We start from the raw sequence: 94,818 nt of genomic DNA on the forward strand, positions 1-94,818 counted from the left end.
CCGCAGGACGACGAACACCGACCCGGGTCCATCGCGTACCCGCGGAACGTTCGTCGTCTGAGGAGACGCCCCGGAGGGACCCCGGACCCCCACCCCCGGACAACGGCGCAGCCGGCGGGGCACCCGCACCACCAAGCCCGTCCGGCGATTGAGGACAAAACCCGCACCCCGGAAAGGAGAAAGGGGCAAGGCCACCCCCACCACCCCCCGCCGCCCGCCGCCCGCCGCCCGCCCCAGGGCTACGCGTCGGGCCCGATCACCGTGAAGTACGCCGCGAACGCCGCCACCACGTCCGCCTCCGCGATCCGCCCGTCGCGGTCCGCGTCCAGGCTCTGGGCGGCGAACGCCGCCGCGTCCGGGCTCGCGCCCAGGACCCGCAGGGCCCGCTCGACCGAGGGCACCGCGGCGGCACCGTCGTTCTCCTGGTCGGCCACCTCGATCGCCGCCCGCAGGAAGGGGCGGGCGATCTCCGCGAAGCGCTCGGGGTTGTCGCGGAGCCGTTTCACCGCACCGCCCACGAACTCCTCGCGGGTGACCCGCTGGTCCCCGTCCACGTCGGCGATGCCCGCCATGCCCTGCCAGAACGCCTCGGCCCCGCTGTAGAGCGCCTGGCCCTTGTCGCAGCGGGCCGTCGTACCGAACTCGGTGAGCAGACGGGCCGCGGCTGCGTTGAAATCCGCGCGATCGATGTATCCGTTGCCGTCCTGGTCGAAGGCGGCGAAGCGGAAGGCGATCTTGCGCTCATACTCTGCGCTGTCCATGCGGGGAGCGTACGACGCCCGCAGGCGTCACGTGTCACTTACGCGCGTCACCGGTGTGACAACCCGGTATTAATGTCCGCCGCGGCCGGGTACCCACGGCCGCTCAGGCCGAGAGCGGCCGGGCTTCGTCGTCCACGGCCGAGTCCCAGTCCGGGTAGACCTCGAACAGTCGGCGTACGCCCAGCGCGGCGAGCACGCGGTTGACGTGGGAGCCCTCTTCCGCGCCCCGGGCGGGCAGGATCAGCCGCAGCCGGCCCCCGCAGGAGCGCATCAGGCGGCGGGAGGCGATCAGGACGCTGACACCGCTGGAGTCGCAGAAGAAGACCCCGGAGAGGTCGAGCACGACGTTGTGGCAGCCGACGGCCACCGCGTCGTGGACGGACTGACGGACGACGGGTGAGGTCACCAGGTCCAGTTCGCCTTGCATGTGCAGCACGGTCCAGGCGCCCTGTTCGGTCCCGGTCACCTTCAGTGGCTTGGCGGAGCGTTCGTGAGGGAGCCAGGGGGCGTGAGTGGTTGCGGCCGGAGGTGGGTTTCCGGGAGGGCTTGGTGTGCTCACGCGACTGGGCCTCTCGTTCCGGGGATCCCGGGGGATTCCAGCGATCCGGAAGTTTGCGTTCCTCCTCGCGGCTGCCCCGGCTCGCTCCCCGCGAAACACCGCCCCCCGCACGAAGGGCCGGAACAGTTTCGGGCAGAAACGATCGCTTCGGATCTGATTCCGGTGCTGAGGGGGCCCGCATTCCCTACCATCCAGGACGATCGCAGGGACGTACTTGCCGTAAAGGGGCGTGCTCGGACAGCCTTGCGGACTACATTCGGTGTGACGAGGGGTACAGGGCGAGAGGCCCTGACGGCACAGGGCAGGGGGTCGCATGGCCAAAAACGCACCACCCCGCTGGGACCGCAGGATGCAGCAGCGGCTGGCACGCGGTGAGGCGGCCGCCCTCGGCGAGCTCTACGACCGGTTCGCCGCCCTCGTGCACAGCCAGGCCAACCGGATGCTCGACGACGAGAGCGCCGCGGACCTCGTGACCCGTGAGGTGTTCGGCTACGTGTGGGAGAACCCCGGCGCCTACGACCCCAAACAGGGCTCGATGCGCGCCTGGGTCGCCCGGCTCACGCACCGCGAATCCGTACAGCGGCTGCGCAGGACCGCCGCCGCCCAGGACGACGCGTACGACCCGTACGACGGACGCGGGGAGGCCGGGGGAGACGGCCCGGACGACCTGGAGGAGCGGGTGCGCCTGGCCACCGCGGCAGCACGGGCGGACTACATCGTCGCGTCCATGCCCGCACCGCTGCGGGCCGCCCTGGAGCTCGCGTACATCCAGCGCCGCGACTACCGGCAGACCGCGACCGACCTCGGGGTCACCGAGGACGAGGCCCGCCGCCGGCTGCGGCTCGGGCTGCAACTGCTGTCCACCGCGCACACCCGTCCGCTGGAGGGCTCCTCGCCGCCCGGATACGGGCGGCCCCTGTGACCGACGACGCGGAAGGCCGCGACGAGGAGGACGGACGGGAGGACGAGGTACGAGGCGCCCGCCGCATACCGGGCCCACGGGCGGCCCCGGACGACCTCGACCCGAGCCGGTTCGTCCTGCCGCCCCCGGTGCCCGCACCTCAGGAGCCCGAACCCGAGCCGGAGCAGGCGCAGCCCGACGACGAACCGCCGGGCCCGTTGCTGCCGCACCGCGTGCTGAAGGCTCTTCTCGGGGCCTGGGCGCTGACCGCGTGCTCGGCCGCGGAGACCGAGGCCGTGGAGGCGCACCTCACGGAGTGCGCGCCCTGTGCGGACGAGGCGCTGCGGCTGCGGGACGCCGTCGGTCTGCTGCACACCGACCGCAGCCTGGACCTGGATCCGATGCTCCGGAGCCGCGTGCTGGAGACCTGTCTGAGCCGTCGGCCGGCCAAGATCCCGGTTCCGGAGTGGGCCGCCCCGTACGACGCGGAGACGGCCCGGCTCGACGCACTGCTGCGGGACATCGGTGACTCCGAGTGGCACGCCCCGGTGCGGTTGAAGTGGTTCGAGGGTGAGCGCGGGGTGAACCGCAAGACGACGGTCGCCGGCGTCATCGGTCATCTGCTGACCGTCGACGGCCTGGTCAGCACCGCCCTCGGTCTCGACGACCCGCTCGCCGAGAGCGTCCCCGGCGCCCCGCGCCGGGGCCCCGGTCCGGCTCTCGCGCCCACGCCGCGCACCGAGACGTACTGGTCGGCCGCCCGGCGCCCGCCGACCCGCAGCGTCCGCGAACCGTGGCGCGACCAGAGCCACACCCTCATCCGTACCGTGTCCTTCGCGGGGCGCGGCGTCGCGGATCTCTCCGTCTCCTACGGCGACTTCGCCCTGCCCTTGCAGGACGCGATGCTGGACCGCGCCTTCGAGTGCTGGGTGCACGCCGGTGACATCGCGGAGGCGGTGGACTACCCGTACGAGCCGCCCTCCGCCGCCCACCTGCACCGGATGATCGACCTGGCGGCGCGGCTCCTGCCGGCCGCACTGGCCGAGCGGCGCCGGACGGGACTCGCCGGCCCGGCGCGCCGCCTGGTGACGGCGGGCTCCCCCGGCCGCACGCTCCACCTGGAGGTCGAGGGTTCGGGCGGCGGCAACTGGTACATCGCGCTGGACTCCCCCGCCGCTCTCGGTTCGCCCGACCACACCGTGGCGCAGGTCGCACTGGACGGTGTGGAGTTCTGCCAGCTGGTCGCGGGGCACGTGCCGCCCGTGGACGCGGCGGCCGGGCAGCGCGGGGACCGCGACGCGATCCGGGACGTGCTCTTCGCGGCGGCCTCGCTCAGCAGGCTGTGACCGGCGGGACTACGCGAAGATCACCGTACGGCGGCCGTTCAGCAGGATGCGGCGTTCCGCGTGCCACTTCACCGCGCGCGCCAGTGCCTGGCACTCCACATCGCGCCCGATGGCGACCAGCTGGTCCGGCGTCACACCGTGTCCCACCCGCTCGACCTCCTGCTCGATGATCGGCCCCTCGTCGAGGTCGGCCGTGACGTAGTGCGCCGTGGCGCCGATGAGCTTCACACCGCGGGCGTGTGCCTGGTGGTAGGGCTTGGCGCCCTTGAAACTCGGCAGGAACGAGTGATGGATGTTGATGATCCGGCCGCTGAGCTGCTTGCACAGATCGTCCGAGAGCACCTGCATGTAGCGGGCCAGGACGACCAGCTCCACGTTCTCCTCGCGGACCAGTTCCAGCAGCTGCGCCTCCGCCTCCGCCTTGTTCTCCCTGCTCACAGGGATGTGACGGAAGGGGACGTCGTACGAGGCGACCAGCTCGGCGAAGTCCGCGTGGTTGGAGACGACCGCCGCGATCTCGACCGGCAGGGCGCCGATCCGGGAGCGGAACAGCAGGTCGTTGAGGCAGTGGCCGAACTTGCTGACCATCAGCACGATCCGCATCCGCTCGGAGGAGCGGTGGATCTGCCAGTCCATCCGGAAGGAGTCGCCGATAGCCGCGAAGCTCGCCCGGAGCTTGTCCGGCGTCACCGGGCTGTCCGCCGAGAAGTGGACGCGCATGAAGAACAGACCCGTGTCGTGGTCCCCGAACTGCTGGCTGTCCTCGATGTTGCAGCCGGTCATGAAGAGGTAGCTCGACACGGCGTGCACAATGCCCTGTTTGTCCGGGCACGAAAGGGTGAGGACGTACTGCTCGGGCATGGTTTCGGCAGGCTGCGACGCGGTCATCCCCGTAGCGTGCCACACCGCCCGCGGTTCGGAGGGGGCCTCTCAGGACCTGGTCATGATGCGGAGCACGTCCAGCGAGCGCGGCGGGACGTCCGGGTCCTCGCCGTCGTTCGTGGCGAGCAGCACATGGGCCTCACGGGCGGCCCGGACGGCCTCCGGCCAGCCGTGATGCTCCAGATAGGCGGAGACGGGGGCGTCCGCGCCGACCTGGTGCATGATGCGCAGCACCCGCAGCACGGCGACGTCGACCAGGGCGGCCTCGCCGGAGTCCCGGAAGACCGTGCCGACGTACTTCTCGGCGGACCAGTTGTCCAGCCAGGTGTCCTCGACCAGGCGGTACACGGCGTCGGTGACGTCGCCGTATCCCTCCCGGCCGGCCAGCCAGCACTCGTGATGGAAGACGGGGTCGGAGAGCATGTGCAGCGCCGAGCGCACGTTGCTGCGCCAGCGCCACCACGGAATGTCATTCAGCGGCATGCCGCCCATGGTGGAGGAGCGACGGCCGCGACGGGAAGAGTTCTCGGAACCTTGCTGCACGGTTGTCGATCGTACGTTCCCTTTCCGGCTTCCCGTACGTGCCCCTGCAATTCACCGGGACGTCACCGAGCGTTGAACGGAGCACACTGCGGCGTTACCCGGGGACGGGAATCGTCTGTGCCCATGACCGGACGGCAACGCCCCACCTCCCCCCGCCCCTTCAGGTTGCTCACCGGTGCGGTGGCGGCAGGGGCGCTGCTGATGACCGGCTGCGGTGCGCTCCCTGGGGCCTCGGGGGACTCCAGGGAGCCCGTCACCGTCGTGACCTGGGCGCCCAGCGGCGCCGCGGGACCGGACGCCGCCAACATGGCGGGCATGACCGCGATGGCGCAGACGTACGCCCGCTGGATCAACGGCGAGGGCGGGATCGACGGGCACGAGCTGCGCGTGGTCACCTGCGACGAGCAGGACACCTCGATCGGCGCGGGCAACTGCGCCCGACGGGCCGTGAAGGAGAAGGCCGTCGCCGTCCTCGGCTCGTACAGTCGGCACGGGCGGGCGTTCATGGCGCCGCTCGAAGTCGCCGGGATCCCGTACATCGGCGGCTACGGCGCCTCCGAGGAGGAGTTCCGCAGCTACATGTCCTACCCGGTCACCGGCGGCCAGTCGGCGCTCATGGCGGGCAACGCGAAGCAGCTGGCCGCCACCTGCGACCAGGTCTCCCTGGTGCGGCCCGACACCCTGGGCGGCGACAGCCAGGCATGGCTCCTCAACACCGGCCTCACCGAGGCCCGCCGGCCCGCACCGGTCGATGTCCGGGCGGCCGAGGGGGCCACGTCGTACGACGAGGCGGCCGGGCGCGCGCTGACCGGGGCGGGCGCCGACGGCGGCTGTGTGACGGCCGTGCTCGGCGACCGCACGGAGACCTTCTTCGACTCCTTCAGACGGCTGGAGCCGACCGGCGGATCGGTACGGATCTCCTCGGTCCTCGGCAGCATCGGCCAGCCGCTCATCGACCGCACCGGCGGTCGCGAGAGCCCGTTCGAGGGTGCGTACGTCACCGGGTGGTACCCGGCCCCCGGCGACGCGCGCTGGGATCTGATGAGGAAGGTGATCGGCGAGCACGCCTTCGGCGACAACCGCATCGACCCTGACGACACGGGCGTGCAGACGACGTGGATCGCCTACACCGCCCTGAAGTCGATCGTCGAGTCGCTGAACGAGACGGACATCACGTCGCGGACGATCACCAAGGCCCTCAACCGCGGCACCCCGGTGGAGACCGGCGGTCTCACCCCCGCACTGCGCTGGCGCTTCGAGGACATGATCGGCTCGTCGTCCTACCCGCGCATCGTGAACAGCAAGGTGACGTTCCAGGTCGTGCGCGACGGCCGGCTGGTCGCCGACAGCAAGGGCTTCGTCGATGTGACGAAGACGCTGTCGGACGCCAGCGCGACCGGCTGAGCCCCCGGGGACTCAGAGCGCGGTGGACGCGCGCTTCGTCAGGCCGTACTTCGTCGCGATGGCGTTCCACAACGTGGATGCCTGCTTCTTGGCCGTCGTGGCCTCGCCGCTCTGCACGTTGGCCTGCTGGTAGTGCGAGGTCGGGCGGGCCTTGCCCTTCTTGCACACCTTCTTGCTCTTGGCCTGCGTGGCCCAGGCGGCGTAGTGGTCGTCCGCCGAGGCGGACGCCTGCCAGGCCTTGGTGAGCGAGGCGGTCAGCCGGGCGTTGTCCGGCAGCTTGTCGACGGACAGTCCCTTGAGCCGGGTCACCAGATCGCGGCGCTGCTGGGCGGCGCCCTTGAGATCGGCCACTGCCTTGTCCAGGTCGGTGCAGTTCTTGGCCTTCTCCACCGCGCCGATCACCGCGGACCGGCTGTTGTTGCTGTCCGCGAGCAGCTTGTCGAGTGCCTCGGCCTGCGGCTTCGCCGGGTCCGGGGCGGCCTCGGTGGGGGTCTGGCCGGCGGGTGAACTCGCCGCCGCGACCGGCTGCTTGCCCTCATCGCCCTTCTCGTCGCCACCGCTCATCAGCGCGCCGGCCCCGAGCCCGATCACGGCGCAGCCGACGACGACCGCGGCGATCAGCGGGACGTGCGCGGACTTCTTCCGCCGCCCGCCCTGCCCGTCCTGCGCCAGCCCGTCGTCGGGCCCCGTGTACGGGGGTGCCTGCTGGTACGCCTGAGGGGGCGGCCCGCCCTGGTACTGCTGCTGTCCGCCCTGGTGCTGCTGGTGCTGTGCGGGATCGAACCGGGGCATCTGCTGTGTGGCGCCCGCGGGTTCGTCGCTGCGGAAGAGGTTGTCGAACTCCGCGGGCGGCTGCCGCTCGCCGGGCGCCCCGGGCCGGATGCCGTAAGGGGCGCCACCGGGTACGGGCGGTATGTACTGGGTCGCGTCGGCGTCCTGACCACCGTGCGCGGGCGGCGGTTCGGCGTGACCGCCCGGCTGCTGGTACCCCTGCTGCCGGTCGCGGCCGAGGAACTGCGTGGACTCCGCGGGGGTCTCGGGCGGCAGGCCGCCAGGCCCGGGGGCGCCCGGTATCGCCGCGATGTACTGCGTGGCGTCCGCTTCACCGCTTCCGCCGGGCACCGCCTCGGGCGGCAGCGGCTGGGCGTAGGGCGAGGGCTGCGCGTGCTGCTGGGCGGGCGGCTGCTGGGCGTGGCCGTACCCGGGAGCCTGCGGCCCCTGCCCGTACTGCCCGTGCTGCGCCTGCTGCCCGTACTGCCCCTGCCCGTACGCGCCCTGCTGGTCCTGGCCGTACCCGCCCTGGCCCTGGTGCTGTGCCTGCTGGGCGGGGTCCTGGTGGGGCGCCTGCGGCCCCCACGGCTGCCCCCACGGCTGACCGCCCGCCGGGGCCGCCTGGTCCGCGGGTCCCCCCGGCGTCCAGGGTTCGCCGCCACCCGCGGGCAGCACGACGCCCTCGTGCGCGGGTCGTACAGCAGGGAGCTGCTGCTCGTCACCCTGTCCGCTCTGTGTCACCGGGACTCCTACGTGTGAACCTATGGAATCGTCGGCTCACGCTATCGGGTGGTCCCTGCCCTTCGCCAAGCGTGTGTTGTCGCTCACCACCCCTTCACAGGGGATGTAACACCGGGCGCCCTTAAGACGCAGTTAAGGGGGCGCCCGCGCACCACCGTCCTCTCCGGCGCACGGAAAGCGCCCCGGAACCGCCTCCCGTCAGGCCGCCTGCAGTTCCAGACGGGCGCCGAACTCCCGTACCGCGGGCTCGTCCCCGTACGGCACCAGACGCTGCTGCAGATCGTCCAGATACTCCGCGCCCCGGCTGGAGCGCACCGTGCCCAGCAGCTCCATCGCCCGCGTCCCCGTGTGGCAGGCCTGCTCCACCTCCCGCAGCTGCACCTGCGCCGCGGCCAGCAGGGCCAGGCCGATGCCCCGGCGGCGGGTCCGGGACTCCGGAAGACCGCCCAGGGCCTCCTTCGCCCGGCGCGCCGCCGCCTCCGCCTGGCCGAGGTCGCGGTGGCAGTGCGCCAACTCGTCGGCCAGGTACGCGTGGTCGAAGTGGACGATCCAGTCGGGGTCGTCGCCGCTGTCCGGGTCGGCCTGCTCCAGCGCCGTCAGCGCCCGGCCCGCAGCCACCTGGCTGGTGCGGGCGTCCCCGAGCAGCGCGTGGCCGCGCGCCTCGGCGGCGTGGAACATCGCCTCCGCCCGTGGCGTGACCCGCCCGCGCGCCCCCTCCTGCGCCGCCCTGGCCAGCTGGGCGATCTCCCGCGGATTGCCGAGCTGGGCCGCGAGATGACTCATCGAGGCGGCCAGCACATAGCCCCCGTAGGCGCGGTCGCCCGCCGCCTGGGCCAGCCGCAGCGCCTGGATGTAGTAGCGCTGGGCGAGACCCGGCTGCCCCGTGTCGATCGCCATGTATCCCGCGAGCTCGGTGAGCCGCGCGACCGCGGCGAACAGCTGCCGCCCCGTCGACTCGCGGTACGCCCCCGAGAGCAGCCCGGAGACCACGCTGTTCAGGTAGTGCACCAGGACCGGCCGCACATGACCGCTGCCGAAGCGGTGGTCCAGATCGACCAACGCCGCTGTCGTCGCCCGCACCGCCTCGACGTCCGGCATCCCGACCCGGGCCCCGGCCACGCGCGCCACCTGTGGGTCCGCGCCGCTGATCAGCCAGTCCCGGCTGGGCTCGACCAGCGCCGAGGACGCGACCGCGGAACCGGACAGGAAGTCGCGGCGGCCCACGTCGCTGCGCCACAGCTCGCAGACCTGCTCGATCGCCCCGATCACCGTCGGGGCGAACTGCAGGCCGACGCCGGAGGCCAGGTTCTTGCCGTTGGCCATGCCGATCTCGTCGATCGTGACCGTACGGCCGAGCTTGCGGCCGAGCGCCTCGGCGATGATCCCCGGCGCCCTGCCGCGTGGCTGCTGTCCGCGCAGCCAGCGGGCCACTGAGGTCTTGTCGTACCGGAGGTCGAGACCGCGCTCGGCCCCGACCATGTTGACGCGGCGGCTGAGGCCCGCGTTGGAGCATCCGGCTTCCTGGATGAGCGCCTGGAGCCGTTCGTTCGGCTGGCGTGCGACGAGAGGCCTGGCTGCCATGTTTCTCCCCCTGAGGCCGCAGTGATCAGTGAAGGGATCACTGCCCGACATATGCCTGAGAAATTCGCCGATTCATCGTGTTGGTCACTTTTGACGCGTCTCTGCACTTTTCTCCCGGCACGCACCCTAGGATGCCGATCGAACTGCGCCGGATCTCCGGTATGTGGCTACCCGCCCGTCGCCCACGTCGCTCCCGCGCGCCCCCACCCGTGCATCGATGCGCCCCGCATGCGGAAGCGATGGACCGTAACCGCGCTCGCCGCGCCCGTAACCCCAGGTGGCGGCGGGAGTTGTGCTGGGCGTGGAAGAGCCCATCGGAGTCATGGAAGCCGCACAGATCCCCCAGCAGCGAGCCGAGCAGCTGCTCGAGGCCGCGGTGCGGTACGCGGAGGAGCGGCACTGGGACGTGTGCCCGGGCGCCTGGCTGGAGCCGGCCGACGGTACGGAACGGTGCTCGTGCGGCGAGGCCCGCTGCGCGGCGCCCGGCGCCCACCCCACGCGGACCGACTGGGCCGGCCGGGCCACCGGCAGCGGCGCCGCGGCCCGCCGGATGTGGTCCCAGCACCCGCGCGCGTCGATCCTGCTGCCGACCGGCCGCGGCTTCGACGTGATCGACGTCCCGGAGTCGGCGGGCTTCCTCGCGCTGGCCCGGATGGAGCGGATGAGCCTGCCGCTCGGCCCGGTCACCCGCACTCCTGACCGCCGGATGCAGTTCTTCGTCCTGCCGGGTGCCGCGGCCAAGGCCGACGGCCTCGTCCGCCGGCTGGGCTGGGACGCCACGGCCATCGGGCTGCGCGGAACCGGCGAGGGCCACTACATCGCCGCCCCGCCCACCCGTGTCGGCGGCGCCGGTGCGGTGCAGTGGGCCCGCAGCCCCTCCACCGCCAACCGCTGGCTGCCCGAGGTGGAGGAGCTCATCAGTCCGCTCGCGTACGCCTGCGGGCGCGAAGCCGCCGACGCGCGGGGGCGCCTTTCGTAGGGTGTCCCCAAGGAGGAGCATCCGGCGAGGGAGGGGCGGGGGAAGGAACCCCACGACGCCGCCCCCGGTCGCCGGACGCTCCCAGGGGACTTCGAAGGGCGTGCAGCATGCCGGACCGGACACAAGCCGACCCAGCCGACCCGGCCGTGGAGGCCGGCGCACCGCGGACACGGACGCCCGCGGTACGTGTGGAAGGGCTGTGGAAACGGTTCGGCGACCACACCGCGGTCGCCGGAATCGATCTGGTGCTGCCCGCCGGCAAGTTCATCGGCCTGGTGGGCCCCAACGGCGCCGGCAAGACCACCACCCTGTCCATGGTCACCGGACTGCTCCGGCCCGACATGGGCCGGATCGAGATCGGCGGCCGGGACGTCTGGCGCGACCCGGTCGAGGTGAAGTCCCGCATCGGCGTCCTGCCCGAGGGCCTGCGACTCTTCGAACGTCTCTCCGGACGTGAACTCCTCGCCTACACGGGACGGTTGCGCGGCCTGCCCGGCAGCGAGGTGGACACGAGGGCCACCCAGTTGCTGGACGTCCTCGACCTGGCGGGCGCCCAGCACAAACTGGTCATCGACTACTCGACGGGCATGCGCAAGAAGATCGGGCTCGCCGCCGCGCTGCTGCACAACCCGGAAGTGCTCTTCCTCGACGAACCGTTCGAGGGCGTCGACCCGGTGTCGGCGCAGACCATCCGCGGCGTGCTGGAGCGCTACACCGGCTCGGGGGCCACCGTCGTCTTCTCCAGCCATGTGATGGAGCTCGTCGAGTCGCTCTGCGACTGGGTGGCCGTCATGGCGGCGGGCGCCATCCGCGCCCAGGGCACCCTCGACCAGGTCCGCGGCGACTCGTCCTCGCTGCAGAACGCCTTCCTGGAACTCGTCGGCGCGGGCGACCGCGACCACGGCGCCGCCCTGGACTGGCTGGGCGGTGCCCGATGAGCGTGCTCGACGCCCCGGCCGGCACCGGCCTCCCGGCGAGCCGACCGGCAGGCGGCGCGGACCTGGTCCCCGTCCTCGTCCGGCTCAAGCTCGCCCTGCTCCGCAACGGACTGCGTCAGTCGGCCGGACGCCGGGCCGTGTACATCACCTCCGTCGTCGTCACCCTGCTGATCGCCCTGGCCCAGCTGATCGGGCTGATCGCACTGCGCGGAAACGCCCACGCGGGCTCCCTCGTCGTGCTGCTCGCCGCGGTGCTTGCGGTCGGCTGGGCCGTGATGCCGCTCTTCTTCGCCGCCGGGGACGAGACCCTCGACCCGAGCCGCCTCGTGATGCTTCCGCTGCGACCCCGCCCCCTGGTCACCGCACTGCTGGTGTCCTCGCTGGTCGGCATCGGCCCCCTGTTCACGCTCTGTCTGGCGGCCGGTTCGGTGACCGCGCTGGCGCACGGAGCGGGCGCGGTGGCGTTCGCCGTTCCGGCGGCCCCGCTGACCCTGCTGGTCTGCGTGGCCCTGGCGCGGGCCGTCGCCACGGCCAACACCCGGCTGCTGACCTCACGCAAGGGCCGGGATCTCGCGCTGCTCAGCGGGCTCGTGATCGCCGTCGGGGTCCAGGGCGTCAACTTCGGCGTCCAGCGGCTCGGCAGGGCCGGCGGGCTCTCCGCTCTCGACCCGGCGGCGGACGTGGTGCGCTGGCTGCCGCCCGCCTCGGCGATCGGCTCGGTGGACTCCGCGTCCCAGGGAGCGTACGGGCGGGCCGCCGTGCAACTGCTCCTCTCCGTGGCCGCACTGTTCCTGCTGGTGGTGGCGTGGCGGCGCAGCCTGGAGAAGCTGATGACGGAGCCGGACGGCTCCACGCTCTCCGCGGCCGATCCGGCCCGCACCAAGTCCGGCAGGGACGGCGCCGGACTCTGGGCACTGCTCCCCGAGAGACGCACGGGCACGGTGATGCAGCGCAGTCTGCGGTACGTCGCACGGGACCCGAAGACCAAGGCCGCCTGGGTGACGGCGCTGGCCATCGGGCTGATCGTGCCGCTGTTCAACGCGCTGCAGGGCACGGGGTCGGTCTACTTCGCGTGCTTCGGCGCCGGGATGCTCGGCATCCAGATGTACAACCAGTTCGGGCAGGACACCTCCGCGTTCTGGATGGTGGCGCTGACGATCTCCTCGACCCGTGACGCGTACCTGGAACTGCGGGCGCGGGCACTGGCCCTGCTGCTGATCACCCTTCCCTACACGGTCCTGGTGACCGTCCTGACGGCGGCGGTGCTCGGGGAGTGGGAAGCGCTGCCTGGGGTCATGGGGCTGTCGTTCGCACTGCTGGGCGCGATGCTGGCGACGGGTGCGGTGGCCTCGGCGAACTTCCCGTACTCCATCCCGCAGGACGGTGCGTTCAAGAACGTGGCGCCCGGGCAGGCCGGGCTCGCCTGGATCTCGATCTTCGGCGGCATGGTCTCGGCGGCGCTGCTGTGCGCCCCGGTGATCGGTCTGACGATCTGGCTGCATCTCGCCGATGCGGAGGGTCTGCTGTGGCTCCTGGTGCCGGTGGGTGGGGCGTACGGAACGCTGATCGCCTGGGGCGGGCTGCGGGTCGCCGCGCCCCGCACGGCGGACCGGCTGCCGGAGATCCTGACAGCGGTCAGCAAGGGGTGAGGGGCGGGGCGCTAAGGAGCCACCGGTTCCCGGTCGTCCCGTGTGTCCTCGGCAAGCTGCTCCAGGAAGGGCTCGACCGCGGCGCGCCAGCCCTCGGGCCGGTCGTAGTGGACGAGGTGTCCGGCGTCGGCCACCTCCGCGTACTGCCCCCGGGGCAGCACGCGGACCATTTCCTGGGCCTCCGCCCGGCCCAGCTCGCCGTCCAGTCCGCGGAGCACCAGGGTCGGGCACCTGACCTGCGCCAGCTCCTCCCAGTGCGCGTCGAAGACCCACGTGGCGCGGGACTCGAGCATCTGCCGGCGGGAGAAGACGGGCCGCCAGCCGTCGGCCCGCTCGGCCATCACCTCGGCGAAGAACTCGCCGCGGGCCGGATTCGGCCGTTCCACCCAGGGGTCGTCCTCGCCGAACCACTTCCGCACGTCGGACAGGGTGGCGAACGGGACCGGCCAGGACTTGAACCAGTCCTCCCACTCCCGCTGCGAGGCGGCCCCCAGCGCGGAGGCCCGCATGTCGCAGATGACCAGGGCCCGGACGAGGTCGGGACGCTTCGCGGCGAGCTGCCAGGCGGTGAGCGCTCCCATGGAATGCCCGACGAGGGTGACGGGGGCGAGCCCGAGCTGTTCGATCGCGGCCTCGGCGTCGGCGACGTACGCCTCGCGGGTGTACGGGCCCTCGGCCGGCTTCTCGCTGCGGCCGTGCCCGCGCTGGTCGAGGCCGACCGCCCGGTGCCGCTCGGCGAGCCAGCGAGTGGTGGAGGCCCAGTGCGAAGCCCGGCCCATCAGTCCGTGAAGCAGTAAGACACCTCCGGGGCGCTCCGCCTCCGCACGCCCCTTGGGCGGGTCCGCGAACTCCCAGGCCGCGAGGCGTACCCCGTCGGTTCCGGTCACATCGATGCGCCGCACCATCTGTTCTGGCACCCCCTTCTGGTCCCTCGATCACCATGTGGTCGCGTCGGCCAGACTATCGAACCTTTATTCGAAAACCGGGTTCCGGCACACAACACCGCTCGTTCGAGTGACCGCCTCGCAGGATTGACGTCGGCCACGGAGGGGAGATCTTCTCCGGGAGGCGGGCCACTCGGGGATGAGGGCTCGCGGGAACCGACCTCGAGAGCTCGGGGCTCCAGGTCGGAACAGGGGAGGACAGGCCCCGGCGCCTTGCGGCGCCGGGGCCATCCGTCTCTTCGGGGCCGCCGGTCCGGGGGCGGAACCCAGCTGCTGCGGCGCGCGTCCCCGGCGCATGCGCCGGGGCGTACGGCCGGAGCGGAAGCATCGCCGCAGCCGTGTTCACGGAACGCGCCTGCGGGACTGCGGCCGTCTTCTCCCGGTGCGCAGGCCGGACATGCCAGTACGACGGGCGCATTCCCTGCTCCCCTCCCCGACCGCGCGGCCAGACGGCCGACACTCTCAGGTATCCCTCCGCCACAGCCTGGCACGCGATCCGTCCGGGCGCTGCAATTCCGGACGGAAAAACGGAAAACGGACGTCAGCACCGCTGATCGTCCGCCACCCGCATTCCGGCGCCTGCTCCCGTATCGAGCACCGCCGCACTCAGGGCTTCGCCCTGTTCACCACCCGCTCGGGCTCAGCACCCGCCCGGGTTCAGCGCTCGCCCAGGGCTCAGCGCTTCGCCACGAAGACGTGGGACGCGACCTCCGAGTCCAGCTCCGCCGCCTCACCGCTGCTGCCGACCAGCACCCCGCCGGGTGACTGGGTCACGCTGACCACGGAACCGGGCTGCACGCCCGCCCGCCGCAGCGTGTACATCAGCTGGGCGTCCGTCTGGATCGGCTCACCGATCCGGCGGACGACCACCGTCTTGCCTTCGGTGCCCGGGTCGAGCTCCGACAGGCTGACCATGCTGTCGTCGAGGAACGGGTCGGCCTCGGCCTTCTCGCCCAGCTCCTCCAGGCCCGGGATGGGATTCCCGTACGGAGACTCCGTCGGGTGGCGCAGCAGCTCCAGCACCCGCCGCTCCACGGCCTCGCTCATCACGTGCTCCCAACGGCAGGCCTCGGCGTGGACCTGCTCCCACTCCAGGCCGATCACGTCGACGAGCAGGCACTCGGCGAGCCGGTGCTTGCGCATCACACGGGTCGCCAGCCGGCGGCCCTCCTCCGTCAGCTCCAGGTGCCGGTCCCCCGCGACCTGCACCAGGCCGTCGCGCTCCATCCGCGCCACCGTCTGGCTGACGGTCGGACCGCTCTGGTCCAGCCGTTCAGCGATCCGGGCGCGCATGGGGACCACGCCTTCCTCTTCGAGTTCGAGGATGGTGCGGAGATACATCTCCGTTGTGTCGATCAGTCCGGACATTCGTGCCCCTCGATGCAGTCGTGCGCTGGCCCTCGTCCAATTCTGACGCATAGCGCCGACAACCGTGCCTCACCGTCCGAAGGAGCTCTTCCGCGCGCGGCCGGGAACGGTCCGTGCGGTATTGACATGTCACTGGTCCAGACCGCAACGTGATCGGCGGCAAGGACGTCCCGCGAACACCCCACCCCGCCGGAAAGGCCCTCCTCGATGAGCGAAAGCAAGCTGGCCGGTCAGTTCTTCGACGCAGCGATCGGCCTGCTGGAGCGCGTGCGCGACGAGGAGTCCGGCTCCATCGCGGCCGCCGGTGACGCGATCGCCGACACCGTCGTGGCCGGCGGCAGGCTCTTCGCCTTCGGCGCCGGGCACTCCTCGCTGGCGGCCCAGGACGTCGTCTACCGTGCGGGCGGCCTCGCCCTCATGAACGTCCTGTCCGTCCCCGGCACCCTCGGCGTCGACGTCATGCCGGCCACGCTCGGCTCCGCCCTGGAGCGGGTGGACGGCCTCGCGGGCGCGGTGCTCGACTCCAGCCCCGCGAAGGCGGGCGACGTCCTCGTGATCATCTCGCTCTCCGGGCGCAACGCGCTGCCGGTCGAGATGGCGCTGAACGCCCGCGCGCTGGGCCTGAAGGTGATCGGCGTCACCTCGGTCGCGTACGCGGAAGGCACCCGGTCCCGGCACAGCTCGGGCGGGTTCCTCCGGGACCACTGCGACATCGTCCTCGACAGCAAGATCTCCATCGGTGACGCGGAACTGGACGTCGAGGGCATCGAGGCGCCCTTCGCCCCCGCGTCGACGGTCGTCACCAGCGCGATCATGCAGGCGATGATGGCCGCCGCCGCGGAACGCCTGCTGGAGCGGGGCGTCGAGCCGCCACTGCTGCGGTCGGGCAACGTCGACGGGGGCCACGAGTGGAACGGGCGCGTGATGACGGAGTACGCGGACCGGATCTTCTACCGGCACTGAGTCCGGCCGGTCAGCGGGGCCTGCGGAGCCTGACCGACAGCTGAAGCGGGGGCTTTCCGCCGCTCGGCCCGGCCATGGCGTCGCCGGCCCTCAAGCACCGGACGGCCCGGGCTCGCCCCTCACCACCTGGTACAGGTCCACCGACGCCGCCACCCGGTCCGCCACGCTCTCCGCGTACACCGCGTCCGGGCGCTCGAACGCGGCGCGGTGGGAAGAGCGCAGGAACGTCACCACGCCCAACGTCCGGCCCCGGCTCCGCAGCACCACGCACAGGGCGTGCACCGCGTCGGCGGGCCACCGGCGCTCCGTCGCCCACTCCCCGGCCGCCTGCGCCGACCCGGCTCCCGCCGACGCCCGCACCGACCCCGTACGGTCCACCGTCTGGAGGGCCGGGTGGCCCGGCGCGTACCGCAGCGGGATGCCGCCGCCGGCCACCGGCAGACACGGGCCCGGAGCGTCGGACGGGGTCGCCGCCGCGCGCACCAGCCGCTCGCCCGACACCAGGTCGATCAGCGCATGGTCGGCGAAGCCCGCGAGGGCATAGTCCAGCGACGACGTGGCCGCCTCCATCGGGTCCTCGCACTCGGCGGCCGACCGTGAGGCCCGGTGGAGCTGGCTGGATCTGAACCGCGCCCGGTCCGCCTCCTGGGCCGCCAGCTTCGCCGCCGTCACGTCCTGGAACAGCCAGCCGACGCCCAGCGGCACCGGCTCCTCCGCGAGCGGCGAGGCCAGCCGCAGGAAGCCGCTTCTCCAGCAGCGGCGCCGGTCGCCGTCGCCCGTACGCAACGTCACCCACAGCTCGGCGGGCGCGGGCGGCGCCCCCTCGGCCAGGACGTGCTGCAGGGCACCTTCCAGGTCCTCGACGCCCTGCACGATCAGCTCGCCGAGCGGCCTGCCGAGCAGCGTCGTCCGACCGCCGCCCAGCGCCCGGGCCGCATGGGCGTTGACGACGGTCGGCCGCAGGTCCACGTCCACGAGGACGACACCCCACGACGCGTCCTCGAACAGCGCCTCGCTCAGCGCGATGGACCGCTCCAGGTCGATCTGCGCATGAACCTCGCTGAACGCGCAGTACACCCCCGCGGGCTTCCCGTCCGCGCTCCGCACCCCGGCCGACTGGGTCCGCACGAGCACCCGCCCGCCGTCCTTGCGCAGCAATGCGAACTCGTGCACCTGGCGCCCGGGCCCGTCCATGACGGCCATCAGCCGCTCCTGCACCTCACCCGCGTCCGCCCGCCGCACGGCCCACCCGGCGAATCCGGGCCGCCCGACCGCCTCCTCGGCGGACCAGCCGAGGATCCGCTCGGCCTCACGGTTCCAGTGGGTGACGGTGCCGTCGGCGTCGAAGGCGCAGAGAGCCGCGTCCATCCCGTCGAGGAGGGCTGCGAGCAGCTCCGCCCCGGGGATCGGATCGGGGCCGAGAGCATCGGTCGTTCCGCTGGTCGTGGAAGCACTCATCCCGGGACCCCCTGCAGGACGTGTCCGCCATTGCCGCACGTCAGACCATTGAACTCGAACGTGACCCAGCACACAGCGACTTCCCGGAAATCAATGGCTCCGATAATTCGGTTGTGCGGCGCCCGGGAGCTTCCTAGGCTGAAGCCACACGTAGGGAAAGGAGGTGTTCCGGAAGTGATTTCTTCTCGGACTCGTGAGGTGACTGCGGGCTGACGCCCGTTGTCGCGCTCTTGCAGTGCAGGCCGGTCATCGGCCAATCCCAAGCAGTCACCGACCCGCAGGCTCGCCGGTAAGTCCGGCCGGCTCCTCCGCAAGGAGGGACCAGAGCCTGCGGGTTTCTGCATGCCGGCGGCGTTCGGCGGCCTCTTGAGGGCTGTCCCGCACTTCCTGGTGGCGGGAGAGCCCTCAAGGGCAGAGCCGCTCGACGCGCCACGCGTCCTCGCCCGCCCCCCTCACGTACCGCAGGCGGTCATGGAGCCGGTTCTCGTGGCCCTGCCAGAACTCGATCGTGTCCGGGACGACACGGAAGCCGCCCCAGTGCGGGGGCGCCGGGACCTTCTCGCCCTCCGGGTAGCGGGCCTCGAGGTCCTCGTAGCGGCGGGCCAGCTCCTCACGGGAGCCGATCACCGCGGACTGGTCGCTCGCCCAGGCGCCGAGCTGGGATCCGTGGGGGCGGGTACGGAAGTAGGCGACCGTCTCCTCGCGGGAGACCCGGGACGCGGTGCCGGTGACGGTGACCTGGCGGGCCAGGGGGTGCCAGGGGAAGAGCAGCGAGACATACGGGTTGGCGGTCAGTTCCCGGCCTTTTCGGGAGTCGTAGTTGGTGAAGAAGACGAAGCCGCGCGCGTCGTACATCTTCAGCAGGACCGTGCGGGAGGACGGCCGGCCCTCGGGGGTCGCCGTGGACACCACCATCGCGTTCGGCTCGTGGAGCATGCCGCCGGCGGCGACCTGCCGGAACCAGCGGGCGAACTGCTGCATCGGATCGGCGTCGAGGCCGTCCTCGGTGAAGGCCTCGGACCGGTACTGCTCGCGCATCGCGGCCGGATCGGTGGTGGAATCGAAGGAGGAGTCTGCGGTGGGCAAGGTGGGCACGGGGCCATCCTGCCGCAGTGGACCGGCACGAAGGAGGTCCGCCCGCCGTTACACGGTGGAACGGGGAGCTGTGCCCGATGTCACGCTTCCCGGTCGCGTCGGAACCCGCCAGTATCTTGGGTGGGCCCTGGGGCCCGCCCGCAGCCGCCGATCCGAGGGAGCCGCCTGATGTCCGACTTCGTACCCGGACTCGAAGGAGTCGTCGCGTTCGAAACGGAGATCGCCGAACCCGACAAGGAAGGCGGTTCGCTGCGATACCGAGGCGTCGACATCGAGGATCTCGTCGGCCATGTGTCGTTCGGCAATGTGTGGGGACTGCTGGTCGACGGGGCGTTCAGCCCCGGTCTGCCGCCCGCCGAGCCGTTCCCGATCCCGGTGCACTCCGGTGACATCAGGGTCGACGTCCAGTCCGCCCTGGCGATGCTCGCGCCCGTGTGGGGCCTGAAGCCACTGCTGGACATCGACGAGGAGACCGCGCGCAACAACCTGGCGCGGGCCGCGGTCATGGCGCTGTCGTACGTCGCGCAGTCCGCGCGCGGGCAGGGGCGGCCCATGGTGCCGCAGAGCGAGATCGACAAGGCCGGATCCGTCGTGGAGCGGTTCATGATCCGCTGGCGCGGCGAGCCGGACCCCCGGCACGTGAAGGCCGTCGACGCGTACTGGACCTCGGCCGCCGAACACGGGATGAACGCCTCGACGTTCACCGCGCGCGTCATCGCCTCCACCGGTGCCGACGTGGCCGCGGCGCTGTCCGGGGCGGTGGGCGCCATGTCGGGCCCGCTGCACGGGGGCGCGCCGTCCCGGGTCCTCGGCATGATCGAGGAGATCGAGCGGACCGGGGACGCCACCGCGTACGTGAAGCAGGCCCTGGACCGGGGCGAGCGGCTGATGGGCTTCGGTCACCGGGTGTACCGGGCCGAGGACCCCCGCGCGCGGGTCCTGCGACGCACGGCCGAGGAGCTGGGCGCGCCGCGGTTCGAGGTGGCGCAGGCGCTGGAGAAGGCCGCGCTCGAGGAGCTGCACGCGCGGCGCCCGGACCGGGTGCTGGCGACGAACGTGGAGTTCTGGGCAGCGATCATGCTGGACTTCGCGGAGGTCCCGGCGCACATGTTCACGTCGATGTTCACGTGTGCGCGTACGGCGGGCTGGTCGGCGCACATCCTGGAGCAGAAGCGGACGGGGCGCCTGGTGCGGCCGTCGGCCACGTACGTCGGTCCGGGGACGCGGAGTCCGCGGGAGATCGATGGATTCGATCAGCTGGCGGACCTGGGGAACTGAGGCCCGAAGTTCTGACGGACGGGGACACCTCGTCCGTCAGAACTTGCCCCGGCCGTCAGAACCTGCCCCATCCGTCAGAACCTGCTCCCTCCGTCAGAGCTTGCCGCGTACGCAGACGGTGCGGCGCCGGTCCAGGCGGAGGCCGAACTCGGCGAGGAAGCTGGGCTTCAGGTCGGGCCATCCCCAGAAGGTGAAGCCGAGGCTGCCGTACGCGAAGGCGTCGTCCATGCCGGTCCAGTCGGTGAGCGGGGACTCGGCGTGGCAGTGCGTGCAGCGGACCGGTGCGGCGGCTCCGGCGAGCCAGGCCTCCTCGGCGACGGCGAAGGGGTCCCAGGCGCCGGGGATGTCGTCCCACGTCTCCTCATCGCGGAGTTCGGTGGTCGCCCTGCAGCGAGGACAGTCCGCGCCCGAGGCCTCCGCGTACTGCCCGGCGTCGAAAACGGTGCGGGTGGTGACGACCTCCAGGCCGCCCGCCTGCCAGGGGTCGCTCCAGCCGCTGCTGTCGACTACGGCACGGTGGCGGGGGCCCGGGGGGTGTCCGGGTCCGCCGCCGAGGACGGGTTCGGTGCGGTCCGGGCCGACGACCCCCTCGGCGACGAGCCACTCCACGATGTGCGCGGCCACGGGGGCAGCGTCCGCCTCGGAGATCCCGGTGTCCACGATCGTCTGGTAGTAGTCGCCCATGCGGGGCCTCCTGGGGTGCGTGCGGTCGGCTCGGTCGGTCTGCGCCGAGGTTCGCGGTCCTCGGTGGTGCGCGGTCCGCGGTGAGTAGTCCTGCACGCGCGTGCGGCCCTTGTCCACACTGGCTGCACATACCGGTCACCGGGAGTCCGGCCACCGGGAGTTACGCAAGGGGCGCACCTTCCTGACCGGGGCGCGCAGGTTCCTCGCCGACGGCGGCCCCGGCCGTGGCTCGGTCCCGGGCCTGACCCGGCTTTCCGAGACGCACCGCCCCGTCCGCGTCGGCGCCCGATACCCGGTATCCCTCGCTCTCGTACAGGGCGATGTTGCCGTGGCTGGCCGCACCGGTGTACATGATCAGGCTGTCACATTCCTTCCCTCCGGCCTCCGCACTGCGCAGCATCCAGCGGCCGATGCCGTGGCCTCGCAGATCGGGAACGACGGCGAGCCGCCCGATGTGCCAGTCGCCGCCGCTGCGCCGTGCGCGCACCATCGCCAGGAGCCGCCCGTCCCGCCACAGTCCGGTGGCCTCCCAGTCGGCCAGCCAGGCGCCCACCTCGTCGAGTGACTCGCGCAGGGCCTGTACGGCCAGGGTGTCGTTGGCGACGGCCTCCTCGACCCAGCAGCAGCGCTGCAGCACCGTGACGTCCGGTGCGTCCTCGGGAACGAGGCGTCGCACGTACGAGCCCGGCAGGGGGCCGGGCAGTGAGCCCCTCGCTCCGCGTTCACGCATCGGCCGCAGTGCCTGAGCGACCCGCACCAGCTCGTCGAGTACGCCCAGGGCCGCCGCGTCGAGGGCGGCGTCCGGGCGGACCCGCCCCTCGGACACCGCGTCCGCGATGCGGATCGCGACCGTGGACCCGAGGGGCACGAGACGAAGGGTCGTCACCACCTGCTTGGCGTGCTGGACCGCGCGGGTGCCCGCCGAGGTGTTTCCGTAGCTGACGAATCCGACAGGTTTCCAGGCCCACTCGGGACCCAGGTAGTCGAGCGCGTTCTTGAGGGTCGCGGGCATGCCGTAGTTGTACTCCGGCACCACCATGACGAAGCCGTCAGCCGCTCCGGCCAACTCACTCCACCGACGCGTGTGTTCGTGGTGGTAGACGCCCGAGGAGGGATGCTCCTCCTCGTCCAGGAAGGGCAGGCCGAGATCGCCGATGGCCAGCGGCACGAGGTCCACGCCGAGGCCTTCGGCGTGTGGCGCGAGCGTGCCGGTCAGCCACTCCCCTATGGCCGGCCCGAGGGCACCGGGGCGGCTGCTGCAGACGAGGACGACGACGCGCAGTTTTTTCGTTGACATGGAAATGAAGCTAGCTGGTAACTTGATTACATGTCAACGAAATCGTCGGACTCCGCGCCCCGCTGGCTGACACCCGGAGAGGAGCGCGCCTGGCGGGCGTACCGCCGCATGGTGATCACCGTCCAGGCGCGCACGACCCAGGACCTGGCTGAGCACGGCCTGTCCGAACCGGACTTCGAGGTGCTCAGCACTCTCTCCGAGCGGCCCGGCAACACCAGCACCCTCGGCGAGCAGGCAGCCAAGATGGGGTGGTCCCGCAGCCGCCTGTCCCGCCACGCCACACGCATGGAGGCGCGCGGACTCCTGCGGCGGGCGCCCGACCCGGACGACGGCCGAGGCTGCTTCCTGGCCCTCACCGAACAGGGCCTGGAGACACTGACGCGCAGCATCCCCGGCCATGTCGCGTCAGTGAGGCGTCACTTCGTCGACCGGCTCGATCCGGGCGACCTTGCCGCCCTCGAACGCATCGCCGCGAAGCTGGACGACGACCTGGCGAGGTGAGGTTCCCACCGGGGCCCTCGAACGGCGGCGGGCGCGGCGACGCCGCCTACGCGGCCATCATCCGCACCACCCGCGCGGCCGGCCGACCCCGGTGGGCCGGGCCAGGAGCCACGCCCCGCCGGGCCATGGCGCACCCGTGGCAAACCTGTGGCGCGCCTGTGTCATTCCCGCCCCATCCTGAGATGTGCCGGCGCGCCCCGGCGACGGACCGTCGTCGCCGAGGCCGCTCCGGCACGTCCGGTCACATGACCGGACGCTTCTCCAATTGTTGACGTTCGGCTGTCGTATGGGGCAGCCCTCACTGCCAGTTAGGCCAAAATGACACCCAAGGCACGCATCGTCTCCGCAGTTGCCCTCACCACCCTGTGCCTCGGCCTCACAGCCTGCAACGACGGCGAGGACTCGGCGGCACAGGAATCGCCATCGGCGTCCGCCCCGGCCTCGTCCGACCCGAGCAGCGAGAGCCCGCCCGCGGACCCCAGCGACGACGCCGCCGCTCCGGCCGGTGGTGACGTCGCCGCACCGGGCACGAAGTTCAAGATCGGCGACAGGGCGGTTCTGCCGTTCACGTACGGGACCGACAAGAAGGGCACCGTCGCCGTGACGGTCACGGCGATCGAGAAGGGTGCCGAGGCCGACATGGCCGCATTCGGTGAGAAGGCGAAGGGCATGACCCCCTACTACATCCGGATGAAGGTGGAGAACGTCAGCGGCACCGACCTGTCGTACGCGTCGCTGAGGCTGCGCGGCAAGCTGGAAGGCGGCGGCCCCACGGGCGTCATCCTGATCGGCGACCTGCCGGGCAAGTGCGACAACGAGACGGCACCCCGCGACTTCACCACCAAGGGCGCGTCGTACGAGACCTGCTCGCTCAGCGCCACGAAGACCGACCCCATCGCGGCTGCCTCGTTCGAGGAGGGTGACGCGTACAGCGACAGCCCGGTGCTCTGGACCAGCTGACCAGTTGACCAACCGATTCCGTGTCCGCGCGCCGGGCATCTCGTCCTTGGACGACATGCCCGGCCGACGGCCGGCCCGCGCTCTGCAGGTTGTCCCGGAGGAAAGCCGTGCGGTGGCCCTCAGGTCGGCTCAGCACAGGTCGATGCGGATCCCGGGCAGCAGATCGTCCAATAGGCCGGGGACGACCGGCAGGTCCGGCAGTCCCGGGAGCCAGCCGGAGTCCGCCGGGCTTCACCGCAACGGGCGCGTCAGCCAGACCACTTCGCCCTTGTCCTCCACGGTGACGCGGTCCCGCGCGAACCCGAGCTTCTCCAGGACGCGGAACGACGGTGTGTTCCCCGCATCGACGGTCGCACCGATCCGCTGCCGCCCGGTCGCCGCAGCGGCGTCGAGCACCGCACGGGCCGCCTCGGTGGCGTAGCCGCGGCCGTGCACCCGCTGGAAGAGCTCGTACGCGATCTCGGGCTCCTCCAGCGTGGAGCGGCCGATGATCAGTCCGCAGTAGCCGATGAAGTCGCCCTCGGCACGCCGCTGGATGGGCAGCAGGGCGATCCCCGTCGTCTCCGTGGAGGCGATCAGCTTCGCGATGAGCGTGCGGGAGTACTCGACCGTGCGTGTCCCCACGCCGCGTTCGGCGTACAGGGCGGTGAGCTCGGCAGCGTCCGAATCGGCCCACGGGCGCAGGATCAGCCGCTCGGTCTCCAGGTGGAACGACATCGTCCCGTACGTGGTCATGCCCCGCCCCTGCCCTTCACGGGCCCTGCCGAATCATGTGCTCCGGACGACGTCAGGGACGGTTCAGCCCCCACGTCTGCAGGACGAACGGCCGGCCCTTCTCCTCGCCCTCGATCAGCGGTACGTCGAGCAGGCGGAAGCCCGTCTTCCTCGCCACCGCGACGCTGGACACGTTCTCAGCCTCCAGTTCCAGGATCACCTGCTCCACGCCCAGTTCCTCGAAGGCGTACGCGGCCATCACCCGCACCGCCCGTGCGGCCAGGCCCTGGCCGCGGTGTGCGGGGCCGACCGCGTAACCGATCTCGTTGCCCTCGGGGGCGCGCCGCAGCATGACCTCGCCGAGTGCAGCGCCGCCGTCGGTGGTGATGGCGAGCAGAATCGTCGTGCCCTCCTGCCGCAGCTGACGGGCCCGCTCCAGACGGGTGTGGGCGGCCTTCTCGTCGAAGGGGGAGACGATCGGCGTCCAGTGCGCGACGTCGGGGTGGTCGAACAGCTCCGGCATCGCGGCCAGGTCCGCTTCTGTCCAGTCGCGCAGGACGAGGCCTTCTCCCGTGAGCTCGATCCGGGCGGGAAACGGTGACGCGGTGCTGCTCATGACGCGGGGCCTCCCTGGCCTGTGTTCGGGAGGAGAAAGGGTATCCGGGAGCGGCCGGAAGGCGGCGGGCCGGCGGGCCTCCGGGAATCGGCGGGCGCCCCGGCGGGGCACCGGCCGCCTCCGCCCTCTCGGCGCGAGGCTGATCCGCCGTTCCGACGCGCGCGGCCGGCGGCCCGGACGCGCTCGGGGACGCCGCTTCACCGGTCGCCCGACCCACGCCTGCCCGTTCCCGTCCCGGCTCCCCCACCACCCGGGCGGGACCGTGGTCACCGCCGGAACCAGCTGCGGCCACTGCCCTTCCGCTCCTGCCGGAGCTGCTTCCTCAGCGCCCCCCGCAGGGCGAGCGCCGGGGGCGCCTGCTGCTGGAAGTCGTGCCCGGGTCTGTTCCTGAGGGTGGTGAGGAGCACGTCCAGCATGGAGACGGCGCGCTCGGGCGATCCCGACTCCGCGACGCAGTGCGCGTGCCGGATCCGCAGGCGCACGTCACTCCTCGCGAGCGCGGCGGAAGTGCGCGGCATCAGCCGTTCGTAGAGAGGCAGGGCCGCCCGGAAATCGCCCAGTTGGTACGTGTCGAGGGCCAGGCGCAACGTGGCGTGGACGGTGCGCGGATCGTCGTCACCCAGCCCCTGGAGGAGGTCCGGCAGCAGGGGTTCCAGCAGGGCGCGGCGGCGGGCCGCCTGTTCGTCGTCGCGTGATCCCGTGATGTGCACGGGCCGGCCGGTGCCGTCGTACTCCCGGTCCAGCGCGTCGGCGCGGTCGAGCCGGGCCACCAGCGTGATGGGGTCGTGCGCACCGAGGACGTGGGTCGCCCGGGCGATGATGTCGTCCAGTTCGGCGAGGTGGCGCCGGCCGTCGCCCTGTCCACGGGCGGCGGCGTCTCCGGTCAGGACGGCCCGGACGTCCAGGGTGCGACGGTTCTCGGGGCCCAGGACTCTCATGAGCCTGGGCAGCACGCTCTCCAGGCGGTCCTGGTCGTGTGCCGTCTGCCAGGCGTGCATCGCCCGCTGGTAGGCCGCCTCGACCGTCAGAGGGTCCTCCGCCCCCAGCTGCGCGGTGAGGTCGCGGATGAGGAGATCGAGCCGCCGGGCGAATTCGCCCGCCTCCACGCCGGCGTAGTCGTCCAGGATCCGGTCGAGCCGGCTGCTCAGCGCCTCGCGCGCGCGGCCGGCGGGATCGGCCGCGGTCGGCTGTGCGGTGGGGACGTACGCGAACGGCTCACCCGCGTCGTCGTCGGAGGTGGACTGCGGGTCGGCTGAGGTCGTTCGGCGGGCCTGCCGGACGATGTCCGCCAGGTGGTCGGCCACCTGCCGGGCGTGCGGGGGCCGTTGTGCCGGATCCTTCGCCAGCAGACGCAGGACCAGCCGGTCGACGGCGTCGGGCAGACCCGGGCGCAGTGATCCGGGGCGGGGCGGTGTGCCGGCCGCGTGCTGGGCGATCAGCTCGTTCATGTTTGCTCCGGTGAAAGGAAGTTGGCCGGTCAGGAGCTCCATCAGGACGCAGCCCAGGGAGTACAGGTCCGCCCGTCCGTCGACCGGCACGTTTCCGGCCCAGCGCTCCGGCGCCATGTACTGCCAGGAGCCGATCACGTATCCCTCGGCCGTCAGGCCCGTGTGCGCCAGGTCTCTGGCGATCCCGAAGTCGAGGACCTTCGCCGTGCCCACGCCGTGGCCGGCCCCCGCGCCCGCTCCCGCCTCCGCCCCCGTGATGATCACGTTGGCAGGCTTGATGTCCCGGTGCACCACTCCGTTGGCGTGAGCGGCATCCAGCGCCTCGCAGATGCCCTGCGCCCAGATCAGGGAGGAGACGAGCGGGGGGACACCGCGCCGGAGTATTCCGCCGAGCGTCTCCCCCGGGACCAGTTCCATGACCAGGTAGACCATGAGCCGGCCCTCGTGCAGTGCCTCCCCGTAGTCGTACAGCGCGGCGATGTTCGGGTGGCTGAGGTTGCCGGCGAGCTCTGCCTCCAGGGCGAAGCGACGCGCCTCGTCGTCCGACTGCGGGGAGCCGGTCTTGACCGCCACCTGCCGTTTCACCCTGCTGTCGAAGGCCCGCCAGACCTGGCCGAACCCTCCCTGCCCCAGTAACTCCACCAGCTCGTACCGCTGATCGATCACGTCCTGCGGCCGCATCAGTCCCCCGAGTTCGTCCGGCTCCTCGTCCCGATGGTCCCCAGCAGTATGCGCATCAGGCCCCGCCGGAGCACCCCCGTCGGGCTCCGGCGGGCCGTCCCTCGGCACCCGCGCCTCGGCACAGCACCCGGCCCCGGCCCCGGCCCCGGCCCCGGCCCCGGGAGAACGCCCTGGGGCGTGTCGCCGAACTGGCGTCGCGCGGCAGACGCCAGTTCGACGACACGCCCTACCACGATGCCCTCCCTGAAAGGTCGGTACGCGCATATACGCACACTCTCCTGACATGACGGCCATCTCTGCGTCACACTCTGCCTCTTGGACCGGTCCGGGCAGGAACGGGCGGTCGGTAGCGGGGAGAGGCGGGGGCCAGGTGCTGAACGGAATCGGGCAGCTGCGGAAGAGCGTGCGGCGGCGGGACGCCCTCAGGTACGGCGGTCTCGGGCTGCTGGCCGTCGCGCTGGCGGCCTGCGGGAAGAACGAGGCCGACGAGGCGTCGGGGGCGGCGGGCGGGGCCGCCCGTCCGACCGTCACCGGGGCCGCCGTCCAGGCGTTCGTGCGCGGCGCGTGGAAGCTCGCCTACAGCCCGGAGGGACAGGTCAACGACGCATACCGGCGTATCGAGTTCACCGGCCGCGCCTGGAGCCTCGACGCAGGGGATCTGACGGGTTCCTTCGAGCTCACCGGGGACGCGCTCACGGTCCGGGTCGACGGCATGAGCTCGGACAACGTCTGGGCCGCCACCGGAATGCCCGCCACGGTCGGCGAGAAGGCCGCCGTCACCCTCCAGTGGGGCCATGACGAGGAGTCCGGCCCCGTCGACCCCGGCTCGCCGGTGGACACCACGCCCACGCCGCTGCCCGTCGTGTGGGACGGCACCACACTCAGGATCCGGGCCGGGAACGGTCTGGAGATCATGGCCGTACGCGCCTGACGGCGGCGCGCCGCCCGCTCAGCGGCCCAGCGCCCCGTCCAGCAGTGCCGCCCACTGCGTCACGACCCGTCGCCGGCGGGCGGTGTCGTCGGTGAGGACGTTGGCGAGGCCGAGGCCGCGGGCCATGTCGAGGAGACCCTGGACCGTTTCGCGGACGCCGGGGCGGGTTTCGTCGGCGCGCAGCAGCGTCACGGCGATGTGGTGGGTCTCGCGGCCGACGCGGGCTTCGAGTTCAGTGACGCGGGGGCGGAGCTGTTCCTCGTTGGAGGCCGCGACCCAGAGCTGGAGCGCGGCGCGGAAGAGCGGGCCCGTGTAGAGGTCGACGAGGGCGGCGACGACGGCGGCGCGGTCCTGGACGGCGACGGCGCGCAGGGCCGCGGAGCGTTCCTCGGCGACGTATTCGACGGCTGCGGTGAACAGGTCCTCGCGGGTGGGGAAGTGGTGCTGGGCGGCGCCGCGGGAGACTCCGGCGCGGATGGCGACGGCGGAGACGGTGGAGCCTGCCCAGCCGTGTTCGGCGAGGCAGGCGACCGCGGCTTCGAGGAGCTTCTGCCGGGTGGCACGGCTGCGGTCCTGCTTCGGTGGTGTCACAGCAGCCATGCGGGATCCCGTCGTTCCAGGAAGGCCGTCATCCCCTCCCGTGCCTCGTCGGAGGCGAAGAGTGCCGCGGAGCGGGCGATGAGGTCTTCGGCGTACTGGTCGAAAGTCTCCCGCACAGTAGCCGTGACCAGCTCCTTCGATGCGGCCAGCCCCTGGGGCGAGGCACTGCGCAGTCCGTCGAGTACCGGTACGAGTGCCTTGTCCACGTCCTCGGCGGCCATGGTCACGAGGCCGGTCCTGGCGGCTTCGGCGGCGTCGAAGCGTTCGCCGGTGAGGTAGTAGCGGGACGCCGCGCGAGGATCGAGGCGGGGCAGCAGGGGCAGGGAGATGACGGCGGGGGCGAGGCCGAGGCGTGACTCGGTGAGGGCGAAGGAGGAGCCGGGGCCGGCGACCGAGATGTCGCAGGCGCCGAGCAGTCCGAGCCCACCGGCCCGTACGTGCCCGGTGACACGGGCGACGACCGGTTTCGGCAGGGTGACGATGCGGCGCATCAGGGCGACGAAGGCGTGCGGGTCGGCCGGCGCCCTGAGGTCGGCGCCCGCGCAGAACGTGTTGCCGGTGTGGGTGAGGACCACCGCCCGTACGGTGTCGTCCGCCGCGCAGGCGTCGAGGGCTTCGGACAGTCCGGCCACGAGTGGTGCGCTCAGCGCGTTGCGATTGGCCGGGGAGTCGAGGGTGAGCGTGGTGATGCCCCGCTCGTGGGTGGGTGGGGCGAGGCTCATTGCTGCTTCTCCCTGTCGCGCAGTTCACGGCGGAGGATCTTGCCGGAGACGGCGCGCGGTACGGCGTCGACGAACTCGACGCGGCGGATCTTCTTGTACGGGGCGACGCGTTCGGCGACGTACGCCATGACGTCGTCGGCGGTGAGGTCCGGTGCGGTGGGCTGACGTACGAGGAAGGCCTTCGGGATCTCGTTGCCGTCGGCGTCGTACACGCCGATGACGGCGGCGTCGGCGATCGACGCGTGCGTGAGGAGGAGTGCTTCGAGTTCGGCCGGGGCGACCTGGTAGCCCTTGTACTTGATGAGTTCCTTGACCCGGTCGACGACGAAGAGCCAGCCGTCCGCGTCGACGCGTCCGATGTCACCGGTGTGCAGCCAGCCGTCGCCGTCGATCATGGCGTCGGTGGCTTCGGGGCGGCCGAGGTACCCCTTCATCACCTGGGGGCCGCGGATGAGGATCTCGCCGTCGGTGTCGATGCCGAGGTCCTCCCCCGGGTCCGCCATGGACGCGATGCGCATCTCGGTGCTGGGCAGCAGCTTGCCCACGGCTCCGGGCGGCGGGTTCTCGATGTCGAGGGGCACGACGTGGGTGCCGGGCGAGAGCTCCGTCATTCCGTACGCCTGCCGGACGGGCGGTATGCCGAGGCGGGCGGAGCAGGCGGCGGCAAGTCCGGCGTCCAGGGGCGCGGCGGCGCTGACGACGTACTCGAGCGAGGACAGGTCGTAGTCGCCGACGGCCGGGTGCTTGGCGAGGGCCAGGACGATCGGCGGGGCCACGTACAGACCGGTGATGCGGTGTTCCTGGATCACACCGAGGAACTGTTCGAGGTCGAAGCGGGGCAGCACGACGACGGTCGCCCCGCAGCGCAGCGGGACGTTCATCAGGGCGGTCAGCCCGTAGATGTGGAAGAAGGGGAGGACGGCGAGGATGCTGTGGCCGGGCTCCATGGGGATGAAGGGGCGCAGCTGTTCCAGGTTGGTGCCGATGGAGCGGTGGGTGAGCATGACGCCCTTGGGGGCGCCGGTGGTCCCGGAGGAGTACGGGAGGACGGCGATGTCCTCGGCACCGAAATCGATCTCCGGTTCCGGGGCGGTGGAGCCGAGCATGTCGAGCACGGACGTGTGGCCCTCGGCCTGGTCGCAGACGAAGATCTCCCGGACGCCGCCCGCCAGCTCGGCGGCCCGGCGGGCGACGTCGAGGAAGAAGGACACGGTGACGATCCAGCGGGCGCCCGAGTCGTCGAGCTGTTGCGCGAACTCCTCGGCGGTGGACAGCGGGTGCACGGTGGTGACCGAGGCGCCGGCGCGCGTGGCCCCGTAGAAGACGGCGGGGTAGGCGATCGTGTTGGGGCTGTGCACGGCCAGGACGTCACCCTTGCGCAGTCCCGCCTCGGCGAGGTGGGCGGCGATGCGGCGGTGGAAGGTGTCGAGCTGGGCGTACGTGACGGAGAGGCCGTTCGTTCCGTCGATCAGGGCGACGGTGTCACCGAAGGCCGCGGCCCCGCCGAGGACCGTTTCGTGGATGGGTGTTTCGAGTGCCGGAACGTCTTCGTACAGGCTGTGGAACACCATGGCGGTTCCCTTCGACGCGAGTACGGCCTGTCCGGCGCCGCCGTGGGTCAGCGGGGGCGCCGAGCGGCCGTGCGGGGGTGGAGAGGGGCAGCATCGCCGCTGACGGCGGGCCGGGGAAGTCCCCGGACGGGACGGACGGAGCCGGGAAGTCCCCGGGCGGGGCGAGGCCCGGGACCGGCTCCGTCGCGGCCCCGGGCCGGTCAGTACGACTTGGGGAGTCCGAGGGACTGGTGGGAGACGTAGTTCAGGATCATTTCGCGGCTGACCGGCGCTATCCGGGCGACCCTGGACGCGGTGATCAGCGACCCGAGGCCGTACTCGCGGGTGAGGCCGTTGCCGCCGAGGGTGTGCACGGCCTGGTCGACGGCTCTGACGCAGGCCTCTCCGGCCGCGTACTTCGCCATGTTGGCGGCCTCTCCGGCGCCGATGTCGTCGCCGTCGTCGTAGAGCCGGGCGGCCTTCTGCATCATCAGGCGGGCCAGTTCGAGTTCGATGTGGGCCTGGGCGAGGGGGTGCGCGATGGCCTGGTGGGCACCGATGGGCTCCTTCCACACCTGGCGGGTCTTCGCGTACTCGACGGCGCGGCCCAGCGCGTAGCGCCCCATGCCGATACCGAAGGCCGCGGTCATGATGCGCTCCGGGTTGAGCCCCGCGAAGAGCTGGAGCAGCCCGGCGTCCTCCTCGCCGACGAGCGCGTCGGCGGGCAGGCGCACGTCGTCGAGGACGAGTTCGAACTGCTTCTCCGGGGCCTGGAGTTCCATCTCGATGTGTGAGCGCCGGAAGCCGGGCGACTCGCGCGGGACGATGAACAGGCACGGCTTGAGCTTGCCGGTCCTGGCGTCCTCGGTGCGGCCGACGATGAGGGTGGCGTCGGCGATGTCGACGCCGGAGACGAAGACCTTGCGCCCGGTGAGCACCCAGGCCTCGCCGTCACGGCGGGCGGTGGTGGTGATGCGGTGGGAGTTGGATCCGGCGTCGGGTTCGGTGATGCCGAAGGCCATGGTGAGGCTGCCGTCGGCGAGGCCGGGGAGCCACTGCCGCTTCTGGTCGTCGGTACCGAAGCGGGCTATCACGGTGCCGCAGATGGCCGGCGAGACCACCATCATCAGGAGCGGCGAGCCGGCTGCCCCCAACTCTTCGAGGACGATGGAGAGTTCGGCCATCCCGCTCCCACCGCCGCCGTACTCCTCGGGAAGGTTCACGCCGAGGTAGCCGAGCTTGCCCGCCTCGGCCCACAGTTCCCGCGGGTGTTCGCCCTCGCGGGCGAGCGTGGTGGTGTACTGCCTGCCGTACCGCTTCCCGAGGGCGGCGACGGCGGCGCGCAGCGCCTGGTGCTCTTCGGTTTCGAGGACGGTGCTCATGCGTTCTCCCCAGAGGCTGTCGATGCGAGGGCTGTGGGTGCGGGTGCGGGTGCCGCTGCCGCTGCGGTGTTCGCGGCTTCCGTGACGACGGCGAGCAGGGCGCCGACCTCCACCTGGAGGCCGGGTGCGGCGTGCAGGGCGGTGAGGGTGCCGGAGGCGGGGGCGAGGATCCGGTGTTCCATCTTCATCGCCTCCAGCCAGATCAGCGGCTGTCCGGCCTCGACGGCCGCCCCGGCAGCGAGCCCGTCGGCGAGGCGGACCACGGTGCCGGGCATCGGAGCGAGCAGGGAGCCGGGTTCGGTGCGTTCGGCGGGGTCCGTGAAGCGGGGCACGGAGGTGAAGGCGTACGAGCCGGTGGCGGAGTCCACATGGACCCGGCCGCCCCCGGTGGTCACGGTGAAGTGCCGGGTGACGCCGTCCGTTTCGAGGGTGACGCGGTCGGGGCGGGCGTCGACGAGCCGGATGCCCTCGGCGGGGCGGAGGCCTTCGCGGGTGGTGCGGTAGGTGACGTCGTGCTCGCGGCCGTCGGGTTCGCTCCGGTAGCGCCGGAGCCGGGGCTGCGAGGGGACGTTGCGCCAGGCTCCGAAGCGGGCGACGCCGCCGGCGGTGGTGCGGCGGGCGGCCTCCGCGAGGGCGGCGGCGGTGGCGGCGAGCAGGGAGCCGGCCCCGTCGGCCTCGGCGGTGAGCGCCTCCAGGTGCCGGTCGTAGAAGCCGGTGTCGAGGCGGGCTGCGACGAAGTCCGGGTGGCGCAGGGAGCGTACGAGGAGCTCGCGGTTGGTGACGGGGCCGTGGATGCGGGCGCGTTCCAGGGCGCGGGCGAGAAGGCGTACGGCTTCGGTACGGGTGGGGGCGTGGGCGATGACCTTGGCGAGCATCGGGTCGTAGTGCACGCCGATGGTGTCGCCGCCGGTGTATCCGGTGTCCAGGCGCAGCCCCGGCTCGTCCGGCACATCGAGCGTGAGCAGTGCTCCGGTCTGCGGCTGCCAGTCTCGGGCGGGGTCCTCGGCGTAGAGCCGGGCCTCGACTGCGTGCCCGGTGGGCTGCGGGGGCATGGCGGAGGGCAGGGGTTCCCCCTCCGCGGCCCGTATCTGGAGTGCGACGAGGTCGAGCCCGAACACCGCTTCGGTGACGGGGTGTTCGACCTGGAGGCGGGTGTTCATCTCCAGGAAGTAGGGACGACCGTCGGCGGTGACCAGGAACTCGACGGTGCCGGCGCCCCGGTAGCCGACGGCCCGTGCGGCGGCCGTGGCCGCATCGTGCAGCCGTTCGCGCAGCGCGTCGTCGAGGCCGGGCGCGGGGGCCTCCTCGACGACCTTCTGGTGGCGCCGCTGGAGCGAGCAGTCGCGGGTGCCGAGGGCCCAGACGCCGTCGTGCTCGTCGGCCATGATCTGCACCTCGACATGCCGGCCGCGCTCCACGTACGGCTCGGCGAAGACCTCGCCGTCGCCGAACGCGGACAGCGCTTCGGCCGCTGCGGCTGTCAACTCCCCGGGCAGATCGCCCAGTTCCCGTACGATCCGCATGCCGCGCCCGCCGCCGCCCGATGCGGCCTTGAGCAGCAGCGGCAGGTCCTCGGCGCGAGCGGCGGCCGGATCGACGGGTGCGAGCAGGGGTACTCCGGCGGCGGCCATCAGCTCCTTGGCGCGGGTCTTCGACGCCATCAGCTCGATGGCCTTGACCGGCGGACCGACCCAGACCAGGCCCGCGTCCTGCACGGCGGCGGCGAATCCGGCGTTCTCCGAGAGGAAGCCGTAGCCGGGGTGGACGGCGTCGGCACCCGCCGCGAGTGCGGCGGCGACGACGAGGCCGCCGCGCAGATACGTGTCGGAGGGCGCGGCCCCCGGCAGGCGTACGGCGGTGTCGGCCTCCCGTACGTGCAGCGCCCCGGCGTCCGCGTCGGAGTACACCGCGACCGTCGCGATTCCGAGCGCGCGGCAGGTGCGGAAGATCCGGCAGGCGATCTCGCCCCGGTTGGCGACGAGCAGCGTGGTGATCATGTGACCTCTCACATCCGGAAGACGCCGAAGCCGCCGCGGGCGCCCTCGACCGGTGCGGTGTGGATGGCGGACAGGCACATCCCGAGGACGGTCCTGGTGTCGCGTGGGTCGATGACCCCGTCGTCGTACAGCCGCCCGGACAGGAACATCGGCAGGGACTCGGCCTCGATCTGCTGCTCGACCATGGCGCGCAGCCCGGCGTCCGCCTCGTCGTCGTACGGCCGTCCCTTCGCTGCCGCGGAGGCGCGGGCGACGATGGACAGCACTCCGGCCAGCTGCTGGGGTCCCATGACGGCCGACTTGCTGCTGGGCCAGGCGAACAGGAAGCGCGGGTCGTAGGCCCTGCCGCACATGCCGTAGTGCCCGGCGCCGTACGAGGCGCCCATCAGGACGGACAGGTGCGGGACCTTGGAGTTCGACACCGCGTTGATCATCATCGCGCCGTGCTTGATGATGCCGCCCTGCTCGTACTCCTTGCCGACCATGTAGCCGGTGGTGTTGTGGAGGAAGAGCAGCGGGATGTCGCGCTGGTTGGCGAGCTGGATGAACTGGGCGGCCTTCTGCGACTCCTCGCTGAACAGCACGCCCTGCGCGTTGGCGAGGATGCCGACGGGGTAGCCGTGCAGCCGCGCCCATCCGGTGACCAGGCTGGTCCCGTAGAGCGGTTTGAACGCGTCGAAGTCCGAGCCGTCGACCAGCCGGGCGATGACCTCGCGCGGATCGAAGGGCACCTTCAGATCGCCGGGCACGATGCCGATCAGCTCGTCCCCGTCGTACGCGGGCGGTGCGGCGGGCCCGGGGTCGGGGTGCGCCTTGCGCCAGTTGAGGCGGGCGACGATGCGGCGGGCCTGGCGCAGGGCGTCGTGCTCGTCGACGGCGAAGTGGTCGGCGAGCCCCGAGGTGCGGGCGTGCATCTCGGCGCCGCCGAGCGATTCGTCGTCGCTCTCCTCACCGGTGGCCATCTTGACCAGGGGCGGGCCCCCGAGGAAGACCTTGGACTGCTCCTTGATCATGACGGTGTGGTCGGACATGCCGGGGACGTACGCGCCGCCGGCGGTGGAGTTGCCGAAGACGACGGCCACGGTCGGGATTCCGGCGGCGGACAGCCGCGTGAGGTCGCGGAAGAGCGCCCCGCCGGGGATGAAGATCTCCTTCTGCGACGGCAGATCGGCTCCCCCGGACTCGACCAGGCTGATGCAGGGCAGCCGGTTGGCGAAGGCGATCTCGTTGGCCCGCAGGGCCTTTTTCAGGGTCCAGGGGTTGGAGGCGCCGCCGCGTACGGTCGGATCGTTGGCGGTGATCAGGCACTCGACGCCCTCCACCACCCCGATCCCGGTGACGAGCGAGGCTCCGACCGCGTAGTCGCTGCCCCAGGCGGCGAGCGGCGAAAGCTCCAGGAACGGGCTGTCCTCGTCGACCAGGAGCTCGATCCGCTCCCGGGCGAGCAGCTTGCCGCGCGAGCGGTGCCGCTCGACGTACTTCTCGCCGCCGCCTCCGAGCGCCCCGGTGTGGGCGGCGTCCAGCTCGGTGAGCCTGTCGAGCATGGCGGAGCGGTTCGCGGCGTATTCGGGGCCCGCGGTGTCGAGCCCGGTGGGCAGGACGGTCATGCGTGTACCTCCGGTGCGTCGGCACGGTCCAGCAAGGACACGGGTATCTCCAGCCGGCGCGAGCGCAGCCACTCGCCGACGGCCTTGGCCTGCGGGTCGAAGCGGTGCTGGGAGGCGACGCCTTCGCCGAGGAGGCCGTGGACGGTGAAGTTCAGGGCACGCAGGTTCGGCAGTACATGCCGTACGACGGGAAGGCCGGCGGTCTCCGGGAGGAGTTCCCGCAGCCGTGCGACGGTCAGCTCGTGGGCCAGCCACCGCCACGCCTCGTCGCTGCGGACCCACACCCCGACGTTCGCGTCGCCGCCCTTGTCGCCGCTGCGGGCACCCGCGACAAGTCCGAGGGGCGCACTCCGGGTGGGTCCCGCGTCCAACGGCGTGGGCAGCGCGGGCTCCTCGACCTCCTCCAGGACCCGCGTCCGGGCGGCCGGTTCCTGCGCCTCGCGACCCCCGTCGGGGAGCACGGCCACATGGCCGACGTCTCCCGCCGGGACGAACCGGGCCTCGAACACCCCGTAGGGCGCGCCCTTCCCGGGCGGGGCGGTGACGTGGAAACCCGGGTAACTGCCGAGCGCCAGCTCGATCGCGGCGCCGGACAGAGCGCGCCCCACGGCCTCCGGCTCCTGATCGCGCACGACGAGCCGCAGCAGGGCGCTCGCCGTCTCCTCGGTCGCGGCATCGGCGCGGTCGGTACGGACGAGCTCCCACCGCACCTCGTCGGGCTGCCGCCCGGTCCGGGCGAAGGCGTCCGCGATCTGGTCCCGGACGAGCTGCGCCTTGGCCTCGATGTCGAGCCCGGTGAGCACGAGGACGACCTCGTTGCGCCAGCCGCCGAGGCGGGTGAGTCCGGCCTTGAGCGTGGGCGGCGGGGCCTCGCCGCGCACCCCGGAGATCCGGACCCGGTCGGGGCCGTCGGGCGACAGCCGTACGGAGTCGAGCCGGGCGGTGACGTCGGGGCCCGCGTACCGGGGGCCGGCGGTCTCGTACAGCAGTTGGGCGGTGACCGTCCCGACGTCGACGACCCCGCCCGTACCGTCGTGCTTGGTGATGACACAGGAGCCGTCGGCGTGGATCTCGGCCACGGGGAAGCCGGGCCGGCGGATGTCGTGGCCGCGGAAGAAGGAGTAGTTCCCGCCGGTGGCCTGGGTGCCGCACTCCAGTACGTGTCCGGCGACGACGGCTCCGGCGAGCGCGTCGTGGTCCTCGGGCCCCCAGCCGAAGTGGGCGGCGGCGGGTCCGGTGACGAGGGCTGCGTCGGTGACCCTGCCGGTGACGACGACGTCGGCGCCGGCCCGCAGGCAGGCGGCGATGCCCGACCCGCCGAGGTAGGCGTTGGCGGTGAGGAAGCCGTCGGGCACGGGGAGGCTGTCGCCCTCCACGTGGGCGACCCGCACCGGCACGCCCACCTTGTCGGCCAACGCCCTTACCGCGTCGGCCAGTCCGGCGGGGTTGAGCCCGCCCGCGTTGGTGACGATCTTCACCCCGCGCTCGTGGGCGAGCCCTAGCCCTTCCTCCAACTGGCGCAGGAAGGTGGTGGCATAGCCGCGGCCGGGGTCCTTGAGCCGGCTGCGGCCGAGGATGAGCATGGTCAGCTCGGCGAGGTAGTCGCCGGTGAGTACGTCGAGGGGGCCGCCCGTGAGCATCTCGCGCACGGCGTCGAAGCGGTCGCCGTAGAAGCCGGAGGCGTTGCCGACCCGCAGGGGCGGGGTCATCGGTCCGACTTCGGGGCGCGCCCGGCCCCGGCGGGCCCGGCGAAGGCCTGCGCGATGTCCAGCCAGGCGTCGGCGTCGGCCCCCTCGGCCCGGACGGCGAGGTCGTCGCGGTGGGCGCGCTGGGTGACGAGCAGGCAGAAGTCGTACAGGGGCCCGGTGACGCGCTGGGCGCCGCCCTCGGGTCCGTAGGTGATCAGCTCGCCCCCCGGGCCGTCCAGTTCCACCCGGAACTCCTCCCCCGGCGCCTGGAGCCCCCGCACGAGGAAGGCGTAGTCGCGGGCCCGGACCCCGATCCGCGCGACGTGACGCAGCCGCGCGGTGGGGGTGCGGGTGACCCCGACGGCGTCGGCGATGTCCTGCCCGTGGGCCCAGGTCTCCATGAGCCGCCCGGTCGCCATGGAGGCCACGCTCATCGGCGGCCCGTACCAGGGGAACCGCGTCCCGGGGGGTGCCGCCCGCAGGGCCTCCTGGAGCCGCTGCCGGCCGGTGCGCCAGCGGACGAGCAGGGCGTCCGGGGCGTACGCCGCGACGACCTCGTCGGCGGCCCGGTCGACGAAGCCCTCGGGGTCCTTCATCGCCCTGGCGACCTCGTCGTCGAACTGCTCCGGCTCCGTGACGGCGATCAGCGCGACCTCGTCCGTCCAGCTGAGATGGGCCACCTGGTGGGCGACGGTCCACCCTTCGGCGGGGGTCTCCCCCGCCCATTGCGAGGCGGTCAACCCGGCTACGAGCAGGTCGAGTTCTGCACTCTCGCCGCCCAGGTCGTCGAGCACGGCTGCGGCATCGGACACGGTGCGCTCCCCTCGGGGCGTGGCGGTGTGTCCCGGAGCCTGCCAGCGGGGCGTAAAACAATCAAGCATGCTTGCATGATTTTTCTCCCGCCCTCGGCCGCCATGGCCACGACCGCCCTGCGGGCACACCCTCCTGGCGCGAGTACGCCCAGGTCTCCGGTCCGGACCCGCGGCTCCGGAGCGATCCGGAGGACCGCCCTAGGCTTCCGCCGTGGACACCGACAGCACAGCTCGCATACGGATCAGGCCGGGCGGCCCGGCCGACGCGCCCGTCATCCTGGACATGCTCGACGCCGCAGTGGTGTGGATGAACCGTCGCGGCAACACCGGGCAATGGGGCACGACGCCGTATTCGCAGAAGCCCGGCGGGGCGGCACGGGTGCGGCAGTACATGACCGAGCAGACCCCCTACGTGGCGGAGCTGGACGGCACACCCGTCGGAGCCGTCGTGCTGGACGCCGGCCCCAGCCCGCGGATGCCCGTCGCGGCGGCCGATGAGCCCGAGCGGTACGTACGGCTGCTGGTGTCCGACCGCCGGCACGCGGGTCTGGGCATCGGGGCGGCACTGCTGGCCCACACCGTCGAGGAGACCCGGCGGGCAGGTGTGGGACTGCTGCGGGTCGACTGCTGGGCGGGCGGCGGGGGCGAACTGGTCGCCTTCTACGAGCGCAACGGATTCACCCCCACCACCCCCTTCCTGGCCGGGGAGTGGCCGGGGCAGGTTCTGGCCCGGCGGGTCGGCTGACGGCCCCGCGTCACGTCTCCGGGAGCGGTGACGTCCCCGCATCACCGTCCGGGAGCACTACTCCCCCTTGGACGCCGCCTCGGCCATCTTCGCCGTCGTGCTGGACCCGTCCAGGGCCTCGCGGATGATGTCGGCGTGGCCGCTGTGGTGGGCGATCTCGCGGAAGATGTGCCACAGGACGCGGCGGACCGTCCAGCGGACGGGCTCCGGGGGCGACCACGGGTACGCCGGCAGGGTGACCTCGCGGTCGAGGTCGGCCTCCTCGCGCACCGTACGGTCGAACGCGGCCGCGGCGGCGTGGAAGGCCTCCAGCAGTTCGGGCAGGTTCTCGACGTCGGTCATCCGGTTGCCGTCGGGGTCGAGGTCCGCCCAGTCGACCTCGGCCGGGGCGGTGCCCTCGATCACGTCCAGCCAGCTGCGCTGCACGAGCCCGAGGTGCTTCAGGAGACCGCCGAGGGTCAGCTCGCTGACGGTCGTGCGGGCACGTGCCTGGGAGTCGTCGAGATGCCCGACGGTGTAGAGAAAATTGGTGCGCTGGTCGGTCACGAGCGCGAGCAGATCGTCGCGTTCCGGCATGTTTGCCTCCAGGTCGGATATCGCGCCCACCCTAAGGGCTGTCCCGCACACACAGCCGGAACGAGATCATCCGCCCGCGCCTCGCGTCACCGCTTGCCGGCACCCCGTACCTGACTGCGCACCGCGCCCATGCTCGCGCCGATGACCAGCGCGATGGCCAGGGCGTCCGTCGTGGACAGTGCCTGGTCCAGGATGAGGAAGCCGGCCGTGGCCGCGATGGCGGGTTCCAGGCTCATCAGGATCGCGAAGGTCGGCGCGGGCAGCCGGCGCAGGGCCATGAGTTCGAGGGTGTACGGGAGGACCGAGCTCAGCAGCGCGACGGCGGCGCCGAGGCCGAGCGTGGACGGGACGAGGAGCTTCGATCCCGACTCCATGATGCCGAGCGGCAGCGAGAGCACGGCCGCCACCACCATCGCCAGGGCCAGCCCGTCGGCCTGCGGGAAACGGCGGCCGGTGCGGGCACTGAAGATGATGTACGCCGCCCACATGGCACCGGCGGCGAGCGCGTACGCGGCACCCACCGGATCGAGCCGGTCGAAGCCCCCGCCGCTCAGCAGCAGCACTCCGCCGAGCGCGAGGCCGGCCCAGACCACGTTGACGAGGCGGCGCGAGGCGAACACCGACAGGGCGAGCGGCCCCAGCACCTCCAGGGTCACGGCGGCGCCGAGCGGGATGCGGTCGGCAGCCTGGTAGAAGAGCGTGTTCATGGCACCCATGGCGAGACCGAAGGCCACCACCGTGCCCCAGTCGGCGCGCGAGTGGCCGCGCAGCTTCGGGCGGCAGACGACGAGCAGGACGAGGGCCGCCGCGGCGAGCCGCAGGGTGACGACTCCGAGCGCTCCGGCCTTCGGCATCAGCAGCACCGCGACCGCCGAGCCGAACTGGACGGAGAGCCCGCCCGCGACCACCAGCGCGACCGGGGCGAGCGCGGCCCTGCGCCCCGCGGCGCGAGCAGCGGCGCCCTGCTCACCGAGCGCGGTGACCGCCTCGGGGACGGTGATGGCCGCGGCCGGTTCCGCGGCGGTGCCCTGGTCGTTCACCTGTGGCCTGTCCTTCGGGGTTCGCGCGTACGGGTCATGGGGCGGCAGTGCAACACACTGCACTACGGGATTGAACATACTGCACTCAACTCCGCCCGTGCATCTCTCCACCGTAAGGACCTGCGCGCGGCGCGTGAAATGCCTGATGGGCTCCCGTTATGCTCCACACGCATGAGCACGGGACAGAGCGCGGGCGGGACCGGCGGGAACACTGGCCGCGCCATCGAGATCCGCCACCTGCGGGCCTTCCTCGCCGTCGCGGACGAGTCCAGCATCACCCGGGCGGCCGCCCGTCTCGGGCTCACCCAGCCCGCCGTCTCCCGCACCCTGGCCGCCCTGGAGCGCCACCTCGGCCTCCGGCTCGTCGACCGCTCCACCCACCACCTCGGCCTCACCCCCGAGGGCGTCGCCTTCCGCGACCGGGCGGCCGCGGCGGTCGCCGCCTTCGACGCGGCGACCGATGCCGAGGGGATGCGCAGATGGCCGCTGCGGCTGGGACACGCCTGGTCCGCGTTCGGGCGGTACACCACCCCGCTGCTGCGCGGCTGGCAGGAGCGCCATCCGCAGACCCCGCTGGAACTCCGCCGGATCGACGACCGCACCGCCGGACTGACCCGCGGCGAGGTCGACGCCGCACTGCTGCGCGGCCCCGTCGAAGCGCCGGGGCTCGTCACCGAGGTGCTGTACGAGGAGCAGCGGGTGGCCGCCGTGGCGGCGGACGGCCCCCTCGCGGCCCGCACCACGCTCCGGCTGGCCGATCTGGCCACCGGCACCGTCGTCCTGAACACCGTCTCCGGCACCACCACCCCCGAACTGTGGCCGCCGTCCGCCCGCCCCTCCGCCACGCTGACCGTGGCCAACACCGACGACTGGCTGGCCGCCATCGCGGCGGGGCGGGGCACCGGGGTCTCGGCCGCGTCGACCGCCGGCATGCACCCGCACGCCGGGGTCGCCTACCGCCCGCTCGTGGACGCCCCGGCCCTGCCGGTGGTGCTCGCCCGCCGTGACGCACCCGGCCATCCGGCCCTCGCCGAGCTCGCCGCGCTGGCGCGCGAGATCGTGGCACGGGACGCCGGTGCGTGAGGGAATTCCCGTGCGTGGGCGTGCGGTTGCAGCCCGGTGAGAGAGGCGTGCGCGGCACGCCCACCGAAGGGGGACACCATGTCGGACCACAGCTCCGGGAACATCACCGTGCACGGCACCGTCGCCGCAGGTTACGAGAGGGTCCGGGACGAGTTCTCCGCCGTACTGACCGAGGAGCACAACGAACCGGGCGCACAGCTCGCCGTGTACCGGGACGGCCGGCTCGTCGTCGACCTCTGGGCGGGGGACGGGATCGACGGCGACTCCCTGCCCGCGGTCTTCTCGTCCACCAAGGGCGCCGCCCACCTCGTCGTCGCCCTGCTCGTGCAGGACGGCACGCTCGACCTGGAGCGCACGGTCGCCTCGTACTGGCCGGAATTCGCCGCCGAGGGCAAGGGGGCGCTGACCCTGCGGGAGCTCTTGGGCCACCGCTCCGGCGTGATCGGCATCGAGGGCGGATTCCCCGACGCGGACCTGGCGGACGACCGGGTGATCGCCGCCCGGCTGGCGGCGCAGGCCCCCTTCTGGGAGCCCGGCAAGGAGTACGGGTACCACGCGCTGGTGATCGGCGCGCTCACCGGCGAGGTGGTGCGCAGGGCCACGGGGCGTACGATCCAGGAGCTGTTCGAGGAGCGCGTCCGTGCCCCGTACGGCCTGGACCTCCATCTGGGGCAGCCCGCCGGGCTCGAACCCCGTTACGTTCCCGTCCGGCCCATGAACCCCACACCGGAGCAGGCGGCGGAGATCGCCGCACGCCCGTCCGACCCGGAGAGCCTGCAGGCGGTGGCCTTCAACGTGCGGACGGACCTGGTCGAGTGGATCAACACGCCGTCCGTACGGGCGCTCGGCCCGGCCTCCGTGGGCGGCGTCGGCTCGGCCCGCGCACTGGCCGGGATGTACGCGGCCACGCTCTCGGAATTCGCCGGCCGCCCCGCCCTCCTCGCGCCGGAGACGCGTGCCGAGTTCGCGCGCCCCGGCCTCACCGGCATCGACCGGGTGACCGAGGAGACGGACCACTTCGGGCTCGGCTTCGAGCGCCCGCAGATGGTCTACCCGTCCCTCGGCGACGGCGCGTTCGGCCACTGCGGCGCGGTGGGCTCGCAGGCGTTCGCGGACCCGGCGAGCGGGATCGCGTACGGCTACACGCGCCGGCGCTTCGCGTACCCGGGCGGGGCCGCGCCCGAGAACGCGCGTCTGGTGGCGGCAGTGGTGGAGGCCGCGCAATCAAGCCCCTCGACCGGCTCGGACCCCGCCGCCGCCTGAGGAAAGCGGAAGTTGGGCCCCCTCCGCCGGCTGGGGGCGGGCGGTTCAGCCCCCTCCGCCGGCTGAGGTAGGGGCGCCCGGGGGCGGCGCCCCCGCCTCCAGCCCCTCCGCCAGCACTTCCACGAGGTGTCTCGCCCGCACGTCCCCCACCTGGGACAGCTGCGTCCGGCAGGAGAAGCCGTCCGCCAGGATCTCCGCCCCCGGGCCCGCCTTCCGTACGGCCGGCAGCAGTTGCTCCTCCGCGCAGGCCACCGACACCTCCCAGTGGCCGCGCTCGAAGCCGAAGTTGCCCGCCAGGCCGCAACACCCGCCCGCCAGTTCGCCGCTCAGCCCGGCCCGTTCACGCATCCTGCGATCCGCGGCATCGCCCAGGACCGCGTGCTGGTGACAGTGCGTCTGGCCGGTGACCGCGCGGTCCAGGTACGGGGGCTCCCAGCCGGGGGCGTACTCCTCCAGGTACTCGGCCAACGTACGCACCGAGGCGGCGAGTTCGGCGGCGCGGGGGTCATCGGTCAGGAGCTCCGGGAGGTCCGTGCGCAGCGTGGCCGCACAGCTCGGCTCCAGGACGACCAAGGGGACGCCCAGCATGCCGCCCAGCCGGTCCAGCGTGCGGCGCATCACCGTGCGGGCCCGGTCCAGCTGGCCGGTCGAGACGTAGGTGAGGCCGCAGCACAGACCGCTGCCGGGCGTCAGGGCCGTCCGTCCCGCCGCCTCCAGCACGCGGACCGCCGCCCGGCCCACCTCGGGCGAGAGGTGCTCGGTGAAGGTGTCGGGCCAGACGAGGGCCACCTGGTCGCGGGAGAAGAGACGCGTCCCCTTGCCCTGGCGGCGCAGGAGCCAGCGCGTGAACGTCTCCCGGGCCAGGACCGGGAGCGCGCGCTCCGGCGCGATGCCGGCCACCCGCTTGGCCAGGGCCGCGAGCGGACGCACCCGGGCCAGGGCGTTCAGCGCGCCCGCGAAGGGGGACGCGAGGCGCAGCCACCGCGGCAGCCACCCCATCGCGTAGTGCGCCGCCGGGCGCAGCCGGCCGCGGTAGTGGTGGTGCAGGAACTCCGCCTTGTACGTGGCCATGTCGACGCCCACCGGGCAGTCGCTGCGGCAGCCCTTGCAGGACAGGCACAGGTCCAGCGCGTCCCGTACCTCCGTCGAACGCCAGCCGTCGGTGATCACTCCGCCCGCGGTCCCGGCCAGCATCTCGTGGAGCAGCCGGGCCCGGCCGCGGGTGGAGTGGGCCTCCTCGCCCGTCGCGCGGAACGAGGGGCACATCACGGACGGGCCCGAGGTCTGCTCCGTACGGCACTTGGCGACCCCGACGCACCTGCGCACGGCCGCGGAGAAGTCGCCGCCGTCGTGCGGGTAGCCGAACGCGACGTCGACCGGTTTCTTCGGGAGCACGGCGAAGCGGAGGTTCTCGTCGAGGCGGGCCGGGCGGGTCAGCATGCCCGGGTTCATGCCGCCGTCGGGGTCCCAGAGGTCCTTGAACCGGGCGAAGAGAGCGACGAGTTCGTCTCCGTACATCCGGGGCAGCAGTTCGGCGCGGGCCTGTCCGTCGCCGTGTTCGCCGGACAGGGAGCCGCCGTGGGCGACGACGAGCGAGGCGAGGTCCTCGGAGAAGCGGCGGAAGCGGGCCACGCCCGCGCCGCTCAGCAGGTCGAAGTCGATGCGGACGTGGATGCAGCCGTCGCCGAAGTGGCCGTACGGGGTGCCGCGCAGACCGTGCTCGGCGAGCAGGGCCCGGAAGTCGCGGAGGTAGGCGCCGAGCCGGGCGGGCGGCACGGCACAGTCCTCCCAGCCGGGCCAGGCCTCACTTCCGCCCTCAGGGACTCCTTCCTGCGGGGACCCCCAGATCCGCGTCGCTGTCCCGGCCGCGTCCTCGCGGATCCGCCACAGGGCCCGCTGCCCGGCCGGGTCGGTGACAACGACGCCGTCCACCGCGTCCGCGGACGCGGCCCGCACGATGCGTTCGGCGTGCGCGCGGGCCTCGGCCGGGGTGGCGCCGCCGGTCTCGGCGAAGAGCCAGGCCGCGCCGCGGGGCAGCCCGGCCGGTTCGCGTACGAGGTCGGCGGCCATGCCTTCCACGGTCAGCGGGCGGAAGGGCAGGAGGCCCGGGGCGGCCTCGGCGGCCGCGGACTCGTCGGCGTAGCCGAGGACGGCGAGTGCGCGGGCGGCGGGTGATTCGACCAGCCGCAGCGTCGCCTCCGTCACCACGCCGAGCGTGCCCTCGCTGCCGCAGAAGGCGCGGGCGGGGTCGGGCCCGTTCTCGGGCAGCAGGGCGTCCAGCGCGTATCCGCTGATGCGGCGCGGGAGTTCGGGAAATCCGGTGCGCAGGAGGGCGAGGTGGGAGGCGACCAGGTCGTGGAGCCCCGCGGGACCTTCGGCGCCCCGCTCCAGGCGCAGGGTGTCACCGCCGTAGCGGGCGACGGTCAGGGCGTGGACGTTGTCGGCCGTGGTGCCCCAGGCGACGGAGTGCGAGCCGCAGGAGTTGTTGCCGATCATGCCGCCGATGGTGCAGCGGCTGTGGGTGGAGGGGTCCGGTCCGAAGGTCAGCCCGTGCGGGGCGGCGGCCGCCCGCAGGTCGTCCAGGACGACGCCGGGCTGGACCAGGGCGGTGCGGGAGCCGGCGTCCAGTTCCACGACGGTCCGCAGGTGGCGGGTGAGATCGAGGACGACGCCGGTGCCGGTGGCCTGCCCGGCGATGGATGTGCCCCCGCCGCGCGGAACGACGGGCACGCCGTGCGCCCGGCAGACGGCGAGCGCGGCGGCGATGTCGTCGGCGTCGCGCGGGGCGACGACTCCGAGCGGCACCCGGCGGTAGTTGGAGGCGTCCATCGTCGTCAGGGCCCGGGCCGTGGCGTCGAACGCGACCTCGCCCCGTACGGATGCGCGCAGGTCACGGGCGAGTGCGGTGCGAGTGCCCTCGTGGGGAGCGTTGCCGGATGCCATCCGGCCAGGATGCCGTCGGCCCGGCCGGCGCGTGCGGCGACCCCGCGCGTTTCCGCCGATTACGTCAATACGTCGGAATATGCCGGGTCCGCACATACAAATGGAACAGAGAACACCACAAGTTCTTCCCAAACAGATCGTCAATTCTCATATAGTGACCCAGACTTGTCTGGGAATCTTCTGTTCCAGTTGTCACATTTGATCATCACCGTCACGACTCGCCCGAACCGTCCCATCCATCACCGTCCGCCCCCCAAGGACTCCGCTTGCGCCCCTCAACCCGGCCGACCGCACTGGCCCTGCTGGTCACCGTGGCCCTCACCGGATCCCTGTGTCTGTGGGCGACCGCCGTCGCTCCCGACTCGGCCAGGACCGCAGTGGCCTGGGGGGCGAGCGCCGCCGCAGTGCTGCTCTCCGCCGCCGTCGCCACCGCCGTCCACGCCCGCCTCACCGCGCGCCGGCTGCGCGAGATGCTTGCCGCCGAGAGCGGCCGGTTCACCGCCGAGACCTCGCGGATGGTGTCGGCGTCCGCCGCCGACGCCCAGCGGTTCACCGCCGAGACCGCCCGGATCAAGGCAGCTGCGGCCGCCGAGACGGCCCGCGTCGTCAAGGAGGCCGCGGCCGGCGCCGAGCAGCTCACCGCCGAGAACGCGCGCCTCAAGGCCCGCGCCTCCCGCAGCGAGACCGAGCGCTCCGCCGCCGTCGCCGCCTGCGCCAACGCCGCGGGCCGGATGCAGGCCCTGGCCACCAGCATGCTCGCCGACCTGCGCGACATGGAACACCGGCACTCCGCCGAGGACGTCCTCGGCGACCTGCTGCACCTGGACCACCGCACCGCCCAGGCGGGCCGGCTGGCCGACTCCATCGCCGTGCTGACCGGCGCCCGCTCCGGACGGCGCTGGGCGAAGCCGATCGTGATGGAGTCCATCCTGCGGGGCGCGATGGGCCGGATCAGCGGATACCAGCGCATCCGTCTCCACTCGACCAGCGACGTCGCCATCGCCGGCCACGCGGCCGAGGGAGTCATGCACGCGCTGGCCGAGCTCCTCGACAACGCAGCGAACTTCTCGCCGCCCACCGCCGAGGTCCACGTGTACGTGGAGGAGGTCCCGGCCGGCATCGTGCTGACCGTCGAGGACAGCGGTCTGGTCATGAGCGACGTCCAGCTGCGCCGCGCCGAACGGGCCGTCTCCGCCACGCACCAGGACCTGACGGGCCTCTCCGGCACCCGCCTCGGCCTCGCCGTCGTCGGCCGCCTCGCCCGCAAGCACGGTCTGACCGTGTCGTTCCGGCCCTCCGCGCGCGGCGGCACGGGCGCGCTGATGATGCTCCCCCAGGAGATCATCACCCGCACCCCGATGCCGGCGCCCGAGCCCGCGGCCGAGCCGGCCGCCCCCGCCCCGCGCGAGCCGGAGCCGGTCCACGCGCCCGTCGCCGACCGCACGGACGCGTCCCCCGGCGCGACCGCCGGCACGGCCCGCGCCCAGGAGCCCCTGCGCTCCGACTCCGGCTCGGAGACCACCGGCGGCCTCCCCCGGTTCGGCGAGAGCGGCCTGCCCAAGCGCTCGCGCGGCCGCACCCTGGCCGCCGCCGAGTCCCGCGCCCGGGTGGCCTCCGAAGCGTCGGAGGCCGATACGGCCGACGGCTCCACCCCCCGGCCCAGTACGTCCGACGCCAAGGCCCAGGCAGCCCGCTTCAGCAGCTTCCGCCAGGCCGTACGGCCCAACTCCCCGCACCCGGAAGGCAACACCCGATGACCGCGACCACCGACGAGAAGCTCAACTGGCTGCTGGAGGGGCTCCTCGAGCGCACCCCCGGCGCCCGTCACGCCCTCGTGCTGTCCAGGGACGGCCTCAAGCTGTGCCGTACCCCCGAGCTCTCCGTCGACCAGGCGGACCAGCTGGCCGCGATCTCGGCCGGAATCCAGAGCCTCTCGCACGGTGCGTCCGTCGAGTTCGGTGACGGCACCGGCGGCGTACGCTCCGCGATGGCCGAGTTCTACGGCGGCGTGCTGTTCATCGTGGAGGCCGGTGCAGGCGCCCACCTCGCGGTCGTCGCCTCCGAGGACGCCGACGTCGGCCTCGTCGGCCACAACATGAGCGAGCTCGTCGAGCAGCTCGGCGAGCACCTCGTCGCCCCGCCGCGCGAGCCCGCCCAGGCCTCCGAAACCGCGACCGTATGACTCCCCGCCTCCGCCCCGGCCGGGACGACGACCCGGACCGGCTGTACACCCTCACCGGTGGCCGCAGCCGCTCCGATTCGGCCGCCTTCGACCTGGTGACCCTGGTCGTCTCCGAATGCGAGCCGGCCCCCGGCATGCAGTCGGAGCACGTCACGATCCTGCGCATGTGCGAACGGCCCACCGCCGTCGTCGAACTCGCCGCCGGACTGAACCTGCCCGTCAGCATCGTGCGCATCCTGCTGTGCGATCTGCTCGACACCGGCCGGATCAGCGCCCGCCACCCCCGTACAGCCCGTGTCGCGGACCGGCTCCCCGACCCCGACATCCTGGAACAGGTGCTCGTTGGACTCCGCAACCTCTGACCGTGCCGCCCTGCAGGCCACGGCCGACAACGGACTGAAAATAGTCGTCGTCGGCGGCTTCGGGGTCGGCAAGACCACCATGGTCCGATCCGTGAGCGAGATCCGTCCGCTCAACACGGAAGAGACCATGACCCGCGCGGGCGAGGCCGTCGACCACCTCGACGGGGTGCAGTCGAAGACGTCCACCACCGTCGCCTTCGACTTCGGCCGGATCACGCTCGACGCCCGCTCGGTGCTCTACCTCTTCGGCGCACCCGGCCAGGAACGCTTCTGGTACCTGTGGGACCGGCTGTTCTCCGGGACGCTCGGCGCGGTCGTGCTCGTCGACACCCGGCGCCTCGCCGACTCCTGGTACGCCATCGACCGTCTGGAGCACCACGGCACGCCGTTCATCGTGGCGTGCAACGACTTCGGCGGCCCGCTCCACACCGAGCAGCAGATCCGCGAGGCGCTCGCCCTCTCGGACGACGTACCGCTCGTGGAGTGCGACGCCCGGGACCGCTCCTCCAGCAAATACGTCCTGATCACCCTGGTGGAGCACCTCTACGCCCTCTCGCGGGGGACGGTCAGCTCATCCTCCGCCGCCGCCCGTCCGGAAACCGCTCCGGAGAAGACCCCGGAGCCCACCCCGTGACCCAGCCCCCCGAGCCGCCCCCGGGCTGCCCCGCGCACGGACGCGCGCCCCTGTCCGGGCCCCGGTTCCAGACCGAACCCACCCAGCTGTACCGGGAGATGCGCCGCGACCACGGCGCCGTCGCACCCGTCGTCCTGGACGGCGACATCCCGGCCTGGCTGATCCTCGGCTACCGCGAACTGCACCAGGTCACCAGCGACCCGGTGCTGTTCAGCCGCGACTCCGATCTCTGGAGCCAGTGGGAGCGCATCCCCGACGGCTGGCCGCTGCTTCCGATGATCGGCCGCAAGCAGCCGTCGATCCTCTACACGGTCGGCCCCCGCCACGTCGAGCGCGCCCGGATGATCAGCAACGCCCTGGAGGCGGTCGACCCGTTCGCCCTCAAGCGGTACGCGGAGGAGTTCGCCGACGCACTGATCGACCGGTTCTGCTCCAAGGGCTCGACCGACATCATCGCCGAGTACGCGATGCTGCTCCCCGCCCGTGTCCTGGCCAGGATCTACGGCTTCAGCGACGCGGTCGGCGACGCGCTCGTCGGCTCGATCAACGACATGATCGACGGCCGGGAACGCGCCCTGGCCGGCCAGCAGCACCTCGGCACGTCCATGTTCCAGCTGCTGGCCGACAAGCACGCCGAGCCGGCCGACGACGTCGCCACCCGGATGCTGGCCGACCCCGGCGGCTTCACGGACGAGGAGGTCGCCCAGGACCTCATGGTCATGATGGCCGCCGGCCACCAGCCGACCGCCGACTGGATGGGCAACTCGCTGCGGCTGATGCTCACCGACGACCGCTTCGCCGCGTCCCTCTCCGGCGGCCGGCACAGCGTCGCCGAGGCCATGAACGAGGTGCTGTGGGAGGACACCCCGACACAGAACGTCGCCGGCCGCTGGGCCTCGCGCGACACCCACCTCGGGGGGCGTCACATCCAGGCGGGCGACCTGCTGCTCCTGGGCATCGCCGCGGCCAACTCCGACCCGCAGGTGCGCACCGACGGCTCCGCGCTGACCGGCGGCAACAACGCGTTCCTCTCCTTCGGCCACGGCGAGCACCGCTGCCCGTTCCCGGCCCAGGAGACCGCCGAGGTCATCGCCCGTACCGGGATCGAGGTCCTCCTGGACCGTCTCCCGGACATCGACCTGGACGTCCCCGCCGAGCAGCTCACCCGGCGCCCCTCCCCGTGGCTGCGGGGCCTGACGGACCTGCCCGTCGCCTTCACGCCCACCCCCGCCACAGGATCCGCCCCCGGAGGCCAGATATGACCCGCATCGCCCTCGACCCGTTCGTCGCCGATCTGGACGGCGAGAGCGCCGCCCTGCGCGCCGCGGGCCCGCTCGCCGAGGTGGAGCTGCCCGGCGGGGTGCACTGCTACGCGGTCACGCACCACGCGGAGGCCCGGCAGCTGCTGACGGACTCCCGGATCGTGAAGGACATCAACGTCTGGGGTGCCTGGCAGCGCGGCGAGATCCCGATGGACTGGCCGCTGATCGGCCTGGCCAACCCGGGCCGCTCGATGCTGACCGTGGACGGCGCCGACCACCGCCGGCTGCGCACCCTGGTCGCGCAGGCCCTCACCGTGAAGCGGGTGGAGCGGCTGCGCGCGGGCATCGAGGCGCTGACGACCGCGAGCCTGGACCGCCTCGCGGCCCTGCCCAAGGGCGAGAGGGTCGACCTGAAGGCCGAGTTCGCCTACCCGCTGCCGATGAACGTGATCAGCGAGCTGATGGGTGTCGACGGCGCGGACCACCCCCGCCTCAAGGAACTCTTCGAGAAGTTCTTCTCGACGCAGACGCCGCCGGAGGAGGTCCCGCAGATGATGGCGGACCTCGGCGCGCTCTTCACCAAGATCGTGGACGCGAAGCGGGCCGAGCCGGGCGACGACCTGACCAGCGCCCTGATCGCGGCCTCCGAGGACGGCGACCACCTCAGCAACGAGGAGATCGTCAACACCCTCCAGCTGATCATCGCGGCGGGTCACGAGACGACGATCAGCCTGATCGTGAACGCCGTCGTCGCTCTCGAGACCCACCCCGAGCAGCGCAAGCAGGTCCTGAACGGCGAGCTGCCGTGGGAGAACGTGATCGAGGAGACGCTGCGCTGGAACACCCCGACCTCGCACGTCCTGATCCGCTTCGCGACCGAGGACGTCGAGGTCGGTGACAAGGTCCTTCCCAAGGGCGAGGCCCTGATCGTCTCCTTCGGCGCACTGGGCCGGGACGAGGCGCAGTACGGACCGACCGCCGGTGAGTTCGACGCGACCCGCTCCCCCAACCGCCACATCGCCTTCGGCCACGGCCCGCACGTCTGCCCGGGCGCGGCCCTGTCCCGCCTGGAGGCCGGAGTGGCGCTCCCCGCCCTCTACGAGCGCTTCCCGGAGCTGGAGCTGGCCGTGCCGGCCGCCGAGCTGCGCAACAAGCCGATCGTCACCCAGAACGACCTGTTCGACCTCCCGGTCGAACTGGGCTGACGGGGGCTGACCAGTACTCCGTACGGACATACCTCCAAGATCCACGAGTCGGATCCCTGTCTCATCCGACGGACAGGGTGCGTAGCCGCCGCACCGAGCGGCTACGCTCCGACTCGTGGCCGACATCCAGATTCCCGCTGACATCAAGCCCGCCGACGGACGCTTCGGCGCCGGTCCTTCCAAGGTGCGGACGGAGGCGCTCGACGCGCTGGCCGCCACCGGTACCTCTCTGCTCGGTACGTCCCACCGCCAGGCCCCGGTGAAGAACCTGGTCGGCGCGGTACGTGACGGCGTGCGCGACCTCTTCTCCCTCCCCGAGGGCTACGAGGTGATCCTGGGCAACGGCGGCTCCACCGCCTTCTGGGACATCGCGACGCACGGTCTGATCGAGTCGAAGTCCCAGCACCTCAACTTCGGCGAGTTCTCGTCGAAGTTCGCGAAGGCCGCGAAGCTCGCCCCGTGGCTGGCCGACCCGACCGTCATCGCCTCCGACCCGGGCACCCACCCGGACCCGGAGGCCGAGGCGGGCGTCGACGTCTACGCCTTCACCCACAACGAGACCTCGACCGGTGTCGCCGCGCCCATCAAGCGCGTCGCGGGCGCCGACGAAGGCTCCCTCGTCCTGGTGGACGCCACCTCCGGCGCGGGCGGCCTGCCGGTCGACATCGCCGAGACGGACGTCTACTACTTCGCCCCGCAGAAGTCCTTCGCCTCCGACGGCGGCCTGTGGATCGGCGTCTTCTCCCCGGCGGCCCTGGAGCGCGCGGCGCGCATCCACGCCTCCGGCCGGCACATCCCGGAGTTCTTCTCGCTGCCCACAGCGATCGACAACTCCCTGAAGAACCAGACGTACAACACGCCGGCGCTCGCCACGCTCTTCCTGCTGAACGAGCAGCTGACCTGGATGAACTCCCAGGGCGGCCTGGACTTCACGACCGGCCGCACGGCCGCCTCCTCCGGCCACCTGTACGGCTGGGCCGAGGAGTCGAAGTACGCGACCCCGTTCGTCACGGACCCGGCGAAGCGCTCGCAGGTCATCGGCACGATCGACTTCGCGGACGAGATCGACGCCACCGCGATCGCCAAGGCCCTGCGCGCCAACGGCATCGTCGACACGGAGCCGTACCGCAAGCTGGGCCGCAACCAGCTGCGCGTGGCGATGTTCCCGGCGATCGACCCGTCGGACGTGCAGGCGCTGACGGCGTGCATCGACTACGTGATCGAGAAGCTGTAGGCCCTACGTCCCGAAACGGCCCTGCGCACCGCGAGGTGTGCAGGGCCGTTTCTGTTTCACCCGGCCGAGCGGCATATGCCGGAAACACGCTCTGCGGCCGTGCCGCCCTACGAGGATGCTCTCGACACCAGCCATTCCAGAAGGCCCGCAATGTCTGCTCCAGCAACTACACCGGCGACCTGCGACACAAGGTCGCCGCGTACGCCGAGGCGAGGATCCCCGTCTACGCGATCGTCGACCGCAAGCACAGCCGGGTCCACGTCCTGACGGAGCCCCTGGCCGGTGGGTACGACCGCCACGAGGTGTACGCCCCCGGTCAGGAAGCCCCGCTCCCCGACTCGATCGGCGCCGAGGTGGTCCTGGACGTCGCCGAGCTGATCAACGCGGGGCGGGCGAAATCAAGCCCGTCCGGCGATTGAGGACACAGCGTTCACCGCTCCCCCATCCGCCACCGCTCCTCGCCGTCATCCCACTCACCGGTCGGCACGAGCCCGGCCGCGGCGGCCACCGCAGCGGACGCGGCGTGGTCCGGGTGGATGTGCGCGACGACCGTACGCAGCACTCCGGCGTCCAGCAGATGCGCTACCAGGCCCACCGCCGCCTCCTTGGCATAGCCGCGCCCCTGCCACCCGGCCCCGATCACCCAGGCGATCTCCGCCCGCGACCCACGCACCGTGGCCTGCACATAGCCCGCCGGACAGTCCTCGTCCCGGATCCGCAGCACCCAGTTCCACCAGAGCTCGTCCGGGTCGGGCGAACCGGCGGTCTGCCGCTCGTATCGGGCCCGCAGTTCCTCGGCCGACTCCGGGGCGCCGCCCGTGAAGGTGTGCAGGGCCGGGTCGGCGAGCACGGTCGCCATCTCCTCCGCGTACGCCACCCGCAGCGGCAGGGCATCGAGGCGGGCGGTGGCGAAGGGCGCGGGCCCGTGGTTCGTCGTCGTCATAGGGCGACGACCCTACGCCGGGCCCGTCACCGCCTGCGAAACGCTTGTTCCGCACCGCCCGCGCGGATGACACGACGCCGTGGCCGCGGACCATGGAAGGTATGAAGACGGTCACCGAGCTGAAGCCGTTCGTGAAGCAGTACGCCGTGCTGCTCAGCACGCGGCGACAGGACGGGACGCACGCGCACACCCCCGTCAACATCGCCGTCGAGGGCGACCATGCCTACATCCGTACGTTCTCCTCGGCGTGGAAGGTGGAGCGGATGCGCAACCACCCCGTCGTGCAGATCGGCCCGTGCACACTGCGCGGCCGGCCGACGGGGCCGCAGATCACCGCGCATGCCCGCCTCCTCCAGGCCGGGTCGAAGGAGAACACGCACGCCGCCCGGATGATGTCCCGCAAGCACCCGGTCGTGCAGGGCGTCCTCGTCCCGCTCGCGCACAGGATCAAGCGGGACCGGACCCTGCACTACGAGATCCGGCCGATCGAGGCCTGATTCCTCGCTCACGTCGCCCCACCACTCGGTAGGTTGATCCTGTTGCCGACCGACGGGGGAGCGATGACGCGGCAGAGGGACACCATGGACGCGGCAGCTGCCGCAGCCGCCGACGACCGGATCCCCACGTGAGGGCCGAGCACGCCGCCCGCCGCATCCTCCGGCGCGCCCAGCACGCGGAAGCAGGACCCAGCGCCCTGGAATGGTTCCTCGGGGCGGAGGCCGCAGCGGCGGCTGCCGAGGTGCACGAGGGCCTCGTCCTGCCCGACGGCAGCGTGTGGGTGCTCGGGGCCCTGGCCCTCGGTCACGCCGACTGGTGCCGCTACCTCGCGGGGAACGAGACCGATCCGGGGGCCCTCGGCGCCGCGCTGCTGCGGTTCGCCCCGGTGCACGAGCAAGACCCGGACCAGGTGCCGCACGGGATGCGCCCCCTGTTCGCCACCCTTTCCGGCGCACCGCACGCCGCCGCGACCGAGCCCGGCTTCGCGTACCACGCCGCCCTCGGAATAACGTTGCTGTTCCAGCACACCCGCCACCACGGCATCCTGCCCTTGTCCGAGAGCCTGTTGCGGCACGCCGCCACCGCTTTCGGTGAGGGCAGCCTCGAACAGGGCGTCTGCCTGTCGGACCTGGGACTCGTCCTCCTCTACGGGTTCCAGGAGGGCGCCGGACACCAGACACTCACCGACGCGGTCACCGCCTGCCGCGCCGCTGTGGCCTGCGCCCCCGGGGTCCGCGACGAACAGGCCCGCAGGCACGGGAATCTGGGGCACATTCTGCGGAACTGGGCTGCGACGAACGAGGACCGGGACGCGATGCGGGAGGCGGTGGCCGAGCTGCGCAAGGCCATGGAACTCACCACGTGGAACAACCCCAACCGCGCCCAGCACAGCGCCACCCTCGGCTCCGCACTGTGCAACGCCGCCCTGCAGCTGGCCGATCCCGCGCTGCGCTCCGAGGGCATCACACTCCTGCGCGACACCCTCGCGGAGCCGGACGTCGCGCTGAACAGCCGGTCCTCGTTCCTCTCCGATCTCGGCGTCGCCCTCATCCAGGGCGCCCTGCCCGAGAGCGACACCGTGCCGTACGAGGAGGGCATCGCCGCATGTCGTGAGGCGGCCGACACGGCCCCCAACGCCGTCGAGCGCACCCTGTCTCTCGCCAACCTCAGCCTCCTGCTGGCCGGTCACGCCGCGCGCACCCATGATCCGGTCACCCTGAAGGACGCGCACGAGGCCGCCCGCGACGCCCTCGACGGCGCACCGGCCGGGCATCCGCTGCGCGCCCAGGCACACCTGGCCCTCTCCCAGGTGCTGAACGCGCGGCACTCGGCGACGGGCAGTCCGGAATACCTGGAGGAAGCCATTGCCCACTCCCGCCGGGGGACGGAGTGCGTACCGGCGGACGACCTCGCCCGACGGGTGCTCCATGCCACCAATTTCGCCGACCTGCTGCTCAAGCGTGGAATCCGGCACCCATGGACCCCCACGGGACCCGGGAGTCCCACGGAACTCCGCGCCCCGATCGCCCTCCTGCGGACCCTGGCCGATGAGCTCGCGCCCTCGTCGGCCGGGCACGCCCGCGTCCTGCTGGCACTCTGGCACTGCCTGAAGACCGCAGAGGACGCCGACGGTGTCGACGGGCTCATCGACCGCTTCCGCCAGTGCCTCGCCCTGCCCTCCCCCGCCGACGGCTTCGAGCCCGCCGTGCGCTTCGGGCTGGGGGCGGCGCTGGCCCACCGTGCCGGTGCGGACGACGGTGCCTGGCGGGAGGGCGCCGAGGAGATGCGCCGGGCGCTCGGCCACTTCCCGGACCATGACCGGGTCTACTGGAACTGCCATGCGGAGTATGCGGACATCCTCATCGTCCGGGGTGACGCGACGAGCGACGTCGACCTGTACGAGGAAGCCCTGCTCCTCTTACGCGAGAAGTCGGAACAGCCGCTGCTCGCCCGTTCCGAACGCTCCATCTACCGGTCCAACCTCGCCATCTCCCAGATGAAGATCGCCGTACACACCGGCCGGCCCGCACGCTTCACCGAAGCCGTGGCCACTCACAGGCAAGCCCTCGCCACGTCGGCGCCGGAAGACTTCCTCCACGTCTACCAGCGTATGAGCCTGGGTGAAGCCCTGCTGACTCTCGCCGAGTTCTGCTCGGACTCCGAAGCGCTACGGGAGGGCGTCGAGGTGCTGCGCGCAACCGTGGCCGCCTCCGACGAGGACACCTACGGCGGGGCCACCTGCCGCACGGTTCTCGGAGAAGCCCTGCGCGTCCTCGCCCGTCTCGGCTCCGACCCGGCCCCGCTGGAGGAGTCCGTCCGATGGCACCGGGAGGCGCTCGTGATGGTGGCGGGTCCCCCCGCGCCCGTGGCTCTGCTCGGCCTCGCGAACAGCCTGGGGGCCCTCTACCGTTACACCCGCGACACACGGCACAGCGGCGAAGCCATCCATCACTTCCGCGCCGCCCTGGCCGCCTTGCGGCCCGCGACTGCCGACCAGCGGGGCTCCATCCTCACCAGCTTGGGCTACGCCCAATGGAGCCAAGCCCGCCACACCGGGGACGAACTCCTCATGGACACGGCCGTCGACACGCTGCGCGAGGCCGTGTCCCACGCCCCTCGGGCGCGCCTCAGCATGGCACTCACCAATCTCGGCAGCACGCTCATGGACCGCAGCCGGCGCACCGGGAACCGCGCCTGGATGGCCGAAGCGGTGACCGTGCTGCGCCGCGCGGTGGATGAAGGCCTGCCGTCGGCCATGGACCGCCCCCTGCACCTGAACAACCTCGCCGAGGCGCTGCGTTACTGGGACGCGCTCAGCGGGGACGCATCCGCCACCGACGAGGCGATCGGGCTCCTGCGTGCGGCGATGGCGGTTGAGCTCGGAGACCGGGAGGGCTCCGAGGGGGCCGTGACCAACTTGGCGTCCCTGCTCGTCGACCGGGCCGATGCGAACGAGGATCCGCACATGCTCGACGAGGGCCGGGGCCTCCTCGAGGAGGCGGTGAGCCGGCTGGGCACGGAGCACCCGTCACGCTCCTTCGTCCTGCACCAACTCTGCATGGCCTGGCACCTGACCGCCCGCATGGCCGTGGACCCCGCAGGGGCGACAGCCCGGCAGGCACGGGAGCGGGCGGCCGCTGCCGCCCGGGAGTCCCTCGCCCACACGCCCGAAGGGGACCCGGATCACGCCCTGGCCCAACTCATGCTGGCCGTGATGCAGCTGGACCGTCACGAGGCGGGCGAGCAGGCCGACCTGGCGGAGGTGGTCCGCCTCGCCCGCGACTGCGCACGCAATCCGGCCGCCCACAGCACGACCCGGCTCCAGGCCGCCCACGCGTGGGGAATCGCCTCGGTACGGGCGGGTGACCGCCCGGAGGCCCTGGAAGGGTACGCGTACGCCGTCGGCCTGCTGCCCGGCATCGCACCCCGCAGCCTCGCCCGTATCGACCAGGAAGCGCGGCTGAGCGGCAGCGACGGCCTGGCGAGCGACGCCGCCGCACTGGCCCTCTCCGAGGATGCGCCGGACCGCGCCCTCGCCCTCCTCGAACAGGGGCGGGGCGTGCTGCTGGGCCAGGGGCTGGAGAACCGGGCCGACGTGTCCCGGTTACGTGACCTCGACCCCCTCCGGGCGGCCGAGTTCGAGCGGATCCGCGACGAGTTGAGCACACCGCCCCCGCTCTCCCCGGCCAAGGACGCCCTCGACGCGTCGGTGCTCGCCGAGACCCGCCACGCCCTGGCCCGGCGCTGGAGTGAACTCCTCTCCGAGGTGCGAGAGTTACCCGGCCTGGGCAACTTCCTGCACCCGCCCTCCGTACCCGAACTGGTCGCCGCCGCCGCCGGCGGCCCCGTCGTGGTCGTCAACGTGAGCACCTACCGCTGCGACGCCCTGGTCGTGACCGCCGACGCCGGGATCGCCGTGGTCCCGCTGCCCGGCCTCACCCTGAGCGCCACCATGGAGCGGGCGGCGGAGTTCGTCGACGGCATCGAAACGGCATACGGCGGGAACGGGGTCGACGACGCCGTCGCCATGATGCGCGCCCTGTCCGGCACCCTCGGCTGGCTCTGGGACACGATCGCCGCACCGGTTCTCGAACACCTCGGCCTGGAAACCGAACCGCCGGACGGTGGCCCCTGGCCGCGTCTGTGGTGGTGCCCGACCGGCTGGCTGTCCTTCCTGCCGCTCCACGCGGCCGGGCGGGGCGCGCCGGACTCCGGCACCTGGGTCATGGACCGTGCCGTCTCCTCGTACACCCCGACCCTGCGCGCCCTGGTCAGGGCCCGCGCCGGCCTCACCACCGGGGCCCCTTCCGGCGTCCCCGCCCGATCTCCCTCCCAGCCGTCGCCGCTGGTCGTCGCCCTCGCCGAGACGCCCGGGGCCGCGCCCCTGCCCGGTGTCACACGCGAGGCGGAGCTCCTCACGGCACTGTTCCCCGCGGCGAGGCTGCTGGCCGGGCCCGATGCCACGGTGGAGACGGTCGGCGGAGTGCTCGAAGCGCACCCCTGGGTCCACTTCAGCTGCCACGGCGTCAGCGAGCTGCTCGACCCGTCACAGAGCGGTCTCGTCCTCCACGACGGCCGCCTCACCGTGTCCGACGTCTTCACCCGGCGCCCGAGGAACCCGGAGCTCGCCATGCTGTCCGCCTGCTCCGCGTCCCGGGGCGGCCTCAAGCTGTCCGACGAAGTCGTCCAACTGGCCTCGTCCTTCCAACTGGCCGGATACCCGCATGTGATCGGGACCCTGTGGCCCATAGCCGACAAGCTGGCGACGCATCTGACCGAGGAGTTCTACACCGCGCTGGCCGAGGACGTCGCCCGCGGCCGCCCCATCGATCCGGCCGCCGCCCTGCACCACCCGGTCAGGGCCCTGCGCAACCGCTACGCGCAGGCCCCGCACCTGTGGGCGGCGCACATCCACACGGGGCCGTGAGACGGCCCGGACGCTCAGGGCGCCTCCGGCTCCGCGGCCTCCCCCATCGCCGAGCCCGAAGGCCCCTGCGGGACCTCGTCGGGCTCGGCCAGGCCGTCGGTGGGCCGATAGGTCCTGCGGAACGAGAACTCCTCGACCAGCGAGGCCAGGTGTTCGTCGTCAGCGTCCGTCTGCGGGTCGTTCACCATCGGCTCCCCTCTCCGGCCGCTCCCGCGTGGGCGGCAGCAGCACCTCCAGCACTTCTATGTCGCTCGCCCGTACGTACACACCCGCGGTGCCGGGCACCTTCCCGAGGAAGCTCCCGTCGGGCCCCACCCGGTACTGGGCCTGCAGATAGAGGTCACCGCTCTGCGGGTACGCCGAGACGGCCGACCTCGACCCCAGCCAACCACCCACCCACAGACCGCTCTTGAGCCGTACCCGCACGAAGCATGACCCCCGGCCCCGGAAGAGGGCGTCCCAGGCCGTCGGCGTCGGCTCGTACCGCGCCCGCGCGTGCCGCCTCCGCCACCTCGCCTCCGCCCAGGCCAGCGCCGACGGCACGGCGACGATCAGGAGCAGCGCGGCGAGTCCGGCCCCGCGGGGATCCCTCCGCACCCCGGCGAAGGGCCCGTCCCCGCCCCCGGCCAGCAGCCGCACCAGCCACGGCCCCGCGACCACCGCGTACACGGCGTCCAGCAGGGCCCCCGCGGCGATGGCCCGCACGAGGCGGTTCTGCGGCTCCTGCTCGGTGGCGAGAGGGCCGCGCAGCCGTTCCCGTACGGCCTGGTAGAAGACGCCGGGCAGCACGAGGACCAGCAGGATCGTCAGCTGCTGCACTGTTCCCGGAACCATCGTGGTGCCGCACCCCCGTGCTCTGCTCCGTGTGTCGACCGCGCCCCTGCCGCCTCAGGATGACGCAGCGGGGAGCCCCGCGTCCCGGCCTGTGGAAAACCGGCGACGCCAGGTTCCGCCCCCCTCACCCCTGCCGGCGCCGCCTTCCCAGGAACAGCAGCAGCCCGATCCCGGCCAGCACGGCGATCCCGGTCAGCGTCGTGCCCTTCACCGGCACCCCGTCCCCGCCCGCCGTGCTCCCCGCCCCGGCCGAAGACCGCGACGTGCCGCCCGCCCGGGCGGGCCCGTCGCCCCCGCCGTTCTTCAGGTCCACCCGCACCACATCGCTCTGCTCACCCTCGGAGCCGTACATCAGCGCCGATCCGTCCGCCGTGTACGTCACCGACTCCGACTGCCCGAGCAGGGGGGATTCGACCGGGTAGTCCTTGCCGAGCCTGCCGTTCGCGAAGGGATAGCCGCGCGCGCTGAAGTACGAGCGCAGCACCAGCTCCTTGCCGTCCGGCGAGAACGCCCCGTCCGTCACCCACGGCACCTCGCCGACCCGCCGGAACACGTTGTCCCCGCCGGTCGTGAGCTTCGCGGGCCCTTCGTACAGCCCTCCGCCGTCCTCGTTCTTCGACGCGATGTACACGCGGCCGGTCTTCGGGTGGACCATCAGCGCCTCGGCGTTGCGCGGGCCGTCGGCGTACTTCACATCGAACTGCGTGGCCCGCACCACCTGGTCCCGGAGCTCCTTCGGCTCGGGGAAGCGGTAGATCCAGACGTGGTCCCAGCTGCCGTTCAGGTTGTCGCCGATGTCACCGACGTACAGATTCCCGTCGGGCCCCAGCGAGATCGCCTCCACGTCCCGGGGCGCGCCCACACCCTTCATCGTGATCCGGGCGACCGTCTTGCCGGTGCGGGAGTCGACGGCGAAGACGTACGGCCCGTCCTCGCTGTCGTTGTGCGTCCAGTAGATCCCCGGGTGGGCGCGGCTGGCGGCCAGGCCGCTGGACTCGGTGATCCGCGGGTCCTCGATCGTGAAGCTCCGGTCGGGCCCGGAGTCGTCGGCCACGGCAGGGGCGGCCGCCGCGAAGGTCAGGAGCGCGGCGGCGCCGAAAGCAGTCAGTCGATACGAACGCATGGCACAAGTGTCCATCGTCACGTCGCAGGCCGGAGCCATGATCCGCCATGATGGCGCCATGCGTTTCATGTGTGTCGGCGATTCCATGACCATCGGACGCGCCGGTGACTTCACATGGCGCTACCGCATGTGGCAGCACCTCGAAGCGGCCTTCGACGGTCCGTACGCGATCGTCGGCCCGCGCACCGCGCTGTACGACACCGACGCCGGCACGCCCGCCTCGGCCGCGTACGCCGCCCCCGACTTCCCCGCCGACGCCCGCCGCCACCTGGCCGGTTGGGGCGAGGGCTGGCTGCACATGGCCCCGGTGATCGCGGACATGGTCACCGAGCACCGGGCGGACGTCCTGCTCGTCTCGCTCGGCCTGATAGACCTCGGCTTCTACACGGACAGCGAGCAGACGGCGGCCAACGCCCGCACGTTCCTCACCGCGGCCCGCACGGCGAACCCGCGCATCAGATGCGTGCTGCTGCCGGTCATACCGAACGTCCGCGCCGAGTCCGACGCCCCCTTCGCCGCCGAGTGCGCCCGCTTCAACGAACTCCTCGCCAAGACGGTGGCCGATCTCGACGCTCCGGCGTCCCCGCTCCTGCTGGCCTCGCACCCGTCCGGCTACGACATCCACACGGACACGTACGACGGCACGCACCCCGGCCCGTCCGGCGAGCACAGACTCGCGGCCGCCTACGCCGACGCGATGCATCAGGCGTGGGGCCTGGGCGGGCCGTACCGGTCGCCGCTCCCGTAGCCCGCCCCCCGGTCAGCCGGTCGCCGTCAGCGCCGCCCGCGCGGCGGCGAGGATCTCCTCGGAGAGCGGGGAGCGCTCGGTGGCCCGGGCCAGGACGAGTGCGCCGACCATCGTGCTCAGCCGGGTGATGCCGTCCTGGTCGTCGGTGGCGAGGAACGCGGCGAAGTCCCTCACGCCCTCGGTGTAGACGCGGCGCGCCTCGCGGTCTCCCCTCTCGCGTGCCATGTCGGTGGCCAAGGCGGCGACGGGGCACCCCTGCGCCGCGCCGTCGCGGTGCTCCACGGAGAGATAGGTGTCGATCAGCGCCTGCTGAGCGGCGTCGCGCCGTCCGGCGTACTGCTCGATCCCGTCCTTGTGGTGCTGCGCGAGCTCGTCGAAGGCGTGCGCGGTGGCTTCGTCGACGAGCGCCTCCTTGGAGGCGAACTGCTTGTAGAAGCCGCCGTGGGTCAGGCCGGACGCCTTCATGAGGTCGGCGACGCTGGTGTGGGTGCCCTGCTCCCGGAACAGCCGGGAGGCGGTTTCCACGACCCGTCGGCGGTTCTCCTCCGCCTGCGCCTGCGATACGCGGCCCATGTGAGCCACCTCCCCTTGGATGTCGTTTGCAATCTATCCTAGACTCTGTTTTAGATTGTTGTCGTAATTTAAATCTGCGGGCCGTCCGGCTCGCGACACAGGGAGCCGTCATGGAACTGAACAACACGGTCGCAGTCGTCACCGGCGCCAACCGCGGGCTCGGCCGGCATCTGGCCGCTCAGCTCGTTGCACGCGGTGCGAAGGTGTACGCGGCGGCCCGCCGTCCCGAGACGGTTGACCTGCCCGGCGTCATCCCCCTGCGGCTGGACGTGACGGACGAGGAGTCGGTGCGGGCCGCGGCCCGCACCGCATCCGACGCGACGCTCCTGGTGAACAACGCGGGCATCTCCACCGCCACGCCCGTGATCGCGGGCAGCCTCGACGCGGTCCGCCTGGAGATGGAGACGAACTTCTTCGGCCCGCTCGCCGTGACGCGTGCGTTCACCCCCGTCATCGAGGGCAACGGCGGCGGGACCGTGCTCAACGTCCTGTCCGTCCTGTCCTGGCTGCACCCCGCCGGTCTCGGCTCCTACGCCGCGGCCAAGGCCGCCGCATGGGCACAGACCAATGCCGCCCGGGAGGAACTGGCGCCCCGCGGCATCACGGTCTCGGCGCTGCACGTCGGATACATGGACACCGACATGGCCGCGGACGTGCCCGCCGACCAGAAGACCGACCCCGCCGACGTCGCCGCCCAGGCCCTGCACGGCATCGAGACGGGCCTGACCGAGATCCTCGCCGACGAGACCACCCGGTACGTCAAGCAGAGCCTGTCCGCAGCACCGGCTGCCGCCTGAGACACACCGCGCCGCGCCGGTCGCCGCCGCACCACCCCGCACAGCGAAAGCACCACCACGCGTCTGTCCGTCCCGGAAGAAGCCCAGGGACGGGCAACGACCCCGTCCCCTCCCGGACGGCTGACGGAGAAGACGATGAAGACGATGAAGACCTTCATGATCGAGCGGTACGGCGACGAGGCCGGAGTGCACGCGGGCGAGATGCCCGAGCCGCGGACGGGCCCCGACGACGTCCTGGTCCGCATCCACGCGGCGAGTGTCAACCCGCTCGACCTCAGACTCCGCGACGGAGCCTTCAAGGCGTTCCTCCCGTACCGTCTCCCGCTCGTCCTGGGCAACGACTTCGCCGGGGTGGTCGTCCGGACGGGACCGGCCGTCACCAGGTTCGCGGTGGGCGACGAGGTCTACGCCCGACCCGACAGGAACCGCATCGGCACCTTCGCCGAACTCATCGCCGTCCACGAGAAGGACGTGGCGCTCAAACCGGCCGGCCTCTCCATGGAGGAAGCCGCGTCCCTCCCCCTCGTCGCCCTGACCGCGTGGCAGGCACTGGTCGAACGGGCACAGGTACGGCCGGGCCAGAAAGTCCTCATCCACGGCGGCGCGGGCGGCCTCGGCACCATCGCCGTACAGCTCGCCAAACACCTGGGCGCGCACGTGGCCACCACGGCGAGCACGGCCAAGACCGGCCTGGTGAAGGAGCTCGGCGCGGACGTCGTCGTCGACTACAAGCGGCAGGACTTCCAGACAGTCCTGAGCGACTACGACGTCGTGCTGGACACCCTCGGCGACGAGACGCTCAAGAAGTCCCTGCGGGTGCTCAAGCCCGGCGGGAAAGTCGTCAGCGTCGCAGGGCCTCCCGACGCGGCCTTCGCCCGCGAGCTGGGGCTGAACGCGGCCCTGCGGCTCGTGATGAGCGCGCTGAGCTTCCGGACCCGCCGTCGCGCCGCGCGACGCGACGTGACGTACTCGTTCCTGTTCATGAGGGCCGACGGCGACCAGCTGGGTGAAATCACCCAGCTCGTCGAGGCCGGAACGATCCGTCCCGTCGTCGACCGTGTCTTCCCGTTCGATCAGACCCCGGAGGCCCTGGAGTACGTCGAGAAGGGCCGCGCGAAGGCCGGCAAGGTCGTCGTCACGATGACGTGAGGGCAGGCCCTCGCCCGGGCGACGACAGCGGGACGACCGGTACCCGGCCCGTCACGCCCTTCCTGTCACTTCCCCGTCGGCTTCGCCCGTACGTGCATCCGCTCCCCCTGCGGTCCGAACAGGCTGAGGAACTCCACCGGTTCCGGCCCGGCGGCCCCCCACCAGTGCGGGGTGTGCGTGTCGAACTCGGCCACCTCGCCCGCCGTCAGCACCAGGTCATGGTCCCCCAGCACGAGCCGCAGCCGCCCCGAGAGTACGTACAGCCACTCGTACCCCTCGTGCACCCGCTGCTCGACCGGCCCTTCCTTGCCCGTCGCACCGGGCATCACCTGCTTGTACGCGTTCACTCCGCTGAGGTGCCGAGTCAGCGGCACGAACGTCATGCCGTGCCGTTTGAACGGCCGGAAGGTGACCCGGGGGTCCCCCGTCTCCGGGGCGCCGACCAGTTCGTCCAGCTGGACCCCGTACGCCTTCGCCAGCGGAAGCAGAAGCTCGAGGGTGGGCTTGCGGCCGCCGGACTCCAGCCGGGAGAGCGTGCTGAGCGAGATCCCGGTCGTCTCGCTCAGCTGCGCCAGCGTCGTCCCGCGCTCGGTCCGCAGCGCACGCAGCCGCGGCCCCACGCCGGTCAGGACGGACGACAGCTCGTCGTCCCCCATCGCACTGCCCTCTGCGCCTGCCTCGTCCGCTGCCATGGTTCCATTTGCCGACCCGGCAAGCAGCATTGTCAACCGGAGGTGCCCGCAGGCCCGACCGCCGGTCCGATCATGGCCATGGACAACCGGGTGAACTCGCTGGTCAGCCAGGCAGGCGGCACCTGGCGCGGACGGCGGCCGTGATGCGCGAGGAGCTCGTCGACGGACCGGGTCAGCACCTTCACCACCACGGCGAGGTTGCCGTCGACCGCGTGACCGCGCCCCCTGGCGCGCTCGGCCTCCTGGGTGAGGAATTCCGTCCACACCGACCGCCACATCGTGAGGTGGTCCTCCATCTCCCTGCTCACCCCGAGCACCTCGACGAACGCCACCCTCGCCTCCCGCGGATCCCGCGTGACGGCCCGCACGTAGGCGTCGAAGAGCCTGTGGACCCGTTCCTCGGTCGAGCAGGTCTCCATGCCCTCGGCGGACAGCTCCGCCTCGGACGCCCGCATGCCCCGCGTCGCCACCTCGTCGTACAGATCGACGAGCAGGGCCTCGCGCGACTCGAACTCGCGGTGGAAGTCACGGACTTCCACCTGTGCGGCGGCACACAGATCCTCGACGGTAGTCCGGGCATAGCCGTACACGGCGAACAAGGTCCGCCCGGCCGCCATGAGTTGTGCCCGTACCCACGCGGGGTCCCGCGCCGCCCGCACTCCGCTCCACAGCTCCATCACGGCATCCGCCATCGGTCCTCCTCGGTCCGTCCAGGCCCCCACGCCCACTTTCCTCGATCCGCCGCGCAGACGGTGATACCGCCACACGGCGAACAGCCGTACGCCTCACCCCGAGGCGGCCGCGTCCGCCGCCCGCAGGGCCGCGACGCGCTCCCGCCAGGGCAGCCGCTCGGGCTCCTCGTAGCCGTCGTCGAGGGGCGGCGGCTCCCACTTGACCGTGTGGGCCTCCCACGCGGCCTCCTGCCGGCACGGCCGGCACACCGTCTCGTCGCCCCTGGGCCGGAAGACGTGTTCGGCACCTTCCTCCTGCGCCTCGCACGCGATGAACTGCCTGGGCGCAGGCGGTACGGGAGCGGGCTCCGCCACGCGCGGCAGCTCCGGCATCATGCGCACGAGCCGCTTGCTCAGGAACCCGGCAGCGAAGCGCACCCCGTCCTCGGGCAGTCCCTTGCTGAGCGCGAGCCGCAGATCGGCCGCACTCACCCCCCGCCTCAGCCAGTCCGCAGCCGTCTCGGCCAGACCACGGGCCTCGCGGACACCGAGCCACAACTGCTGGTCGGCGTGCCGGAGCGAGAGCAGCACGCGCTCGGCCTGGACGACTTGCGGGTCCGCGGGCCCTGGCTCCGCGATCTCGCCCGGAGGTTCCGGAAGCTGCGGAACCTGCGGCTCTTCGGTGGGTGGGTGGGATGAGTTCTTCTCGTGTTCTTCATCCACCGGTAGGTGACCACCGGCCGACCGAGTACCCGGATGACCGACCGCCGGAGAGTGATCACTCGGTCCGACCTGCGGCGACGCCGCTCGGGCGGACCTCTCGGGCGTCGCCGGGGTGACGAAGTCCGCGCCGCGGACCACCACTTCCGCGTCCCGGACACGCCGGGCTTCCTCGGCGGTGAGCGTCACGTTGGAGAAGATCTGATCGGTCACCCACAGCCCGGCCTCGTTCTGCCGCCGCCACTCGTGGACGAACCCGTTCTCCTTCAGCTGACGCTTGGCCTTCTGATAGGCGCGCCCGGTGATCCCCAGGCATTTCGCGTGATCGCTCAGCGCCCTGCCGACGTGCCGCTGGGGCAACCCCTGCACGTAGGCGATCAAGATCTTCGCGTCACTGTCGAGACGCGGATGACGGATGACGTCGTGTGACGCCTTCACGAAGCCGTAGGACGGCGAGATAGCATGCAAAAGCATTCTCGGTGGACCTCTGATCCATCGCGGGGTGAAGGCCCTCGGGTAGGTGTTGGTAGCACCGCCGGGGGCCGCCCCATGCGCTGAAGCGCACGGAGCGTAATTGCGCGCTCACCGTACATCACATTTCTCGCGCTCGACCACCTCCCGCAGCAGCTCGAACAGCAGTTCCGCGTCCACGAACGGGACTTCGGGGTCGGGCAGGGAGCGCCAGTCCAGCGGATACGTCAGCCCGTGCACAGCGGGCACCCCGACGAAGGCCGCCCCCTCCCGCACCAACGCCTCGGCCCCGACGGGCCATCGGTACGCGCGGGCACTCCCGGGCCGCAGCAGGAAGCACATGCTCCGGTCGCCGATGCGCGAGCGGACGATGGGTCCGGCGCGGAAGTCCGTGAACTGCATGAGCTCGTAAGCCACTTGTTCTCCCAGGATGCCGATGATGCGCACGGCGTCGAAGTGAATGCCCGCGTGCCGCAGGGCGTGCCCCGTCGCGGGGATCCAGGCGGGCATCTGGTCCGGTGAAGTTCTGGGTTCCATACGCAAAGCTTCGACACCCCCACGTACCGTGACCAGGGACACAAGGCATCTGTGCACTCTTGTGCACTTGGGGGGTGGGGCTGTGCACTTCGGTGAACGTGACGTCAGTAACGCGGAGATGTTCGGCTCGTTGCTGCGATTCTTCCGCGAGCGGTGCGGCCTCTCGCAGGAGGCCTTGGGCGCGAAGATCGGCTTCTCCAAGTCGCAGGTGGCGATGGTGGAGCGAGGGGAGCGCCCTCCGAAAGGGCCCTTCACTCCGCAGGCCGACGCCGCGCTGGGCGCCGAAGGCGCTCTGCTTGCGGCAGCCAAGAAGTTGACGTCCAGTCGCGTGTCCTCCTGGTTCGAGCAGTTCGCAGAGGAGGAAGCCACGGCCAGGGCCCGGTACGAGTACGAGTGCAACGTGGTGCCTGGCCTGCTGCAGACCGAGGAGCACGCACGCACCCTGTTCAACAGCGCCTGCCCGCCGCTTGATGACGACGAGATCGAGGGTTTGATCGTCGGCCGCCTCGCACGCCAGCGCATGCTGACCCGCAAACCGATTCCGGATATCAGCTTCGTCCTGGAACTCAGCGCGCTCACACGCCCGATCGGCGGACGGGACGTACACCGAGCACAGCTGCAACACATACTTGAGGTCAGTCGACTGCGGTACGTGCACATCCAGGTCATGTCACCTCAGCGGGAAACACACGCGGGGCTGAGCGGATCCTTCGTTCTGCTGGAGACCGATGACCGGCGTCAGCTCGCGTACCTGGAGGTCCAACGCCAGAACTTCCTCGTCAGCGAACACGATCACGTGGCACCGCTGTTCGCCAGATATGGCATTCTGCGGACCCAGGCTCTCGGGCCAGAAGAGTCCCGAAAGCTGATCGAAGAGGCAGCAGAGGAACTATGAGCAGTGACCTCCAGTGGCTCAAAAGCAGCCACAGCACCGATGAGGGTGGCAACTGCGTCGAGGTCGCCACCCGCCCCCACACCGTCCACGTCCGCGACTCCAAGGACGTCACCCTCCCCGCCCTCACCCTCTCCCCCGCCGCCTGGACGGCCTTCCTCGAGCACACGGTGTTCTAGCCCCATGACCTGGTTCGACGAGCTGCCCCAGGTCCTCACCCGGCCGACTTCGGAGCGCTGGTGGGGCGCCCGCCGCGGAGCATCGAGCTGATGGCGTACAGAGGGCCGGCCCCGGACCGACTCGACGCACCGCCTAGTACCAAGGGCGGGCGTCATGCGTGGGCAGCGGGCGCAGATTCGGCCAGCGTTCGAGCAGGCGGCCGGCCAGCGCGGAGCTGAGGCGGCCGACGGCGTGCAGGTGATCGTGGTCCCGGGTCATGTCGGCGACCACGCCCAGGCGGTGGACGAGGCGCTCGCGGGCGGAGACGTAGCCCCACTCGAAGTCCTCGACGGGCACCCGGGCGAGCTGGTCGGCTGTCCCGCGATGGGCCCTCTCGACGAGCGCGTCCCCCTGGATGAGCCAGCCTGCACAAGCGTCGGCGAGGTCACCCGGCACGTCCCTCCCGGTGAGGCCGCGCCAGGTGGTCCGGTAGATCTCCTCGACCTCCGTGAGCGGGGCCACGGCAACCGACATGGCACACCAGCAGGTGGGGAAGCCGATGCGGAAGTAGGCGAGTTCGAGCAGGCCGTTGCCGAGCGAGGCACGCTCGAAGTCGACGAAGCGGACGCCCTCGGCGGTGCGCAGATCGTTGCCGGGGCAGGGGTCGCCGTGCAGCAGCGCGTGGTACGGGGTGGGGTCCAACCGCTCCAGGAGACCGCCGAGTTCATCGGGAACCGTGGACGGTACGGGCACGTCGAGCGTCCGGGCCAGGGAGAGGAAGGACTCCGCGTCGGCGGCCGTGGGCCCCGACCAGACCGGCAGCGCGTCCGCGTCGGCGGGACCCGTCAGGGCGTGCAGCCGGGCGAGCGACTCGGCGTACCCCGGCATCCAGTCGTCCGTCCTGCCGAGGTCGTCCACGTGTTCCAGGACCATCACCCGCGAGGACGGGTCCGTGGCGAGCACTGCGGGGGCCACGGCGGGCCCGGAGGCCCGCCCCGCCAGCCGCAGCCCGGCGACCTCCCGTGCGAAGCGCGTGCCGGCGTCGGCGCCCGTGTCACCGCCGTCGGTGATCTGCTTGACGATCACCAGCCGCTGGTCGGCCAGCCGCACCCGCCACACACGTGACCGCGGACTGCTGTCCAGGAGTTCGGCGTGCTGGGGAATGCCCACGGTGGAGAGCAGCGCCTCATTGAAGGGAACACGGTTCAGCATGCCGACGAGCGTAGCCGTGCGTCCCGCACGCGCGAGTGAATACCCTGGCCCCGGCCGAAGTCCCCCGGGGGTTTGGCCGGGCACGTGGCATCATCTGCCGTATGCCGCGCGGCGGACCGTCGGACACCTGTAGGGGGAACACCTCAAGACTGTATGGGGGGTTGTCCCGATGGACCGCACCCCCACCCCTCAGGGACCGTGGTCGCATGACCGAAACGACGCGCACAACTCGACTGTTCGCACTGCTCGTTCCCGTGTTCATGCTCCTCTACGGGGTGTTCCGCCTCATCGACGGCAGGGACGGGGACCACGGGCCCGGGCTTGCCTGGAACATCGGCCACACCTTCTTCTTCGCCGCCTTCCTCCTGCTCGGCGCCCTGGTCGTGGAGCTGCGTGCGCTGATCCCCGCCGACACGGCGCGGAGACGGGCGGCCGCCGGGGTGGCCATGGTCGCCGGGGTGTTCGGCGCCGCGTGCTTCCTGTGGGTGATCGTCGGTGACCTGTTCCCCCGCTTCGACGATGCCGCGCCGCTGCCCGAGCCCTTGGAGCTCGCGGGCCCCCTGGCCTTCCAGCTCGGCCTCCTCACCCTGCTGGTCATGCTCGTCACGGCCCGGCCCCGGCGGCTTCCCGTGTGGAGTCCCGTACTCGTCCTCGTCGCCTTCGTGCTCATCGCCGTGAACCTTGATCTGCTCCCGGTCGCCGCCCTCGCCCTCATGGCGGGCCTCGCCCCCCTGGCCCGCCCCCGCACCGGCGGCCCGGCCACTGCCGTCATCGCTTCCTGATGCCTTTCAGCGGCGCCGCACCAGCGCCAGCAGGCTCAGTCCGAACATCAGGACCCCCAGGGGCAGATGGACCGACGGCACGTGGGCGATCCCGAGCACGACCTGGGCCGAGGCAAGGACGAGAAAGCCCGACGCGTGCCAGACGGGCCGGGGCGAGCCACCGCCCGGCTTCCAGGCCAGGACCGCCGCGAGTACGTACAGCATCGAGGCCCCGTACATGACGCGGGCGCCGGCGCTGTGCAGCGTCTCTCCGTAGGACGAGGTCAGGAGCAGTCCGGCGGAGACCGCTTGAAGGAAGATGGTCAAGGTCTGCAGGGCGATCGCGATCTGCAGAAACGTGAAGTCGTGCCGTCTCGTCGCCCGGGTTGCCCGAGTCACCTGGGTTGTCTGGGTCGCCATGCCACGGTCCCCTGTTCCGCCCGCTGGGCAGTAGGTCGATAGGTTCTTCACCAGCCCGACGACGCGGGCCCGCGAAAGGTAAGACGAGGGGGCGTTCGGGACATGGGGACGGCGGGGGCTGCGGGGAGGAGCACCGACGCGATGGCCGGCGAGCGTCGCCAACTGCTCAACGTCGCCTATCGGCTGCTCGGTTCACTGGCCGAGGCGGAGGACGCCGTACAGGAGGCGTACGCGCGCTGGTACGCGCTGCCGGCCGCCCGGCAGGAAGAGATCGTGTCACCCGGCGCCTGGCTGTCGACCGTGACCGGCCGCGTCTGCCTGGATGTGCTCGGCTCGGCGCGCGCCCGTCGGGAACGGTACGTCGGCGCGTGGCTGCCCGAGCCGTTGCCCGACCGCACCGAGTGGGACCGCGGCCGGGGCGCCGACCACACCGATCCCGCCGACCAGATGGTCCTGGACGAATCGGTGACCATGGCCTTCCTCGTCGTCCTGGAGTCGATGACGCCCGCCGAGCGGGTGGCGTTCGTCCTGCACGACGTCTTCCGCTACCCCTTCGCCGAGATCGCCGGCATCCTCGGCCGGACCCCCGCCGCCTGCAAGCAGCTCGCGGCCTCCGCCCGGCGGCGGGTGCGCGTCGCCGAGACCCCGGTGACGGCGGCCGGGCAGGCGGCGGCGGTGCGGCACGTCAAGGAGGCGTGGGAGACCAAGAACATCGCGGCCCTCGTCGACCTCCTGGACCCGGCCGCCGTGATGACTGCCGACGGCGGCGGTCTGGTCGGCACCGCGCTGCGCCCGATCGAGGGCGGCGCGCTCATCGCCCGGTACATGGTCGCCATCGCCGACAAGGCCCCCGGGCTCGAACTGCTGGAGCGGTCGGTCAGCGGCATGCCGGGCCTGGTGGCCCGGCGGGACGGCGTCGTCATGACCGTGGCGTCCTTCGAGGTCGTCGACGGCTGCGTCACCCGGATCTGGGTGGTCCGCAATCCGGAGAAGCTGAGGCCGTGGGTGGGGGCAGCCGGGACCGGAGCCTGCCGGACGGACAGCGCCTGACAGGCCCCGGCCCCGAAACTGATTCAGCGCTTGAGCAGGAAGGTGAAGTCGCCGGTACGCCTGCCGCTCAGCCGGACGGCCGATACGAGCTTCCGCTCCGCACCCAGTCTCTCGACCTCGCCCCGCGAAAGACCGCAGCCCTCCGCGATGAGGCGCACCGGCCGGACGGGGATCCGCTCCGTGAAACGGACCGAGACGTCGAGCACCCCGCCATCGAGATGAACCGGGCCGCCGGTGTCGAGGCGCCAGGCGTTGTTCCAGTCGAGGGCGACGCGATTGCGACGGCGTACGACCGGATCCTGCAGCAACTCGGCAGCGAGGGCGGGGTCGTTGCCATGGAGACGGTCCAGCAGTTCAGGTCGTATGGAACGTACGTGAGCCCGTTCCAGGACCGTGAGCTTCATCGTTGCCCCACAGGCTGCGCAGAGAGCGAGCAACCACGCGTCCAGGAGCTTGTGGTTCGCGTTGACCCGGAACTTTCCGTCGGCCCGGAAGCGCTCGGACGCGCACGCGTGGCAACGACGGACGACGAGAGGAAGGCAGGTGGGAGCGACCACCCAGGTTGTGAGCACAGCAGCACACCGGTTTCAGTGAGAAGACCGCAGCAGGAAGGAGCGCGGCGCGCAGGGCGCGACGCGCGACGATTCAGCGCTTGGGAGGTCTCACAGGGTGTACAACGGTGTGTCCTTGCCTGGACGACGTGATTCGGCAGCACCGTAGCGGCGCGGAGCGGTGCCGTTCCACCGGTTTTCCGGTGGCACCGGGAGCTGTCCTGGCGATCGCCGTCCACGGTTCCGGCGGGCTCCAGCAGCAGATGTCCGAGCGGGCGGACAACCCGTCTTCCTCCAGGCAGTGTGCGTCGCTCAGGCCGCGGATGCGGCGGCCGGTCTGCTCAGCGCGTGACCCGCGCCTCTCCTTTGAACCCGCCATGATCCGTCGGCACGCCCGGGCACGACGAGCAGACCGGCTGACGGTCCCATGATCGGCCGGACAGCCCCCACGTGGCAGCCCGCAGAGGGGAGTTCACCGACGCACGCGGCTCAGGCATGCAGGGTGGGCCGGTAGGTGAGCTCCTGGATGTGCCCGTCGAGCGTCCGGTGGCCGGTCAGTTCGAGGTCGAAGTCCGCCGCACCCTTGAAGATCGGGTCCAGCCCGGTCCGCCCGGTGATCACGGGGAACAGTGTCACCTGGACACGGTCCACCAGACCGGCCGCCATCAGCGCCCGGTTCATCGACAGGCTGCCGTGCGAGCGCAACGGGATGTCGGACTCCTCCTTCAGCCGGGCGACGACGTCGACGGCGTCCCCGTCGGCGACGGTCGCGTCCGGCCAGTCGAGTGGGCCTTCGAGCGTGGTCGACACCACCGTGGCCGGCAGGCTCCTCATCCGGGTCACCCAGGGGTCGCGCACCTCGGAGTCCTCCGTGGCGGCGGCCAGCATCTGCGCGAACAGCTGATACGTGTGCGCCCCGAAGACCATCCGCTGCTCCTCCCGGTACAGGCCGAGGCGGTGGTCGAGGAGCTCGGGGCCCTGCTTGCCCCAGTAGCCGGTCCAGTCACCGCCCGCGCCGCCGAAGCCGTCGAGGCTGGAGAAGACGTCGAACGTGTATGTGGCGGTCATGATGCTCTCCTCACGTGGGGCAGATCGCGTGCTGCGAGTCGCTCTGTGAATAGAGACTGACCATCGGGGCGGGACTCATCGCGCGCCGGGACCGCTTACCCCCGGATGCCGCGCAGAAGGTTGCCTATCAGGGCGTCGGCGAAGGCGGTGTCGAGTGGCTCGTTCGGCAGCATGAGGCGGTGGTAGCAGGCGCCCCAGAGCTGGTCCACGACCACTTGGGGATCGACCTCGGCGCGAATCTGCCCTGCGCGCTGCGCGCGCGTGAGCCGGTCCACCGCGAGTCGGCGGCGCGGGTGCGTGTAGTGCCGCGCGAGGGCATCGGCCAGCGCGGGGTCGGTCTGCGCCGCGCCGACGAACTGGGCGATCACGGGGCCCGCGGGGAGCCCCGTGAGTAGGCCGACGAAGGAGTGGAGCTGGGCCGTGAGGTCCCGCTCGATGTCGCCGGTGTCAGCGAACGCGAGGGTGTCCTCGACCGCCGCGAAATAGGCCTCGAAGGCGAGCGCCCCCGGCGAGGGCCACCACTTGTAGAGCGTCATCTTGCTCGCTCCGGCGCGGGCGGCCACCTTCTCGAAGGTGATCCCGGCCAGGCCCGCCTCGAACAGCATCGCACCGGCCGACTCCAGCACGGCCTGCCGCACTTCCGCTGCCGGGCGGCGCCCGCGGCCCCGCCTGCCGGGTCCCTTCGGCTCGTCCACGCGTCCTCAGCCTTTCGGGCTTGCCGTATATGGACGATCAGTCTACATTTATTTTATGGACGAGTCGTCCATAAAGTAGAGGGAGGCCGGAGCCATGAACCCCACGACCACCACCGACGCCACGAACCCCACCGCGGAATCCGTGTCCCGCGTAGCGATCGTCACCGGCGCCTCCGGCGGCATCGGCCGCGCCGTCGCCGAACGCCTGGCCTCCGACGGCATCGCCGTCGTCGTGCACTACGGGAGGGACAGGGCCCGCGCCGAGGAGGTCGTGGCAGCCGTCGAGTCGGCCGGCGGGGTCGCGACCGCGATCGGGGGCGACGTGGCCGACGAGGAGGCGATGGCCGCGCTGTTCGCCACGGCCGAGCAGCTGTACGGCGGCGTCGACGTGGTCGTGAACACGGCCGGGATCATGCTCCTCTCGCCGATCGCCGAGCTCGACCTCGCCGACTTCGACCGCATGCACCGCACCAACGTGCGCGGCACGTTCGTCGTCTCCCGGCTCGCCGCCCGTACGCTCCGGGCCGGCGGTGCGCTGATCAACTTCTCGACCTCGGTGACCCGGCTGCAGCAGCCCACGTACGGGGCCTACGCCGCCACGAAGGGTGCGGTCGAGGCGATGACCCTGATCCTCGCCCGCGAGCTGACGGGCCGCGACGTGACGGTGAACGCCGTCGCACCCGGTCCGACGGCCACACCGCTCTTCCTGGACGGAAAGCCGCAGGAGGTCATCGACGCGATCGCGTCCCGCACCCCGCTCGACCGCCTCGGCTCCCCCGCCGACATCGCCGAAGCCGTCGCGTTCCTCGCCGGCCCCGGCCGCTGGATCAACGGGCAGGTCCTGTACGCGAACGGCGGCCTCGCCTGAACCCGCGCGTGCCCGGTGGAACGCCCACACCGCCTGCGACTCGCATGGCGTCGTCGCCCCTCACGCAAGGGGTGCCGTGGTGCGGCCCGCGGGCCGGGGCGTTGGTGTCCGGAGTCGAGTTGCGAGAGGTTTGGCCGCGGGGGCCCGCCCCCGATCCCGTCCGTTCCCCGAGAGGTGCCCGTGAACGACCACCCGCGACCAGCCGCAGAGTTCGGGATTCGCGCCGCCCGCACGGACGACGCGGCGGAGACCGACCGGCTCCACGACATCTGCCTGCGCACCGCCGCATCGGGCAAGGACGCGACGGGCTCGTTCGAGGACCCGCGCCTCCCGGGCGACATCTTCCTGGCTCCCCACCTCCGGTACGCCCCCGACCTCGCCTGGGTCCTCGCCCGCCCGGGCCGGCCCGCCTCCGGGTACGTCCTCGGGGTCGCCGACACCGCCTCCTTCGAGCAGACCCTCGAACGGGAATGGTGGCCCGCGCTCCGCGCCCGGCACAGCGGGAAGCCGGTCCGCGAAGGCTCCGCCGACGCCTTCGCCCGGAAGTGGATCGACCGTCCCCCCACCGCTCCGGCCGAGGTGGCCGCCGCGTACCCCGCCCATCTGCACATCGATCTGCTGCCCGAGGCCCAGGGCGGCGGCCACGGGTCCCGCCTGATCCACACCTTGCTCGGCGCCTTGCGCACCCGGGGCGTTCGCGGCGTTCACCTCGGCGTGGGCAAGGCGAACGCGGGTGCGGTCGGCTTCTACCGGCACCTGGGGTTCGAGCAACTCGTGGAGGAGCCGAGCGCGTTCATCCTGGGTCTCAGCCTTGAGGGGCCGGACGGAGACCGGATCTGACCTCGTGGCCCGCCCCCTCCCCAGGAGCGGTCGGGTTGTCGGCGCATCGTCACGCGGACGGGGCCGGCGACCGGGCTGTCGCCCCGCTCAGCCCAGCGTGACCCGGGCGGTGACCGGCAGATGGTCGCTGCCCGTCGCAGGCAGCGTGCGGATACGGCCGACCGTCGCCGAGCGGGCCAGGACCTGGTCGATCCGGGCCAGTGGGAAGGACGCGGGGAAGCTGAACGCGAATCCGCGCTCCGAGGTGTTGAGCTGAGAGGTCAGCGGGGACAGGCCGCGGTCGTCGACCGTGCCGTTGAGGTCGCCCAGCACGATCACCTTCGCCACTGTCTCGGCGGCGACGGCCCTGCCCAGCAGATGAGCGCTCTCGTCCCGCCAGGACGAGGCGAAGCCGCTCGTTCCGACGCGGACCGAGGGCAGATGGGCCACGTAGGCCGCGACTTCGCCCTGCGGGGTGTGGACCACGGTGCGCAGACCGCGGCTCCAGCCCTCCGCGATCCCCTCGGGCCTGATGTCCACCACGCGTGTGTCGGAGAGCGGGTGCCTCGACCACAGGCCGACCGTTCCCCGGACCTCGTGGAACCGGAAGTCCGGGGCGAGGGCCTTCTCGTACTCCGGCAGGGCGGCCGGGACCAGTTCCTCCAGCGCGATCAGGTCCGGCCCGGCCCCGGCCAGGGTGCGGGCCGTGCCCGCCGGGTCCGTGTTCACGTCGCTCACGTTGTGCTGCACCACGACCAGATCGCGCCCGCCCGGCTCCGGCGCGGCGAGGAACAGGCCGCCGAACGCGAACGCCCAGGCCACCAGCGGCAGGAGCAGGGACAGGAGCGCCGTGGCCGATCGGCGCAGCAGGGCCGAGACGAACAGCGGGACGACCGCGAGGCCGAGCCAGGGCGCGAACGCCTCCAGCAGGCTCCCCAGGTGGCCGGGCCGGTTGGGCACCACCCCGGGGAACGCGAGCAGGAGTGCGGTGAGGAGGGCGAGTACGGCGATCACCCGGCCCCGCGTCCACCGCCCCCGGCGCTCCCACACCCACCGGGAGACACCGGCCTTCGCCGCCGGGGCCGCTCCGGTGTCCGCCGGGGCCGCTCCGCTGTCCGTCCGCTCCACCATGATGTTCCGTACACCCCGTCCGCTTGTTGACCTCGCTTTTCAGGACGGGCTGCCCGGCCGGGCAGTTCCCGGCGACGCCGTGCCGGATCGGACCCGGGCAGGACCGCCGGAGGGGTGCACCGCCCTCCCGCGCGGCTTGCGCCGCTCACAGAGCCCGGCGCGGGCAAGGAGCCTGACCGACCGCCAGTGGAAGGAGTGTGGCGGCCGTGTGGGTGACCCTGCGGCCTTGCCGTTCCATGCGGGCAGACCATCACACTTACGGTCCCCGGCATGAAACGCATCAGTCTCGCCGCCGCAACCGTCTGTGTCCTGTGCCTGGCATCCGCCGTCCCCGCCGCGGCCGACTACTCGGGCAATCCGCTGGCCGGGGACAACGGCTTCGGTGTGCTCGTCCAGGACGACGCCACCCTGGGCAGCACCGAGACCGAGGGTTCGGTGGCCATCGGCGGAGACCTGACCTACGGCCCCGGTTACAACGTCGCGCTGCACACCCCCGGCACGTTCACCGCACCCGGAGACGACCGCCCGACGGCCCTGCTCGTGGAGGGCAGGGCGGACCACGCGAACAGCTCCCCGCAGGGCGTGCTGAAGGTCCTCAGCGACGGCTACGTGAAGATCGGTGACGGGACGGGTTCGTCCGTCCTGGACAAGGACGTCAACAACGCTGACGTCAGCACCCAGGTCGTCGCGGCCGGGGCCGCGCACAACTCCACTCCGCGGATCGAGACGACCGTCCGCCAGCCCGTCGGGTCGGTCACCGACACCACGGGGCTGCCCGACCTCGACGCGCTCTTCTCGACCTACCGCGACCGCTCCGACGCGATCGACACCTGCGACACGAACGTCGTCCTGCGCGATGCCGCCGGAGCCCCGCTGCCCGACCAGACCGGCTTCCCGGCCGGGACCAGTGCCCATGTCACCCTCACCGAGGGGGAGACGAACGTGCTCCGGCTGACGGGCGAGCAGTTGAACAACCTCTCCGAGATCACTTTCGACACACCTCCGACGGCGAGGACACCGTTCGTGGTCGACGTCGACACGACGGGGACGAACGGTACGTACGTCTGGCACATGCCGAACCTCGCCGGGGCGTCCGGCGAGCAGGCCCCGTACATGCTGTGGAACTTCCCCGACGCCACCGACATCACCATGGCGGACGGCGACTCCCTGGAAGGCACCGCCTTCGCGCCCCGCGCCCACCTCACGGACATCGCCCCCTCCAACATCGAGGGCACGATCGTGGTGAAGGAGCTGACGGCCGGACCGCTCTCCGCCGACGGCACGGCCGTCGGCGCGGGCGAGATCCACCAGTTCCCGTTCGCCGCCGAGATCGACTGCACCGGGGGCGGGTCCCCCTCGCCGACCCCCACGGATCCCACTCCGACGCCGACGGAACCGACACCCACCCCCACCGAGCCCACACCGACACCCACCGGGTCGATCCCCGCGCCCACCCCCACCGAGCCGGTGCCGACGCAGACGCACGGCCGCCCCACCCCGCACCACGGCGGAGACCATCACGGGCCGGGCGGCGGGCTCGCCGACACCGGCCCGTCCACCACCCTCTTCGCGGCGAGCGGAAGCCTTCTCCTCGTCGCCCTGGGCCTCGTACTCGTGGGGCGCCGCCGTCGGCCGAAGCACTGATCGCCGGCCCGCGGACCGGACCGGGCCGAACAGCGGCTTCGACGACCGAGGGGCACCGGAGCAGCGGCAACCACGGCAGCACCGTGAGCGGACAGGCTTCCCGGGTCAGCGGCCCGGGAAGCGCTCCCCGCACTCGCCGCAGTACTTCGGTGCGGACTCCTGTGACATCCGGCCGCACTCGGGGCAGACCCGGTCCAGCGCGCAGGGCGCCTCGCCCCCCTCGTAGGTCACCGCGGAAGCCGGCGCGCTCCCGATCGCGAGTCCCGGGCGGCGGCGGTGCACCGTGAGGTAGGCGAGGCCGTCCGGGCCCGCGGTCAGGGAGCGGCGCGAGGTGCGCGGGAGCCAGGTGACCGTGGTGGGGGTGAGGGCGAGGGGCTCGCCGCCGTCGCCCGGTGTGAGACGGCCGTCGCCTTCGAGCACCACGAGGAGGACGTCCAGTACGTCCTCCTGATGCTCCCCCACCTCCGCACCCGCCGGCAGCCGCACCAGGTTGGCGTCCAACTCCCTGCCCTGCTTGTCGAGCTGCCAGAGCGCTCCGCGGTCGTCGGGAGCCGCGGCGGCGAGCAGGCCGCCGAGTACGGTCAGTACCTCGGGAGTGGCGTTCACGGTCCCAGGCTACGCCGCGGACCGACAGGTCACCGGGTACCTGCGACCTGCGGAACTCCGCCGGCCGCACAGCACCCGTGGCCGTCCAGGGGGAAGGCCGTCGCACAGCGTCGCCGGTATCGCGGGCTCGCGCTCCCCGCGTCGTTACCGGGACGGGCTGGGCCGCGTACCGTCTGTCAGGACATCATGTACGGGGCGGACGAAGCGAGTTGAGCGGGGGGCGACCGATGCGTGGTGAGATTCTCGACGGACGGTACCGGCTGACGGAGCCGGTGGGTTCCGGCGGAATGGGCCGGGTGTGGCTGGCCGAGGACGAACGCATCGGGCGGAAGGTCGCGGTCAAGGTCCTCTCCCGTATCGACGAGGACACCTCGGCGACCCGCTTCGCTCGTGAGGCCCGTGTCGTCGGCGGGTTGTCGAGCCCGCACATCGTCACCCTGCACGACTTCGGCGAGGCGCAGGTGGCGGGGGAACGCGTGCTCTACCTCGTCATGGAACACCTCCAGGGGCGGGACCTCGGGGCCGTGATGGAGAGCCGCAGGCCGGAACTCCCCTCGCCCGAAGAGGTGATGGGATGGGGCATCGACATCTGCGCGGGGCTGGAGACGGCGCACCGGGCGGGCATCGTGCACCGCGACATCAAGCCGGCCAACGTCCTGCTCACCTCGGACGGAACCATCAAGATCCTCGACTTCGGGATCGCGCGGATGCTGTCGACGGCCGCGGCGATGACCCGCACCGATCTGACCGCCGTCGGTTTCGTGATCGGCACCCCGCTCTACATGTCGCCGGAGCAGATACGGGCTCCCGACGTCCTGGACAGCCGCAGCGATCTGTACTCCCTCGGCTGCCTGCTCCATACGCTGCTCACGGGCGGGCCGCCGTTCACCGGTGCCGGTACGGCCGTCCTCGCGCAGCACCTGGGCGACCTCCCCGAGCCGCCGAGTGCCCGGCGCATGGACCTTGCCGGATTCGGCCGACTCGACGCGGTCGTGCTGCGGTTGCTCGCCAAGGAGCCGGGCGAGCGTCCGGAGGGCGCGGCGGAGACCGCCGACCTGTTACGTGCCGCGATCGCCGCGGGACCGGACGCAGCGCCGGCAGCCGGACCCGTCCCGCCGGAGCGCGCCCCCACCGTCCTGGGCTCGGTTCCCCATTCCGCGGCCCCGACGGCCGCCGCCCCCGCCCCTCCGGTCCCGTACCCACCGGCTCCGCCCACCCTCCCCTTCCAGCCGCACATGCCGGCGTACCCCTTCCCGCTGCCGGAGGGGCCACAGCCCGCGAGTCCGCCCCAGCGGCTACGCATCACCGGGCGGGCGTCGCGCGGCGGGGTGGTCTCCACCCGGACCGTGGCGGCCACCTGGCTCGCCGGGGCCGGAACCGCCCTGGTCACGGCCCTCCTCGTGGCGTTCTGCTCACCGGCCGGCACGGAAGGGGCGCTCGCCGGGGCCGTCCTCGGCGCGCTGTTGGGCATGGCGGGGGCCCAGGGGTTCACCAACATGTTCGACCCGCAGGACAAGTCGCTCTTCACCCGGCTCGTCTCCGCGCTGCTGCTCGCCCTCCCCCTCGGCGCGGGCGGCGCGGCCATCGACAACGCGGCCACGGACGAGATCTCCGGGCGCTTCGTCGTCATCGCGTTCGCGGCCTGCGTCGCCGCGCTGACGGTGGGGGTACTGATCGCGGACCAGCTCGTCACCCGCCTCCGGCTGTCGCCGCGCGCGGCGCTGATCCTCTCCATGAGCGGCTGGATCAACGGCGTCGCCGCCTGGGCGGTGCTTGCCTACCGCAGCCCGCTCCAGACCGTCGGCGCGGTGCCGGTCGCCTGCTGCGTGTGGCTCGTCACCGCCGCGGTGCTGGGCCGGATCCTGGCGCCCGTTCGCCGGAACGGCCGGACGGCCTGAGCGCACGTGGCACCCGGGGCCGCCCGGCCGGCTCGGTTCACCAGGCGAAGGCCTCCGGGGACGGGCCCGGGCCCGGGAAGATCTCGTCGAGTGCGGAGAGCAGCTCGTCCGAGAGCTCCAGGTCGACCGCGCGCACCGCGGACTCCAACTGCTCCAGCGTGCGCGGGCCGCTGATCGGACCCGTGACGCCCGGACGGGTCAGCAGCCAGGCCAGGCCCACCTCGCCCGGCTCCAGGCCGTGCTTGTCGAGCAGGTCCTCATACGCCTGGATCCGAGCCCGCGCCGCGGGGTCGGCGAGCGTCTCCGCGGCCCGGCCCGTGGTCGAGCGGGTCGAGCCGCCCGCGCTCTCCTTGCGGATCGCCCCGCCGAGCACGCCGCCGTGCAGCGGCGACCAGGGGATGACGCCGAGGCCGTACTCCTGCGCGGCCGGGATGACCTCCATCTCCGCGCGGCGCTCCGCGAGGTTGTAGAGGCACTGCTCACTGACCAGACCGTACGAGCCCCGGCGCCGTGCCGTCTCGTTGGTCTGGGCGATCTTCCAGCCGGCGAAGTTGGACGAGCCCGCGTAGAGGATCTTGCCCTGCTGGATCAGGACGTCGACGGCCTGCCAGATCTCGTCGACCGGGGTGTCCCGGTCGATGTGGTGGAACTGGTACAGGTCGATGTGGTCCGTCTGGAGCCGCTTGAGGCTCGCGTCGACGGCCCGCCGGATGTTCAGCGCGGAGAGCTTGTGGTGGTTGGGCCAGGCGTCGCCGTCGGCGGCCATGTTCCCGTACACCTTCGTGGCCAGGACCACCTTGTCCCGGCGCTCGCCGCCCTGGGCGAACCAGGTGCCGAGGATCTCCTCGGTGCGGCCCTTGTTCTCGCCCCAGCCGTAGACGTTCGCCGTGTCGAAGAAGTTGACGCCCGCGTCGAGCGCGGCATCCATGATGGTGTGGCTGTCGGCCTCGTTGGTCTGCGGACCGAAGTTCATCGTGCCCAGTACGAGGCGGCTGACTTCGAGTCCCGTGCGTCCCAGATGTGTGTACTTCATGGGTACCAAGCCAACGCCTTCGAGTCCGCTCGAAGCAAGCACCCGTCCGTGCGGGCGCGGACATCAGTTCTCGAGTGCCGCCAGCGTCCCCGCCAGCCAGGCCAGCTCCGCCTCGCCGGTCGCGCGGGCGATCACCAGCAGACCGCGGCGGAACGGGTCGTCGAACGACTCGGCGTCCAGCGGCCGCTCCCCCTCGTAGAAGAAGCTGCTCGGCTCCTCCAGGAACGCGAGGCGCCGGCGCAGCACGGCCGCCTGCTCCGCCGGGGACGGCAGGTGACGCAGGAAGGCGAGGACGGTGAACCAGCGGTTCTCGTCGCTGATGTCCACCTGGTCGGCATCCCGCAGGCGGCGGCGCAGTTCCTCGCGGCCCTCGTCGGTGAGGGTGAGGGTGTGGCGGGGCGCGGCCCTGCTGCCCGGTTCGGTCCGGCGGCCCAGCCAGCCCGCCCGCTCCAGCCGCTTGATCGCCGGGTACAGGGTGCCGTCGGCGATCGGCCGGACATGGCCGGTGAGGTGGGCGACCCGCCGCTTCAGTTCGTACCCGTGCAGCGGCTGCTCGTACAGAAATCCCAGGATGGCCAGTTCCAGCATGACCGTATCCTCCCCCATGGCCTTATACATCGCCACCGATGTATAGTCGCGCCGATGGTTGCGGTCCTCGGCCCGTTCCGGGCACCCCGGACCGCATGACACCCGGATCCCAGGAGGAGACATGCAGGACGCCCAGGTGACGGCCGGCGGCGCGCGTATCCGGTGGGTGGAGATCGCGGGCCACGACGCCGCCGCACCGCCCCGGCTCTATCTGCACGGACTCGGCGCCTCCAGCGGCCCCTACTTCACGGCGAGCGCCACCCATCCACTGCTCGCCGGCGGGCGCGCCCTGCTGATGGACCTCCTGGGCTTCGGCATCAGCGACCGCCCCACGGACTTCGGCTACACCCTGGAGGAGCACGCGGACGCCGTCGCGGACGCGCTGGAGACGGCCGGGGTCCGGGACGCGGAGGTGGTCGCGCACAGCATGGGCGGCGCGGTGGCGATCGTCCTCGCTGCCCGCCACCCGCACCTGGTGGCACGGCTGGTCCTGGTGGACGCGAATCTCGACCCGGTCGTCCCGTCGCCGGTGCCGCCGGCCGGCAGCAGCGGCATCGCCGCGTACACGGAGGAGGAGTTCCTGGCCCACGGCCGGGACGAGGTACGCGAGCGGGTGGGCGCGCACTGGTGGTCGACCATGCGGCTCGCCGGACCCGAGGCCCTGCACCGCAGCGCGGTCCACCTGGCGCGCGGGACGACACCGACGATGCGTGCGCTGCTGCTGGAGCTGCCGGTCCCGGTGACGTACCTGCGGCCGGAGCACGACGGGCCGCTGCCCGGCGAGGACGCGCTCACGGCGGGCGGGGTGCACGTGGTCGCGGTCCCGGACTGCGGGCACAACATCATGCTCGACAACCCCGAGGCGTTCGCGAAGGAGACCGCGCGGGGTTTCAGCTGAGGAAGGCCGCCATCAGCCGACCGCGGCCGCCACGGCGACAGCAGCGAACATCAGCACGAGCACGGCCGCCATGATGCGGTTTCTGGTCTTCGGGTCCACCCGACGAGCGTAACCGCCCCGCTCACCGACCCAGCGGCCAGGCCCGCACCACGCGGTACCGTGGCTGCTCCCCCGGGACCCCGTCCACCGGCAGATGACTGTGTACGAGGCTGAGCTCACCGGCCTCCCAGATCTGCCCCTCGAAGCCTTCCAGGGCCTCGGTGAACGGGGCCAGGTCCGCCGGGACGCGGCTGCGCGCCAGGGTCAGGTGCGGGGTGTAGCGGCGGTGCTCCTCCATCGGCACCCCGGCCCGGCGAGCGGCGGCGTGGGCGCGCTCGGCCAGCAGCCGCAAGGTGTCCAGCCCGCCCGCGGCCCCCGCCCACAGCGCCCGCCCGCCGAACCGCCCGCCCCCGTGGACGCGCAGCGCGAACGTCTCGGTCCGGTGCGCGGCCCGCTCCAGCCGGCTGTACAGGTCCGGCAGCAGCTCCTCGTCGACCTCCCCGAGGAAGGCCAGCGTGTAGTGCCAGCCCGGGGCCCCGGTCCAGCGCAGGGTGTCGGCGCCCGGCAGGGAGCGCAGAGGGACCACGGCACGGCGCAGCTCCTCGACCGCGGGGGCCGGTGGCAGGACGGCGGCGAAGAGTCTCATGCGGCGAGTCTGGCAGCCCCCGGCGCGCCGTCCTGCGCGTACGGCCCCGCCCGATTCCTCGGGTGGGGCCGTATCGCGTCCGTACCGACGGCTCTCAGGCCGCCGTCGCCAGCTGTTCGCGCGGGACGAACCGCACGTGCGGGCGGCCCGGCCGCAGATCGACCTTGAGGCGCAGGCCGCCGACGCGGGCCAGCATGAAGCCGACACCGAGCGCGGCCACCAGGGAGAACACCCCGCCGACCGCCATGCCGGTGCGGACGCCGTACGCGTCGCTGATCCAGCCGACGATCGGGGCGCCCACCGGCGTACCACCGGCGAACACCATCATGTACAGGCTCATCACCCGGCCCCGCATGGCGGGGTCGGACGCCATCTGCACGCTGGTGTTCGCACTGATGTTGGTCGTCAGGCCGATCATGCCGATCGGGACGAGCAGCAGCGCGAAGAGCCAGACGGACGGCGCCATGGACGCGACGATCTCCAGCACGCCGAACGCCGTACCGGCCGCGACCAGCATCCGCAGCCGCGAGGAGCGGCGGCGGGCGGCGAGGAGCGCGCCGGCGAGGGAGCCGGCCGCCATGAGGATGTTGAAGAACGAGTACATCCCGGCGCCGCCGTGGAAGATCTCGTCCGCGAAGGCCGTCAGCCAGATCGGGAAGTTGAACCCGAACGTGCCGACGAAGCCGACGAGGACGATGGGCCAGATCAGTTCGGGGCGTCCGGAGACGTAACGGAGCCCCTCACGGAGCTGCCCCTTGGCGCGCGGGATGACGACGGCCTTGTGCAGCTCGCTCGTACGCATCATCAGCAGGCCGACGAGCGGCGCGAGGAACGACAGGCCGTTGAACATGAACGCCCAGCCGCTGCCGACCGAGGTGATCAGCACACCCGCGACGGCGGGACCGACGAGCCGGGCGGACTGGAAGTTCGCCGAGTTCAGGCTGACGGCGTTCCGCAGCTGGGCGGGGCCGACCATCTCGGAGACGAACGCCTGGCGGGCCGGGTTGTCCACGACCGTGACCATGCCGAGCAGGAAGGCGATCAGGTAGACGTGCCACACCTGCACCACGCCGGAGAGCGTGAGGACGGCGAGCGCGATCCCGCACAGGCCGAGTGCCGCCTGACTGAAGAGGAGGAGCTTGCGCTTCGGGAGACGGTCGGCGATGACGCCGCCGTACAGGCCGAAGAGCAGCATGGGGAGGAACTGGAGTGCCGTGGTGATACCGACGGCGGTGGCGGACCCGGTGAGGCTCAGAACGAGCCAGTCCTGCGTGATGCGGGACATCCAGGTGCCGGTGTTGGAGATCACGGCGCCCGTGGCGAACAGGCGGTAGTTGCGGATCTTCAGCGACGAGAAGGTCCCGCCGGGCTTGCTCTCGTGGGTGGAAGTCGGTGCGGGGGCGGAGTCTGCTCCGGATCCCGTACTCAAAAGGGTTCGCCTCCTCGGGCGTGGGCATTGTGCTGACTGACGGGGATGCGGCGGTGGGGCGGTGCTCCGGTTTCTGTCCGGCGCGGCCCGCTCCGCTACAGGTGGGCGAGCTTCTCCAGCACGGGCGCCGCGTTGCGCAGCGTCTCCCACTCGTCCTCGTCCAGGCCTTCGGCGAGGGTGGTCAGCCAGGCGTTCCGCTTGGAGCGGCTCTCGGCGAGCATGGCTTCGGCCTGCTCGGTCTGGCTGACCATCTTCTGGCGACGGTCATCGGGGTGCGGTTCCAGTCTGACCAGTCCCTTGGCTTCGAGCAGCGCGACGATGCGGGTCATCGACGGCGGCTGCACATGCTCCTTGCGGGCCAGCTCACCGGGGGTGGCCGAGCCGCAACGCGCGAGGGTGCCGAGCACCGACATCTCGGTGGGGCTCAGCGACTCGTCGACGCGCTGGTGCTTGAGGCGCCGGCCGAGCAGCATGACGGCGGAACGAAGGGAGCTCACGGCGGCGGCACTGTCGCTGTCGTGGATCAGGTCAGGCATGTTTGTTAGCGTAACTCATTACCTACCCTAAAGACCACTCGGTGGTACACGCGCGAGGGCCAGATCACCAATCGATCACCCAAACGAGTGAGTCGATTCCGGAAAGTCACGCGCGTCGGGCCCGCGGGACGTAACCCTGCTTGCCATGGGATCGACAGTGCTCAGCCTGCGGATAGACGGTGAGCTGCTCGACCGGCTCAAGCAGCACGCGGCCAAACGCGGAATGAGCGTCCAGGACTATGTGGTCCGGACGCTCATTCGCGACGATTTCGACGAGCGCTTCCAGGCGGCCGTCGACGAGACGGAGAAGTTCTACGGAGCGGAGGAGGTCACGGCCCGGGAGGTCACCTGACGGAGACCTCCCGGGCCGTGGGCCCTCTTCCGCGACCCTCCCGGGATCACGTGAGGCCGAGCGCCGGCATCGCGTAGTAGAAGACGAAGACCGCCGACACCACATACATGGCCACCGGCACCTCACGACCTCGGCCGACGGCCAGCCGCAGCACGCAGAACGTGATGAAGCCGATCCCGATGCCGTTGGTGATCGAGTACGTGAACGGCATCATGACCATGGCGAGGAAGGCCGGGATCGCGAGCGTGTAGTCGCTCCAGTCGATATCCCGCACCGAGCCCGCGATGATCAGGAAGCCGACCGCCAGCAGGGCCGGAGTGGCCGCCTGCGAGGGGACCATGGTCGCCAGCGGTGTGAGGAACAGCGCCGCCGTGAACAGCAGACCCGTGACGATGCTCGCGAAGCCGGTGCGGGCCCCCTCCCCGACACCCGCCGTGGACTCCACGAAGCAGGTACCCGCCGAGGCGGAGCTCGCACCGCCCGCGGCGACCGCGATGCCGTCGACGAACAGCACCTTGTTGATGCCCGGGAAGTTGCCGTCCTTGTCGGTCAGCCTGGCCTCGTCGCCGACGCCGAGGATGGTGCCCATCGCGTCGAAGAAGCAGGACAGCAGCACGGTGAAGACGAACAGGACGCCGGTGAGGACACCGACCTTGTCGAAGCCCCCGAACAGGCTGACGTCGCCGATCAGCCCGAAGTCGGGCGAGGCGACCGGGTTGCCCGGCCATTCCGGCACGGTCAGGCCCCAGGCCTCGCCCGGCAGGTCGGCGACCGCGTCGATGATCAGCGCGACGACCGTCATCGTCACGATGGAGATCAGGATCGCGCCCGGCACCTTGCGGACGATCAGCGCGAGGGTGAGCAGCGCGCCGAGGACGAAGACCAGGACCGGCCAGCCGTTGAGGTGACCGTCATTGCCCAGCTGGAGCGGGACGGTGGTGTGCGCGATGTCCGGGATGCGGGAGACGAAGCCCGAGTCGACCAGACCGATCAGCAGGATGAAGAGACCGATACCGATCGCGATGCCCTTGCGGAGCGAGGTCGGTACGGCGTTCATCACGCGTTCCCGCAGGCCGGTCGCGACGAGCAGCATGACCACGATGCCCGCGAGGACGACCATGCCCATCGCGTCGGGCCAGCTCATCCGGGGGGCGAGCTGGAGGGCGACGACGGTGTTGACGCCGAGGCCCGCGGCCAGCGCGATCGGCACGTTGCCGATGACGCCCATGAGCAGGGTGGAGAACGCCGCGGTCAGCACCGTCGCGGTGACCAGCTGGCCACTGTCGAGTTGGTGGCCGTACATGTCCTTCGCGCTGCCCAGGATGATCGGGTTCAGCACGATGATGTACGCCATCGCGAAGAACGTGGCGAAACCACCGCGGATCTCACGCGCGACCGACGACCCCCGCTCGGAGATCTTGAAGAAACCGTCCAGGCCGCCGGTGGGCTGCGGGGACGGGGGCGGAGTGGGGTCGACCTGAGCGGTGGCCGAGGGGGACATGTATGACCTCAGTCGTGCGTAGAGGGGGGTTAAAACCAGTCAGCTTTGGACTTTCACACGAATAAATTGAGACAGTCGTAAGCAGATTCAGTATGAATACATAAGGCGAAGATCGCTATCTCCGCGCGTAGACCCTTGCGCCGACTGGCCCGGCCATCTTTGTGTGAGCCCCGCATACACTGGCCGCATGGCGAAGTGGACACCGAAGCACGAGGCACCCGAGCCCCTGGAGGGACCGGTCGTCGCGACCATCACCGGCGGCACGATCCTCTGGTTCGTCCTCTTCCTGGTCCAGCTCCCGTTCTACGGCTGGTTCGACGACCACGGCCACCTGTGGTGGGTGTGGACCTGCCTGGCCGGTGCCGGCCTCGGACTGATCGGCATCTGGTACGTACGGGGCCGCGACGCGGCACTCAAGCGCGCCGCTGCGGCGCACGGCGAACCGACGGACACGCCGGGCGCCACCGCCTGAGACCGGGCGGCCGGGCCGGGCCCGTACTGCCACGGGACGATTCCCCTCCTCCCCCGGTCTGATCTTCCTACCCCTCGGTGGGTGAACCGGACGTTCCGCCCGTACCGTCGGAACCATGACTCAGCGGGCACTCGATCCCTCCGGGGAACAGCCGAACGGTTCCTCCGGACCCCCCGGCGCCGGCCGGCCGGTGAAGATCGACGCCGGTTCCGAGCTCGACCCGGTCCACCCGGCGGACCTGCCCGCCCCGGCAACCGCCGCGCGCGGGCTGACCGCGGCCGAGGTCGCCGAGCGGATCGCCCGGGGCGAGGTCAACGACGTACCCGTGCGCTCCTCCCGGTCCGTGACCGAGATCGTCCGCGCCAACGTCCTCACCCGGTTCAACCTGATCATCGGCGTGCTCTGGGTGATCATGCTGTTCGTCGCGCCCATCCAGGACAGCCTCTTCGGCTTCGTGATCATCGCCAACACCGGCATCGGCATCGTGCAGGAGTGGCGGGCCAAGAAGACCCTGGACAGCCTCGCGGTCATCGGCGAGGCGAAACCCACGGTGCGGCGGGACGGGGTGGCGGCCGAGGTCTCCGTCTCCGAGATCGTCCTCGGCGACCTCGTCGAGCTCGGCCCCGGCGACAAGGTCATCGTGGACGGCACGGTCACCGAGGCCGACAGCCTGGAGGTCGACGAGTCCCTGCTCACCGGCGAGGCCGACCCGGTGCTGAAACGGGCCGGGGACGCCGTCATGTCCGGCAGCTTCGTCGTCGCCGGCGGCGGCGCCTTCGCCGCCACCAAGGTCGGCCGCGAGGCCTACGCCGCACAGCTCGCCGAGGAGGCCTCCCGCTTCACGCTCGTCCAGTCCGAGCTGCGCAGCGGCATCTCCACCATCCTCAAGTACGTCACCTGGATGATGATCCCGACCGCGATCGGCCTGATCATCAGCCAGCTCGTCGTCAAGGACAACAACTTCAAGGACTCGGTCGCCCGCACCGTCGGCGGCATCGTCCCGATGATCCCCGAGGGCCTGGTCCTGCTCACCTCGGTCGCCTTCGCGATCGGTGTCGTACGGCTGGGCCGCAAGCAGTGCCTGGTGCAGGAGCTCCCCGCGATCGAGGGGCTGGCCCGGGTCGACGTCGTCTGCCTGGACAAGACCGGCACCCTCACCGAGGGCGGCATGGACGTCACCGAGGTCCGCGCGCTGAACGGGGCCGAGGACCCCTACCTGCGCCGCGTCCTCGGGGCCTTCGGCGCCTCGGACCCGCGCCCCAACGCCAGCCTCCAGGCCATCATCGACACCTACCCGGCCCCGTCCCCGGACGGCACGGGCTGGCGCGTCACACAGGCGCTGCCGTTCTCCTCGGCCCGCAAGTACAGCGGCGCGGCGTTCGACGAGGGCGAGGGGCGTGAGTCGTCCTGGCTGCTCGGCGCCCCCGATGTACTGCTGCCCGAGGCGGACCCGGCGCTCGCCGAGATCGAGCAGCTCAACGAGCAGGGCCTACGGGTGCTGCTGCTGGCCCGCGCGCGGGGCGGACTCGACGCCCCGGACCTGGCCGACGGGGCCGTACCGAGCGCACTGGTCGTCCTGGAGCAACGGCTGCGGCCCGACGCCGGGGAGACGCTCGCCTACTTCGCCGACCAGCGGGTCGCCACGAAGGTGATCTCCGGGGACAACGCCGTCTCGGTCGGCGCCGTCGCAGCGAAGCTGGGGCTGCCGGGCGCCGAGCACACCCTGGACGCGCGCAAGCTGCCGACCGATCCCGACGCGATGGCCACCGCGATGGAGGAGAACACGGTCTTCGGCCGCGTCACCCCGCAGCAGAAGCGGGAGATGGTCGCAGCCCTCCAGTCCCGCGGCCACACCGTCGCGATGACGGGCGACGGCGTCAACGACGTCCTCGCGCTCAAGGACGCCGACATCGGCGTCTCGATGGGCTCGGGCTCGGAGGCGACCCGCGCGGTCGCCCAGATCGTGCTGCTGAACAACAGCTTCGCGACCCTGCCGTCCGTCGTCGCCGAGGGCCGTCGCGTCATCGGCAACATCACCCGCGTCGCCACGCTGTTCCTGACGAAGACCGTCTACTCGGTCCTCCTTGCCGTCCTGGTCGTCTGCTTCCAGGTGGAGTACCCGTTCCTGCCCCGCCACCTGACCCTGCTGTCGACGCTGACGATCGGCGTCCCGGCCTTCTTCCTGGCCCTCGCGCCGAACAAGGAGCGGGCCCATCCGCACTTCGTGCGCCGCGTCATGCGGTACGCGATCCCGTCGGGCACCATCGCGGCCGCCGCCACGTTCGCGATGTACCTGATCGCCCGGAGCCACTACTCCGGTACGGGCGCACTGGACGCGGAGACGAGCGCGGCGACGCTCACCCTGTTCCTGGTCTCGATGTGGGTCCTCGCGATCATCGCGCGCCCCTACACCTGGTGGCGGATCTGCCTGGTGGCGGCGATGGGCCTGGCGTTCCTGATCGTCCTCGTGGTGCCCTGGCTCCAGGACTTCTTCGCCCTGAAGCTGGTGGGGACGACGATGCCGTGGACAGCGGTGGGCATCGCAGTGGTGGCCTCGGCCGCCCTGGAGTACGCCTGGCGCCTGGTGGGCCGCCGCTTCCCGGTGTAGCGGCGGCCCCCGCGCTCAGTCGAACCAGCGGTCCCGGGCCAGTTCGTCCGTGCGGGACGGGTCCTCCAGCAGGGCCGCGACCTCGAAGCGGCGCGGCCACTGGCCCGCCGCCCAGGCCAGGCCCGCCGCGACGCCCTCCAGGGTCGCGGCGTGGACGACACCGTCCGGCGTGCGGCGCCAGTCCAGTTCGGCGCCTCCCGCAAGCAGTTCGCCGTGCTCGACGTACGTGTCCGGGGTGCCGGGGCCGAGCAGGATCCGGACCGGGTCGGGGACCTGGTGTTCCTCGCCCTCGGACGTCACCTCCGCCTCGACGCTCTCGCCGAGCCGCCGCACCTGGAACAGTTCGGCCAGCTCCGCCGCGCTCGCCGGCGCGACGGGCAGCAGCGCCACACCCCTGGTCAGCGGCAGCAGGTCCGGGGCGTCGGCGATCACCGCGTCCGCCGCGTCGACGACCCGCACCTCACCGTCGACGACGGCCCGCAGCTCGTCCGGCAGCGTCACCTGTTCCGGGTCCAGGTCGGCGAGTGCGGTGTACAGGGAATGCAGCTGTACGGGGCCGACCGGGCGGTCCTCGTCCGCGAGCCGGCCGAGGAGTTCGGCCGCACCGCCGGGCTCGTCCAGCAGGGCCGCGACCGAGGTCCGCACGCCGAGGGCGCGCAGCACCTGCGCGTCGTCGAAGCCGGTCGCGTCGGCGGCGTCGTACAGGCCTGCCAGCCGGGGGTCGCTGCCATGGGCGCGCAGACCTGCGGGGCGGCGGCCGTCCAGTACCGGGTGGTCGCGCAGCCACCAGGCTGTGTACGGGCGTACGGACTGCGTCGTACCGTCCGGGAGCAGCACGCGCACCGGCTGGGTCAGCGCGTCCCGCAGAGGCGGCCTGGCCAGGAGGGCGAGGGCCTGGGGCCAGGCGTCGTCGTCGACGAGGTCGAGATCGCGGACGGCGACGATCTCGGTGGCGACCGGCGGTACGGGCGTGTCCGGGAGCTGGTCGAGGATGTCCTCGCACCAGACGTCGACGGCGTCGAGCAGCCCGGCGTCGTCGGGCTCGGCGTAGTCGCTGTCGCGCGGCTCCAGTTCGTCCGGGTCCAGGACCACGTCGGTGGCACGCACGAGCGCGAACGTGGCCAGCACTCCGCAGGCGGTGAGGGGCTGTTCACCCCAGCGGTCGGCCAGGTCCGCATCGCAGTGGGCGAGTTCGCCCTCGCGCATGACGGCGGCGAACGGGCTGCCGGGCAGCACCAGTTCCCCGGCCGGTGTGAGCTCGCCGTCCTCGTCGGGCAGCGCGAGCGCCCCGAGCCAGGGCTCCTCGCCGGGCGTCAGGTCGGCGTCCCTGACCAGGGTGAGGACGGTCTCCACGAGCTCGTCGCCGTCCAGCGCGTCCTCGTCCCAGATCTCGCCCGCGTCCAGCGAACCGGCGACGGCGGCCCGCACCTGCGGGGTCGTCAGCACGGCGCGGGGCGTGGCGGGCAGGGCTCCGAGCTTCTCCAGGAGCGGATGCGCGGCGTCCGGGTGCGCGACCTTCAGCCCGAGCCGCCCGAGCCGTTCCAGGACCGGCCCGGTCAGCGCGTCGGGCAGCGGGAGCAGGATCTGCCGGGGGCCGATCGTCGTCCGCGGGACGGGCGGCGTCTCGGGGTCGGGCCCGCGGGACTCCGTCCCGGCGAGCGGCACCGGAAGGCCCGTCAGCCGGTCCGGCTCGACACCGGCCAGGCTGTCGTACAGCCGCCGCCACCAGCCGGGGTCGCGCTCCAGACCCGCGAGCCGGTCGATCGCCTCGGTCAGCGGTACGCGGGCGACACCGAGCGTCCGCAGTTCGCTGCGGCGCTCAAGTCCCGCGGGCAGCAGGCAGGGCAGCACCTCGGCCAGCACCGAGACGGTCTCGGCGCCGACCCCCTCCAGCACCTCGGCCTCGATCGGCCGCAGCGCGGTGGTGGCCTTGCGGGCGCTCTCGGTCCCCGCGTCCCAGCTGTCCCACCGGTCCGGCTCGGCGGCGGGATCGCGCGGGGCCGCCGGTTCCAGGAACGCGACCCGGGGCAGCCGTTCCAGCACGGCGGCCCGCAGCGCGCCGTCCAACTCGCTCCTGCCGAGCGGCCCCGGCACGAGCCCGATGGTGGCGACGGTCACCGGCTGCCAGTCGGCCAGCAGTTCCGCGTACGCGTCGGCCGCGCGCTGCACGAGGAAGTCGGTGAGCGGACCGGGCGCGGGGTGCCGGCGGGTGGTGTCCAGCGGAAGGGAGGCGATGAGCAGCGCGGGAAAGCCGAGCGGTTCGTCGGTGGGGGTCGGGGCGTGCACGACGGGGGCGGTACGGGGGTGGACCGGGGCGCCCTCCGCGTCCACGGGGACGGCCCAGGTCACCGACCAGTGCGGGCGCAGCCGTTCCTCCAGCGGGCGGTCGGCGAGCAGGGCAGGCTCGACGGGTCCGTGGTGGTTGACGGTCCGCCAGCGGTTCGTACCGTGCGCGGAGTCCTCGATGTGCGTGTACGGGCCGTGCTGCGAGCGGCGCAACGTCCTTACGGTGTCCGGGGTTTCGACGACGATCTCGTCGAGGCCGGCCAGGGTGAGGAGCAGGGCGTCGTCGACGGCGTCGAGCAGCCGGCCGACGAGGTCCTCGGCGACGCCGTCGCGCAGCGGGAGGACGACCACCGTGTCGTAGCCGTCGGGAGCGGTGCCCTCGGCGGGCAGCGGGAGGCGCAGCAGCGGTACGTGGCCGTCGCGGCGGCGCAGTTCGTCGCCGAGGCCGGGGCTGCCGAGCGCCGCCTCACGGGCGAGGTCACGGGCCTCGGCGAGGGACCAGCGCACGCCGCCGTGCCGGCCGACGACGGCCGGCTCGTCACTCACCGCGAGCACGGCGGCGAACCCGACACCGAACCTGCCGACGGCCCCCTCGTGGCCCTCGCGCTTGGCGGAGGCCCGAAGGGTGGACAACGACTCCACGCCGGTGGCGTCCAGGGGCGCGCCGGTGTTCGCGGCGGCGAGGACGGCCGGGGCGACCCCGGTCGCCGGGTGCAGGGTCAGCCGGAGCCGGCCGGGCACACGGGCACGGGCTGCGGCGTCGGCGGCGTTCTGCGCCAGCTCGACGACGAGGCGGTCGCGGTAGCCGCCGAGCGCGAGGTCCTCCTCGGCGTTGGCATCCTCGCGGAAGCGGGCGGGGCCGGCGCCCCAGGCGTCGAGCACGCCGCGTCGCAGGCGCGCGGTTCCGAACGGGTCGGCCCCCTCGGTCGCATTCATGCCGCCGTGACTCCCTCGTCCGTGGTCCGGTTACGCGTACCCGCCCAGTGTGCGCCCCTCTGGGTGCGGGGTTCCGTCCTCAATCGCCGGACGGGCTTGTGTGCGGGGTCCCCGCGGGGCGCTGTTGTCCGGTGGGTGGGGGTGGTGCCCCTCCGGG

At 72.1% G+C, this 94,818-nt stretch carries 87 protein-coding genes and 1 pseudogene; 39 read left to right on the plus strand and 49 right to left on the minus strand.

Annotated features, from left to right (window positions below; translation table 11 throughout):
* Positions 1-239: 239 nt before the first annotated feature.
* Both ABZ434_RS25115 and ABZ434_RS25120 read right to left on the minus strand, forming a co-directional pair.
* Positions 240-761 (minus strand): EF-hand domain-containing protein, encoded by a 522-nt coding sequence (locus ABZ434_RS25115; protein WP_359141032.1) that lies wholly within the window; start codon positions 759-761, stop codon positions 240-242.
* Positions 762-864: 103 nt separating this feature from the next.
* Positions 865-1,233, minus strand: coding sequence for an STAS domain-containing protein (locus tag ABZ434_RS25120; protein WP_359141249.1), 369 nt, complete (start codon positions 1,231-1,233; stop codon positions 865-867).
* A 400-nt stretch (positions 1,234-1,633) separates the two neighbouring features.
* On the opposite strand from ABZ434_RS25120, the gene ABZ434_RS25125 reads away from it, so the two are divergent.
* A complete protein-coding gene (locus tag ABZ434_RS25125; protein ID WP_359141035.1) occupies positions 1,634-2,242 on the plus strand; it encodes a sigma-70 family RNA polymerase sigma factor in 609 nt (202 codons plus the stop codon).
* Positions 2,239-3,567, plus strand: a complete 1,329-nt coding sequence (locus ABZ434_RS25130) for a zf-HC2 domain-containing protein (protein WP_359141038.1) — start codon at positions 2,239-2,241, stop codon at positions 3,565-3,567. The genes ABZ434_RS25125 and ABZ434_RS25130 overlap by 4 nt, the downstream gene beginning before the upstream one ends.
* A 9-nt stretch (positions 3,568-3,576) precedes the next feature.
* On the opposite strand, the gene purU is transcribed toward ABZ434_RS25130, so the two are convergent.
* Together purU and ABZ434_RS25140 are read right to left on the minus strand one after the other, a co-directional pair.
* Complete coding sequence (purU, locus tag ABZ434_RS25135; RefSeq protein WP_359141041.1) at positions 3,577-4,455, minus strand: formyltetrahydrofolate deformylase; 879 nt, start codon at positions 4,453-4,455, stop codon at positions 3,577-3,579.
* Between the two features lie 42 nt (positions 4,456-4,497).
* Positions 4,498-4,941, minus strand: a complete 444-nt coding sequence (locus ABZ434_RS25140; protein WP_148019301.1) for a hypothetical protein — start codon at positions 4,939-4,941, stop codon at positions 4,498-4,500.
* A gap of 174 nt (positions 4,942-5,115) precedes the next feature.
* Between ABZ434_RS25140 and ABZ434_RS25145 the strand changes: the two genes are divergently transcribed.
* Positions 5,116-6,396, plus strand: coding sequence for an ABC transporter substrate-binding protein (locus ABZ434_RS25145; RefSeq protein WP_359141044.1), 1,281 nt, complete (start codon positions 5,116-5,118; stop codon positions 6,394-6,396).
* Between the two features lie 12 nt (positions 6,397-6,408).
* On the opposite strand, the gene ABZ434_RS25150 is transcribed toward ABZ434_RS25145, so the two are convergent.
* A complete protein-coding gene (locus ABZ434_RS25150; RefSeq protein ID WP_359141047.1) occupies positions 6,409-7,908 on the minus strand; it encodes a hypothetical protein in 1,500 nt (499 codons plus the stop codon).
* 198 nt (positions 7,909-8,106) lie between these two features.
* Positions 8,107-9,489: a transcriptional regulator gene (locus ABZ434_RS25155; protein WP_359141049.1), complete on the minus strand. Its 1,383-nt coding sequence runs from the start codon at positions 9,487-9,489 to the stop codon at positions 8,107-8,109.
* A 322-nt stretch (positions 9,490-9,811) separates the two neighbouring features.
* Between ABZ434_RS25155 and ABZ434_RS25160 the strand changes: the two genes are divergently transcribed.
* From ABZ434_RS25160 to ABZ434_RS25170, 3 genes are all read left to right on the plus strand, one after another.
* Entirely contained in the window at positions 9,812-10,468 is a 657-nt protein-coding gene (locus ABZ434_RS25160) for a bifunctional DNA primase/polymerase (RefSeq protein WP_359141253.1), read from the plus strand.
* A gap of 107 nt (positions 10,469-10,575) precedes the next feature.
* Positions 10,576-11,406: an ABC transporter ATP-binding protein gene (locus ABZ434_RS25165; RefSeq protein ID WP_359141052.1), complete on the plus strand. Its 831-nt coding sequence runs from the start codon at positions 10,576-10,578 to the stop codon at positions 11,404-11,406.
* Positions 11,403-13,055, plus strand: a complete 1,653-nt coding sequence (locus tag ABZ434_RS25170; RefSeq protein WP_359141055.1) for a transporter — start codon at positions 11,403-11,405, stop codon at positions 13,053-13,055. Before ABZ434_RS25165 ends, ABZ434_RS25170 begins: the two co-directional genes overlap by 4 nt.
* 11 nt (positions 13,056-13,066) lie before the next feature.
* Here ABZ434_RS25170 and ABZ434_RS25175 read toward each other — a convergent pair whose 3' ends face one another.
* Together ABZ434_RS25175 and ABZ434_RS25180 are read right to left on the minus strand one after the other, a co-directional pair.
* Positions 13,067-13,960 (minus strand): alpha/beta hydrolase, encoded by an 894-nt coding sequence (locus tag ABZ434_RS25175; protein ID WP_359141256.1) that lies wholly within the window; start codon positions 13,958-13,960, stop codon positions 13,067-13,069.
* Positions 13,961-14,674: 714 nt separating this feature from the next.
* Positions 14,675-15,367: a metal-dependent transcriptional regulator gene (locus ABZ434_RS25180; protein WP_359141058.1), complete on the minus strand. Its 693-nt coding sequence runs from the start codon at positions 15,365-15,367 to the stop codon at positions 14,675-14,677.
* A 207-nt stretch (positions 15,368-15,574) separates the two neighbouring features.
* Between ABZ434_RS25180 and ABZ434_RS25185 the strand changes: the two genes are divergently transcribed.
* Positions 15,575-16,330 carry an SIS domain-containing protein gene (locus ABZ434_RS25185; RefSeq protein ID WP_359141061.1) on the plus strand — a complete coding sequence of 252 codons (756 nt, stop codon included), beginning with the start codon at positions 15,575-15,577 and terminating at the stop codon, positions 16,328-16,330.
* Positions 16,331-16,420: 90 nt separating this feature from the next.
* Here the strand turns inward: ABZ434_RS25185 and ABZ434_RS25190 are convergent, their stop codons facing one another.
* Positions 16,421-17,788, minus strand: coding sequence for a PAS domain-containing protein (locus ABZ434_RS25190; RefSeq protein WP_359141064.1), 1,368 nt, complete (start codon positions 17,786-17,788; stop codon positions 16,421-16,423).
* 405 nt (positions 17,789-18,193) lie between these two features.
* Positions 18,194-18,826, minus strand: a complete 633-nt coding sequence (pdxH, locus tag ABZ434_RS25195; RefSeq protein ID WP_359141260.1) for a pyridoxamine 5'-phosphate oxidase — start codon at positions 18,824-18,826, stop codon at positions 18,194-18,196.
* 225 nt (positions 18,827-19,051) lie between these two features.
* Between pdxH and ABZ434_RS25200 the strand changes: the two genes are divergently transcribed.
* Positions 19,052-20,161: a citrate synthase 2 gene (locus tag ABZ434_RS25200; RefSeq protein ID WP_359141067.1), complete on the plus strand. Its 1,110-nt coding sequence runs from the start codon at positions 19,052-19,054 to the stop codon at positions 20,159-20,161.
* A 93-nt stretch (positions 20,162-20,254) separates the two neighbouring features.
* On the opposite strand, the gene ABZ434_RS25205 is transcribed toward ABZ434_RS25200, so the two are convergent.
* Positions 20,255-20,845: a hypothetical protein gene (locus ABZ434_RS25205; RefSeq protein ID WP_359141070.1), complete on the minus strand. Its 591-nt coding sequence runs from the start codon at positions 20,843-20,845 to the stop codon at positions 20,255-20,257.
* Positions 20,846-21,005: 160 nt separating this feature from the next.
* A complete protein-coding gene (locus ABZ434_RS25210) occupies positions 21,006-22,142 on the minus strand; it encodes a GNAT family N-acetyltransferase (protein WP_359141073.1) in 1,137 nt (378 codons plus the stop codon).
* Between the two features lie 30 nt (positions 22,143-22,172).
* Here ABZ434_RS25210 and ABZ434_RS25215 point away from each other — a divergent pair, with 30 nt between their 5' ends.
* Both ABZ434_RS25215 and ABZ434_RS25220 read left to right on the plus strand, forming a co-directional pair.
* Positions 22,173-22,643, plus strand: a complete 471-nt coding sequence (locus ABZ434_RS25215) for a MarR family winged helix-turn-helix transcriptional regulator (protein ID WP_359141076.1) — start codon at positions 22,173-22,175, stop codon at positions 22,641-22,643.
* A 318-nt stretch (positions 22,644-22,961) separates the two neighbouring features.
* Positions 22,962-23,603 (plus strand): hypothetical protein, encoded by a 642-nt coding sequence (locus ABZ434_RS25220; RefSeq protein ID WP_359141080.1) that lies wholly within the window; start codon positions 22,962-22,964, stop codon positions 23,601-23,603.
* A 231-nt stretch (positions 23,604-23,834) separates the two neighbouring features.
* Here ABZ434_RS25220 and ABZ434_RS25225 read toward each other — a convergent pair whose 3' ends face one another.
* The 3 genes from ABZ434_RS25225 to ABZ434_RS25235 all read right to left on the minus strand — a co-directional run bounded on the left by ABZ434_RS25225 (position 23,835) and on the right by ABZ434_RS25235 (position 27,062).
* Positions 23,835-24,338: a GNAT family N-acetyltransferase gene (locus ABZ434_RS25225; protein ID WP_359141083.1), complete on the minus strand. Its 504-nt coding sequence runs from the start codon at positions 24,336-24,338 to the stop codon at positions 23,835-23,837.
* A gap of 52 nt (positions 24,339-24,390) precedes the next feature.
* The gene (locus ABZ434_RS25230; protein WP_359141086.1) at positions 24,391-24,933 is read right to left on the minus strand and encodes a GNAT family N-acetyltransferase; all 543 of its coding nucleotides are present in this window, start codon (positions 24,931-24,933) and stop codon (positions 24,391-24,393) included.
* A gap of 266 nt (positions 24,934-25,199) precedes the next feature.
* Entirely contained in the window at positions 25,200-27,062 is a 1,863-nt protein-coding gene (locus ABZ434_RS25235; protein WP_359141089.1) for a serine/threonine-protein kinase, read from the minus strand.
* 370 nt (positions 27,063-27,432) lie between these two features.
* Between ABZ434_RS25235 and ABZ434_RS25240 the strand changes: the two genes are divergently transcribed.
* Positions 27,433-27,993, plus strand: coding sequence for a hypothetical protein (locus ABZ434_RS25240; RefSeq protein ID WP_359141092.1), 561 nt, complete (start codon positions 27,433-27,435; stop codon positions 27,991-27,993).
* Positions 27,994-28,011: 18 nt separating this feature from the next.
* Here ABZ434_RS25240 and ABZ434_RS25245 read toward each other — a convergent pair whose 3' ends face one another.
* The 8 genes from ABZ434_RS25245 to ABZ434_RS25280 form a co-directional block, all read right to left on the minus strand.
* Entirely contained in the window at positions 28,012-28,593 is a 582-nt protein-coding gene (locus tag ABZ434_RS25245) for a TetR/AcrR family transcriptional regulator (RefSeq protein ID WP_359141095.1), read from the minus strand.
* On the minus strand, positions 28,581-29,315 hold the full coding sequence (locus ABZ434_RS25250) for an enoyl-CoA hydratase family protein (RefSeq protein WP_359141098.1): 735 nt from the start codon (positions 29,313-29,315) through the stop codon (positions 28,581-28,583). The genes ABZ434_RS25245 and ABZ434_RS25250 overlap by 13 nt, the downstream gene beginning before the upstream one ends.
* A complete protein-coding gene (locus ABZ434_RS25255; protein WP_359141101.1) occupies positions 29,312-30,886 on the minus strand; it encodes a 4-coumarate--CoA ligase family protein in 1,575 nt (524 codons plus the stop codon). The genes ABZ434_RS25250 and ABZ434_RS25255 overlap by 4 nt, the downstream gene beginning before the upstream one ends.
* Positions 30,887-31,086: 200 nt before the next feature.
* On the minus strand, positions 31,087-32,247 hold the full coding sequence (locus tag ABZ434_RS25260) for an acyl-CoA dehydrogenase family protein (protein WP_359141104.1): 1,161 nt from the start codon (positions 32,245-32,247) through the stop codon (positions 31,087-31,089).
* Positions 32,244-34,244: a biotin carboxylase N-terminal domain-containing protein gene (locus ABZ434_RS25265; RefSeq protein WP_359141107.1), complete on the minus strand. Its 2,001-nt coding sequence runs from the start codon at positions 34,242-34,244 to the stop codon at positions 32,244-32,246. The genes ABZ434_RS25260 and ABZ434_RS25265 overlap by 4 nt, the downstream gene beginning before the upstream one ends.
* Positions 34,245-34,252: 8 nt before the next feature.
* A complete protein-coding gene (locus ABZ434_RS25270) occupies positions 34,253-35,851 on the minus strand; it encodes a carboxyl transferase domain-containing protein (protein WP_359141110.1) in 1,599 nt (532 codons plus the stop codon).
* Positions 35,848-37,560 carry an acyclic terpene utilization AtuA family protein gene (locus ABZ434_RS25275; protein WP_359141113.1) on the minus strand — a complete coding sequence of 571 codons (1,713 nt, stop codon included), beginning with the start codon at positions 37,558-37,560 and terminating at the stop codon, positions 35,848-35,850. Before ABZ434_RS25275 ends, ABZ434_RS25270 begins: the two co-directional genes overlap by 4 nt.
* On the minus strand, positions 37,557-38,351 hold the full coding sequence (locus ABZ434_RS25280; RefSeq protein ID WP_359141115.1) for a TIGR03084 family metal-binding protein: 795 nt from the start codon (positions 38,349-38,351) through the stop codon (positions 37,557-37,559). The genes ABZ434_RS25275 and ABZ434_RS25280 overlap by 4 nt, the downstream gene beginning before the upstream one ends.
* Before the next feature lie 283 nt (positions 38,352-38,634).
* Between ABZ434_RS25280 and ABZ434_RS25285 the strand changes: the two genes are divergently transcribed.
* On the plus strand, positions 38,635-39,096 hold the full coding sequence (locus tag ABZ434_RS25285; RefSeq protein WP_359141262.1) for a GNAT family N-acetyltransferase: 462 nt from the start codon (positions 38,635-38,637) through the stop codon (positions 39,094-39,096).
* 57 nt (positions 39,097-39,153) lie between these two features.
* Here the strand turns inward: ABZ434_RS25285 and ABZ434_RS25290 are convergent, their stop codons facing one another.
* Positions 39,154-39,672, minus strand: coding sequence for a DinB family protein (locus ABZ434_RS25290; RefSeq protein ID WP_359141117.1), 519 nt, complete (start codon positions 39,670-39,672; stop codon positions 39,154-39,156).
* An 86-nt stretch (positions 39,673-39,758) separates the two neighbouring features.
* On the minus strand, positions 39,759-40,712 hold the full coding sequence (locus tag ABZ434_RS25295; protein ID WP_359141121.1) for an EamA family transporter: 954 nt from the start codon (positions 40,710-40,712) through the stop codon (positions 39,759-39,761).
* A gap of 171 nt (positions 40,713-40,883) precedes the next feature.
* Here ABZ434_RS25295 and ABZ434_RS25300 point away from each other — a divergent pair, with 171 nt between their 5' ends.
* A complete protein-coding gene (locus ABZ434_RS25300) occupies positions 40,884-41,795 on the plus strand; it encodes a LysR family transcriptional regulator (RefSeq protein ID WP_359141124.1) in 912 nt (303 codons plus the stop codon).
* A gap of 78 nt (positions 41,796-41,873) precedes the next feature.
* Positions 41,874-43,058: a serine hydrolase domain-containing protein gene (locus ABZ434_RS25305; RefSeq protein WP_359141127.1), complete on the plus strand. Its 1,185-nt coding sequence runs from the start codon at positions 41,874-41,876 to the stop codon at positions 43,056-43,058.
* Between the two features lie 45 nt (positions 43,059-43,103).
* Here ABZ434_RS25305 and ABZ434_RS25310 read toward each other — a convergent pair whose 3' ends face one another.
* Positions 43,104-46,001, minus strand: a complete 2,898-nt coding sequence (locus ABZ434_RS25310) for an FAD-binding and (Fe-S)-binding domain-containing protein (RefSeq protein ID WP_359141130.1) — start codon at positions 45,999-46,001, stop codon at positions 43,104-43,106.
* A gap of 266 nt (positions 46,002-46,267) precedes the next feature.
* Between ABZ434_RS25310 and ABZ434_RS25315 the strand changes: the two genes are divergently transcribed.
* The 8 genes and pseudogenes from ABZ434_RS25315 to ABZ434_RS25350 all read left to right on the plus strand — a co-directional run.
* Complete coding sequence (locus ABZ434_RS25315; protein ID WP_359141132.1) at positions 46,268-47,758, plus strand: ATP-binding protein; 1,491 nt, start codon at positions 46,268-46,270, stop codon at positions 47,756-47,758.
* Positions 47,755-48,183, plus strand: coding sequence for a roadblock/LC7 domain-containing protein (locus tag ABZ434_RS25320; protein ID WP_359141135.1), 429 nt, complete (start codon positions 47,755-47,757; stop codon positions 48,181-48,183). Before ABZ434_RS25315 ends, ABZ434_RS25320 begins: the two co-directional genes overlap by 4 nt.
* Positions 48,180-48,545, plus strand: coding sequence for a DUF742 domain-containing protein (locus ABZ434_RS25325; protein WP_359141138.1), 366 nt, complete (start codon positions 48,180-48,182; stop codon positions 48,543-48,545). The genes ABZ434_RS25320 and ABZ434_RS25325 overlap by 4 nt, the downstream gene beginning before the upstream one ends.
* Complete coding sequence (locus tag ABZ434_RS25330; RefSeq protein WP_359141140.1) at positions 48,526-49,179, plus strand: ATP/GTP-binding protein; 654 nt, start codon at positions 48,526-48,528, stop codon at positions 49,177-49,179. Before ABZ434_RS25325 ends, ABZ434_RS25330 begins: the two co-directional genes overlap by 20 nt.
* Positions 49,176-50,441, plus strand: coding sequence for a cytochrome P450 (locus ABZ434_RS25335; protein ID WP_359141142.1), 1,266 nt, complete (start codon positions 49,176-49,178; stop codon positions 50,439-50,441). The genes ABZ434_RS25330 and ABZ434_RS25335 overlap by 4 nt, the downstream gene beginning before the upstream one ends.
* Positions 50,438-51,646: a cytochrome P450 gene (locus tag ABZ434_RS25340; RefSeq protein WP_359141145.1), complete on the plus strand. Its 1,209-nt coding sequence runs from the start codon at positions 50,438-50,440 to the stop codon at positions 51,644-51,646. Before ABZ434_RS25335 ends, ABZ434_RS25340 begins: the two co-directional genes overlap by 4 nt.
* A 115-nt stretch (positions 51,647-51,761) precedes the next feature.
* The gene (gene serC / locus ABZ434_RS25345; RefSeq protein ID WP_359141148.1) at positions 51,762-52,880 is read left to right on the plus strand and encodes a phosphoserine transaminase; all 1,119 of its coding nucleotides are present in this window, start codon (positions 51,762-51,764) and stop codon (positions 52,878-52,880) included.
* Between the two features lie 152 nt (positions 52,881-53,032).
* Positions 53,033-53,299, plus strand: a pseudogene (locus ABZ434_RS25350) (Uma2 family endonuclease); the annotation flags it as partial.
* A gap of 11 nt (positions 53,300-53,310) precedes the next feature.
* Here ABZ434_RS25350 and ABZ434_RS25355 read toward each other — a convergent pair.
* Positions 53,311-53,823 carry a GNAT family N-acetyltransferase gene (locus ABZ434_RS25355; RefSeq protein WP_359141151.1) on the minus strand — a complete coding sequence of 171 codons (513 nt, stop codon included), beginning with the start codon at positions 53,821-53,823 and terminating at the stop codon, positions 53,311-53,313.
* A gap of 101 nt (positions 53,824-53,924) precedes the next feature.
* Between ABZ434_RS25355 and ABZ434_RS25360 the strand changes: the two genes are divergently transcribed.
* Together ABZ434_RS25360 and ABZ434_RS25365 are read left to right on the plus strand one after the other, a co-directional pair.
* Complete coding sequence (locus tag ABZ434_RS25360; protein ID WP_359141152.1) at positions 53,925-54,320, plus strand: PPOX class F420-dependent oxidoreductase; 396 nt, start codon at positions 53,925-53,927, stop codon at positions 54,318-54,320.
* Positions 54,321-54,448: 128 nt separating this feature from the next.
* Positions 54,449-59,248 carry a CHAT domain-containing protein gene (locus ABZ434_RS25365; RefSeq protein WP_359141155.1) on the plus strand — a complete coding sequence of 1,600 codons (4,800 nt, stop codon included), beginning with the start codon at positions 54,449-54,451 and terminating at the stop codon, positions 59,246-59,248.
* A gap of 14 nt (positions 59,249-59,262) precedes the next feature.
* Here ABZ434_RS25365 and ABZ434_RS25370 read toward each other — a convergent pair whose 3' ends face one another.
* The 3 genes from ABZ434_RS25370 to ABZ434_RS25380 all read right to left on the minus strand — a co-directional run bounded on the left by ABZ434_RS25370 (position 59,263) and on the right by ABZ434_RS25380 (position 61,205).
* Positions 59,263-59,436 (minus strand): hypothetical protein, encoded by a 174-nt coding sequence (locus ABZ434_RS25370; RefSeq protein WP_359141158.1) that lies wholly within the window; start codon positions 59,434-59,436, stop codon positions 59,263-59,265.
* Positions 59,408-60,082, minus strand: coding sequence for a DUF6338 family protein (locus ABZ434_RS25375; protein WP_359141160.1), 675 nt, complete (start codon positions 60,080-60,082; stop codon positions 59,408-59,410). The genes ABZ434_RS25370 and ABZ434_RS25375 overlap by 29 nt, the downstream gene beginning before the upstream one ends.
* Positions 60,083-60,206: 124 nt before the next feature.
* Complete coding sequence (locus tag ABZ434_RS25380) at positions 60,207-61,205, minus strand: WD40 repeat domain-containing protein (protein WP_359141163.1); 999 nt, start codon at positions 61,203-61,205, stop codon at positions 60,207-60,209.
* 58 nt (positions 61,206-61,263) lie between these two features.
* Here ABZ434_RS25380 and ABZ434_RS25385 point away from each other — a divergent pair, with 58 nt between their 5' ends.
* A complete protein-coding gene (locus ABZ434_RS25385; RefSeq protein WP_359141166.1) occupies positions 61,264-61,953 on the plus strand; it encodes a GDSL-type esterase/lipase family protein in 690 nt (229 codons plus the stop codon).
* A gap of 12 nt (positions 61,954-61,965) precedes the next feature.
* On the opposite strand, the gene ABZ434_RS25390 is transcribed toward ABZ434_RS25385, so the two are convergent.
* Positions 61,966-62,526, minus strand: coding sequence for a TetR/AcrR family transcriptional regulator (locus ABZ434_RS25390; protein ID WP_359141169.1), 561 nt, complete (start codon positions 62,524-62,526; stop codon positions 61,966-61,968).
* A 110-nt stretch (positions 62,527-62,636) separates the two neighbouring features.
* Here ABZ434_RS25390 and ABZ434_RS25395 point away from each other — a divergent pair, with 110 nt between their 5' ends.
* Positions 62,637-63,323: an SDR family oxidoreductase gene (locus ABZ434_RS25395; RefSeq protein ID WP_359141171.1), complete on the plus strand. Its 687-nt coding sequence runs from the start codon at positions 62,637-62,639 to the stop codon at positions 63,321-63,323.
* 144 nt (positions 63,324-63,467) lie between these two features.
* On the plus strand, positions 63,468-64,472 hold the full coding sequence (locus ABZ434_RS25400) for an NADP-dependent oxidoreductase (RefSeq protein WP_359141265.1): 1,005 nt from the start codon (positions 63,468-63,470) through the stop codon (positions 64,470-64,472).
* A gap of 65 nt (positions 64,473-64,537) precedes the next feature.
* Here the strand turns inward: ABZ434_RS25400 and ABZ434_RS25405 are convergent, their stop codons facing one another.
* The 4 genes from ABZ434_RS25405 to ABZ434_RS25420 all read right to left on the minus strand — a co-directional run bounded on the left by ABZ434_RS25405 (position 64,538) and on the right by ABZ434_RS25420 (position 67,563).
* Positions 64,538-65,128, minus strand: a complete 591-nt coding sequence (locus ABZ434_RS25405; RefSeq protein WP_359141269.1) for a helix-turn-helix transcriptional regulator — start codon at positions 65,126-65,128, stop codon at positions 64,538-64,540.
* Positions 65,129-65,196: 68 nt separating this feature from the next.
* A complete protein-coding gene (locus ABZ434_RS25410; protein ID WP_359141174.1) occupies positions 65,197-65,856 on the minus strand; it encodes a TetR/AcrR family transcriptional regulator in 660 nt (219 codons plus the stop codon).
* 93 nt (positions 65,857-65,949) lie between these two features.
* The gene (locus tag ABZ434_RS25415) at positions 65,950-67,029 is read right to left on the minus strand and encodes a hypothetical protein (RefSeq protein ID WP_359141177.1); all 1,080 of its coding nucleotides are present in this window, start codon (positions 67,027-67,029) and stop codon (positions 65,950-65,952) included.
* A 108-nt stretch (positions 67,030-67,137) separates the two neighbouring features.
* Positions 67,138-67,563 (minus strand): hypothetical protein, encoded by a 426-nt coding sequence (locus ABZ434_RS25420; protein ID WP_359141180.1) that lies wholly within the window; start codon positions 67,561-67,563, stop codon positions 67,138-67,140.
* Between the two features lie 118 nt (positions 67,564-67,681).
* Between ABZ434_RS25420 and ABZ434_RS25425 the strand changes: the two genes are divergently transcribed.
* Entirely contained in the window at positions 67,682-68,458 is a 777-nt protein-coding gene (locus ABZ434_RS25425) for a helix-turn-helix transcriptional regulator (RefSeq protein WP_359141272.1), read from the plus strand.
* Positions 68,455-68,634: a DUF397 domain-containing protein gene (locus tag ABZ434_RS25430; RefSeq protein WP_359141183.1), complete on the plus strand. Its 180-nt coding sequence runs from the start codon at positions 68,455-68,457 to the stop codon at positions 68,632-68,634. Before ABZ434_RS25425 ends, ABZ434_RS25430 begins: the two co-directional genes overlap by 4 nt.
* 133 nt (positions 68,635-68,767) lie before the next feature.
* Here the strand turns inward: ABZ434_RS25430 and ABZ434_RS25435 are convergent, their stop codons facing one another.
* A complete protein-coding gene (locus ABZ434_RS25435) occupies positions 68,768-69,826 on the minus strand; it encodes an aminoglycoside phosphotransferase family protein (RefSeq protein WP_359141185.1) in 1,059 nt (352 codons plus the stop codon).
* Between the two features lie 206 nt (positions 69,827-70,032).
* On the opposite strand from ABZ434_RS25435, the gene ABZ434_RS25440 reads away from it, so the two are divergent.
* The gene (locus ABZ434_RS25440) at positions 70,033-70,608 is read left to right on the plus strand and encodes a hypothetical protein (RefSeq protein WP_359141188.1); all 576 of its coding nucleotides are present in this window, start codon (positions 70,033-70,035) and stop codon (positions 70,606-70,608) included.
* Positions 70,609-70,614: 6 nt separating this feature from the next.
* Here the strand turns inward: ABZ434_RS25440 and ABZ434_RS25445 are convergent, their stop codons facing one another.
* A complete protein-coding gene (locus ABZ434_RS25445; protein ID WP_359141190.1) occupies positions 70,615-71,007 on the minus strand; it encodes a hypothetical protein in 393 nt (130 codons plus the stop codon).
* A gap of 102 nt (positions 71,008-71,109) precedes the next feature.
* Here ABZ434_RS25445 and sigJ point away from each other — a divergent pair, with 102 nt between their 5' ends.
* Positions 71,110-72,057: an RNA polymerase sigma factor SigJ gene (gene sigJ, locus ABZ434_RS25450; protein WP_359141193.1), complete on the plus strand. Its 948-nt coding sequence runs from the start codon at positions 71,110-71,112 to the stop codon at positions 72,055-72,057.
* 23 nt (positions 72,058-72,080) lie between these two features.
* On the opposite strand, the gene ABZ434_RS25455 is transcribed toward sigJ, so the two are convergent.
* The 3 genes from ABZ434_RS25455 to ABZ434_RS25465 form a co-directional block, all read right to left on the minus strand.
* Positions 72,081-72,629: a DUF1062 domain-containing protein gene (locus tag ABZ434_RS25455; RefSeq protein WP_359141195.1), complete on the minus strand. Its 549-nt coding sequence runs from the start codon at positions 72,627-72,629 to the stop codon at positions 72,081-72,083.
* Positions 72,630-73,097: 468 nt separating this feature from the next.
* Complete coding sequence (locus ABZ434_RS25460; RefSeq protein ID WP_359141198.1) at positions 73,098-73,676, minus strand: dihydrofolate reductase family protein; 579 nt, start codon at positions 73,674-73,676, stop codon at positions 73,098-73,100.
* Positions 73,677-73,771: 95 nt separating this feature from the next.
* Positions 73,772-74,371 (minus strand): TetR/AcrR family transcriptional regulator C-terminal ligand-binding domain-containing protein, encoded by a 600-nt coding sequence (locus tag ABZ434_RS25465; protein WP_359141200.1) that lies wholly within the window; start codon positions 74,369-74,371, stop codon positions 73,772-73,774.
* A gap of 94 nt (positions 74,372-74,465) precedes the next feature.
* Here ABZ434_RS25465 and ABZ434_RS25470 point away from each other — a divergent pair, with 94 nt between their 5' ends.
* Positions 74,466-75,239: an SDR family oxidoreductase gene (locus ABZ434_RS25470; RefSeq protein ID WP_359141203.1), complete on the plus strand. Its 774-nt coding sequence runs from the start codon at positions 74,466-74,468 to the stop codon at positions 75,237-75,239.
* A gap of 180 nt (positions 75,240-75,419) precedes the next feature.
* Positions 75,420-76,079: a GNAT family N-acetyltransferase gene (locus ABZ434_RS25475; RefSeq protein WP_359141206.1), complete on the plus strand. Its 660-nt coding sequence runs from the start codon at positions 75,420-75,422 to the stop codon at positions 76,077-76,079.
* Between the two features lie 87 nt (positions 76,080-76,166).
* On the opposite strand, the gene ABZ434_RS25480 is transcribed toward ABZ434_RS25475, so the two are convergent.
* A complete protein-coding gene (locus ABZ434_RS25480) occupies positions 76,167-77,189 on the minus strand; it encodes an endonuclease/exonuclease/phosphatase family protein (RefSeq protein WP_359141209.1) in 1,023 nt (340 codons plus the stop codon).
* A 270-nt stretch (positions 77,190-77,459) separates the two neighbouring features.
* Between ABZ434_RS25480 and ABZ434_RS25485 the strand changes: the two genes are divergently transcribed.
* Positions 77,460-78,833, plus strand: coding sequence for a choice-of-anchor A family protein (locus ABZ434_RS25485; protein WP_359141212.1), 1,374 nt, complete (start codon positions 77,460-77,462; stop codon positions 78,831-78,833).
* A gap of 105 nt (positions 78,834-78,938) precedes the next feature.
* On the opposite strand, the gene ABZ434_RS25490 is transcribed toward ABZ434_RS25485, so the two are convergent.
* Complete coding sequence (locus ABZ434_RS25490; RefSeq protein ID WP_359141215.1) at positions 78,939-79,439, minus strand: hypothetical protein; 501 nt, start codon at positions 79,437-79,439, stop codon at positions 78,939-78,941.
* A gap of 227 nt (positions 79,440-79,666) precedes the next feature.
* Here ABZ434_RS25490 and ABZ434_RS25495 point away from each other — a divergent pair, with 227 nt between their 5' ends.
* Positions 79,667-81,337 carry a serine/threonine-protein kinase gene (locus tag ABZ434_RS25495; protein ID WP_359141218.1) on the plus strand — a complete coding sequence of 557 codons (1,671 nt, stop codon included), beginning with the start codon at positions 79,667-79,669 and terminating at the stop codon, positions 81,335-81,337.
* A 37-nt stretch (positions 81,338-81,374) separates the two neighbouring features.
* Here ABZ434_RS25495 and ABZ434_RS25500 read toward each other — a convergent pair whose 3' ends face one another.
* Both ABZ434_RS25500 and ABZ434_RS25505 read right to left on the minus strand, forming a co-directional pair.
* Positions 81,375-82,370 (minus strand): aldo/keto reductase, encoded by a 996-nt coding sequence (locus ABZ434_RS25500; protein WP_359141221.1) that lies wholly within the window; start codon positions 82,368-82,370, stop codon positions 81,375-81,377.
* 63 nt (positions 82,371-82,433) lie between these two features.
* Positions 82,434-82,958, minus strand: coding sequence for a PadR family transcriptional regulator (locus tag ABZ434_RS25505; RefSeq protein WP_359141223.1), 525 nt, complete (start codon positions 82,956-82,958; stop codon positions 82,434-82,436).
* Between the two features lie 121 nt (positions 82,959-83,079).
* Between ABZ434_RS25505 and ABZ434_RS25510 the strand changes: the two genes are divergently transcribed.
* A complete protein-coding gene (locus ABZ434_RS25510) occupies positions 83,080-83,856 on the plus strand; it encodes an alpha/beta hydrolase (protein ID WP_359141226.1) in 777 nt (258 codons plus the stop codon).
* Positions 83,857-83,977: 121 nt separating this feature from the next.
* On the opposite strand, the gene thpR is transcribed toward ABZ434_RS25510, so the two are convergent.
* The 3 genes from thpR to ABZ434_RS25525 all read right to left on the minus strand — a co-directional run bounded on the left by thpR (position 83,978) and on the right by ABZ434_RS25525 (position 86,506).
* On the minus strand, positions 83,978-84,541 hold the full coding sequence (gene thpR, locus ABZ434_RS25515; RefSeq protein WP_359141229.1) for an RNA 2',3'-cyclic phosphodiesterase: 564 nt from the start codon (positions 84,539-84,541) through the stop codon (positions 83,978-83,980).
* A gap of 94 nt (positions 84,542-84,635) precedes the next feature.
* Complete coding sequence (locus ABZ434_RS25520) at positions 84,636-85,970, minus strand: MFS transporter (protein WP_359141232.1); 1,335 nt, start codon at positions 85,968-85,970, stop codon at positions 84,636-84,638.
* Positions 85,971-86,065: 95 nt separating this feature from the next.
* Positions 86,066-86,506, minus strand: a complete 441-nt coding sequence (locus ABZ434_RS25525; RefSeq protein WP_219573152.1) for a MarR family transcriptional regulator — start codon at positions 86,504-86,506, stop codon at positions 86,066-86,068.
* 145 nt (positions 86,507-86,651) lie between these two features.
* Here ABZ434_RS25525 and ABZ434_RS25530 point away from each other — a divergent pair, with 145 nt between their 5' ends.
* Positions 86,652-86,858: a ribbon-helix-helix protein, CopG family gene (locus tag ABZ434_RS25530; RefSeq protein WP_359141235.1), complete on the plus strand. Its 207-nt coding sequence runs from the start codon at positions 86,652-86,654 to the stop codon at positions 86,856-86,858.
* 46 nt (positions 86,859-86,904) lie between these two features.
* Here ABZ434_RS25530 and ABZ434_RS25535 read toward each other — a convergent pair whose 3' ends face one another.
* Positions 86,905-88,359, minus strand: coding sequence for an NCS2 family permease (locus ABZ434_RS25535; RefSeq protein WP_359141238.1), 1,455 nt, complete (start codon positions 88,357-88,359; stop codon positions 86,905-86,907).
* A 187-nt stretch (positions 88,360-88,546) separates the two neighbouring features.
* Between ABZ434_RS25535 and ABZ434_RS25540 the strand changes: the two genes are divergently transcribed.
* Both ABZ434_RS25540 and ABZ434_RS25545 read left to right on the plus strand, forming a co-directional pair.
* Positions 88,547-88,831, plus strand: a complete 285-nt coding sequence (locus ABZ434_RS25540) for a DUF2530 domain-containing protein (RefSeq protein ID WP_359141240.1) — start codon at positions 88,547-88,549, stop codon at positions 88,829-88,831.
* Between the two features lie 115 nt (positions 88,832-88,946).
* Positions 88,947-91,439, plus strand: coding sequence for an HAD-IC family P-type ATPase (locus ABZ434_RS25545; protein WP_359141243.1), 2,493 nt, complete (start codon positions 88,947-88,949; stop codon positions 91,437-91,439).
* A gap of 15 nt (positions 91,440-91,454) precedes the next feature.
* On the opposite strand, the gene ABZ434_RS25550 is transcribed toward ABZ434_RS25545, so the two are convergent.
* A complete protein-coding gene (locus tag ABZ434_RS25550) occupies positions 91,455-94,661 on the minus strand; it encodes a molecular chaperone Hsp90 (RefSeq protein WP_359141246.1) in 3,207 nt (1,068 codons plus the stop codon).
* Between the last annotated feature and the right edge of the window lie 157 nt (positions 94,662-94,818).

This window comes from Streptomyces sp. NPDC005761 (assembly GCF_040630635.1).
In the GTDB taxonomy this organism is placed as follows: domain Bacteria; phylum Actinomycetota; class Actinomycetes; order Streptomycetales; family Streptomycetaceae; genus Streptomyces.

Excerpts from the sequence above, each read along its gene's own strand:
- ABZ434_RS25115 (WP_359141032.1), bottom strand. The coding sequence starts at position 761 with ATGGACAGCGCAGAGTATGAGCGCAAGATCGCCTTCCGCTTCGCCGCC.
- ABZ434_RS25125 (WP_359141035.1), top strand. The coding sequence starts at position 1,634 with ATGGCCAAAAACGCACCACCCCGCTGGGACCGCAGGATGCAGCAGCGG.
- purU (WP_359141041.1), bottom strand. The coding sequence starts at position 4,455 with ATGACCGCGTCGCAGCCTGCCGAAACCATGCCCGAGCAGTACGTCCTC.
- ABZ434_RS25140 (WP_148019301.1), bottom strand. The coding sequence starts at position 4,941 with ATGGGCGGCATGCCGCTGAATGACATTCCGTGGTGGCGCTGGCGCAGC.
- ABZ434_RS25145 (WP_359141044.1), top strand. The coding sequence starts at position 5,116 with ATGACCGGACGGCAACGCCCCACCTCCCCCCGCCCCTTCAGGTTGCTC.
- ABZ434_RS25155 (WP_359141049.1), bottom strand. The coding sequence starts at position 9,489 with ATGGCAGCCAGGCCTCTCGTCGCACGCCAGCCGAACGAACGGCTCCAG.
- ABZ434_RS25160 (WP_359141253.1), top strand. The coding sequence starts at position 9,812 with ATGGAAGCCGCACAGATCCCCCAGCAGCGAGCCGAGCAGCTGCTCGAG.
- ABZ434_RS25165 (WP_359141052.1), top strand. The coding sequence starts at position 10,576 with ATGCCGGACCGGACACAAGCCGACCCAGCCGACCCGGCCGTGGAGGCC.
- ABZ434_RS25170 (WP_359141055.1), top strand. The coding sequence starts at position 11,403 with ATGAGCGTGCTCGACGCCCCGGCCGGCACCGGCCTCCCGGCGAGCCGA.
- ABZ434_RS25175 (WP_359141256.1), bottom strand. The coding sequence starts at position 13,960 with ATGGTGCGGCGCATCGATGTGACCGGAACCGACGGGGTACGCCTCGCG.
- ABZ434_RS25180 (WP_359141058.1), bottom strand. The coding sequence starts at position 15,367 with ATGTCCGGACTGATCGACACAACGGAGATGTATCTCCGCACCATCCTC.
- ABZ434_RS25185 (WP_359141061.1), top strand. The coding sequence starts at position 15,575 with ATGAGCGAAAGCAAGCTGGCCGGTCAGTTCTTCGACGCAGCGATCGGC.
- ABZ434_RS25190 (WP_359141064.1), bottom strand. The coding sequence starts at position 17,788 with ATGAGTGCTTCCACGACCAGCGGAACGACCGATGCTCTCGGCCCCGAT.
- pdxH (WP_359141260.1), bottom strand. The coding sequence starts at position 18,826 with ATGCGCGAGCAGTACCGGTCCGAGGCCTTCACCGAGGACGGCCTCGAC.
- ABZ434_RS25200 (WP_359141067.1), top strand. The coding sequence starts at position 19,052 with ATGTCCGACTTCGTACCCGGACTCGAAGGAGTCGTCGCGTTCGAAACG.
- ABZ434_RS25205 (WP_359141070.1), bottom strand. The coding sequence starts at position 20,845 with ATGGGCGACTACTACCAGACGATCGTGGACACCGGGATCTCCGAGGCG.
- ABZ434_RS25210 (WP_359141073.1), bottom strand. The coding sequence starts at position 22,142 with ATGTCAACGAAAAAACTGCGCGTCGTCGTCCTCGTCTGCAGCAGCCGC.
- ABZ434_RS25215 (WP_359141076.1), top strand. The coding sequence starts at position 22,173 with ATGTCAACGAAATCGTCGGACTCCGCGCCCCGCTGGCTGACACCCGGA.
- ABZ434_RS25220 (WP_359141080.1), top strand. The coding sequence starts at position 22,962 with ATGACACCCAAGGCACGCATCGTCTCCGCAGTTGCCCTCACCACCCTG.
- ABZ434_RS25225 (WP_359141083.1), bottom strand. The coding sequence starts at position 24,338 with ATGACCACGTACGGGACGATGTCGTTCCACCTGGAGACCGAGCGGCTG.
- ABZ434_RS25230 (WP_359141086.1), bottom strand. The coding sequence starts at position 24,933 with ATGAGCAGCACCGCGTCACCGTTTCCCGCCCGGATCGAGCTCACGGGA.
- ABZ434_RS25235 (WP_359141089.1), bottom strand. The coding sequence starts at position 27,062 with ATGCGGCCGCAGGACGTGATCGATCAGCGGTACGAGCTGGTGGAGTTA.
- ABZ434_RS25245 (WP_359141095.1), bottom strand. The coding sequence starts at position 28,593 with ATGGCTGCTGTGACACCACCGAAGCAGGACCGCAGCCGTGCCACCCGG.
- ABZ434_RS25250 (WP_359141098.1), bottom strand. The coding sequence starts at position 29,315 with ATGAGCCTCGCCCCACCCACCCACGAGCGGGGCATCACCACGCTCACC.
- ABZ434_RS25255 (WP_359141101.1), bottom strand. The coding sequence starts at position 30,886 with ATGGTGTTCCACAGCCTGTACGAAGACGTTCCGGCACTCGAAACACCC.
- ABZ434_RS25260 (WP_359141104.1), bottom strand. The coding sequence starts at position 32,247 with ATGAGCACCGTCCTCGAAACCGAAGAGCACCAGGCGCTGCGCGCCGCC.
- ABZ434_RS25265 (WP_359141107.1), bottom strand. The coding sequence starts at position 34,244 with ATGATCACCACGCTGCTCGTCGCCAACCGGGGCGAGATCGCCTGCCGG.
- ABZ434_RS25270 (WP_359141110.1), bottom strand. The coding sequence starts at position 35,851 with ATGACCGTCCTGCCCACCGGGCTCGACACCGCGGGCCCCGAATACGCC.
- ABZ434_RS25275 (WP_359141113.1), bottom strand. The coding sequence starts at position 37,560 with ATGACCCCGCCCCTGCGGGTCGGCAACGCCTCCGGCTTCTACGGCGAC.
- ABZ434_RS25285 (WP_359141262.1), top strand. The coding sequence starts at position 38,635 with ATGCTCGACGCCGCAGTGGTGTGGATGAACCGTCGCGGCAACACCGGG.
- ABZ434_RS25290 (WP_359141117.1), bottom strand. The coding sequence starts at position 39,672 with ATGCCGGAACGCGACGATCTGCTCGCGCTCGTGACCGACCAGCGCACC.
- ABZ434_RS25300 (WP_359141124.1), top strand. The coding sequence starts at position 40,884 with ATGAGCACGGGACAGAGCGCGGGCGGGACCGGCGGGAACACTGGCCGC.
- ABZ434_RS25305 (WP_359141127.1), top strand. The coding sequence starts at position 41,874 with ATGTCGGACCACAGCTCCGGGAACATCACCGTGCACGGCACCGTCGCC.
- ABZ434_RS25310 (WP_359141130.1), bottom strand. The coding sequence starts at position 46,001 with ATGGCATCCGGCAACGCTCCCCACGAGGGCACTCGCACCGCACTCGCC.
- ABZ434_RS25320 (WP_359141135.1), top strand. The coding sequence starts at position 47,755 with ATGACCGCGACCACCGACGAGAAGCTCAACTGGCTGCTGGAGGGGCTC.
- ABZ434_RS25325 (WP_359141138.1), top strand. The coding sequence starts at position 48,180 with ATGACTCCCCGCCTCCGCCCCGGCCGGGACGACGACCCGGACCGGCTG.
- ABZ434_RS25340 (WP_359141145.1), top strand. The coding sequence starts at position 50,438 with ATGACCCGCATCGCCCTCGACCCGTTCGTCGCCGATCTGGACGGCGAG.
- ABZ434_RS25355 (WP_359141151.1), bottom strand. The coding sequence starts at position 53,823 with ATGACGACGACGAACCACGGGCCCGCGCCCTTCGCCACCGCCCGCCTC.
- ABZ434_RS25360 (WP_359141152.1), top strand. The coding sequence starts at position 53,925 with ATGAAGACGGTCACCGAGCTGAAGCCGTTCGTGAAGCAGTACGCCGTG.
- ABZ434_RS25370 (WP_359141158.1), bottom strand. The coding sequence starts at position 59,436 with ATGGTGAACGACCCGCAGACGGACGCTGACGACGAACACCTGGCCTCG.
- ABZ434_RS25375 (WP_359141160.1), bottom strand. The coding sequence starts at position 60,082 with ATGGTTCCGGGAACAGTGCAGCAGCTGACGATCCTGCTGGTCCTCGTG.
- ABZ434_RS25380 (WP_359141163.1), bottom strand. The coding sequence starts at position 61,205 with ATGCGTTCGTATCGACTGACTGCTTTCGGCGCCGCCGCGCTCCTGACC.
- ABZ434_RS25385 (WP_359141166.1), top strand. The coding sequence starts at position 61,264 with ATGCGTTTCATGTGTGTCGGCGATTCCATGACCATCGGACGCGCCGGT.
- ABZ434_RS25390 (WP_359141169.1), bottom strand. The coding sequence starts at position 62,526 with ATGGGCCGCGTATCGCAGGCGCAGGCGGAGGAGAACCGCCGACGGGTC.
- ABZ434_RS25395 (WP_359141171.1), top strand. The coding sequence starts at position 62,637 with ATGGAACTGAACAACACGGTCGCAGTCGTCACCGGCGCCAACCGCGGG.
- ABZ434_RS25400 (WP_359141265.1), top strand. The coding sequence starts at position 63,468 with ATGAAGACCTTCATGATCGAGCGGTACGGCGACGAGGCCGGAGTGCAC.
- ABZ434_RS25405 (WP_359141269.1), bottom strand. The coding sequence starts at position 65,128 with ATGGGGGACGACGAGCTGTCGTCCGTCCTGACCGGCGTGGGGCCGCGG.
- ABZ434_RS25410 (WP_359141174.1), bottom strand. The coding sequence starts at position 65,856 with ATGGCGGATGCCGTGATGGAGCTGTGGAGCGGAGTGCGGGCGGCGCGG.
- ABZ434_RS25415 (WP_359141177.1), bottom strand. The coding sequence starts at position 67,029 with ATGCTTTTGCATGCTATCTCGCCGTCCTACGGCTTCGTGAAGGCGTCA.
- ABZ434_RS25420 (WP_359141180.1), bottom strand. The coding sequence starts at position 67,563 with ATGGAACCCAGAACTTCACCGGACCAGATGCCCGCCTGGATCCCCGCG.
- ABZ434_RS25425 (WP_359141272.1), top strand. The coding sequence starts at position 67,682 with ATGTTCGGCTCGTTGCTGCGATTCTTCCGCGAGCGGTGCGGCCTCTCG.
- ABZ434_RS25430 (WP_359141183.1), top strand. The coding sequence starts at position 68,455 with ATGAGCAGTGACCTCCAGTGGCTCAAAAGCAGCCACAGCACCGATGAG.
- ABZ434_RS25435 (WP_359141185.1), bottom strand. The coding sequence starts at position 69,826 with ATGCTGAACCGTGTTCCCTTCAATGAGGCGCTGCTCTCCACCGTGGGC.
- ABZ434_RS25440 (WP_359141188.1), top strand. The coding sequence starts at position 70,033 with ATGACCGAAACGACGCGCACAACTCGACTGTTCGCACTGCTCGTTCCC.
- ABZ434_RS25445 (WP_359141190.1), bottom strand. The coding sequence starts at position 71,007 with ATGGCGACCCAGACAACCCAGGTGACTCGGGCAACCCGGGCGACGAGA.
- sigJ (WP_359141193.1), top strand. The coding sequence starts at position 71,110 with ATGGGGACGGCGGGGGCTGCGGGGAGGAGCACCGACGCGATGGCCGGC.
- ABZ434_RS25460 (WP_359141198.1), bottom strand. The coding sequence starts at position 73,676 with ATGACCGCCACATACACGTTCGACGTCTTCTCCAGCCTCGACGGCTTC.
- ABZ434_RS25470 (WP_359141203.1), top strand. The coding sequence starts at position 74,466 with ATGAACCCCACGACCACCACCGACGCCACGAACCCCACCGCGGAATCC.
- ABZ434_RS25480 (WP_359141209.1), bottom strand. The coding sequence starts at position 77,189 with ATGGTGGAGCGGACGGACAGCGGAGCGGCCCCGGCGGACACCGGAGCG.
- ABZ434_RS25485 (WP_359141212.1), top strand. The coding sequence starts at position 77,460 with ATGAAACGCATCAGTCTCGCCGCCGCAACCGTCTGTGTCCTGTGCCTG.
- ABZ434_RS25495 (WP_359141218.1), top strand. The coding sequence starts at position 79,667 with ATGCGTGGTGAGATTCTCGACGGACGGTACCGGCTGACGGAGCCGGTG.
- ABZ434_RS25500 (WP_359141221.1), bottom strand. The coding sequence starts at position 82,370 with ATGAAGTACACACATCTGGGACGCACGGGACTCGAAGTCAGCCGCCTC.
- ABZ434_RS25505 (WP_359141223.1), bottom strand. The coding sequence starts at position 82,958 with ATGCTGGAACTGGCCATCCTGGGATTTCTGTACGAGCAGCCGCTGCAC.
- ABZ434_RS25510 (WP_359141226.1), top strand. The coding sequence starts at position 83,080 with ATGCAGGACGCCCAGGTGACGGCCGGCGGCGCGCGTATCCGGTGGGTG.
- thpR (WP_359141229.1), bottom strand. The coding sequence starts at position 84,541 with ATGAGACTCTTCGCCGCCGTCCTGCCACCGGCCCCCGCGGTCGAGGAG.
- ABZ434_RS25525 (WP_219573152.1), bottom strand. The coding sequence starts at position 86,506 with ATGCCTGACCTGATCCACGACAGCGACAGTGCCGCCGCCGTGAGCTCC.
- ABZ434_RS25530 (WP_359141235.1), top strand. The coding sequence starts at position 86,652 with ATGGGATCGACAGTGCTCAGCCTGCGGATAGACGGTGAGCTGCTCGAC.
- ABZ434_RS25535 (WP_359141238.1), bottom strand. The coding sequence starts at position 88,359 with ATGTCCCCCTCGGCCACCGCTCAGGTCGACCCCACTCCGCCCCCGTCC.
- ABZ434_RS25540 (WP_359141240.1), top strand. The coding sequence starts at position 88,547 with ATGGCGAAGTGGACACCGAAGCACGAGGCACCCGAGCCCCTGGAGGGA.
- ABZ434_RS25545 (WP_359141243.1), top strand. The coding sequence starts at position 88,947 with ATGACTCAGCGGGCACTCGATCCCTCCGGGGAACAGCCGAACGGTTCC.
- ABZ434_RS25550 (WP_359141246.1), bottom strand. The coding sequence starts at position 94,661 with ATGAATGCGACCGAGGGGGCCGACCCGTTCGGAACCGCGCGCCTGCGA.